Origin of the sequence: Oscillibacter sp. PC13 (genome assembly GCF_900115635.1) — a bacterium.
In the GTDB taxonomy this organism is placed as follows: Bacteria; Bacillota; Clostridia; order Oscillospirales; family Oscillospiraceae; genus Oscillibacter.
This window is the reverse complement of sequence record NZ_FOXE01000009.1, coordinates 1-112897: the sequence shown is the minus strand read 5'-3', so window position 1 is coordinate 112897 and position 112897 is coordinate 1. Positions and strand designations below refer to the sequence as shown.

The 112897-nt window shown below is 56.8% G+C and carries 113 protein-coding genes, 1 other RNA gene and 2 other annotated features; of the genes, 39 read left to right on the top strand and 75 right to left on the bottom strand.

The window, feature by feature from the left end; genetic code table 11:
- The first annotated feature begins 115 nt into the window (after positions 1-115).
- Positions 116-1210, top strand: coding sequence for an aspartate-semialdehyde dehydrogenase (gene asd / locus BMZ81_RS07305; protein WP_091130354.1), 1095 nt, complete (start codon positions 116-118; stop codon positions 1208-1210).
- 385 nt (positions 1211-1595) lie between these two features.
- Complete coding sequence (gene dapA, locus BMZ81_RS07300; protein WP_091130352.1) at positions 1596-2489, top strand: 4-hydroxy-tetrahydrodipicolinate synthase; 894 nt, start codon at positions 1596-1598, stop codon at positions 2487-2489.
- Positions 2490-2574: 85 nt separating this feature from the next.
- Here the strand turns inward: dapA and BMZ81_RS07295 are convergent, their stop codons facing one another.
- Both BMZ81_RS07295 and BMZ81_RS07290 read right to left on the bottom strand, forming a co-directional pair.
- Complete coding sequence (locus BMZ81_RS07295) at positions 2575-2997, bottom strand: EamA family transporter (protein ID WP_091130350.1); 423 nt, start codon at positions 2995-2997, stop codon at positions 2575-2577.
- Positions 2998-3264: 267 nt separating this feature from the next.
- Complete coding sequence (locus BMZ81_RS07290) at positions 3265-4587, bottom strand: CCA tRNA nucleotidyltransferase (protein ID WP_091130388.1); 1323 nt, start codon at positions 4585-4587, stop codon at positions 3265-3267.
- Positions 4588-4744: 157 nt separating this feature from the next.
- Here BMZ81_RS07290 and murC point away from each other — a divergent pair, with 157 nt between their 5' ends.
- Both murC and BMZ81_RS07280 read left to right on the top strand, forming a co-directional pair.
- Positions 4745-6127 carry a UDP-N-acetylmuramate--L-alanine ligase gene (murC, locus tag BMZ81_RS07285; protein ID WP_091130348.1) on the top strand — a complete coding sequence of 461 codons (1383 nt, stop codon included), beginning with the start codon at positions 4745-4747 and terminating at the stop codon, positions 6125-6127.
- Between the two features lie 3 nt (positions 6128-6130).
- Entirely contained in the window at positions 6131-6685 is a 555-nt protein-coding gene (locus tag BMZ81_RS07280) for a prolyl-tRNA synthetase associated domain-containing protein (RefSeq protein WP_091130346.1), read from the top strand.
- Between the two features lie 64 nt (positions 6686-6749).
- On the opposite strand, the gene BMZ81_RS07275 is transcribed toward BMZ81_RS07280, so the two are convergent.
- Positions 6750-9236 carry an ATP-dependent helicase gene (locus tag BMZ81_RS07275; protein WP_091130343.1) on the bottom strand — a complete coding sequence of 829 codons (2487 nt, stop codon included), beginning with the start codon at positions 9234-9236 and terminating at the stop codon, positions 6750-6752.
- 188 nt (positions 9237-9424) lie between these two features.
- Here BMZ81_RS07275 and BMZ81_RS07270 point away from each other — a divergent pair, with 188 nt between their 5' ends.
- The 3 genes from BMZ81_RS07270 (at position 9425) to BMZ81_RS07260 (ending at position 14511) form a co-directional block, all read left to right on the top strand.
- Positions 9425-9802, top strand: a complete 378-nt coding sequence (locus tag BMZ81_RS07270; protein ID WP_091130340.1) for a BlaI/MecI/CopY family transcriptional regulator — start codon at positions 9425-9427, stop codon at positions 9800-9802.
- Positions 9799-13947, top strand: a complete 4149-nt coding sequence (locus tag BMZ81_RS07265; RefSeq protein WP_091130338.1) for a M56 family metallopeptidase — start codon at positions 9799-9801, stop codon at positions 13945-13947. Before BMZ81_RS07270 ends, BMZ81_RS07265 begins: the two co-directional genes overlap by 4 nt.
- Before the next feature lie 153 nt (positions 13948-14100).
- Positions 14101-14511, top strand: coding sequence for a rhodanese-like domain-containing protein (locus tag BMZ81_RS07260; protein WP_091130335.1), 411 nt, complete (start codon positions 14101-14103; stop codon positions 14509-14511).
- 167 nt (positions 14512-14678) lie between these two features.
- On the opposite strand, the gene BMZ81_RS07255 is transcribed toward BMZ81_RS07260, so the two are convergent.
- The 3 genes from BMZ81_RS07255 to BMZ81_RS07245 form a co-directional block, all read right to left on the bottom strand.
- Entirely contained in the window at positions 14679-15794 is a 1116-nt protein-coding gene (locus tag BMZ81_RS07255) for a DHHW family protein (RefSeq protein WP_091130333.1), read from the bottom strand.
- A gap of 14 nt (positions 15795-15808) precedes the next feature.
- The gene (locus BMZ81_RS07250) at positions 15809-17236 is read right to left on the bottom strand and encodes an MBOAT family O-acyltransferase (protein ID WP_091130331.1); all 1428 of its coding nucleotides are present in this window, start codon (positions 17234-17236) and stop codon (positions 15809-15811) included.
- A gap of 75 nt (positions 17237-17311) precedes the next feature.
- Positions 17312-17809 (bottom strand): DUF4358 domain-containing protein, encoded by a 498-nt coding sequence (locus BMZ81_RS07245; RefSeq protein ID WP_091130328.1) that lies wholly within the window; start codon positions 17807-17809, stop codon positions 17312-17314.
- A 200-nt stretch (positions 17810-18009) separates the two neighbouring features.
- Here BMZ81_RS07245 and BMZ81_RS07240 point away from each other — a divergent pair, with 200 nt between their 5' ends.
- The 6 genes from BMZ81_RS07240 (at position 18010) to BMZ81_RS07220 (ending at position 23675) form a co-directional block, all read left to right on the top strand.
- A complete protein-coding gene (locus BMZ81_RS07240; protein ID WP_091130327.1) occupies positions 18010-19041 on the top strand; it encodes a threonine aldolase family protein in 1032 nt (343 codons plus the stop codon).
- A gap of 212 nt (positions 19042-19253) precedes the next feature.
- Positions 19254-19796: an RNA polymerase sigma factor gene (locus tag BMZ81_RS07235; protein ID WP_091130324.1), complete on the top strand. Its 543-nt coding sequence runs from the start codon at positions 19254-19256 to the stop codon at positions 19794-19796.
- Positions 19789-21177: a hypothetical protein gene (locus tag BMZ81_RS07230; protein ID WP_091130322.1), complete on the top strand. Its 1389-nt coding sequence runs from the start codon at positions 19789-19791 to the stop codon at positions 21175-21177. The genes BMZ81_RS07235 and BMZ81_RS07230 overlap by 8 nt, the downstream gene beginning before the upstream one ends.
- Positions 21178-21318: 141 nt before the next feature.
- Positions 21319-21444 (top strand): hypothetical protein, encoded by a 126-nt coding sequence (locus BMZ81_RS14370; RefSeq protein WP_278308878.1) that lies wholly within the window; start codon positions 21319-21321, stop codon positions 21442-21444.
- 2 nt (positions 21445-21446) lie between these two features.
- Positions 21447-22721, top strand: coding sequence for a putative DNA modification/repair radical SAM protein (locus BMZ81_RS07225; RefSeq protein ID WP_091130319.1), 1275 nt, complete (start codon positions 21447-21449; stop codon positions 22719-22721).
- Between the two features lie 105 nt (positions 22722-22826).
- Positions 22827-23675 carry a TIGR03915 family putative DNA repair protein gene (locus tag BMZ81_RS07220; protein ID WP_242942586.1) on the top strand — a complete coding sequence of 283 codons (849 nt, stop codon included), beginning with the start codon at positions 22827-22829 and terminating at the stop codon, positions 23673-23675.
- On the opposite strand, the gene BMZ81_RS07215 is transcribed toward BMZ81_RS07220, so the two are convergent.
- The 9 genes from BMZ81_RS07215 to BMZ81_RS07180 form a co-directional block, all read right to left on the bottom strand.
- Entirely contained in the window at positions 23563-24267 is a 705-nt protein-coding gene (locus tag BMZ81_RS07215; RefSeq protein WP_091130315.1) for a sigma-70 family RNA polymerase sigma factor, read from the bottom strand. The two genes, BMZ81_RS07220 and BMZ81_RS07215, sit on opposite strands and share 113 nt — an antisense overlap.
- Positions 24264-24713 (bottom strand): anti-sigma F factor, encoded by a 450-nt coding sequence (gene spoIIAB / locus BMZ81_RS07210; protein WP_091130313.1) that lies wholly within the window; start codon positions 24711-24713, stop codon positions 24264-24266. The genes BMZ81_RS07215 and spoIIAB overlap by 4 nt, the downstream gene beginning before the upstream one ends.
- A gap of 19 nt (positions 24714-24732) precedes the next feature.
- Entirely contained in the window at positions 24733-25038 is a 306-nt protein-coding gene (locus BMZ81_RS07205) for an STAS domain-containing protein (RefSeq protein WP_091130311.1), read from the bottom strand.
- A gap of 289 nt (positions 25039-25327) precedes the next feature.
- Entirely contained in the window at positions 25328-25783 is a 456-nt protein-coding gene (locus BMZ81_RS07200; protein ID WP_347498056.1) for a DUF3795 domain-containing protein, read from the bottom strand.
- Complete coding sequence (locus tag BMZ81_RS14390) at positions 25729-25887, bottom strand: hypothetical protein (RefSeq protein WP_347498057.1); 159 nt, start codon at positions 25885-25887, stop codon at positions 25729-25731. The genes BMZ81_RS07200 and BMZ81_RS14390 overlap by 55 nt, the downstream gene beginning before the upstream one ends.
- A gap of 117 nt (positions 25888-26004) precedes the next feature.
- On the bottom strand, positions 26005-28641 hold the full coding sequence (locus BMZ81_RS07195; RefSeq protein ID WP_091130309.1) for a valine--tRNA ligase: 2637 nt from the start codon (positions 28639-28641) through the stop codon (positions 26005-26007).
- Positions 28642-28677: 36 nt separating this feature from the next.
- Positions 28678-29202 (bottom strand): YcxB family protein, encoded by a 525-nt coding sequence (locus tag BMZ81_RS07190; protein WP_091130306.1) that lies wholly within the window; start codon positions 29200-29202, stop codon positions 28678-28680.
- Between the two features lie 36 nt (positions 29203-29238).
- Positions 29239-29479, bottom strand: a binding site (T-box leader).
- A gap of 50 nt (positions 29480-29529) precedes the next feature.
- Positions 29530-30198 (bottom strand): RNA polymerase sporulation sigma factor SigE, encoded by a 669-nt coding sequence (sigE, locus tag BMZ81_RS07185; protein WP_242942589.1) that lies wholly within the window; start codon positions 30196-30198, stop codon positions 29530-29532.
- Entirely contained in the window at positions 30083-31105 is a 1023-nt protein-coding gene (locus tag BMZ81_RS07180) for a sigma-E processing peptidase SpoIIGA (RefSeq protein ID WP_242942585.1), read from the bottom strand. The genes sigE and BMZ81_RS07180 overlap by 116 nt, the downstream gene beginning before the upstream one ends.
- A 219-nt stretch (positions 31106-31324) precedes the next feature.
- Here BMZ81_RS07180 and BMZ81_RS07175 point away from each other — a divergent pair, with 219 nt between their 5' ends.
- Positions 31325-31798, top strand: coding sequence for a helix-turn-helix domain-containing protein (locus BMZ81_RS07175; RefSeq protein WP_091130302.1), 474 nt, complete (start codon positions 31325-31327; stop codon positions 31796-31798).
- Between the two features lie 11 nt (positions 31799-31809).
- Positions 31810-32025 (top strand): hypothetical protein, encoded by a 216-nt coding sequence (locus BMZ81_RS07170; RefSeq protein WP_091130300.1) that lies wholly within the window; start codon positions 31810-31812, stop codon positions 32023-32025.
- A gap of 184 nt (positions 32026-32209) precedes the next feature.
- Here the strand turns inward: BMZ81_RS07170 and BMZ81_RS07165 are convergent, their stop codons facing one another.
- Positions 32210-32401 (bottom strand): DUF951 domain-containing protein, encoded by a 192-nt coding sequence (locus tag BMZ81_RS07165; protein ID WP_091130298.1) that lies wholly within the window; start codon positions 32399-32401, stop codon positions 32210-32212.
- Positions 32402-32501: 100 nt separating this feature from the next.
- Between BMZ81_RS07165 and BMZ81_RS07160 the strand changes: the two genes are divergently transcribed.
- The gene (locus BMZ81_RS07160; RefSeq protein WP_091130294.1) at positions 32502-33431 is read left to right on the top strand and encodes a S1 RNA-binding domain-containing protein; all 930 of its coding nucleotides are present in this window, start codon (positions 32502-32504) and stop codon (positions 33429-33431) included.
- On the opposite strand, the gene BMZ81_RS07155 is transcribed toward BMZ81_RS07160, so the two are convergent.
- Entirely contained in the window at positions 33409-34680 is a 1272-nt protein-coding gene (locus tag BMZ81_RS07155) for a replication-associated recombination protein A (RefSeq protein WP_091130292.1), read from the bottom strand. The genes BMZ81_RS07160 and BMZ81_RS07155 overlap by 23 nt on opposite strands.
- 372 nt (positions 34681-35052) lie before the next feature.
- Here BMZ81_RS07155 and nth point away from each other — a divergent pair, with 372 nt between their 5' ends.
- From nth to BMZ81_RS07135, 4 genes are all read left to right on the top strand, one after another.
- Positions 35053-35694 (top strand): endonuclease III, encoded by a 642-nt coding sequence (gene nth, locus BMZ81_RS07150; RefSeq protein ID WP_091130289.1) that lies wholly within the window; start codon positions 35053-35055, stop codon positions 35692-35694.
- 101 nt (positions 35695-35795) lie between these two features.
- Positions 35796-36050: a hypothetical protein gene (locus BMZ81_RS07145; RefSeq protein WP_091130288.1), complete on the top strand. Its 255-nt coding sequence runs from the start codon at positions 35796-35798 to the stop codon at positions 36048-36050.
- 29 nt (positions 36051-36079) lie between these two features.
- Positions 36080-36574 (top strand): hypothetical protein, encoded by a 495-nt coding sequence (locus BMZ81_RS07140; protein ID WP_091130285.1) that lies wholly within the window; start codon positions 36080-36082, stop codon positions 36572-36574.
- 3 nt (positions 36575-36577) lie between these two features.
- A complete protein-coding gene (locus tag BMZ81_RS07135) occupies positions 36578-36949 on the top strand; it encodes a hypothetical protein (RefSeq protein WP_091130283.1) in 372 nt (123 codons plus the stop codon).
- Positions 36950-37209: 260 nt separating this feature from the next.
- On the opposite strand, the gene BMZ81_RS07130 is transcribed toward BMZ81_RS07135, so the two are convergent.
- The 6 genes from BMZ81_RS07130 to BMZ81_RS07105 form a co-directional block, all read right to left on the bottom strand.
- Positions 37210-38568, bottom strand: coding sequence for a PFL family protein (locus tag BMZ81_RS07130; RefSeq protein ID WP_091130387.1), 1359 nt, complete (start codon positions 38566-38568; stop codon positions 37210-37212).
- A gap of 111 nt (positions 38569-38679) precedes the next feature.
- Positions 38680-38949 (bottom strand): ACT domain-containing protein, encoded by a 270-nt coding sequence (locus BMZ81_RS07125; protein ID WP_091130281.1) that lies wholly within the window; start codon positions 38947-38949, stop codon positions 38680-38682.
- Between the two features lie 220 nt (positions 38950-39169).
- Positions 39170-40381, bottom strand: coding sequence for an aspartate kinase (locus BMZ81_RS07120; protein WP_091130278.1), 1212 nt, complete (start codon positions 40379-40381; stop codon positions 39170-39172).
- A gap of 74 nt (positions 40382-40455) precedes the next feature.
- Complete coding sequence (locus BMZ81_RS07115; RefSeq protein WP_091130276.1) at positions 40456-41649, bottom strand: homoserine dehydrogenase; 1194 nt, start codon at positions 41647-41649, stop codon at positions 40456-40458.
- A 15-nt stretch (positions 41650-41664) separates the two neighbouring features.
- A complete protein-coding gene (locus BMZ81_RS07110) occupies positions 41665-42105 on the bottom strand; it encodes an ACT domain-containing protein (protein ID WP_091130274.1) in 441 nt (146 codons plus the stop codon).
- A 370-nt stretch (positions 42106-42475) separates the two neighbouring features.
- On the bottom strand, positions 42476-45106 hold the full coding sequence (locus BMZ81_RS07105; RefSeq protein ID WP_177187237.1) for a transglycosylase domain-containing protein: 2631 nt from the start codon (positions 45104-45106) through the stop codon (positions 42476-42478).
- A 298-nt stretch (positions 45107-45404) separates the two neighbouring features.
- Between BMZ81_RS07105 and BMZ81_RS07100 the strand changes: the two genes are divergently transcribed.
- The 5 genes from BMZ81_RS07100 (at position 45405) to BMZ81_RS07080 (ending at position 49215) form a co-directional block, all read left to right on the top strand.
- Positions 45405-45692, top strand: coding sequence for a DUF1292 domain-containing protein (locus BMZ81_RS07100; protein WP_091130270.1), 288 nt, complete (start codon positions 45405-45407; stop codon positions 45690-45692).
- Between the two features lie 65 nt (positions 45693-45757).
- A non-coding RNA gene (gene ssrS, locus BMZ81_RS07095) (6S RNA) lies at positions 45758-45956 on the top strand.
- A gap of 183 nt (positions 45957-46139) precedes the next feature.
- Positions 46140-47672 carry a peptidylprolyl isomerase gene (locus tag BMZ81_RS07090; RefSeq protein WP_091130268.1) on the top strand — a complete coding sequence of 511 codons (1533 nt, stop codon included), beginning with the start codon at positions 46140-46142 and terminating at the stop codon, positions 47670-47672.
- Between the two features lie 77 nt (positions 47673-47749).
- Positions 47750-48481: a tRNA threonylcarbamoyladenosine dehydratase gene (locus tag BMZ81_RS07085; RefSeq protein WP_091130265.1), complete on the top strand. Its 732-nt coding sequence runs from the start codon at positions 47750-47752 to the stop codon at positions 48479-48481.
- Positions 48481-49215 (top strand): DUF554 domain-containing protein, encoded by a 735-nt coding sequence (locus BMZ81_RS07080; protein ID WP_091130384.1) that lies wholly within the window; start codon positions 48481-48483, stop codon positions 49213-49215. The genes BMZ81_RS07085 and BMZ81_RS07080 overlap by 1 nt, the downstream gene beginning before the upstream one ends.
- A 241-nt stretch (positions 49216-49456) precedes the next feature.
- Here BMZ81_RS07080 and rplL read toward each other — a convergent pair whose 3' ends face one another.
- From rplL to rpmG, 7 genes are all read right to left on the bottom strand, one after another.
- A complete protein-coding gene (rplL, locus tag BMZ81_RS07075; RefSeq protein WP_091130263.1) occupies positions 49457-49828 on the bottom strand; it encodes a 50S ribosomal protein L7/L12 in 372 nt (123 codons plus the stop codon).
- 46 nt (positions 49829-49874) lie between these two features.
- A complete protein-coding gene (rplJ, locus tag BMZ81_RS07070; protein WP_091130260.1) occupies positions 49875-50435 on the bottom strand; it encodes a 50S ribosomal protein L10 in 561 nt (186 codons plus the stop codon).
- A gap of 32 nt (positions 50436-50467) precedes the next feature.
- Positions 50468-50597 (bottom strand) — a sequence feature (ribosomal protein L10 leader region).
- Between the two features lie 139 nt (positions 50598-50736).
- A complete protein-coding gene (rplA, locus tag BMZ81_RS07065; RefSeq protein ID WP_091130258.1) occupies positions 50737-51429 on the bottom strand; it encodes a 50S ribosomal protein L1 in 693 nt (230 codons plus the stop codon).
- A gap of 108 nt (positions 51430-51537) precedes the next feature.
- Positions 51538-51963, bottom strand: coding sequence for a 50S ribosomal protein L11 (rplK, locus tag BMZ81_RS07060; protein WP_091130256.1), 426 nt, complete (start codon positions 51961-51963; stop codon positions 51538-51540).
- Between the two features lie 125 nt (positions 51964-52088).
- On the bottom strand, positions 52089-52613 hold the full coding sequence (nusG, locus tag BMZ81_RS07055; protein ID WP_091130254.1) for a transcription termination/antitermination protein NusG: 525 nt from the start codon (positions 52611-52613) through the stop codon (positions 52089-52091).
- 14 nt (positions 52614-52627) lie between these two features.
- Positions 52628-52843 carry a preprotein translocase subunit SecE gene (secE, locus tag BMZ81_RS07050; protein WP_091130251.1) on the bottom strand — a complete coding sequence of 72 codons (216 nt, stop codon included), beginning with the start codon at positions 52841-52843 and terminating at the stop codon, positions 52628-52630.
- Positions 52844-52880: 37 nt separating this feature from the next.
- The gene (gene rpmG, locus BMZ81_RS07045) at positions 52881-53030 is read right to left on the bottom strand and encodes a 50S ribosomal protein L33 (RefSeq protein ID WP_022289376.1); all 150 of its coding nucleotides are present in this window, start codon (positions 53028-53030) and stop codon (positions 52881-52883) included.
- A 284-nt stretch (positions 53031-53314) separates the two neighbouring features.
- Between rpmG and ruvX the strand changes: the two genes are divergently transcribed.
- Positions 53315-53734 (top strand): Holliday junction resolvase RuvX, encoded by a 420-nt coding sequence (gene ruvX / locus BMZ81_RS07040; protein WP_091130380.1) that lies wholly within the window; start codon positions 53315-53317, stop codon positions 53732-53734.
- A gap of 134 nt (positions 53735-53868) precedes the next feature.
- Here ruvX and BMZ81_RS07035 read toward each other — a convergent pair whose 3' ends face one another.
- On the bottom strand, positions 53869-54432 hold the full coding sequence (locus BMZ81_RS07035) for a phosphoribosyltransferase family protein (RefSeq protein WP_091130249.1): 564 nt from the start codon (positions 54430-54432) through the stop codon (positions 53869-53871).
- A gap of 325 nt (positions 54433-54757) precedes the next feature.
- Here BMZ81_RS07035 and gdhA point away from each other — a divergent pair, with 325 nt between their 5' ends.
- Positions 54758-56107: an NADP-specific glutamate dehydrogenase gene (gene gdhA, locus BMZ81_RS07030; RefSeq protein ID WP_091130247.1), complete on the top strand. Its 1350-nt coding sequence runs from the start codon at positions 54758-54760 to the stop codon at positions 56105-56107.
- Positions 56108-56192: 85 nt separating this feature from the next.
- Here gdhA and BMZ81_RS07025 read toward each other — a convergent pair whose 3' ends face one another.
- Both BMZ81_RS07025 and BMZ81_RS07020 read right to left on the bottom strand, forming a co-directional pair.
- Positions 56193-57032 (bottom strand): hypothetical protein, encoded by an 840-nt coding sequence (locus BMZ81_RS07025; RefSeq protein ID WP_091130245.1) that lies wholly within the window; start codon positions 57030-57032, stop codon positions 56193-56195.
- A 122-nt stretch (positions 57033-57154) separates the two neighbouring features.
- A complete protein-coding gene (locus tag BMZ81_RS07020) occupies positions 57155-58240 on the bottom strand; it encodes a DUF3048 domain-containing protein (protein ID WP_091130243.1) in 1086 nt (361 codons plus the stop codon).
- A 282-nt stretch (positions 58241-58522) separates the two neighbouring features.
- Between BMZ81_RS07020 and BMZ81_RS07015 the strand changes: the two genes are divergently transcribed.
- A complete protein-coding gene (locus BMZ81_RS07015) occupies positions 58523-59074 on the top strand; it encodes a DUF4364 family protein (RefSeq protein WP_091130240.1) in 552 nt (183 codons plus the stop codon).
- 150 nt (positions 59075-59224) lie between these two features.
- Here BMZ81_RS07015 and BMZ81_RS07010 read toward each other — a convergent pair whose 3' ends face one another.
- The 9 genes from BMZ81_RS07010 to hprK form a co-directional block, all read right to left on the bottom strand.
- Positions 59225-62710, bottom strand: coding sequence for a DNA polymerase III subunit alpha (locus BMZ81_RS07010; protein WP_091130238.1), 3486 nt, complete (start codon positions 62708-62710; stop codon positions 59225-59227).
- A gap of 55 nt (positions 62711-62765) precedes the next feature.
- The gene (locus tag BMZ81_RS07005; protein ID WP_091130378.1) at positions 62766-63203 is read right to left on the bottom strand and encodes a DUF3788 domain-containing protein; all 438 of its coding nucleotides are present in this window, start codon (positions 63201-63203) and stop codon (positions 62766-62768) included.
- Between the two features lie 5 nt (positions 63204-63208).
- A complete protein-coding gene (locus BMZ81_RS07000; protein WP_177187236.1) occupies positions 63209-63670 on the bottom strand; it encodes a C-GCAxxG-C-C family protein in 462 nt (153 codons plus the stop codon).
- 28 nt (positions 63671-63698) lie between these two features.
- The gene (whiA, locus tag BMZ81_RS06995) at positions 63699-64727 is read right to left on the bottom strand and encodes a DNA-binding protein WhiA (RefSeq protein WP_242942584.1); all 1029 of its coding nucleotides are present in this window, start codon (positions 64725-64727) and stop codon (positions 63699-63701) included.
- 90 nt (positions 64728-64817) lie between these two features.
- Positions 64818-65894 carry a gluconeogenesis factor YvcK family protein gene (locus BMZ81_RS06985; RefSeq protein WP_091130233.1) on the bottom strand — a complete coding sequence of 359 codons (1077 nt, stop codon included), beginning with the start codon at positions 65892-65894 and terminating at the stop codon, positions 64818-64820.
- 16 nt (positions 65895-65910) lie between these two features.
- On the bottom strand, positions 65911-66774 hold the full coding sequence (gene rapZ, locus BMZ81_RS06980) for an RNase adapter RapZ (protein WP_091130231.1): 864 nt from the start codon (positions 66772-66774) through the stop codon (positions 65911-65913).
- A 15-nt stretch (positions 66775-66789) separates the two neighbouring features.
- Positions 66790-67713 (bottom strand): UDP-N-acetylmuramate dehydrogenase, encoded by a 924-nt coding sequence (murB, locus tag BMZ81_RS06975; RefSeq protein WP_091130228.1) that lies wholly within the window; start codon positions 67711-67713, stop codon positions 66790-66792.
- A gap of 20 nt (positions 67714-67733) precedes the next feature.
- Entirely contained in the window at positions 67734-68669 is a 936-nt protein-coding gene (locus BMZ81_RS06970; RefSeq protein WP_091130225.1) for an ROK family protein, read from the bottom strand.
- Positions 68670-68684: 15 nt separating this feature from the next.
- A complete protein-coding gene (gene hprK / locus BMZ81_RS06965; protein ID WP_347498055.1) occupies positions 68685-69611 on the bottom strand; it encodes an HPr(Ser) kinase/phosphatase in 927 nt (308 codons plus the stop codon).
- Positions 69612-69912: 301 nt separating this feature from the next.
- On the opposite strand from hprK, the gene rpmB reads away from it, so the two are divergent.
- Positions 69913-70101, top strand: coding sequence for a 50S ribosomal protein L28 (gene rpmB / locus BMZ81_RS06960; protein ID WP_091130221.1), 189 nt, complete (start codon positions 69913-69915; stop codon positions 70099-70101).
- Between the two features lie 141 nt (positions 70102-70242).
- On the opposite strand, the gene BMZ81_RS06955 is transcribed toward rpmB, so the two are convergent.
- The 5 genes from BMZ81_RS06955 to BMZ81_RS06935 all read right to left on the bottom strand — a co-directional run bounded on the left by BMZ81_RS06955 (position 70243) and on the right by BMZ81_RS06935 (position 74162).
- Positions 70243-71247, bottom strand: a complete 1005-nt coding sequence (locus BMZ81_RS06955) for an NAD(P)H-dependent glycerol-3-phosphate dehydrogenase (protein WP_091130218.1) — start codon at positions 71245-71247, stop codon at positions 70243-70245.
- 4 nt (positions 71248-71251) lie between these two features.
- Positions 71252-71941 carry a glycerol-3-phosphate acyltransferase gene (locus BMZ81_RS06950; RefSeq protein WP_091130216.1) on the bottom strand — a complete coding sequence of 230 codons (690 nt, stop codon included), beginning with the start codon at positions 71939-71941 and terminating at the stop codon, positions 71252-71254.
- Between the two features lie 3 nt (positions 71942-71944).
- Positions 71945-73270, bottom strand: coding sequence for a ribosome biogenesis GTPase Der (der, locus tag BMZ81_RS06945; protein WP_091130214.1), 1326 nt, complete (start codon positions 73268-73270; stop codon positions 71945-71947).
- 139 nt (positions 73271-73409) lie between these two features.
- Positions 73410-73604 carry a 50S ribosomal protein L32 gene (gene rpmF, locus BMZ81_RS06940; protein ID WP_091130211.1) on the bottom strand — a complete coding sequence of 65 codons (195 nt, stop codon included), beginning with the start codon at positions 73602-73604 and terminating at the stop codon, positions 73410-73412.
- 51 nt (positions 73605-73655) lie between these two features.
- Positions 73656-74162, bottom strand: a complete 507-nt coding sequence (locus BMZ81_RS06935) for a YceD family protein (protein ID WP_091130208.1) — start codon at positions 74160-74162, stop codon at positions 73656-73658.
- Positions 74163-74383: 221 nt separating this feature from the next.
- On the opposite strand from BMZ81_RS06935, the gene BMZ81_RS06930 reads away from it, so the two are divergent.
- From BMZ81_RS06930 to BMZ81_RS06905, 6 genes are all read left to right on the top strand, one after another.
- Positions 74384-75346 (top strand): RluA family pseudouridine synthase, encoded by a 963-nt coding sequence (locus tag BMZ81_RS06930; RefSeq protein ID WP_091130205.1) that lies wholly within the window; start codon positions 74384-74386, stop codon positions 75344-75346.
- A gap of 173 nt (positions 75347-75519) precedes the next feature.
- On the top strand, positions 75520-76704 hold the full coding sequence (locus BMZ81_RS06925; protein WP_091130375.1) for an ABC transporter ATP-binding protein: 1185 nt from the start codon (positions 75520-75522) through the stop codon (positions 76702-76704).
- The gene (locus BMZ81_RS06920; protein ID WP_091130203.1) at positions 76694-77548 is read left to right on the top strand and encodes an ABC transporter permease; all 855 of its coding nucleotides are present in this window, start codon (positions 76694-76696) and stop codon (positions 77546-77548) included. Before BMZ81_RS06925 ends, BMZ81_RS06920 begins: the two co-directional genes overlap by 11 nt.
- Entirely contained in the window at positions 77545-78408 is an 864-nt protein-coding gene (locus BMZ81_RS06915; RefSeq protein ID WP_091130200.1) for an ABC transporter permease, read from the top strand. The genes BMZ81_RS06920 and BMZ81_RS06915 overlap by 4 nt, the downstream gene beginning before the upstream one ends.
- Before the next feature lie 67 nt (positions 78409-78475).
- Positions 78476-79585 carry an ABC transporter substrate-binding protein gene (locus BMZ81_RS06910; RefSeq protein ID WP_242942583.1) on the top strand — a complete coding sequence of 370 codons (1110 nt, stop codon included), beginning with the start codon at positions 78476-78478 and terminating at the stop codon, positions 79583-79585.
- A gap of 98 nt (positions 79586-79683) precedes the next feature.
- Positions 79684-80079, top strand: a complete 396-nt coding sequence (locus BMZ81_RS06905) for a thioesterase family protein (protein ID WP_091130198.1) — start codon at positions 79684-79686, stop codon at positions 80077-80079.
- Between the two features lie 108 nt (positions 80080-80187).
- Here BMZ81_RS06905 and BMZ81_RS06900 read toward each other — a convergent pair whose 3' ends face one another.
- The 27 genes from BMZ81_RS06900 to BMZ81_RS06775 all read right to left on the bottom strand — a co-directional run bounded on the left by BMZ81_RS06900 (position 80188) and on the right by BMZ81_RS06775 (position 109085).
- On the bottom strand, positions 80188-84180 hold the full coding sequence (locus BMZ81_RS06900) for a PolC-type DNA polymerase III (RefSeq protein WP_091130196.1): 3993 nt from the start codon (positions 84178-84180) through the stop codon (positions 80188-80190).
- Positions 84155-84382, bottom strand: a complete 228-nt coding sequence (locus tag BMZ81_RS13890) for a hypothetical protein (RefSeq protein WP_143072750.1) — start codon at positions 84380-84382, stop codon at positions 84155-84157. Before BMZ81_RS13890 ends, BMZ81_RS06900 begins: the two co-directional genes overlap by 26 nt.
- A gap of 31 nt (positions 84383-84413) precedes the next feature.
- Positions 84414-85451 (bottom strand): flavodoxin-dependent (E)-4-hydroxy-3-methylbut-2-enyl-diphosphate synthase, encoded by a 1038-nt coding sequence (gene ispG / locus BMZ81_RS06895; RefSeq protein WP_091130194.1) that lies wholly within the window; start codon positions 85449-85451, stop codon positions 84414-84416.
- Positions 85452-85465: 14 nt separating this feature from the next.
- Positions 85466-86539: a M50 family metallopeptidase gene (locus BMZ81_RS06890; RefSeq protein ID WP_091130191.1), complete on the bottom strand. Its 1074-nt coding sequence runs from the start codon at positions 86537-86539 to the stop codon at positions 85466-85468.
- A gap of 10 nt (positions 86540-86549) precedes the next feature.
- A complete protein-coding gene (locus BMZ81_RS06885) occupies positions 86550-87701 on the bottom strand; it encodes a 1-deoxy-D-xylulose-5-phosphate reductoisomerase (RefSeq protein ID WP_091130190.1) in 1152 nt (383 codons plus the stop codon).
- Positions 87698-88567 carry a phosphatidate cytidylyltransferase gene (locus BMZ81_RS06880; protein WP_091130187.1) on the bottom strand — a complete coding sequence of 290 codons (870 nt, stop codon included), beginning with the start codon at positions 88565-88567 and terminating at the stop codon, positions 87698-87700. Before BMZ81_RS06880 ends, BMZ81_RS06885 begins: the two co-directional genes overlap by 4 nt.
- 20 nt (positions 88568-88587) lie before the next feature.
- A complete protein-coding gene (locus tag BMZ81_RS06875) occupies positions 88588-89340 on the bottom strand; it encodes an isoprenyl transferase (RefSeq protein ID WP_091130186.1) in 753 nt (250 codons plus the stop codon).
- A complete protein-coding gene (gene frr, locus BMZ81_RS06870; protein ID WP_207645616.1) occupies positions 89340-89897 on the bottom strand; it encodes a ribosome recycling factor in 558 nt (185 codons plus the stop codon). The genes BMZ81_RS06875 and frr overlap by 1 nt, the downstream gene beginning before the upstream one ends.
- Before the next feature lie 71 nt (positions 89898-89968).
- Positions 89969-90685 carry a UMP kinase gene (gene pyrH, locus BMZ81_RS06865; RefSeq protein WP_091130183.1) on the bottom strand — a complete coding sequence of 239 codons (717 nt, stop codon included), beginning with the start codon at positions 90683-90685 and terminating at the stop codon, positions 89969-89971.
- Between the two features lie 256 nt (positions 90686-90941).
- Complete coding sequence (yihA, locus tag BMZ81_RS06860; RefSeq protein ID WP_091130182.1) at positions 90942-91538, bottom strand: ribosome biogenesis GTP-binding protein YihA/YsxC; 597 nt, start codon at positions 91536-91538, stop codon at positions 90942-90944.
- 10 nt (positions 91539-91548) lie between these two features.
- Complete coding sequence (gene lon / locus BMZ81_RS06855) at positions 91549-93969, bottom strand: endopeptidase La (RefSeq protein WP_091130180.1); 2421 nt, start codon at positions 93967-93969, stop codon at positions 91549-91551.
- A 70-nt stretch (positions 93970-94039) separates the two neighbouring features.
- Positions 94040-95362 (bottom strand): ATP-dependent Clp protease ATP-binding subunit ClpX, encoded by a 1323-nt coding sequence (clpX, locus tag BMZ81_RS06850; protein WP_091130179.1) that lies wholly within the window; start codon positions 95360-95362, stop codon positions 94040-94042.
- Between the two features lie 33 nt (positions 95363-95395).
- Complete coding sequence (locus tag BMZ81_RS06845) at positions 95396-95980, bottom strand: ATP-dependent Clp protease proteolytic subunit (protein WP_091130178.1); 585 nt, start codon at positions 95978-95980, stop codon at positions 95396-95398.
- A 296-nt stretch (positions 95981-96276) separates the two neighbouring features.
- On the bottom strand, positions 96277-97719 hold the full coding sequence (gene tig / locus BMZ81_RS06840) for a trigger factor (RefSeq protein WP_091130176.1): 1443 nt from the start codon (positions 97717-97719) through the stop codon (positions 96277-96279).
- A 90-nt stretch (positions 97720-97809) separates the two neighbouring features.
- Positions 97810-98496 carry a metallophosphoesterase gene (locus BMZ81_RS06835; RefSeq protein WP_091130175.1) on the bottom strand — a complete coding sequence of 229 codons (687 nt, stop codon included), beginning with the start codon at positions 98494-98496 and terminating at the stop codon, positions 97810-97812.
- Positions 98497-98944: 448 nt separating this feature from the next.
- Entirely contained in the window at positions 98945-99265 is a 321-nt protein-coding gene (locus tag BMZ81_RS06830; protein ID WP_091130172.1) for a zinc-finger domain-containing protein, read from the bottom strand.
- Position 99266: 1 nt separating this feature from the next.
- Complete coding sequence (gene thrC, locus BMZ81_RS06825; protein WP_091130170.1) at positions 99267-100754, bottom strand: threonine synthase; 1488 nt, start codon at positions 100752-100754, stop codon at positions 99267-99269.
- A gap of 39 nt (positions 100755-100793) precedes the next feature.
- Positions 100794-101153, bottom strand: a complete 360-nt coding sequence (locus BMZ81_RS06820) for a YraN family protein (protein ID WP_091130167.1) — start codon at positions 101151-101153, stop codon at positions 100794-100796.
- Positions 101150-101773, bottom strand: coding sequence for a ribonuclease HII (locus tag BMZ81_RS06815; protein ID WP_242942587.1), 624 nt, complete (start codon positions 101771-101773; stop codon positions 101150-101152). Before BMZ81_RS06815 ends, BMZ81_RS06820 begins: the two co-directional genes overlap by 4 nt.
- 28 nt (positions 101774-101801) lie before the next feature.
- Positions 101802-102677 carry a ribosome biogenesis GTPase YlqF gene (gene ylqF / locus BMZ81_RS06810; RefSeq protein ID WP_091130164.1) on the bottom strand — a complete coding sequence of 292 codons (876 nt, stop codon included), beginning with the start codon at positions 102675-102677 and terminating at the stop codon, positions 101802-101804.
- Positions 102678-102686: 9 nt separating this feature from the next.
- Positions 102687-103289 carry a signal peptidase I gene (lepB, locus tag BMZ81_RS06805; protein WP_091130162.1) on the bottom strand — a complete coding sequence of 201 codons (603 nt, stop codon included), beginning with the start codon at positions 103287-103289 and terminating at the stop codon, positions 102687-102689.
- Between the two features lie 13 nt (positions 103290-103302).
- Entirely contained in the window at positions 103303-103884 is a 582-nt protein-coding gene (lepB, locus tag BMZ81_RS06800) for a signal peptidase I (protein WP_091130159.1), read from the bottom strand.
- A gap of 153 nt (positions 103885-104037) precedes the next feature.
- On the bottom strand, positions 104038-104379 hold the full coding sequence (rplS, locus tag BMZ81_RS06795) for a 50S ribosomal protein L19 (RefSeq protein ID WP_091130158.1): 342 nt from the start codon (positions 104377-104379) through the stop codon (positions 104038-104040).
- A gap of 145 nt (positions 104380-104524) precedes the next feature.
- Positions 104525-105133, bottom strand: a complete 609-nt coding sequence (locus tag BMZ81_RS06790) for a site-2 protease family protein (protein ID WP_091130155.1) — start codon at positions 105131-105133, stop codon at positions 104525-104527.
- Positions 105117-106136, bottom strand: a complete 1020-nt coding sequence (locus tag BMZ81_RS06785; protein ID WP_091130153.1) for a M23 family metallopeptidase — start codon at positions 106134-106136, stop codon at positions 105117-105119. Before BMZ81_RS06785 ends, BMZ81_RS06790 begins: the two co-directional genes overlap by 17 nt.
- Before the next feature lie 169 nt (positions 106137-106305).
- The gene (locus BMZ81_RS06780) at positions 106306-107445 is read right to left on the bottom strand and encodes a YibE/F family protein (protein ID WP_091130151.1); all 1140 of its coding nucleotides are present in this window, start codon (positions 107443-107445) and stop codon (positions 106306-106308) included.
- A gap of 68 nt (positions 107446-107513) precedes the next feature.
- Complete coding sequence (locus BMZ81_RS06775; RefSeq protein WP_091130149.1) at positions 107514-109085, bottom strand: alkaline phosphatase; 1572 nt, start codon at positions 109083-109085, stop codon at positions 107514-107516.
- 346 nt (positions 109086-109431) lie between these two features.
- Here BMZ81_RS06775 and BMZ81_RS14025 point away from each other — a divergent pair, with 346 nt between their 5' ends.
- From BMZ81_RS14025 to BMZ81_RS06765, 4 genes are all read left to right on the top strand, one after another.
- Positions 109432-109593 carry a hypothetical protein gene (locus BMZ81_RS14025; protein ID WP_177187234.1) on the top strand — a complete coding sequence of 54 codons (162 nt, stop codon included), beginning with the start codon at positions 109432-109434 and terminating at the stop codon, positions 109591-109593.
- 12 nt (positions 109594-109605) lie between these two features.
- A complete protein-coding gene (locus tag BMZ81_RS14020; RefSeq protein WP_177187233.1) occupies positions 109606-109782 on the top strand; it encodes a hypothetical protein in 177 nt (58 codons plus the stop codon).
- Between the two features lie 143 nt (positions 109783-109925).
- A complete protein-coding gene (locus tag BMZ81_RS06770) occupies positions 109926-110273 on the top strand; it encodes a PadR family transcriptional regulator (protein ID WP_091130147.1) in 348 nt (115 codons plus the stop codon).
- Positions 110260-111618 carry an FtsW/RodA/SpoVE family cell cycle protein gene (locus BMZ81_RS06765; protein WP_177187232.1) on the top strand — a complete coding sequence of 453 codons (1359 nt, stop codon included), beginning with the start codon at positions 110260-110262 and terminating at the stop codon, positions 111616-111618. The genes BMZ81_RS06770 and BMZ81_RS06765 overlap by 14 nt, the downstream gene beginning before the upstream one ends.
- Positions 111619-111800: 182 nt before the next feature.
- Here BMZ81_RS06765 and BMZ81_RS06760 read toward each other — a convergent pair.
- Positions 111801-112897, bottom strand: a 1097-nt coding sequence (locus BMZ81_RS06760) for a DUF4417 domain-containing protein (RefSeq protein WP_143072749.1), incomplete at its 5' end; no start/stop codon positions are given.

Here is a 112897-nt window from a genome sequence, read left to right as displayed (position 1 = left end):
TCCAATTTCCAATCTTGAAATATTATAGTACAAAGCGGCGCCACATTCAACCAAAATTCGACGGGAACCGGTTTTGCCCTTCCCGGCGTAACAATGCAGCAGGAGGAGACATAGTATGAAACAGTACAAAGTCGGCATCATCGGCGGCACCGGTATGGTGGGCCAGCGGTTTATCACATTGATGGAAAACCATCCCTGGTTCCAGCTCACCGCCATCGCCGCCAGCACCCGCAGTGCCGGGAAGCCCTATGCAGAAGCCGTGGAGGGCCGCTGGGCTCTGGACATCCCCATGCCCGAGGAGGCCAAAAACATCGTCGTGCTGGACGCGGAGGCCGACGCCGAGAAGCTGGCGAAGCTGGTGGATTTCTGCTTCTGCGCCGTGGATATGAAAAAAGAGGAAATCCGTGCGCTGGAGGAGAAGTACGCCAAGCTGGAGTGTCCCATCGTCTCCAACAACTCCGCCAACCGCTGGACGGACGACGTTCCCATGGTAGTGCCGGAGCTCAACGCCGAGCACATCGCCGTCATCGACGACCAGCGCAAGCGCCTGGGGACGAAGCGGGGTTTTATCGCCGTCAAGTCCAACTGCTCCCTCCAGAGCTACGTCCCGGCCCTGCATCCCCTGAAGAAGTATGGTCTGGAGCAGGTGCTGGTCTGTACTTATCAGGCCATCTCCGGCGCCGGCAAGACCTTCCAGCGCTGGCCCGAGATGGTGGATAACTGCATCCCCTACATCGGCGGCGAAGAGGAAAAGAGCGAGCAGGAGCCTTTGAAGCTGTGGGGCCATGTGGAAAACGGAAAAATTGTCAAGGCGGACGGCCCCTCCATTACCGCCCAGTGCATCCGGGTGGCCTGCCAGGACGGCCACATGGCCGCTGTGTTCATGAAGTTCAAGGATGGCTGCAAGCCCTCCATCGACCAGATTAAGGCCGACTGGGCCGCCTTCTCCGGCCCCGCCCAGGAGCTGAACCTCCCCTCCGCCCCCAAGCAGTTCCTCCACTATTTTGAGGAGGAGAACCGCCCCCAGACGAAGCTGGACCGAAACCTGGAGCACGGCATGGCAGTCTCCATCGGCCGTCTGCGGCCCGATACCCAGTACGATTATAAGTTTGTCTGCCTCTCCCACAACACCCTCCGGGGCGCGGCCGGCGGCGCGGTGCTGCTGGCGGAGCTGCTGTGCGCAAAGGGTTACATCGAGCCCCAGCAGTGACCTGACGGTCACCGCCGGGGACCCCCCACTCCACTCAAACGTCCGGGCAAAGCCCGTCCGTTTCAAGGGTTTCGCCGTCTGCGAAACCGCTTGTTCGCCGCATGAGCGGCGGCTTAGCAGTGACCTGACGGTCACCGCCGGGGACCCCGCATTCCACTCAAACGTCCGGGCAAAGCCCGTCCGTTTCAAGGGTTTCGCCGTCTGCGAAACCGCTTGTTCGCCGCATGAGCGGCGGCTCAGCAGTGACCTGACAGTCACCGCTGGGACCCATCTGCTATTTGTCTACGTACGAAAGAAACGGCTTGCCGCTGACTGCGGCAGGCCGTTTTGACGTCCATATCGTATCCATTCACATATTTTATTTGGAAAAGGAGACTGATATTCTGTGAAGGAACCTCTCTTTACGGGTTCTGGCGTAGCGATTGTCACGCCCTTTACAAAGGAAACCGTTGATATTGCTGCCCTGCGGCGGCTCATCGACTTTCAGCTGGAAAACCACACGGATGCCATCATTGTCTGCGGCACCACCGGCGAAGCCAGTACCATGAGCTACCGGGAACGGATGCGCACCGTGGAGTTCTGCGTGGAGTATGTAGACGGCCGGGTTCCGGTAATCGCCGGCAGCGGATCCAACTCCACGGAAAACGCCGTCGCTCTCTCCCGGGATGCAGAGCGGGCCGGGGCCGATGGATTGCTGGTGGTGACCCCTTACTACAATAAGGCCACCCAAAAGGGCCTGGTGCGGCACTATCAGGTGATTGCAGATGCTGTGCACGTTCCGGTGATTCTCTATGATGTCCCCTCCCGTACCGGCGTCGCCATGGCTCCGGAGACCTATGCCATCCTGGCGGAGCATCCCAACATCAACGGCGTGAAGGAGGCAAGCGGGAACTTCAGCAACATCCAGAAGACCCGTAGCCTCTGCGCAGATGACCTTTTCATCTGGTCCGGCAACGACGACGAGGCGGCCGCCATCTGCATGCTGGGCGGCAAGGGTGTCATTTCCGTGGTGGCCAACATCCTTCCCCGGGAAATGCATGATCTGATACAGTTGTGCCTCTCTAACGATTTTGCCGCCGCCGGACAGCTTCAGCTGGAGCTGAAGGACTTCTGCGACGCCATGTTCTGCGAGGTAAACCCCATCCCGGTAAAGACGGCTCTGAATCTGCTGGGCTTTGATGTGGGTCCCCTGCGCCTTCCCCTATGCGAACCGACGGAGGCCAGCCTTGCCCGGCTGCGGAAGGTGCTCTCGGATTACCATCTCCCTGTCCTGTCCTGACCGGTATGTCCACACAGCAGCCAAAAACCTCCGGAACCAATCGGTTCCGGAGGCTTTGCCTTGTAAAGCTCTCAGCTGCCGTCCCTTACCGGTTAATGAGATACAGTCCCGCCATGCACACCAGAACCCCGGCAATCTTCGTGCCGGTGATAGCCTCATGGTAAAAAACGTACCCAATCAGAATCAGGACGACCGCAAGAATCGAACTGTGGATCAGCTGGCCCGTGCTGATGTTCCAGCCGGCCTTGTACATATAAATGGATCCGGCCTCAAGTCCCACGATGGCCAGCCCCAGCACAACGCTGCTCCAGTTCAGGCAGCGGTATTCCGCAAGCAGGCTGCCTCCACGGTTCAGCAGCAGATACAGTCCGGTAGAGACCGCCGCCCCTACAAGATACGTCACCGTAAGGGAGGCCAGCGGATGTACGTCCGCCGGCGTGGATTTGGAGCAGACATGGTAAAAGACATTGGACACAACAATCAGCACAATGGGCCAATTATATTCCATTATGGCAAGCACCTCCATGTTCTCTGTTGGGCGGGCGGCAGACAAGCAAAACCGGCAGTAAGAATCGCCTTACTGCCGGTAGGTGCGCACCCGTTTTTGATAATGTTGTGCCGAACAGCTATCAAAACAGCCATCCGGATCACCCCGGCCCAAGGCCTGAAGCCTCATCGCCCGGACACAGAGCATCCAAATTACTTGTAAAATACTTTTCCAGTATAGCGGTTTTATGGAAAAATTGCAAGATTCCTTTCCGTGACCGCGCCGCTTTTATTTTGAAGTCTCCATCTTTTGGATATACTGGAGCAAGGCCTCCCTGTTATTCGGTGCGACCCCCTCCACCACTGCGTCCAGCAGCCGATTCAGGATCTGTCCCACGGCTGGACCCGCATAGCCAAGTTCCGTCAAATCCCGGCCATTCACCGCCAGCTGCCCCAGGGAAACGCAGGCTTTCTCCTCCAGCAGGCGGTTCATCATGTCCTCCGCCAGATTGATTTCCTTTTGCATGCCCCGGAATTCCACCGCCTGCGCCAGGTTATCCGCCCGCTTCACCGCCAGCAGCCGCCGGAGATCCTCCTCTCCCAGCGCCCGCAGCGCCCGGCGGAGGCCCCGGTCCGTCCGTGGAATGTTCCGGTCGTGCCACTCCACCAGGCGAAGCACCGTCTCCCGATCGGCATTGCCGCACTTCAGCCGGCGGAGCATGCCGTCCGCCAGATCCCGACTCACCGCCGGATGACCATAAAAATGGCCGTTTCCCTCTGCGTCCATGGTGAAACAGGAGGGCTTTCCAATGTCGTGGAGCAGCATGGTGCAGCGGAGCACCATCTCCGGCTCCACCGCTTCCAGGGCGCGAAGTGTGTGCTCCCAAACATCAAAGCAGTGATGACGGTTGCGCTGGTCAAAGCCAACCATGGGCAGCACCTCCGGCCAAAATACCCCCAGCACATCCGGATATTCCCGCAGTATGGCGGCCGCAGCTTTGCCGCACAGGAGCTTTTGCAGCTCCGCCCAGATGCGCTCTGAGGCAATCTCCTCCAGCAGCGCCCGGCTGCGATGGAGGCCATCCGCCGTGGCCGGATCGATGGAAAAGCCCAGCACTGCCGCAAACCGGAGACCCCGCAGTATCCGCAGTGCGTCCTCCTGAAAGCGCCGATCCGGATCTCCCACACACCGCAAGATTCCCCGCCGCAGATCCATCTGTCCCCCGAACGGATCCCGCAGCGTGCCGTCCAGCCCCAGGGCCATGGCGTTGACAGTGAAGTCCCGGCGTTTTAAATCCTCTTCCAGGGATCTGGTAAAAGAGACGGACTCCGGACGTCTGTGGTCGTGGTAAGCCCCGTCCACCCGGTAGGTGGTGACTTCTACCGGATTGCTGCCCGGCAGCCGGACGGTGACTGTACCGTGGCGCAGCCCTGTGGGGACGGCACGCCCGGGAAACAACGCCAGCGTCTCCTCCGGCAGGGCATCGGTGGTCACATCCCAATCCTCTGGTATCCGGCCCAGCAGGCTGTCCCGGATGCAGCCTCCCACACACCACGCCTCGTGTCCGCCCGCCGCCAGTGTTTTCAGTATCTCCAGGACGTATTTTGGCATTTCCACCACGGTTTTCACCGCCCTTTCCAGTTGCAATTTCACGCGCTATGTACTATAATAAGTTGCTTTCATGACAGAGTTCTGTCTGCTGTTCAGATTATACAACGCTTTTTCCGCCTTTGCAACGCGGTTCGGCATATGAAAGGAAGTCCTTTTTATGATGAATAATCCCATTCCCGTCCGGGAATACCTGGTGCCCGGTAAGCGCGCCCACCTGGCGGGTATTGGCGGCGTCTCCATGTGCCCCCTGGCAGAAGTGCTGCGGGGCATGGGCCTCACGATTCAAGGCTCTGATATGAATGACAGCGATACGGTGGAGCATTTGAAATCCCTGGGGATTTCCGTTGCCATCGGTCACAATGCTGAGAACCTCGGCGACTGTGACTTTGTAATTCGCTCCGCCGCCATCCATGACAGCAACCCTGAGATCGCCGGGGCCGTGGCCAGAGGCATCCCGGTCTACGAGCGTGCACAGGCTTGGGGCGCCATCATGCAGCGGTATCCCAACGCGCTGTGTGTCTCCGGCACCCACGGAAAAACCACCACCACCTCCATGTGCACCCACATCTTCATGGCGGCAGAGGCCGATCCTACGGTCATGATCGGCGGCACCCTTCCCCTGCTCCATGCGGGCTATCGGGTTGGCCGTGGGGATACGATCATTTTGGAGTCCTGCGAATACTGCAACAGCTTTTTGAGCTTCTTTCCCACTGTGGCAGTCATTTTAAATGTGGAGCCGGATCACCTGGACTTCTTCAAGGATTTGGATGACATTGAGCATTCCTTCCACGAATTTGCAGAGCTGGTGCCCGCCGCCGGACACGTCATTGTCAATGCCGATAACCAAGGGGCCATGGACTCCGTAGAGGGCCTGCCGCACCCAGTGTTCACCTTCGGCTTGGACAACCGCGCTGACTGCACGGCGGCAAACCTCCACGAGGAAGATGGCCGCCCGGTGTTCGATGTCATGATTCGTGGGGAGCGGTACGCCCATGTGATGCTCCATGTTTACGGGCACCACAATATTCTGAACGCCTTGGCCGCCGCCTCTGCGGCATATCTGCTGGATCTGCCGGGCAAAGCGGTGGAGGACGGCCTTGCCGCCTTCGCAGGTGCCGGACGCCGGTTTGAGCGCAAGGGCACCTTCCGCGGTGCGGAGGTCTACGATGATTATGCCCATCACCCTGATGAGCTGCATGCACTTTTGACCATGGCGAAGGAACTTGGATACAAACGGATCATCACCGCCTTCCAGCCTCACACCTATACCCGCACCGCCAAGCTGTTCGATCGGTTTGTGGAGGAGCTGAAGCTCCCGGACGTGGCCATTTTGGCGGAGATTTACGCTGCCCGGGAGCAAAACACCCTTGGCATCTCCTCCGCCGATCTGTGCCGGAACATTCCAGGTGCCGTGTACTGCTCTACCTTGGATAAGGTGACAGATCAGCTGGAGAAGCTGGCCCAGCCCGGCGATCTCATTTTAACCGTCGGAGCGGGGGATATTTACAGGGCTGGTGAGAAATTGCTGGAAAGGACCTGATCGATGCGTATTTCCTCTTGTATGCACAATACCCGGCCGGAGGGGGAGCTCCTCCCCCAGGAGGCCGCAGCCTTTGACGCGCTGGAGCATCTTGGCATTTCTTACGACCGGGTATCCAGTGATCCTGCGGATAATATGGAAAAATGTGCTGCGGTTAGTGCCGTACTGGGAGTTCCCATCTGCAAGAACCTCTTTCTCTGCAACCGGCAGAAAACCCAGTTCTACCTGCTGGCCATGGGTCCGGACAAGCCCTTCCACACCAAGGATCTCTCCCGTCAAATTGGTTCTGCCCGGCTGTCCTTTGCGCCGGAGGAGGCCTTGTTTGAGCTGCTGCACTGTACCCCCGGATCCGCCACAGTGCTGGGACTGATGAACGATACGGCGCATCAAGTCAGATTTTTGATAGATCGTGAGATCTATGAGGCTCCATACATCAGCTGCCATCCCTGTATCTGTACCAGCAGCTTAAAGCTGAAAACCTCTGACATCCTGCACATTTTTCTCCCCTACACCGGTCATGAGGTCACAGTGGCGGATCTTCCGACGGAAGCTGGATAAAACCTACCTGTACGCAGAAAAGCGCCCGGACTGCTGTCCGGGCGCTTTTTTATCCTGATGTGATTTACAGCTTTTTCATGTGGCTGCCGGCGGATTTCAGCATCAGCTTCTTGGTGCCAACGGTGTCAAAGGCCACCTCCGCCAGCGCGTCCCCGCCCATGGGCCGGACGGAGAGCACCATCCCCCGTCCAAAAGCGGTGTGCTCCACCATATCCCCCTGCTGCAGCTGCAATATGGGCGCCGCGGACGCCGTATTCCGCCGGGTGGAGGCCAGAGGCTTTGCGGCTGCCTTTGCCGGGGTCTTGTAGGCGTGGATGGAGGCACCGCCCCAACCGCCGCCGGTAGTATAGCTGTCAGTGTGGACAAAGCGACCCTCGCCGCCGCTTTCTCCATACCGTTCGCCGAAGGCGCCGTCCCGCTCCATACCGCCGAACTTCGGCTCCGGCTTGCTCTCCCAGCGCATGTTTTCCTCCGGAATCTCCTCCAAAAACCGGGAGGCCCGGTTGGCGCTGGTGCGGCCGTACAGCATCCGCTGTCTCGCGTTGGTGAGGGTCAGCTTCTCCTTGGCCCGGGTCATGGCCACGTAGCATAGCCGCCGCTCCTCCTCCAGCTCCTCCTCGTCGTACTGGGCGGAATTTCCCGGGAAAATCCCCTCCTCCATACCCACCACGTACACATTGGGGAACTCCAGTCCCTTGGCGGAGTGGATGGTCATCATGGTCACGCAGTTGTCGTCCGCCTCCACGCTGTCCAGGTCGGTGTACAGGGCGATTTCATTGAGGAAGCCGGAGAGGGTGGCGTCCTCCGGATCCTGCTCCAAAAAGCCCAGGATATTGGATTTCAGCTCCTGGACGTTTTCAATGCGGCCCCGGCTCTCCATGTCGTTCTTTTCCTCCAGAGCCTTCACATAGCCGGTCTGGGCGACTACCTCGTCGTAAAACTCCGGCAGAGCCAGGGTCCCCCCCGCCCGCCGCAATCCGTCGATCAAATCCGCAAATTTTAAAAGCTTGGCCGCCGGGCTCTTCAGCTCCGGGAACAAATCGGCGTTCCGGAGGATTTCATAGAGAGACGCCCCCTGCTGTTCCGCAAGAAGCGCCACCTTGTCCAGCGTGGTTGCGCCAATGCCCCGGGGCGGATTGTTGATGACCCGCCGCAGCCGCAGATCGTCCATGGGGTTGTTCAAAACGCACAGGTATGCCAGCATGTCCTTGACCTCCGCCCGGTCGAAGAACTTCATGCCCCCCACGATTTTATAGGGAATGCCGTTTCGCTTCATGGCGTATTCCAGTGCATTGGACTGGGCGTTCATCCGGTACAGCACTGCCGTATCCCGGAAATTCCGGCCGCGGTTCACCCCCATCAGGATGTCCCCCACCACGTAGTTGGCCTCATCGCTCTCGTTGAAGGTGGTCTTCACCGTCACGGCGTCGCCGCCGCCGTTGTCCGTCCAAAGGGTCTTCCCTTTCCGGCCGGTGTTGTGTTTGATGACGGCGTTGGCTGCATCCAGAATGTTCTGGGTGGAGCGGTAGTTCTGCTCCAGGCGGATGGTGCGGGCGTCCTTGTACTGCTGCTCGAAATTCAGGATGTTTTCAATATTCGCGCCCCGGAAGCGGTAGATGGACTGGTCGTCGTCGCCCACCACGCAGAGGTTCTTCCGCCCCCCTGCCAGCAGGCTCGTCAGCAGATACTGGAGATGGTTGGTGTCCTGATACTCGTCCACCAGCACGTAGCGGAACTTGTTCTGGTAGTATTCCAGCACCTCCCGCTCCTGCTGGAGCAGCGTCACGGTGTGATAGATGATGTCATCAAAATCCAGGGCGTTTGCCGTGCGGAGCTTTTTCACATAGGCGGCGTAAATCCTGGCGATGCGGGCCATCTTCCAGTCGTTTTCATGCTGGTGCTTTGCCGCGAATTCCTCCGGGCTTTCGTACTGGTCCTTGGAGTGGCTGATGACGGAGAGGACGCTGCGGGGCTGGAAGGTCTTCTCGTCCAGGTTCTGCTCCTTCAAAATGTCTTTAATCACCCGCTTGGAGTCGTCGGAATCGTAGATGGTAAAGTCCTTGTCAAAGCCGATGCGGTCGATGTCCCGCCGCAGAATCCGCACGCAGGCGGAGTGGAAGGTGGAGGCCCAGATGTCGTTGGCCGCCGGCCCCAGCCGGGCCGCGAGACGCTCCTTCAGCTCCCCCGCCGCCTTGTTGGTAAAGGTGATGGCGATGATCTCCCAGGGCCGGGGGACATCCACGGCGCACAGCCGCACCGCACGGCGGCGCTGCTCCTCGTCCGGCTGGTCCGGAAGGGACTCCAGAAACTGCAAATCCTCCTCCGTGGCCCACTCCGGCACCTGGTCACTGTCGCTGCCCCGGCCGTAGGTCAAAAGGTTGTACACCCGCTGAATCAGCACCGTGGTCTTGCCGCTGCCAGCCCCAGCCAGCAGGAGCAGCGGTCCCTCCGTGGTCATGGCAGCCTTGCGCTGCATGGGATTCAGCCGCTGAAGGTCCCGGGCGATAACGGCCTTTCTGGCCGCGATGTATCGTGTTTGAAAGTCAGTCATATGTTCACCAGTTTTCTATAATCTCGCCGTCTATTTTATGACAAAAACCGGGGCGGGTCAACGGTGGGTTTCTCCATTACCCGCCCCGTCATTTTTTGTAACCAATTTCAGGTTGACAAATGTCTACCTTTCTGATACGTTCAAAGCAGAAACTGGTAGACAATCGTATACCACTTGGAGGTGAGTCCATGCCAATCAATTTGTCCGACAGCGAGTGGAAGCTGATGAACCGCCTTTGGGACGGCGCGCCTTTGACCATCATGGAGCTGACGGCGGCTCTCCGGGAGGACACCGGCTGGAGCAAAAACACCGTCATCACCATGCTCTCCCGTCTGGAGGCCAAAAGCGCTGTCCGCCATGAGGAGGGCGGCCGGGCCAAACGGTATTTCCCGGCGGTCAACCGGGAGGATGCGGCCCTGACGGAGACGGAAAACTTTTTGGATAAGGTCTACGGCGGGTCTCTGGGCCTGATGATGAGCGCCATGGTGGAGAGCCGCGCCCTGAGCGAGGCGGACATTGCGGAGCTGTCCGCCATTTTGGAAAAGGCCGGAGGTGGCAGAGCATGAAAGAGATTTTGTTGACGTCCTCGGCACTGATTCTCGCCCTGCTGGCGCTGCGGCGGGTGTTCCGGAAAACCATCTCCCGCCGGGCGCAATACGCCCTGTGGGGACTGGTGCTGGTGCGGCTGCTGGTGCCCGTCAGCCTGCCGCCGGCAGGCTTCTCCCTGCTGACCGCCGCGGAGCCGGTGGGGCAGGCGGTCACCGCCCGGCTGGACCGGCAGGAGATTTATGTCCCCACGGGCCAGGAGCCTCTGGCGGCCCATCCGGAGGCTCCGGATTTAACCCCCAGTCTGGCCATGCCCCCCTCCTCCTCCCAAGTCTGGGTTGTGGAGGATGATGAGACGGCGGTGCAGTATCAGAAATTGACCACAGCCGACCTGCTGCGCTGGGTCTGGTACGCCGGAATGGCGGTCATGGCTGTGTGCTTCCTGATTTCCAACCTCCGTTTCCGGCGGATACTCTGTAAAGTAAGAAAACATTACAAGATTGATGACTGCAAGTATCCTGTCTATCTGGTGGAGCGGGGGCTCCCCTCTCCCTGTCTGTTTGGCCTGGTGCGGCCCGCCATCTACCTGACTCCCGCCGCCGCGGCCTCGCCGGAGATTCTGCGGCATGTGCTGGCCCACGAATCCACCCATGCAAAGCACCTGGACCCCCTTTGGAGCCTGCTGCGGTGCGTGTGCCTGGCGGTCTACTGGTTCAATCCGCTGGTGTGGGCAGCGGCCGCGGCATCCAAGGCCGACGGAGAGCTGGCCTGCGACGAGGGGGCCATCAAGCGGCTGGGCGAGGGAGAGCGCATTTCCTACGGCAAAACCCTTCTTTCCCTGATTCCCGTACGGAAAGGGCCTGTCAATCCCCTGCTCTCCGCCACCACCATGACAGCGGACAAGCGCCATCTGAAGGACCGCATCACCCGCATCGCGGAAAACCGCCAGACCCGGGCGGCGGCGCTGTTTCTGGTTCTGGCCATAGCGGCAGGTGTGTGCGCCGTCACCTTCACCGGCGGCAGCCCGGCGGAGGAACCACGTCCCCTGACCGGCGAAGAGCTGGCGTATTTCAACGAGGAGTACTTCAACGGCGAAGATTACAACATCCGCAATCAATTCCTCACCGTCCTGTATGAAAAGCCGGAGGATATCGATCTCTTTTCCCTCTTCTACAACGGCACCGGCCTTCCGGAGACCATGAGCGACGACGAATGGCGGCAGGTGGGCTATTTTGACGAAAACGGCGACCTCATCTGCGGCTGCGTGAAAAACAGCGCCGCCAACATCAATCAGATCCTGACCACCTACACAGGACTGACCCTGGAGCAGACCAACCGGGTGGATCTGGACGCCTTTGACTACCTGCCGGAATACGACGCCTATTACAGCAGCCATGGCGATACCAACGCCCGGGGCCAAATTCTCTTTACCGCCGGGGAGCGGGAGGGAAACATCATCCATCTTTATTATCAGGACTTTTATTTCGGCGGGTATGGATATTGCTGTGTAACGCTGCAGGAGCAGGCGGACGGAAGCTATTGGTTTGTCTCCCACGTGCTCTCGGAGCAGCCCGCCATTGCCACCGTGTACCCAGAGGGCGAACCAGCCCTAGCCATTCCCCTGACGGGCCTTGCCCCCTATTCACCGGAGCCGGCAGATGTCACCCGCCATGTAAGCGACTGCGCGGAGCGGTACGGCGGCTATATGGCCGATGATGACACCACATTCCGCATTTACCGCTCCACCGACGGCAGCCTCTACGCCGCCGTGGAGTATGAAACTGCGGCGGGAAACGGCGTGATGACCGTCTGGGATGTGGGGTGCTTCTTCACCTTCCCGGCGGACACGGATCCAGACCGCATCTCCTGCAGCTTTTTCAGCGGCCTCTTCGGCCGCTCCGGCGTAACCATCTCCTATCCGGGTAAAATCAGTGAGAACCACTACAACACCATCTACGACTACTATTATGTGGATGACAGCGGTGCCCCCGTCCTGCTGGCCCGGGCTTACGGCGAACCGAAAATCATCGATTTGGACGGCGACGGGAAAACCGAGCTGTGTGCATCCGCCGGCTCCACTGCCCAGCTGTTCTTCCAGCGCCAGGGACAGCTCTATGAGGCGGACGTGGCTGCGTTGGTGTCCGGTGCCTGGCCGGAGGCAGACTACCTTGAGTTCAGCGGGTGGGATTTAAGCCGCCGCAGCTGCTCCCTCTGGGCCTCTGTTCCCGTCCCGGGATATGAGAATGACCCGACGGTCTACCGGGTTTCCGCCTTCCGGACGCTGTACTTTGACGGAGACAGTCTCCTCCTCTACAAGGACACCACCACCTACACCGACCACATGGCAGACGGTATTGAGGCCCCAAATGCCGTGCTGGAGGCCGCCAGGACGCAGGTGCTGGAAGCGCTGGACTGGTGGCAGCACCACACCGGCGCACAGTCCTATGTGGACGGCGCGTGGCAGGATTCCGGCCCACAGGCGGAATGGGACGACTGGCGCATCACCCGTCTGGAGCTGACGGATACTGCCCCGGCCTACCCGCAGCTGGGGCTGCGGATTTACGGCCTTGGCTATGAGCTCCACTCCCCCACGCCGGAAAAGGTGCAGGCGGCCGGCGGTATGTATGTGGACGAGGACGGCTGGGTGGGCGGCTTCTATGTGGAGACACCCTATCTGGTCTTTCACACGCTGCGAAACAGCGGCTTTACCCTGCTGGAAAACCATATTCCCAGCGACGTGGGCGGCAGCAGCGAGAATCCCATGTTTGCCGCCGCTGTAGCGGAGGCCGCGCTGGAAAATGGTCTGCTACTTCCCTCCGAGGTCCGGGACGTGGACTTGTACTATCTGTTTTACGCAAACCAAACCACATTTTTGAATCTGCTGGGTGAATCCACCCCCTCAGAGCAGGAAACGGCCCTGAACACACTGGCCGCCTATGCCGCTTCCGGCAGCGCCGGAGAGGACGCCGACCTTTTTGCAAGCGGGCTGCAGAATCTGGAGTGGAACAGCTCCGCTCTGACGGAGGCGGGCCGGAGTGCCTATGCGCGGCTGCTGGCCGCGGTGGAGCGGCAGAATGCCGTCAGCGCCGACGAGGCGCTGGACCTCTTCACCGCCAATCCCGTCCGTTTCCTCCACCGCCTTTCCGCCCTGCCAACGGCGGAACAGGAGCCAATTGCCCGGGCACTGGCCGCCTACTATGCCGGCGGCACCTCCGCCCAGCGGGCCCGGTTTTCCGACGCCCTCCACTCGGTGACCCAGCCGGGTCTGGGTGCAGAGGCCACGGCGGTCTATGAGCTGATCCGCACCGCCTGTCCCCTGCCCGCCCCGGCAGCGAGAACGGATGCAGATGATGCTGCCATGCTGGAGGCCGTGCGCCAGTCTCTGGAGGGTCGGCGGGGCAAGCCCGGCATCACCTCCCTGGAGATTCTCCATGTGGCGGTGGATGAAGCAGAGACTTCCCGGGTGGTAAGCATGTACACCGCCAGCCTCTCAGCCAATGCGTATGGCTGGAGCGACGACTACACCGCAAAAATGGCGGCCGTTCAGGCGGTGTGGGAAGCGGAATATGACTTTGACGCCTTGGAATTCTACACGGATCAGGAAAACGGCACCAGCGCCTGTTACTTCTATCTCCTGCCCAATCAAACCACCGGCGTATGGGAGATCTTGGACTCCATGGGCTGCGCTGTGCCGGAGGAATTTGTCCGCAGAACCTTCACCAAGGCGGACGCGGAATTCTCCGGCCAGGCGCTGGAGGCCGCCGCAGACGACATGGGCTATGAGGAACGGCTTCAGTGGGTGCAGAGCGGCGGCGGGGAGCTGTTCCCGGGCACGGGCTATCAGCTTTCCGTCACGAACTGGCAGGAGGCCGGCGGCTGCCTGGCCTGGGACGGAATCCTTCAGGGCATGCCGCATACGGACCAGAACTACCTCTATCTCCGCTTTGCGGACGGCACCCTGGCCCAGCTGCCCCTGTGCCGGACCAACGGCGGAATGTCCACCGCCGCGCCGGACACCATGGCCTTCTCCAACGGGCAGCTGGTCTACACCATTGTCTTTTCCCAGGAGGAAATTGTGGACGGCAACTATCTGATTCATCTAGCAGGCACTTACCGTTATGCTGTGGACCTGGCGGCCAAAACCGTCTCTTTGACGATTTTATAAGGACTCCTTTCTTTTTCCCCCTGTTTCGGGTATACTGGAAACCAGTATCCGAACCAGGGGGATTTTTCTGCAGGGCAGCCGGTACCCCCTTTCGCCATCTGAAAATGTTCATTTTGATTTGTGCCGCGCAATGCGGCGGAACGGGAGATTTTTATGAAGCAGCTGATTTATCTGGCTCTGGCCATCATCCTCGGCGTTCTGGCCATTAAGCTCTATACCGGACACGTGTCCCCCTCTTCCGGGGAAGATGGCTGGAAAACCATTACCCCGGAGGCAGCCAAGGCCCGGATAGACAGCGGCGACGCGCTCACCATCCTGGATGTCCGCACCCAGGAGGAGTTTGACGAGAGACACGTCCCCGGCGCGCTGTGCCTGCCGGTGGAGAACATCACGGCGGACACCGCCGCAGCGGCGCTTCCGGACAAGGCGGCGGAAATCCTGGTCTACTGCCGATCCGGCCGCCGCAGCGCGGAGGCCGCAAAAACCCTTGCCGCTCTCGGTTACACGGCGGTGGCAGACTTTGGCGGCATCATTGACTGGCCCTATGAAACTGTCACGGAATAAAACTTCATGCGCCGTGACGTGCATCCCGACAGCAGGCAAAGCGATGGCGTTTGGAGTTTCCATCCATATGGCGCGATGGAACGCGCCATATGGATAGTTTGATCGTTTGCTGTACAAATGCAAAGAGGCCGCCCGGCGGGCGGCCTCTTTGCCGTTTGGAAATTTGCTTACTGACTCAGAAACACCACATTTTTGTCTGTGATGAAGTTCGGCACGCTGTACAGTACCACAATCTCATCCACGCCATGCTCCGCCGCGTATTGGGCAACAGAGGCCCGGTAATACCGCAGATCCAGCAGATGGACCTCCTCAAACCGCTGGGCCAGGAGCGGCGCCAGGGAATCCGCATAGGAGTCCCGCACCAGCAGCACCCTTCCTCCGCCGGGCAGGTTTTCGTTCCGGATGACGCACAGAGGCTGGTTTCCCCCCAGGAAAGCGGAATACTTGTCCTTCTCCGCAAGATACGTCCGGTCATACAAGGCCGATGGCTCCGGGCTGCCGCTGCGCCAGGAGGTAACGGAAAGCCCTGCTTCCTCCGCCCAGAACTCCATGGTATCCGGCGGCAGCCAGTGGATGCCTGAAGTGGAATACAGCGTCCCGCAGAAGGCGTCACTGACAGCCTCCGGCGCAAAATCCGCCTGGTTCAGCGACTCCCGCCCAAGGGCATCCAGCACTGCGTTGGCCCCATAAAAGGCCCCAAGGCTTGTCCAGTGATGGTCCGTGCGGTAGAAAATCTTCTCCCCTGCGTGGGCCTCCATGGTGGTCTTTAAGTCCACCATGGGCACTCCCACCCCCGCCGCCTGCTCCAGAAAAGCGGACTGGTCCCAACTCTCCGCCCCGGCGGGGAGTTTGTCCTTCCAGATTTCTGCCGCCGATGGGATGAAGCCCAGCGTGACGGGAATCTCTGTCTTCTCCGCCAGACGCCGGACGTAGGAGAGATTCTTCTCCACCAGCGTTTCATCCGGCGTTTCCACCTTGGAAATCAGGGTATCTCCGCACAGGTATACGCCGTGGAACTCCCGCTTGCCGAGGAGCTGCTCCACCCGGGCCTTCAAGCCCGTCCAGCCGTCCCGCAGCGGGAACTGGTCGGCAAAGTAGGCCTCTACATCCGCCGTATAGCTGCCGTCCGTCAGAGCGGCCCAGGAAAATTCCGGACGCTGCTGCAGGCTGCGGTTCTCCACGTCGGACTTCTCCCGGTCCGGCAGCAGCACGTGCCACGCCAGAAGGCCTCCCAGGAAGAGGCAGAACATCGCCGTCAAAAGGCGGCCGTATGTCTTTGTCATGTCCTCTTCCCTCCTTAAAACCGGAAATACAAAAACGGGTTGTAGCTGCCGTCCACCAGATAGGCCGTGCAGAGCACCAGTGTCAGCGCCATCAGAACCGGCGTCAAAATTCTCTGTGCCCGCTCCGAAAGTTTTGCCCAGCCGTCCCGGCCAATCGTTGTGGAGGCGAGAATCAGCGCCGCAAAGGTCAGGGCATAGCTCCTAAGGCGGAAGCCATCCGCCATGCTCCACAGCCGCGCGGCACCGAAGCAGCGGGCGAGATACGCTCCGCACACGCCCAAATCCTCCATGGCAAAGATGCCCCAGCCCACAAACACCACCAGAATCGTATAGACGTGCTTCACCCACCCGGGGGTCCGTTCCAGCAATCCCCGGAACACGTATTTCTCCAGAATCAGCCAGAGGGCAAAATACAGTCCCCACAGCACAAAGTTCCAGCTGGCCCCGTGCCAGAAGCCGGTACAGAACCAGACAATCAGAATATTCCGCAGCGTCCGCACGGTGCCGCCCCGGTTGCCCCCAAGGGGAATATACAGATACTCCCGGAACCAGGAGGTCAGGGACATGTGCCACCGCCGCCAGAACTCCGTCACCGAGGATGCAAGATAAGGATAGTCGAAGTTTTCCGGAAAGCGGAAGCCGAACATTTGTCCAAGTCCGATGGCCATATCGGAGTACCCGGAGAAGTCAAAGTAAATCTGGAAGCCGAAGGCGAAAAGGCCCGTCCAGCCTCCCACCACCGTCAGCGTGCCGGCGCTCTGGGCAGCCAGGCACTCCTCCCACAGGGCGCCGACGGCATTGGCCAGCAACACCTTCTTGGCAAGGCCCGCACAGAACCTGCGGGCCCCCAGTGCAAATCCCTCCGCCGTGTGGATTCGGTGGTTCAGCTCCGCCGCCACCGTCTTGTACTTCACAATGGGTCCGGCAATCAGCTGGGGAAACATGGTGACAAAGGCGCCGAAGTTCACAATGTTCCGCTGTACCGGCGCATCCCGGCGGTAGACGTCGATGGTATAGCTCATGGTCTGAAAGGTGAAAAAGGAAATACCAATGGGCAGCGGAATCCCCAGAAGCGGCATGGTGACGCCGCCGATGCTCACGCTCTGGGGGAGCTGAATCCCGGTGAGCAGGTACAGGTTTTCCGCAAAAAAGGTGCCGTACTTGAAAAAGCCCAGAAGCAGCAGGTTGAATACGACGCTCTGCCCCACAAACCACCGGGCCTTCCGGTCATCCGCCCGGTACTTTTCCACCAACAGGCCATGGGTGTAGTCGATGAGGATGGAGACGAACATGATAGTGATATACACCGGCTCCCCCCAGCCGTAAAACACCAGGCTGACCATGAGCAGCACGAAATTCCGCCACCGCAGCGGCGTCAGAACATACACCGCAAGGGTCAGCGGCAGAAACGCAAACAAAAATGTCAGGCTGCTGAAAACCAAGTGTGCTCCTCCCCCCGTCCGTTTAAAAGGTCAGCCGCAGCGGTGCCGCGGCTGACCCGTCTCTTTCTGCGCATGTTACGCAAACAGATCGTTATAGGCCTTTGCCATCTCCTCCTGGTGCTCCGCCGAGGCAAGCAGCGCCACATAGGTGCCCTGCTGAATCACCTGGGCCTTTTTCCAGGACTCGATGGACTCGGGATACCAGGCCCCGCCGGGGTTGGTCTCGTCACCCACCTGATAGTCGATGCGCTCCTGCAAAATGGCGGCGGCCTTGGCCGCATCCTCCTCCGTCTCGCACTGCAGCAAGACCACCTCGTTCACCACGGCACTCATCATAGGTGCCCTTGCGATCAGCTGTACGGTGGAAATGTCGCTGAGGCCGGGATAGTAGTTCTCCAGCAGCTCGCCCTCAATATCGGCCATGTAGCCATCGCCCCAGCCGTACTCCGTCTCAAGGCCGGAGTAGAATTCTGTCAAATCCACATCTTTGGTTTCCGTTGTTTTCTCACCGCCGCAGGCTGCCAGCAGACTCACCAGCAGCAGGGCCAGTGCCATTGCCAAACTTCTTCTCATGTCATTCTCCTTATTTTTACTTGTTGTGCAGGGATACAGACGCTTCCGCTTTTGAAAAGTTCCCGTCTTTCCCTAGTATTCACAATTTTTTCAAATTTATGGAACGGTTTTCGCTAAATTGCCGCACTTGCATTTATACCTGAACCGCGGTATGATTTCAACATCAAAATTGTTACAGTTTGGAAAGAGAGACCATTTTTATGTACAGTTTTCGCAATGACTACAGTGAAGGCGCCCATCCCAGGGTTCTCCAGGCCCTCATCGACACCAATTTGGAACAGACCTGCGGCTATGGCCTGGACCCACGCTGCCAGACAGCGGCGGATTTGATTCGCCGGCTCTGCCGTGCCCCCGATGCGGACATCCACTTTCTGGTGGGCGGCACCCAGGCAAATCTAGTGACGGTGGATGCCCTCCTCCAGTCCTATGAGGCGGTGATTGCCGCCTCCACCGGCCATGTCAGCGTCCACGAGACCGGCGCCATTGAGGCCACCGGCCACAAGGTCTGCACCGTGGACACCCCGGACGGCAAGCTGACCCCCGCACTGGTGGAATCCGTGCTGGCGGGGCACAACGGCTCGGAGCACATGGTGTCCCCCCGGCTGGTGTATGTCTCCGACACCACGGAGATCGGCACCATTTACACAAAGGCGGAACTGACGGCCCTGCGCTGCTGCTGCGACGCCCATGGGCTGTACCTCTTCCTGGACGGCGCCCGGCTGGGTTCCGCCCTGACGGCGGAGGGGAACGGCCTGTCCCTTCCGGACCTGGCGGCACTGACAGACGTTTTTTATCTCGGCGGTACGAAAAACGGCGCCCTGTTCGGCGAGGCACTGGTCATCAACGGCGCCGTCCCCCGCAGCCACTTCCGCTGGCATATGAAGCAGCGGGGCGCCATCCTGGCCAAGGGGCGGCTCCTGGGACTCCAATTCCAGGCATTGCTTACGGACGGCCTCTACTTCGAGTTGGCCCGCCACGCCAACCAGCTGGCCCTCCGGCTCCGGGACGGCATAGCCGCCCTGGGGTATCCCTTCCCGGTGGAATCCTCCACCAACCAGCAGTTCCCGGTGCTGCCAAACAGTGTGGTCGAACATCTGGAGGCCAAGGGCTATGCGTTTGAGATTGACCGCCCGGTGGACGATTCCCACACCTGCATCCGCCTGGTCACCAGCTGGGCCACACCGGAGGCGGCGGTGGAGGCATTTTTAAAAGACCTTGCATCCTGTCAATAAGCATCTGGAAAATATTCTTCATATAACCAACAGCACCATTGAGAGAACTTTTGCCGGCGGCGGCCGGACAGCCGTGTCACCAGCGCCGCGGCGGCGCTCTTCTCTTTCTGAAATTCCCGCGGCAAAGATGCCGTGGGAATTTTTTTGTGGGTTTTCCCGCCGGCAGTTGTATGATAGAGTAGAATCAGCTTTCAGGAAGGAGGAGCGTGCCCATGAGCGACGCGGAGCTGCTGGAACAGCTGCAATCCGCCCCCGCCGACGGGATGGAGGCGCTGCTGGCCAAATACGGTCCCCTGCTGCGTTATGTCATCGGCGGCATCCTCCGGGATCCCCAGGACGCGGAGGACTGTTTTTCAGAGGTCTCCCTCTCCCTGTGGCAGAAACTGGACGGCTATGACGCCGGCCGGGGTGCTTTGACGGCCTATCTCACCGCCGCAGCCCGGAACACCGCTTTGAATCACTGGAAGGCCCGCCAGCGGCGGGAGGCCCACCTGACGGAGCCTGCTGTCGAACCGGCCCACCAGAACACACCAGAGGCGGAGCTCCTCCGCCGGGAGCGGGCGGAACGGCTGAAAGCCGCTCTTGGCCGCCTTGGTGAGCGGGACCGTCAGCTGTTCTATCGGAAATACTACTACCTGCAGTCCATCTCCCAGATTGCCGCGGAGATGGGCCTGACCGAACGCGCCGCAGAGGGCCGGCTGTACCGGCTGCGCCAACAGCTGCGGCAGGAGCTGGGAGGTGACAAGGATGCCTGAATGGGACGCTTTTGACCTGGAACTTGCGGATTCCATGACCGATCTGACGCCGCCGGAGCAGACGCTCCGGGCCGTGACTCCCTGGCGGGACGCCGTGCGCCGCATCGTCCTGGGCCTGTGCCTCACCTGCTTTACACTGAGCTTCTGGTATCTGCAGTATGTGCTGCCCGCCGTTGGCGCCGTGGAGCTGTATCTGGGCTTCCGCACCCTGCGGAGAACCAACCGCTGGTTCCGCGCAGCTTGGATGATCTCAGCTTGTAAAGCGATTTTACTTTATTGTAATTTAATCCTGCTGGCCACGCCCTTTTCCGGAAAATGGTCCGCGGCGCTTCCTGTTCTGAGCAGCGTGCTGACCTTTTTCCTCTTTCTCTTCCTTCGCCAGGGGCTGCGGCAGGCCGCATCCTCCATTGCCCAAACGCCCAAACGGGACCCCGCTCTGTGGGCCTGCCTGTGGTATCTGGTGCTGATGGCTCTGGCCCTCTTCTGGCCCCAGCCGGGCTTTGGGGTGTTCGCCGTCATGGTCTACGCCTTCTGCCGCATCGTCAAGGCCCTGCTGGCGGCCGCGGCGGAACTGGAGGACTGGGGCTACACCGTCCGGGCTGCCCCGGTGCGCACCGGAGCCAGGCAGCTGCGGCGTCTGTTCTTTGCCTCCCTGCTGGCGCTGGTGCTGCTGGCCAGCCTTGTCTCCAACCATCTTGCCATTGACGGAGCGCCCATCGAACAGACCTCCGAATCTGCGGAGACTGCCGACATCCGGACCCGCCTGGCGGCGCTGGGTTTCCCGGCTGAACAGCTGGGGCAGCTGCCGGAGACGGAACTGGAATCCCTGGCCGAAGCCGACGCCTGCTGCTTTGAGGCCTACACCCCCTCGGAGCACCCGAATCAGGCGAACGTTCCCTTTGAAGTGACCTTTACTACCGTTTATGTGCGTCTGGCGGAGCGCACCATCCGCACCTACCACTTCTTCTCCCTGCCGGAGGAAACGCCCCGAACAGTCTGGCAGAATCAGATCACCGTCTACACCAACTCCGACGAGCAGCGGCCCCGGGACATCACCGGGCAGCTCCGGTGGACCTCCGACGGGACCGCCATGGCGGCGGACCTTCCCTTGGAGCTGGCGGAGGAGCTCACCTATTTCGGGAGCACCCAGTACTCCTGTCAGGCTGCCTTCAGCTTCCCCTTCCACACCGCAGACCGACAGGGCTGGGCCGCCTTTACCACGGACCTTCGTGAAGACTGGTTCGGCATGCACAGCAGCATCTACTATGAGCAGCAGCTCTACAAATCCTTCTATCCCTGGACTCTTCTGTCCAATGCCGCCAGCCGCCGTGCCTGGGCGGACTCCGTCTGCTCGCTGGAGCCCTTCCAAATCGACCCGTGATCTCCTTCCCCGTCCTTTTTCAAAAGGGCGGGGATTTTTCTACCGCAACATTCGAAATTTTGTTCGATTATTGCTTGACAAGAACGTTTGTTCGAGTTAAAATGTAAATAGAACAAAAGTTCGAATAAGGAGGAACTTCTCATGATGACAGGCTGGACATTCTTTTTTGTGCTGGTGGGCGTAGTGTTTCTGACCGCCCAGCTCTTCCGGGTCATCGACGCCATTGAGCGCCCCACCCGGCGCAGCGGCCGCCGCGCGGCCCGGTGACCATGGACGTCCTGGAGAAGCTGACCATTCTGACAGATGCCGCCAAATACGACGCGGCCTGCACCTCCAGCGGCGGAAGCCGCGGGCCGAAAAAGGGGTATCTGGGCAACACTTCATCTTCCGTGGCGGGCTGCTGCCACTCCTTCTCCGCTGACGGACGGTGCGTGACCCTCCTCAAAGTACTGCTGACCAACAACTGCGTGTACGACTGCAAGTACTGTGTCAACCGCCGCAGCAACGATACCCGCCGGGCTGCTTTTACGCCGGAGGAGCTGGCGGATCTCACCATTCAATTTTACCGCCGGAATTATATCGAGGGGCTGTTTCTCTCCTCTGGGGTGTTCCGCAGCCCGGACTATACCACCGAGCTGATGATCCGTGCCCTGCGCCTGCTGCGGGAAACTTACCGCTTCAACGGCTACATCCACGCCAAGGCCATTCCCGGCACATCGCCTGATCTGGTGGAACAGCTGGGTTTTCTGGCAGACCGGCTCAGCGTGAACATCGAGCTGCCGTCGGAGATGGGGCTGAAAACTCTGGCGCCGGACAAAACAAAGGGCGCCATTCTGGCGCCCATGAAACAGATTCAAACCCGAAACCAGCAGAGTAAGGAAGAACTGGTGAAATACCGCCACGCTCCCAAATTTGCCCCGACCGGACAGAGCACCCAACTCATTGTGGGCGCTACAGCGGACTCCGACTTTCACATTCTCCGGCTGACCCAGGGACTGTATGACCGGTACCGGCTCAAACGCGTGTTCTACTCCGCTTATGTGCCGGTGGTAGAGCACGCCTTATTGCCTTCCAAAGAGGTAAAGCCCCCCCTGCTGCGGGAACATCGCCTCTACCAGGCGGACTGGCTGCTGCGGTTTTATGGCTTTCGGGCGGAGGAGCTGCTGGACGAAGAACATCAGGATTTCAATCCCCAGGTGGATCCCAAGTGCAGTTGGGCGCTCAGTCACCTGGACTTTTTCCCCGTGGAGGTCAACACAGCGGATTATGAAACGCTGCTGCGGATTCCAGGTGTAGGAGTCACCTCCGCCCGGCGCATTCTCTCTGCCCGCCGGGCCGGCCGGCTGCAAATCGACCACCTGAGGCGGCTTGGGGTTGTGATGAAACGGGCCCAGTACTTTCTGACTGCCGACCACAAGATGACGGACGGCCTGCGCTTCACCCCTGACAGCCTTCTTCGGAGTCTGGTGGCGGCAGAGCGGCCTCTGCTGCCCCAGCCCGAACTGGAACAGCTGTCTTTGTTCGATTCCGCCGGAACTGCATAGCGCCCTTCCGCTGCTCTATTTTTTATATAAAAAACGGCGAATTCCTTTCTCAACCGTGCGGCTCCTGCGGCCGCGCCCGACATCTGATATGCCATGCAAACAGAAATGATTTATTACTACGACGGCAGCTTTGACGGTCTGCTCTGCTGTATTTTCGACAGCTATGCCAATCGGGAAGTCCTCACCGCAATTTACTGCGACGAGGACCTGCAGCCCACGCTGTTCGCCTGCCGCACCATCCCCACCGATTCCAGGCACGCCCGCCGGGTATTCCGGAAGGTGGCGATGCTCTCCCATGACGCTGCGGATCTTTTGCGCCGGGGCTTTCTCACCTGCCTGCCGGAAAAGGAGTTGTACCTGTACCGCCTGGTGGTGAAGCTGCTGCGGGATGGCCCCGGCTTCCTGCGGAACGCCTCTGACGAAACGCTGTACCCGGTTCTCCGTGCTGTCCACCACCTCAACGGAGAGGCGCATCTCTTGAAGGGATTTGTCCGCTTTTCCGAGTTGGGCGGCGTTTTGGGCGGCGAGATTGCGCCGAAAAACCGGGTTTTGCCCATTCTGCGCAGTCACTTCTGCGCCCGATACCAGGGGGAGACGTTCTTCCTCTACGACCGCACACACAAAGAGGCGCTGTTCTACGCCGCCGGTAAGGCGGTCATCCGCCCGCTGGAGGATTTCCAGATGGCGCCTCCGGACGAGACCGAGGCCCATTACCGGCTGCTGTGGAAGCGGTTTTACGACACCATTGCCATCAAGGAGCGGTACAATCCAAAATGCCGGCAGACGCAGATGCCCAAGCGCTACTGGGGCACCATGACGGAATTCCAAGGAGATGCGTATTTCACCGCTCAAAGCTCTCCCGCAGCCGTTTCAGACCGCGGCGCTCCAGTCGGGATACCTGCACCTGGGACACTCCCAGAATCCGTGCCGTCTGCTCCTGAGTCAGCCCCTTGAAGTATCGCAGCAAAATCGTCATCCGCTCCTTTTCCGGCAACTGGTCCACAGACTCCCGCAGCGCAATCCGCTCCACCATGCCCTCCTCCGGTGCCTCGGTGCCCAACATCCCCTCCAAGGTCAGCCCGTCTCCCGTCTCCTGCTGAAGGGACTCCGGCGTATCCGTGGCAAGCTCGATCTGGGCAATCTCTTCCGGCGTCCAGCCAGATTCTTCAGCCAACTCCGAAAGGGCCGGTTCCCGGCCCAGCTGTTGGCGCATACGTTCTCTCATGCTGTAAAGTGTTTGTGCTTGCTCCCGTATGCTGCGTCCAACTTTTACAGCTCCATCATCTCGCAGAAAGCGACGGATTTCCCCAGCAATTTTCGGTACGGCATAGGTAGAAAAGCAAGTGCCATAGCCAAAATCAAACCCTTGCACGGCCTTTAAAAAGCCAAGGCACCCCAGCTGGTATAGGTCATCCGGATCCACACCGCGGCCATAATACCGCCGTACCACGCTCCAGATCAGTCCGTTGTTTTCAATTACAGCCTGCTCACAGGCATTCCGGTCCCCCTCCTGGGCTGCCCGCAGCAGTTCTAACGTGGCATTCATCTGATGGATTTGACGCGGGGAGCCAGCTTCTTTTTCATGGCCACCGTGGTCCCCCGGCCTGGTACGGATCGAACGGAAAGCTTATCCATGAAGCTCTCCATAATGGTAAAGCCCATGCCACTGCGCTCCTCGCCGCCGGTGGTATACATGGGCTGTCTGGCTTTTTCAATATCCGGAATCCCACGGCCGTAATCCCGTACTGTAACTTCCAGAATATGTTCCGGTAATATGCGGGCCTTGACCTGCACCTTGCCAATGATGTCCGGATACGCATGGACAATGGCATTGGTCACTGCCTCGCTGACTGCGGTTTTGATGTCCTCCAGTTCATTGAGCGTGGGGTCCATCTGGGCCGCAAAGCAGGCCACAGCCGCTCTGGCAAACCCCTCATTGCTGCTGCGGCTTGGAAATTCCAGCACAAATTCGTTGGATGCTTTGGTTTTCATTATGTAGTACGCCTCCCTTTTACCGAATCGTCACCAGCCGGCTGATGCCGGCGGCGTCCAAAACTCTTTTTGCCTGCTGCGGCACATTGCATACCAGCAGGCTGCCATCCACGAGTTGCATCCGTTGCTGCGCTCGCAGGAGCAGTGCAATGCCGGAGCTGTCCATAAAAGTCACGCCCCCCAGATCCAGCACCAGCTTTTTGGGAAGCGCCGCGTCAATGGCCCGCTCTACTTCCCGGATGGCATCCCGAGCGCCATGATGATCCAGCTCTCCGCTGAACTCCAGTAGTAAATTCCGATCTGCACTTTTTGCTTGCATCTCCATCTGTTTCGCCTCTTTTGTAGAAAATTGGCCGGAAATCGGCCTCAAACTATAAAAAAATTTAATTTTTTATCGCAGCACAGCGGAAAATCGCCTGCAGTAATTTTTCACGCATCCGCCCATTCTGTGGGTGAGTGCTTGGAATCTTAAGCTGTAGGCGGTTTTTGATGACCTTGTGCAGCAAAGCTATGAAAAAATCACCGTAAGGCAATTTGCCTTACGGTGATGATAGCATGTCCTGTTTTTACTTTCTGTCGAAAGGAATCTAACTCGGATAAAATTCCAAATTCATTTAATTTTTCTTTTTTCCCTGCTTCCTCCGCAACTTCAGGCAAATGCCCTGCCTGTCGGCCTCCGCCTGAAGCAGCGCCGCTGCCCGGATGGCTTTTTCCCTTTCCGGAAGGTCTTGGCCGGCTTCCCGCTCCAGCTTCCCTGCCACACTCCTGACGGTCTCCAAAGGCAGCAGATTCACCGCCAGGCAGAAAAATCCCTTGTGCCGGCCATCATTCCAGCGTTCCAGCAGCCATTGGAGAATCTTCCGCTTTTCCAAAAGCTCCTGCTGGTAGCCGGTCGCTCCCATTGCCATTATGCGCTCCAGATCCCGCCGTCGGTTCCGGTGTGTGAGGAGGCTGTCAAACGCATCCTCCTGTTTATACTGTCCGCATGGATATTCCGCACACTGGACACAGTACTCTACGCCTCCGTGCTCCAGGCTGCATCTGGCCGTGGCGCAGGACTGGTTCCCCACCCCCCGCCGCAGCCGGGACAATATGCATCCAGCTGCATGGGGCAAAGCGCGCAGTTCAGCCCGCAAAGGGAAGCCAGCAAATCCTTTCGGACAAATCCCCGCATTTCAGTTCCCTCCTTTTCCAGGGCCAGTGCTGCCGCATCTGGCCGGCAGCTGTAACCGGCATGCCTTATCAGCAGCGCCCCCGAACATACGGGGGCGCTGCTCTGTTGTCTCTTCCCTTACGCCTGCATGGCCTTTGCGGATTCCTCCAGTTTAGCAATCAGCTCCCGGTACTTGGCAGCCTTTTCCCGCTCGGCGTTGACCACTGCCTCCGGGGCATTGGCCACGAATTTTTCGTTTTTCAGCTTGCCCTCGGTGATGCGCAGTCCATTCTCCGCCTTCTCCTTCTCCTTGGCGATGCGCTCCAGTTCCTCCTTGATGTCCACCAGCTCCGCCAGGGGCAGGAATGCCGTGGCGTTGTGGGTGACCACCGTCACCTGCCCGCTGACATCTGCCGGGGCAGCCTCGGCAAAGGTCACCTGGGTCGCATAGGCCAGGCGCTGGATGAAATGGAGGCCCTGGGCATAAATCTCCGGTGTCTGGGTCACCAGCAGCACCTCCGCCTTCTTGGAAGGAGGCACATTCATCTCCGCCCGGCGGGCACGGATGGCCTTGATGGTGTCCATCACAGCCTCCATGGCCGCCTCTTCCTCCGGGAAGTGCAGCGCGTCGCTGTACTCCGGCCACCGGGAAGTCATGATGAAGTCGCCGGTATGGGGCAGTGCCTGGAAAATCTCCTCCGTAATGAAAGGCATGAAGGGATGCAGCAGCTTCAAAAGCTCCGTCAGCACATAGCACAGCACGTTCTGCGCCGTCAGCTTTGCCGCCTCGTCCTCGCCGTTCAGGCGGGTCTTGGTCAGTTCGATATACCAGTCACAGTAGGTGTCCCAGATGAAGTCGTAGACCTTGGCAGAGGCCACGCCGATTTCGTAGCTGTCCAGGTTCTCGGTGACTTCCTTCACCAGAGTGTTCAGCTTGGAGAGCACCCACTTGTCCTCCTGCTCCAGCGCTTCCGCCGCGGGCAGGGCGCATTGGTCAATGGTGAGGTTCATCATCACAAAGCGGCTGGCATTCCAGATTTTATTGGCGAAGTTCCGCATGGCCTCGCACTTTTCCGTATAGAACCGGGTGTCGTTTCCGGGGCTGTTGCCGGTGATCAGGTTGAAGCGCAGGGCGTCCGCGCCGTACTGCTCCGCCATCTCCAGCGGGTCGATGCCGTTGCCCAGGGACTTGGACATCTTACGGCCCTTGTCGTCCCGTACCAGGCCGTGGATCAGCACGGTGTGGAAGGGGATCTTCTTCATCTGCTCGCAGCCGGAGAAGATCATCCGGGCCACCCAGAAGAAGATGATGTCGTAGCCGGTGACCATGACGGAGGTGGGATACCAATAGGAGAGATCCTCGGTCTTTTCCGGCCAACCCAGCGTGGAGAAGGGCCACAGGGCGGAGGAGAACCAGGTATCCAGCACGTCGGGGTCCCGGGTCAAATGGGTGCAGCCGCACGCTTCACACTTTGTCGGATCCTCCCGGGAGACGTTGATGTGGCCGCACTCGTCGCAGTACCAGGCGGGAATCTGGTGTCCCCACCACAACTGGCGGGAAATGCACCAGTCATGGACGTTCTCCATCCAGTTCGTATAGGTTTTGGAGAAGCGCTCGGGGACGAACTTCACTTCGCCGTCCTTTACCACCCGCAGCGCCTCTTTTGCCAGAGGCTCCATCTTCACAAACCACTGGGCAGAAATCAGCGGCTCCACGTCGTTGTGGCAGCGGTAGCACGTGCCCACGTTGTGATTGTAAGGTTCGGTCTTCACCAGATACCCCTGCTCCTCCAGATCCTTAACAATCTGCTTGCGGCACTCGTAACGATCCATCCCGTTGTAGGGGCCGCCGTTTTCATTGATTTTTCCGTCATCCCCGATGCAGCGGATGACCTCCAGATTATGGCGCAGACCCACCTCAAAGTCGTTGGGGTCGTGGGCAGGCGTCATCTTCACGGCACCGGTGCCGAAGCCCAGCTCCACGTAGTCGTCGGCCACAATGGGAATCTCCCGGTTCATGATGGGCAGGATGCATTTCTTGCCCACCAGGTGCTTGAACCGCTCATCCTCTGGATTCACTGCCACGCCGGTGTCGCCCATCATGGTCTCCGGACGGGTGGTGGCCACCACCAGATCGCCGGATCCGTCGGCCAGTGGATAGCGGATGTGCCACAGGTGGCCCGGCTTGTCCACATACTCCACCTCCGCGTCGGAGAGGGCGGTGACACAGTGGGGGCACCAGTTGATGATGCGGCTGCCTTTATAAATAAGGCCCTTGTCATACAAATCGCAAAAGGTCTCCCGGACGGCCTTGGAGCAGCCCTCATCCATAGTGAAGCGGGAGCGATCCCAGTCGCAAGAGACACCCATCTTCTTCTGCTGGGAAACGATGCGGTCACCATACTTTTCCTTCCACTGCCACACCCGCTCCAGGAACTTCTCCCGGCCCAGGTCGTAGCGGGTCTTGCCCTCCTTGACCCGAAGCTCCTCCTCCACCTTAATCTGGGTGGCAATGCCGGCGTGGTCACAGCCAGGCACCCACAGCGCCGCATAGCCCTCCATCCGTTTGAAGCGGGTCAGGATATCCTGCAGCGTACAGTCCAGAGCGTGACCCATGTGGAGCTGGCCCGTGACATTAGGCGGCGGCATGACAATAGAAAAGGGCTTTTTCTCGGGATCCGGATCGCCCTTGAAACATCCGGCATCCTCCCACATCTGATAGATGCGGCCCTCCACCTGCTGGGGCTCATACACCTTGGGCAATTCTTTTTTCATGTGTCTGATTCTCCTATCTGTTGAACAAAATCGTTCTCATTTGATATATTCCACCGGCTTACCGGCTTTCTCGCTGATAAAGGTACGAAATTCGTCAACCGTCCCGCCTGTGAGGGTGGCCTTGTCATAAATCTGCCCGTGCTGCCGCCCAAGCAGGAAAACAAAATATTCCCCCGTCTCGCATATACGCTGAACCGCCTCATAACGAAATTCAGTTGTTGCCGCCGCTGTGGATGAAGTATAGCCATCCTCTGTGAATACACACGCCGCCGTTTCCGTGCCAGGGAGCATCCTCCTTCGTGCGAAGAATGCGTTGATCCTGTCCTCTGCAAACAATGTTACCAACAGTATCAGAACCACACCGCAGGTCAGTGTATTCCGGAATGTCCACGGCTCTTGCAGCATCCTATCGACAGCGGTCAGCAGGAGACCGAATGCCGCCACACACCAGCCAAACAGATGGCTTCGCCGGCTTTGTTTTCTCCGAATCGTCCGCCGCAGTGCCCGGGCCATAGCAGTGAATCCCTTTTGATTGTAGTTCGTTTCAAAATGAAACTCCATTTTCCCTCCCCAGCAAAAAACGCCCTGAGCCTTTCGGCTCAGGGCGAACGACTGTCCGTGGTACCACCTGGATTCGTGTCAGAGACACGCGCTTGCGCGGCCGGCTGGCCGCTTCCCGGTAACGGGGGATTACCGCCGCGGCTTACTTCGGGCGTGACATCCCGTTCGGCCCCGGTGCTCCGGGACGACTTCCCCACCGGCTTCCCGGAAACTTTCACCAACCGTTTCCTCTCTTTGCATCCACCATGCGGGTACTGCTTCCCATCCTCGCAGTTCCAATATACTGATACTGGATTAGTATAGTATACCCGCTTCCGGTTGTCAAGCTCAGCTCAGACGTAAAATTTCCTTTTTCAGACGGGAAATGATGCGTTTTTCCAGTCTTGAAATATAGGATTGGGAAATACCGAGCCGATCCGCTACTTCCTTCTGTGTCTGCTCCTGTCCCCCGTTCAGGCCGAAGCGCAGGGTGATGATCTCCTTCTCCCGGGGAGAGAGAATGTTGATGGCTGCCTGCAGCAGCGAGCGGTCCACATCTTCTTCAATGGGCCGCATCACCGTGTCCCCGTCTGTACCCAGCACATCGGAGAGCAGCAGCTCATTGCCGTCCCAGTCGGTGTTCAGCGGTTCGTCGAAGGAGACCTCCCCTTTCCGGCTGGCATTTTTCCGCAGGTACATTAAAATCTCGTTTTCAATGCAACGGGAGGCGTAGGTGGCCAGCTTGATGTTCTTATCCGCGCGGTACGTACCCACCGCCTTGATAAGGCCAATGGTGCCGATGGAAATCAAATCTTCAATGTTGATGCCGGTGTTCTCAAACCGCCTGGCAATGTACACCACCAGCCGCAGATTATGTTCAATGATCTCTTTCCGGGCGTCCTCATCCTCCATGCGTGTCAGCAGCTCTGCTTCCCGCTCCCGGGTCAGCGGAGGAGGCAGCGTGTCGCTGCCTCCGATGTAGTGGATGCCCTCCCCCGGCAGCAACCCCAGGCGCACCAGCAGCTGCCGCCATTTTACCATGAATTCCCTCATACCTTCCTCCTGTCCTGATGTCTCCGCCCCAAAGCGCGCTGTATCCATCGCCAAGCTCTGTTGGAGAGAGGGCCACCAGCAGTCCCTGGTAGCGCTCTCCCGCCACCTCCGTCCAATCACTGCGGATTGCCAGCAGCAGTCCGCCCCGCACCCCCACCGCATGATAGGGCACCAACTGGGCGTGCAGCTCCGGCGCCGTCTGCAGCAGGTCCCCCAGCAAATCCGCCGGAGAGTCCGGGCCGCTGGACAGCAGCCGCCGGACCCTCGCCGGAAGGCATGTCTCCACGGCGTGCTTCGCGGCCACCAGAGCAGGCCGTCCGGTCACCGGGTCCCGCAAAGTGTTCCCGGTGTCCAGCAGCGCCGTCAGCTCCACCGTCCGGCCAAGCACAGAAATCCGTACATCCGTCAGTTCTCCCCGGAGACCATGCCGGGCGGCAGCCCGAAAAATAACATGAAACAGCGCATATGCCGCGGCGGCGGAAATCAGCAGGATTTTGGCGTTCACATCCGTATAAAAAATGCCGTTTACCACCGGAATTCCGCTGCCGGAAAAGAGGCCCAGGGCCAGCACACAGCCTGCCATGGCACAGGAGACCGCAAACAGCAGCAGCGTCAGCCGCAGAAGCTTTTCCTCTCCGCCAAAGGCCGTCAGCGCCAGCAGAACTCCCGCTGCCAGCTTCACCGGCGTATCCGCCAGAAACCCGCAGCCCGGCAGAAATACCGCCACCGCATAGGCCCCGCCCAGCAGAGCCGCCAGCAGATACCGTCTCCGATGCAGAGGGACCCCCGCAAGATGCGCAGTCGCCAGGAGAAGCAGATAGTCCATCAGTGCGTTCAGCACAAATACGCTGTCCACATAGACGACTGTCATGGCGTCCCCCCTTTTGACCGTTTTGAGACGCGTCCCGGCCCCGGAAAAAGCCCGGGGCGGTTTGTCTCGGCAGACTTTATTATAGGGCAGGCTCCCCGTAAAACCAGTCGCAAAAACGGGAGGAAATTTGGCCTTGCAACGGTTGGTTGCGGAAATGGAAGGTCTGCGGTATAGTAGAAGGCAGAAGATTCTGCTACGATTTCACCAGGAGGCAGGAATATGAAGCTGTCTGAAAAAATCTATCGGCTCCGAAAACAAAGCGGCCTCTCCCAGGAACAGGCGGCCGAGCGGCTGGGTGTCTCCCGGCAGGCGGTGTCCAAATGGGAATCTGGGGTATCCGTGCCGGATGCGGACAAGCTGGTGGCCATCAGCCGCCTTTTCTCCGTGACGACGGACTACCTGCTGCTGGAGAACACACCGGAGAACCCGCCCTTCCCCGAGACGTCCGCCCCGCCCCCATCTCCGGCTGGGGAAGCGTCCGGCAAATGGCGGATGGCTGCTGGAATCGCACTGTGCCTTCTGGGTGCCGCCGGGCTGGTCCTGTGGGGCGGGATTGTGGCATTTTCTCCCGCTGCCGTCCAACGTCTGGATGCGTCCTCCGCCGTCACCCTCAGCGGCTCCGGACTTTTGGCGCTGCTTTGCACCATGCTCTTGGCCGCAGGCGCCTTCCTGCTCCTCCGCAAACGAAACTAGGAGGTTTTTTAATGAACGCAAAGCTCTCCGCGCTCTTTCTCACGCTGGCTCTGGTGCTGTCCCACACACTTTGCGCGGTGGTGGCTGCCAACTATGTCAATCTCTGGTGGGGCGGGCAATACGCCGGGTACAGCTTTCCGCCCTACACCGCTTTTTTTCTGGCCATTCCATACGGTGCCGGCGTCCTCCTCTGTCTGGGGCTGGCCTGGTTCTTCCACCGCAGATAGGCAAGGGAAAAGAGGCCGCGGAATCCAAGAATTCCGCGGCCTCTTTCTGCTTTTAGTCCGTTCACCCGGCCTGTTTTGGCTGCTCCATGCCGCGCTCAGCCCACATAGGGCAGCACCATGGAGGCCAAAAAGGCCACAATCATAACCGCCACCAGCAGCAATGCGATGGCCCGCGTTGTTTTGTTCACGCCTGTTCCTCCTCTGTTAAAATCTTGCGAATGCTCTTTTCCGCCTTGCTGCGGGGCAGCATCAGCTCGTGTCCGCAGCCCAGGCATTTCAGCTTAATATCCATCCCCACCCGCAGAATTTCCCACCGGGTGCTGCCGCAGGGATGGGCTTTTTTCAGCTCCACCTTGTCATGCAGATGCAGGTCCATCAAACCCCTCCTGTCAAACCAATGTCAGTTCTTGCATATAGTACGGTATCAGTCTTAAATGAAAATGAACGCCGCATATGCGGCAGATAGGATGAGACATATGCCGGAAAACAACCTGTATCTGCCAGAGGGCCTGCGTCCCCCGACGGCCTGTTCCCTCTCCACCCTGCAGGACGCCCTGGAAAGCGGCGCCATTCTGGAAGGTACTGTCCAGAGATGTGACACGCAGCACACCCTCCACATTCCGTTGGGTGCAGTTCACGGACAAATCCCCCGCACAGAGGTGCTGGCTCCCTGGATCAGCGGATCTGGACGAGATATTGCCGTATTGTCAAGAGTTGGCAAGCAAACATGCTTTACTGTCACTTCCCTGCAGTCGGATGAAAAAGGTGCCCCTGTGGCGCTGCTTTCCAGGCGGGCTGCTCAGGAACAGGCCATGGACTTCTTTTTGGAGACGCTGCAGCCAGGCACCGTTCTCACTGCCCGGGTAACCCATCTGGAGTCTTTTGGTGCGTTTTTGGATATCGGCTGCGGCATTGTCGCCATGATGCCCATCGAGCACATCTCTGTCTCCCGGATCGCCCATCCGAAGGATCGCTTTCAGGTGGGCCAGAAAATTCTGGCGGCAGTGTGGTCCATTGACCGTGAAAAACGCCGCTTCACCATGACCCACCGGGAGCTTCTTGGCACCTGGATGGAAAACGCCAGCTGGTTCCACCCCGGTGAAACCGTCCGGGGTACCGTCCGCAGTGTGAAAGAATACGGCAGCTTTATCGAACTGACGCCGAACCTCTCCGGTCTGGCGGATGCGCGGGAGGGGCTGACCCCCGGCGACGGCGTCTCCGTCTATATCAAGAGCATCCGTCCGGAGCGCATGAAAATCAAGCTCCAGGTGATTGAACGGCTTCCGCCGGACCCTGTGCCGCCGCCTCTTCGTTATCAGGTGACGGACGGCCGGCTCACCCGCTGGGTCTACTCCCCGCCGGGATATGAAAAAGAACCGGTTGTCACGGATTTTTCGGCCCCTTAACTTTTTCCCAATAAGCTCTGGCGGCCTGTTCCGTCTTGTTGTCCCCGTATTCGTAGTAATGTGCCCCCCGCAGGGCATCCGGCAGATACTGCTGGGCCACCCAGTGGCCGGGGAAGTTATGTGGGTAGAGATATCCCTGTTCCCGCTCCATGCCCGCAGAGTCCGCGTGGACGTTCTGCAGCTGCCTTGGAATATCTCCCGTGCGGCCGGAGCGGATATCCGCCCTGGCCCGGCTGATACCCTCCTCCACACTGTTGGACTTTGGCGCCGTGGCCAGCAGGATGGCCGCTTGGGCCAGAGGCAGCTGCGCCTCCGGCAGTCCCAGCTGCATGGCGGTGTCCACGCAGGCCTTTACGATGGAGATGGCCTGTGGATACGCCATGCCGACATCCTCGCTGGCGGAGCACAGCAGCCGCCGGCAGGGCGTCACCAGATCCCCCGCCTCCAGAAAACGGGCCAGGTAGTGCAGCGCCGCGTCCGGATCGCTGCCCCGGAGGGACTTCATCAGGGCGGAAGCAATGTCGTACATGGCGTCTCCGCCCTTGTCGTAGCGCATGGCGCTTCTCTGCGCCGCCTGCTCCGCGTCATTCCGGGTCAGGCGCAGTTCCCCGCCCTGAGGCGCCGCCGCCTCACACAGCAGCTCCACCGCGTTGATGGCCTTGCGCACGTCTCCGCCGCAGGATGTGGCAATCTGAAGGGGAAGCCCCTCCTCCCAGGTCAGAGGCAGCTCGGACCGCTCCTGCTCAATCCGCAGCGCCCGCTCCACAGCGGGGCAGGCCTCCTCCGGCGGCACCTGCTTGAACTCAAACACCGTGCTGCGGGACAGCAGCGCGCCGTACACATAAAAGTAGGGATTCTCCGTGGTGGAGGCAATCAGTGTCAGAGATCCGTTCTCCATGAATTCCAGAAGGCTCTGCTGCTGTTTTTTATTAAAGTACTGAATCTCGTCCAGATACAGCAGGATGCCGCCGGGCGCCATCAGGGTTCCAACGTCTGCGATGATGTCCTTCACGTCCTGAAGCGACGCCGTGGTAGCGTTCAGCCGGTGCAGGGTCTTATGAGTCCTGGCTGCGATGATGTTGGCAATGGTGGTCTTTCCGGTGCCGGAGGGGCCATAAAACACCATGTTGGCGTCGCTTCCACCTTCAATCAGGCGGCGCAGCAACGCGCCCGGGGCCAGCAGGTGCCGCTGTCCCACCACCTCATCCAATGTCTTGGGGCGGATTTCATCCGCCAGAGGCCGCCGCATAAAGCCCCCTCCCTTCCCGGTTGTCTGCTTGTTCTTGCCAGATGGACATTTTTGCACTCTGACCCTGCAATCATGTCGCCAGATCGCAAAGCGGGTGCATGCGCGCAAATGTCTCTTTGCACTGTCTGGTATTTTATCACGGTTTCTTCTGAATTTCCACTGTCTTTTCAGCCTTGCCGCCCAGAGCCGTTTGGGGGGTATCCCCGTCTCCCATCGAAAATTATCCGGCGGGAGTGCTCTTCCACCCTGCCAGCCTTTCCGGAAGGAATCGGAGCTGGATGCCCGGTCCTTGGCAAAATGCCCTGAATTGTTGCATTCTCCACTGGCCAACGGTCGGATTTTATGGTATTCTGTCGCAAAGAGGTGACCGACATGAAATCCAAAGCCGCTTTAAAGCGTATTATCGAGACGCTGAAGGGCATCTATCCAGACGCGCTGTGCTCTTTGCAATACGAAAAGGACTACGAGCTGCTGTTTGCCGTGCGGCTGTCCGCCCAGTGCACCGACGAACGGGTAAATAAGGTGACGCCCGCTCTGTACGAACGCTTCCCCACCCTGCAGAGCTTTGCAGAGGCGGACCCCAAAGAGGTGGGCGAGTATATCCACTCCTGCGGTTTCTTCAACGGCAAGGCCCGGGATATTGTGGCCTGCTCTCAAATGCTGCTGGAAAAGCACGGCGGCAAAGTGCCGGACACGATGGATGAACTGACGGCCCTCCCCGGTGTTGGCCGCAAGACAGCGAATCTGATTCTGGGCGATGTATACGGTCAGCCCGCCTACGTCTGTGATACCCACTGCATCCGCATCACCGGACGTCTTGGCATTACGGACGGCGCAAAGGACCCCCTCCAGGTGGAGCGGCAGCTGCGGGAGGTCATCCCCCCAAAGGAGTCCAACAACTTCTGCCACCGGATGGTACTCTTCGGCCGGGACACCTGCACCGCCCGCTCTCCCAAGTGCGAGAGCTGCCCTCTGCGGCAGGACTGCGACATGGGCAAATCCTCCGCCAAATGAATCCTTTTCCGTGTGCCTGCACAATGTGCAGGCACGTTTTTCGTCTCTGCCTCATATACTGGGTTGGAACACCAAAACGTTCAAACCACAGGAGGCAATTTATGGACGAAATGATGATGCAGATGATGGAAAAGCTCCGGGGGAATCCCGCGATGCTCCAGTCCCTGCTCCAATCCCGGGACGGTCAGGCGCTGATGCGGATGCTGACCCAAAGCGGCGGGGCAGGCCTGCAACAGGCGGCCCAAGCCGCCGCCAGAGGCAATCCCGCAGCACTGGCCCAGATGGTGCAGCAGGTGATGCAGAGTCCCGATGGAGCAGAATTGGTAAACCGTATCAACCAGGCCGTACAGAAATAGCGGAAATTTGAGAAAGGCGGGTGGCGGCAATGGCCGAATTTGATGAGAAACTGAACAGCCTGCTGTCCAATCCGGACGCCATGGCTCAGATTATGCAGCTGGCCCAGTCCCTTGGCGGCAATTCCTCTCAAGAAGCTGTACCACCGCCTCCGCCCCAGGCCTCTGCGCCGTTCCCGTCTAATGGAACCACGCCGTCTGCCACACCGCCGCTCTTCGGCGGACAGCGCCCTCCCCAGGGGCAGCAGCCCTTTTCCGGGCAGGCCGCGCCGCCACCACCCTCGGCAGGCGGGGATCTGTTCTCCTCCCTGTCCTCTCTTGCCAGCGGACTGGATCCCAAGCTTTTGATGAAGCTGCTGCCGGTGATTCAGGAGCTTGGCAGCCAGCAGGACTCCAACGCCCGGCAACTCCTTTATGCCCTCCGCCCCTACCTGAATGCCGAGCGCCAGGAAAAGGTGGAACGGGCACTGCAGCTGGCCAGACTCTTTCATCTGGGGAAAAAATTCCTGGCCGGATGGGAGGGGTGATGGATGTATAACCGCTATATTCGCAATGACAACGGCTCTTATACCCGCGTTCCGGAGGAAGAGCCCCGGAGTACACCGTCTCCCCGGAACCCTCAGCAGTCTCATACCAGCCCTCCACCGCCGCTTCCGTCCGGAACAAAACAGGGGCCCGGCAGCGCGGAAAAACCACCTTTTGGCCCCCCTCCGCCGCCCGGCGGAACCACTGGCCGCTTTACCGACGGGCTGAGTGGTTTTTTGCGTCATTTTCTGGATCAGCTTCATCTGGATCATGTGGACACTGGAGATCTTCTTTTGCTGGGGCTGCTGTTCTTCCTGTTCCGTGAGGATGCGGATGAGGAACTGCTGGTGGCTCTGGGCCTGCTTTTAATTCTGTAACAGCAGTTCTTTCGCCGGAAATCTCCGATTCTCTGCCTGTGCCGCCCGTCGAATGCAAAAGCCAGCTCTCAAAGGAGCTGGCTTTTTTGATGGCCCCCACCGAATGGTCATTCGGTGGGGGCACCGATTCCATTTCACTTCCTTGGGTAGCGTGAATCTGCCCCACGGCAAGGATTTGTTCGTTGGGCAAACCGCTTGTGCCTGCTGCGCAGGGCCGCGGCGGCCACATCTCCGGGAAATAAGAGCTCTCCCAAATTTTCTCAGTTCTTCAGGCTGTGCAGCGGCGCCGGAATACGGCCGCCGCGTGCAATGAAGTCTGCGCTGGATTCAGGATGCACGGGCATCACCGGAGCGCTTCCCAGCAGGCCGCCCATCTCAATGGTATCCCCCACCGTTTTGCCGGGTGCCGGCAGCAGGCGGACAGCCGTGGTTTTGCAGTTGACCATGCCGATGGCCGCCTCGTCAGCGATGATGGCGGCGACGGTCTCTGCCGGGGTATCGCCGGGGACCGCAATCATATCCAACCCCACCGAGCACACACAGGTCATGGCCTCCAGCTTGTCCAGGCACAGCGTTCCCGCCTTCGCGGCGGCAATCATCCCCTCGTCCTCACTGACGGGGATAAACGCGCCGGAGAGGCCGCCCACGCTGGAGGACGCCATCACGCCGCCCTTTTTCACCGCGTCGTTCAAAAGAGCCAGCGCGGCCGTGGTGCCGTGGGTGCCGCAGGTCTCCAGGCCCATCTCCTCCAGAATCCGGGCTACGCTGTCGCCGACAGCGGGCGTAGGCGCCAAGGAGAGGTCCACAATGCCGAAGGGCGTATCCAGACGGCTGCTGGCCTCACGGGCCACCAGCTGGCCCATACGGGTCACCCGGAAGGCTGTTTTCTTTACCGTCTCGGCCACCACGTCAAAGGGCTGGCCCTTTACCGCCTGCAGCGCATGATACACCACGCCGGGGCCGGAGACGCCCACGTTGATAACCTTCTCCGCCTCGCCCACGCCGTGGAAGGCACCAGCCATAAAGGGGTTGTCCTCCACCGCATTGCAAAACACCACCAGCTTCGCGCAGCCAAGACCGTCGTCCGCCTCGGTGGCCTTGGCGGTATCCTTGATGATACGTCCCATGAGGGACACCGCATCCATGTTGATGCCCGCCTTGGTGGATCCCACGTTGACAGAGGAGCAGACCAGCTCCGTCCGGGCCAAGGCTTCCGGAATGGAGCGAATGAGCTTCTCATCTGCCTTTGTCATCCCCTTCTGTACCATGGCAGAATAGCCGCCGATGAAATTGACGCCGCAGGTTCTAGCGGCCCGATCCATGGCCAGGGCGAAGGGTACGTAGTCCTCCGTCTCGCTGGCCCCGGCCACCAAGGCCATGGGCGTGATGGAAATCCGCTTGTTGACGATGGGAATGCCGAATTCCCGCTCGATATCTTCCCCGGTTTTCACCAGGCGCTCGGCATAGCGGGTAATCTTATCGTAAATCTTCTCACAGGCCCGCACCGGATCCGGATCACAGCAACTCAAAAGCGAGATGCCCATGGTGATGGTGCGGATATCCAAATGCTGCTGGTCTATCATTTCAATGGTGGAGAGGATCTCCTTCTGATTGAGCATAAATGCCTCCAAATGTATAGCGTTTCCGGCGCACAGGCGCCGGACGCGGCAGAATGCCGCCTTGCTGCCTGCGACAGACGTCGCCGGCATGGAAAGAAGGACGCACCTTCCTTAAATTCTGTGCATCGCGTCGAAAATCTCCTCCCGCTGGATGCGGATGGACAGGCCCATCTCATTGCCAAGCTCCGCCAGTGCGGTATTCAGATCTCCAAAGGATGCCGTGGCGGCGCTGGCGTCCACGGCCATGACCATGGTAAAGGCCCCCTGCAGAATCGTCTGGGAAATATCCAAAATATTGACGTTGAATCCGGCCAGCTGATTACAAATGGCGGCAATGATGCCCACCCGATCCTGACCGACAACGGTGACGATGGCGTTCATAAACTTCCTCCTTTAAAACAGGGTTATTGTTTGATTCTATCACGAACTGCCCGGTAGTGCAAATGGAAAAAAGCGCGCCTCCCAATGGAAGCGCGCTCCTGAAACGCTCCTGTCCGGCGGGCGGCCCCCCGCCCTGCCGCAGCCGCGCCCGCACGCCGAATACAGGCTCTGCTGCAGAGACGGACCGTCTAGTCCCGGAGGGATATAGTCCGCCGGGGCGCTAAACCTCGTCAAAAAACTTTGCGTGGATCGCCTTAACCGCTCTGTTGACATCCTCTTCGTCCAGCAGGACGGAAACCCGGATCTCGGAGGTGTTGATCATTTGAATATTGATGCCGGCCTCATACAGAGCCTCAAACATCTTGGCTGCCACACCGCAGTTGCTCATTAATCCAGCGCCCACAATAGAGACTTTGCCAATCTTGTCGTCTGTCTCAATGTGATCAAACCGCAGCGCCTCTTTGTGCTCGTTGAGGATGTTCTCTGTCTCCTCCACGTCCTTCTTATGTACCGTGAAGGTGATGTCCTTGGTCTCCTCCCGGCCGATGGACTGCAGAATCACGTCCACATTGATGTTGTGCTTGCTCAGCAGGTCGAATACCTGGAACGCAACGCCGGGATTGTGCTGCAATCCGATCAGGGCAACGCGGGCGATGCTGGTATCCTTTGCAACACCGGCGATATTGGTTTTTTCCACTTTTGTGACCTCCTTAATTTTCGTGCCGGGCTTTCTCTCCAGACTGGACACGACTTCCAAATTCACTCTGAACTTCTTTGCAAGCTCCACACTGCGGTTGTGCAGCACCTGCGCACCTTGGGATGCAAGCTCCAGCATCTCGTCATAGGTAATTTCCTCCAGCTTGCGGGCATTGGGGACAATGCGGGGATCGGTGGTATACACACCGTCCACATCTGTATAGATCTGACACAGATCCGCCCGGAACGTCGCAGCCAGCGCCACGGCACTGGTATCGGAGCCGCCGCGGCCCAAGGTGGTGACGTCGCCATTGCGGTCAACCCCTTGGAAGCCGGTGACAATTACAATCCGATGCTGATCCAGCTCGGACTGGATCCGCTCACTGTCAATCTTCTTAATGCGGGCGTCTGAGTGGACGGAGGTGGACTGGATCCCCACCTGCCAGGCCGCCAGGGAAACGCAGGGCAGCCCCATAGCCTCCAGCGCCATGGCGCACAGGGCCACGGAAATTTGCTCGCCCGTGGACAGCAGCATATCCATTTCCCGCTTGGATGCGCGGGGGTTAATCTCCTCTGCCTTGGCAATCAGGTCGTCGGTGGTATCGCCCTGGGCGGACAGCACCACAATGACGTCGTTGCCTGCAAGATACGTCTCTGCAATGATGCCAGCTACATTCCGGACGCGCTTGGCATCCTTCACGCTGCTGCCGCCAAATTTCTGTACGATCAAACTCATAGTGTTTCCTTCTTTATATTCGAAATTGATTTGCGTTCCTGCTCTATCATACGCATCTGCAGTCTCTTTGGGAATCACTCCAGCACCCGCATGCAGGCCAGTACATTTAAAAACTTAGACTGCTGCCGGGCATCCTGTCCGCTGATGCGATCGGTCAGAAAGGCGGTCTCCCCATCCTCGCTGAGCACCTCTACCTGCCCGAAAGCCATGGCGGCATCCGTCAGGCTGCCTTCAATCCGGAAATAATACCGGGTATGAAGCTCCATCGGATCCTCAAAGCCGGAAGCGTCCGAGATCCAGCCGATCTCCTCCCGCCGGGGACTGGCCTGAAGCGCTTCCATCACATCCGCCACACAGGCGGAGGCGGTGGGAAGCTCCCCGGCTCCCTTGCCGTAAAACATCACCTCTCCCGTGGCGTTGCCCTTCACCACCACGGCATTGAATACGTCCTCCACGTTGGCAAGGGGGTGCTCCTCTGGAATCAGGTGCGGCGCCACATAGGCGGTGCGGCCGCCGCCGGGCAAGCGCACTGCCCGGCCCAGCAGCTTGACCCGGTAGCCGGCCCGCTGGGCAATCTTCACATCCCGAAGGGACAGCTTTGTAATCCCCTCCATGGGAACACAGGCAGGATCCACCTGGTGTCCAAAGGCCAGATCCGCCAGGATGCAGGTTTTCCGGCCTGCGTCAATTCCCTCCACATCGGCGGTTGGATCCGCCTCTGCATACCCCTTGGCCTGTGCCTCCCGCAGGGCATCCGTGAAAAAGGCGCCCGTGCGGACCATCCGGGTGAGAATATAGTTGGTGGTGCCGTTCAAAATGCCGTATACTTCATCAATGCGGTTGGCGGCCATGCACTGGGTCAGGGGATGCAGGATGGGAATACCGCCGCCCACGCTGGCCTCAAACAGGTAGCTGACCCCTTTTTTCTTTGCCAACTCCAGCAGCTCGCAGCCCTTCTCCGCCACCAACTGCTTGTTGGCGGTTACCACATGTTTGCCGGCAGACAGGGCCCGCTTGGTGTATTCGTAGGCCGCCTCCACACCGCCGATGGTCTCCACCACCACGCGGATATCCTCGTCCTCTTCTATCTTTTTGAAATCGTCCGTCATCAGCTGGCGGTAAGGGCCATCCTTAAAGTGCCGGACCAGGATGGCCTTCACCTGCAGGGGCTCCCCCAGCTTCCGCTCAATTTGCTTGGCGTTTTCCGCCACCACCTTGGCTACGCCGGTGCCCACGGTGCCAAGCCCCATGATTGCAATCTGTATCATCTTTTTCTCCTTCTATCAGCCCGCCAGAACCTCAAAGCGCACGACTCCGTCCACCGCAGACACATCCGCCAAGAGCTGCTCCAGCGTCTCCTCCATCTCACTGGTCTCAGCAGAAATGGTCACCGCCGCGCAGCCGTTGGTGGGAATGCTCTGGTTGATGGTCAGGATATTGGCGCCCGAAGTTGCAAACACCGACAGCACCCGGCTCAGCACGCCGGTATTATCCTTCAGCATGCCGTAGAAGGTGATGATGTGCTCTGACTTCATATCATTGAAGGGCTGTACAGAATCCTTATATTTATAAAATGCACTGCGGCTGATTCCAGCCAGCTTTGTGGCGGCGCCCACAGTGTCCACTTCGCCGGTCTGCATCATGCGCTTTGCCTCTGCCACTTTGATGAATATCTCGGGCAATGCCTCCGCGGCCACAATGTAGTATTTGACTTCTCTTGCCATTTAGTCCGCCTCCTACGGTCATTTGTCTTTGCATGTCGTTCATATTAACATATTTTTGCCGTAGTTGCAACCGAAAAGGCAAAAATTCTTTTGGGGAAAACATGGAATATTCCCGTGTTTTGTCCGTCTCCCGTGGGCAAAATGCCGGGTATGGCGGAAAATACCAATTCTGTCAGTCTATCATCTGTCCTCAGAAAGCCAGGCAGAACGTACCTGCGAGGCAGAACCGGGACGGCGGTATCCTCTGATGTCTCTTGAAGCTGGAGTTCATCCATTTACAAAAAAAGGGTGTGTACCGATTGGTACACACCCTTTTTCATCCATTCAGGAGGCCTCAGACGGAGTATCAGACCGCCATGTGTGGTCCTGCTTAATTGTTCCAGAGCGTATTCCACCACTCGCCGCTGGCATCACCGAAGCCGCCGCTGGGGTCGCTGGGGTCTGCTTCCGGGGGTGTTTCTGTGCCGCCGCTTCCACCGTTCTCCCCTGATCCCATGTTTTCGTCCCCGAAGCCGCCGCTTGGATCATAGTTGGGATCGTCTGGATCCAGGATTCCTCCGTTGGGGTTGTCTGGATCCTCCGGTGTGACCGTATTCTCCGTGTGTACGGCACAAGGCTCTTTGGCCTCCCACGTGCTCAGCAGATAGGCGTTGTCATCCGCAGCGATGCTGGGACCATAGTCCTCCCGGGTGTAGTCCAAAAAGCTCTTCTGCACAACGCTTTCCACCGGGCAGAATTCACTGGCCAGGCAGTTGCCCTCCGGGCAGTAATCCCGGAACACATGCATGGTGCAGGGCTCTGTAGGCGCCGTCCCGGCCAGAACCGTCACAGACCGCACCCGGCTTTCGCCCCGGACGTCTGCGGCGCAGGCATCCGTTGCCAGAAGGCCGCTGTCCGCGCAGACATTCACCGTCACAAAGTTTGCAGATGGCTTGTTGAAGCCTTTGTTCGGCAGATCCGCATGAACCTGCTGCATCACCTTTTTCCACATGGTGATGGCCGGGTTGCCGGAGTAGCTGATTCGCTCGTTCTGGTCATAGCCTGTCCAAACCGCGGCAGCATAATAGGGCGTGTAGCCCACGAAATACCGGTCATAGTTTTCGCTGGTGGTACCGGTTTTGCCGGCAATGGTCATGCCGCTGAACCGGGCGCTGCCGCCTGTGCCGCTGGCAATAACGCCCTTGAGCAGTTCATTCATAAAATAGGCTGTGGTGTCCTTCATGGCTACATGGCTCTCGCCCTCATTTTCCAGAATGACATTCCCTTCCACATCCGTAACCCGCACATAGGTCCGCGGCTCATTATAGATTCCGTCATTGGCAAACGTGGCATAGGCCGCCGTCATCTCCACCGTATTCAACCCGTTGGTCAGTCCGCCAAGGCCCAAGGCCGCCACATTCATATCGTCTGGCACGAGGTTCAAGTTCAGCTTCTCTGTGGCAAAGGCATAGGAATTTGCCTCTCCAAGCTTACTCAGCACCTGAACTGCCACGGTGTTGATGGATCTGGCCACGCCGGTGGCCAGCGTTGTCCACCCCGTATAGCCCTGGGGAGAGTTCTTTGGCCATGGGTTTCCGTTGAGCAGCCGGACAGGATAGTTGTCAAATGTAGAGGCGTTGGTGATCGTGCCGGCATCCAGGGCGGGGGCATATACCGTCAGAGGCTTGACAGAGGAGCCCACCTGCCGGCGGCCGGTGGCGTAGTTCCAGCCCAGGTTCTCCGTCTTCTCTCCCACCTTACCCACCATCGCCACAATATTGCCGGTGGAGGGTTCAATGATGGTAATACCGGACTGAAGCTTCTGTCCGGAGCGGGAGGTGACATCCAGGTTGCTCCGGTCCTCGTAAACGGATTCGGCAATTTCCTGGATATCCGGATCCATGGTCGTGTAAATGCGGTATCCGCTGTTATACAGCTTCAGCCTGGCCTCCTTGACAGAGATCTTCAGCTGCTCTGCCAAGTCATTGGAGACATCCAGAATCACCTGGTCCACAAACCAGGAGTTTACCTTGATGCCGCCATTGGCCTGGGCCACCAGATCCTCTGCGGAAGTCGTGCCGTCGGTAAAATACAGGATTTCATTCTTCGCGGTCTCATACTCTTCCTTGGTCAGATAATTCAGCCCTGTCTCCGGGTCATACATCTTATAGAGAATATTCTCCTGCCGCTGCTTATTCAGTTCACGGGGCGTCTTAATCTCTGTTGTCCCATCATCGTTTTTCACTGTAATTTCGATGTCGTACATCGGGCCGTACATGGAGGGGTTGTTGGTAATGGCGATCAGGCTGGCGCACTCCGCCACACTCAGCTCGGATACATCCTTGCCGAAATAGTATTCCGCCGCCGTCTGTACTCCATAGCATCCCTTGCCCAGATAAATGGTGTTGAGATACAACTCCAGGATTTCCTGCTTCGTGTAGTTCTTTTCAAACTCCAGAGCGCGGAAAATCTCCCGCACCTTCCGGTTCACATAGGGTTTGTCATCCCCGGTCATATTTTTCAGCACCTGCTGGGTGATGGTGGAACCGCCGAAGGTATCCCGCATGCCAATGAACATATTCACCGTGGCGCCGATGGTGCGCTTCCAGTCCACGCCGTTGTGCTGGAAGAACCGCTGGTCCTCAATGGCCACCACCGCCTGCCACAAGGCATCCGGCATCTGGTCATAGTCCACCCAGATACGGTTTTCCTCTCCGTGGACGGTCTGAAACTCCACCCATCCGTCATTTTCCGTCACGCTGTCATCGTGATAGTAAATGATGGAGCTCTGATTCATGGTGAAATCATCTGCATTGACCTTCAGTGTCGGCGCCAATGTGGTCTTGACATACGTCATGAAGATTCCCGCGATCATCACCGCGGTACAAATGCCGATCAGGATGAGTGTTCCAAGTACGAACGCCACCTTCCGGCCGGTCCCTTCTTTGGTGCGCTGATGTTGTCTGGGAACCCGGCTGTGCTGAGTTCTCTCATGTGCCGGCTCCCTTCTTCTGTGCTCCAATGCAAGGCACCTCCTTTTCCTTTCCAAATTTTCCACGCTCTCTGCCGTGTCGCGGTTTAAGCGGCTGCAAAGCTCGCAATACGCCATAATATTTTCTATTGTACCATCCCCTGTCAACATTGAAAATGTCGCTTTCACTCATAAAAAAGTTCCACTTTCACATGTTTTTTTCAATATGGGCAGGATAATTCTGTCCATAGGGCTCTGCTTTTGAGCTTTTGTCAAACTTGTCGCTCTTGCAATCCTGACGGAAATCCGCTACAATAGGAACAAGTCAAACAGGAAAGGATATCAGGCTATGAGTGAAGAATACGGCCCTACCTTTATCACCATTACCGATGAAGATGGAGAGGAAATTGTCCTGGAATTTGTGGATGCCCTGGAGTACAACGGGCAGCAGTATCAGGCGTTCTTCCCTGTTGAAACTGAGGACGGGGATGTGAAGGAAGAAGAGCAGGGATTGGTGATTTTGAAGGTCATCCACGAAGACGGTGAGGATCTTCTCTCCACTCTGGATACGGATGAGGAGTTGGACGCCGTGTACGATCTTTTTATGGAATCCCTGTTTGAAGACGAAGAGGAATAACTCCTCCACGCGAAAGTTCTATGTAGTTTCGATTGTATTCTGCATTTGGATCTGTTAAGTTGTAATGATCCCTGCGGGGTTCGTGATAGGTCTTTTTTAACCCACATTTCGTTATAAGGGATGCCGGATCAGGGTGTGGCTTGCAGGCCTCCCGGCTGCTGTTTGCGGCTGGAAGTTGGAAGCAGTAAAGCACTCTGGAGGCAACCCACCTGGCCTTGAAGGTGCAGGTTATAACGAGATCTACACGGCCACTGCGGGGATTCTTTATCAGGGCAGCTTGTCTGCTCTGTTTTTTTGCCATATATCGTATATGCCGTTTCCTTTTTATTATAATGTGTATTCTATATTTTCCACTTGCAGAATCGGCATATTTCCAGTATAATATGCAAGTGCGTTTATGGTTTGTCAAAATCTTGCACCTGAATACTTGAGAGGACTGAAACACAAATGAGTGCATCAAGAGAAAAGAAGAACCGCTTGGAGCAGCAATCCGGCATGGACGGCCCCAAGACTGCCCGTGAAAGCCAGCAGCGTAAAGAGGAAAAGCGCAGCAATATCCTGTATGGCACGATTGCCGTTGTGTTCGTGGTTGTGGCTGTTATCTGTGTGATTTGGAAATCCAATGTCATCCCCAAAACTGCTACAGCCGTCACCATCGGCGATGAGAAGTATACTGCCGCTGAGGTAAATTTCTATTTTCAAAATACCTACCAGAGCTTTGTCAACCAGAACTATTCCTATCTCAGTATGCTGGGCCTGGATGCCAGCAAGGATTTAAAGGATCAGCAATTCGGCGACCAGACTTGGTATGATTACTTCCTGGATCAAGCCCTGACCCAGATGGAGCAGGTTCAGGCCATGAATACCCTGGCGGAGGAATCTGGCTTTGCATGGACAGATGATCTGCAGGCTCAACTGGACAGCTCCATGGAATCCCTGAAGACCGCCGCAAGCAACTATGGCTATACCCAAAAGCAGTATTTAGGCATGCTCTTTGGCAGCACGATGACCCCCAAGATCTATCAGGAGCAGCTGAAGCGTTCCCTGCTGGCAAACGCCTATATGCAGGATTATGAGAGCTCTTTGGTATATTCTGAGGATCAGTTGACTGAAAGCTACAATGCAGACCCGAATGCCTATGACAAGGTTTCTTACGAGTCCATCCGCATCAGCGGCGCCGCTGATACGAAAGACGCTGATGGCAATGACATTGAAGTGACAGACGAGATGACGGCAGCGGCAATGGCCGCCGCCAAGGAGGCGGCCGACAGCATGTATGCTGCTTGGCAGAGCGGTGAGAGCATGTCTGATTTGGCGGACGGCAATGAGGATGCCTCCGCCACGGATACGGAGAAGGGCACCTATTCCGATACTGTCCTGACAAACTGGCTCTTTGACAGCAGCCGCAAGGCCGGCGACTCCGCTGTGCTGGAGGATGCAGACAACTCCTGCTACTATGTTGTCTCCTTCCGGAATCGCTATCGCGAGGATTATCTCACTGTGGATGTGCGTCATATCCTCATCCAGCCTGAGGCCACCACCCTGGCAAAGGACGACGAGGGGTATGATGCCGATGTAGCCGCCAAGAAGGACGCCGCCAAGCAGAAGGCGGAAGAGCTTTTGGAACAGTGGAAGTCCGGCGAGGCCACCGAGGACTCCTTCGCCCAGCTGGCCAATGAGAATTCCAGTGACGGCGGATCCAATACCAACGGCGGCCTGTATGAGCAGGTCTATCAAGGGCAGATGGTCACCGCCTTCAATGACTGGTGCTTTGATGCCGGCCGCAAAAGCGGTGACACCGGCATCGTGGAGACGGATTACGGCTATCACATCATGTACTTTGTGGGCACCAACCTCCCCTACTGGCAGGTACAGGTGCGTTCCACGCTGGCTTCCACCGATTTTAATGATTGGCTGGACGGCGTGGTTGCGGATTACGCTGCCGAACAGCAGGACTTTGGTATGAAGTTCGTGGGCTGATTGTTCCGCACGTGAAAGTGGACGGCTTTGAAGTCTCAAGGCCGTCCACTTTTTAAAATTTGGAAGGGAGCGTGCAAATGGAAACGCCTTTCTTACGCAATGAAATGCTCTGGGGAGCAGAGGCCCAATCCCGTTTGGCCCAAAGCCATGTTCTGCTTTTCGGCCTGGGCGGTGTCGGCAGCTATACCGCCGAATGCCTGGCCCGATCCGGCGTTGGGGAACTGACGCTGGTGGATCAGGATACGGTTGGCATTACAAATTTGAACCGCCAGCTGGAAGCGCTTCACTCCACCGTCGGACGCAGCAAGGCGGAGGCCATGGCTGCCCGCCTGCAGGATATCAATCCCGCACTGCAGGTGCACCCTCTCTGTGCCACCTATGATGCCGCCCACCGGGAGGACTTCTTCCCTGCCGGCTGCCGATACGACTATATTGTGGATGCCATTGATCTGGTCAGCTGCAAACTTGATTTGGCCGAGACGGCCTTGCGGCTGCAGATCCCCCTGGTGATGGCCCTTGGAACCGGCAACAAGCTGGATCCCACACTGCTGCAGCTGACCGACCTGTCCAAAACCTATGGCTGTCCGCTGGCGCGGGTCATGCGCAAGGAACTGCGGGCACGGGGGATTGAGCACCTGCGTGTGGTGTTCAGCCCGGAGGAGCCTGTCCATACAGCCCAGTTGGAGACTCCGCCCCCAGGCCGACGCAGTGTTCCCGCAAGTAATCCCTGGGTTCCCGCCACGGCAGGCCTTCTTCTGGGCAGTGCCGTGGTGCGGGATTTGATCAACAAAGAAAGAGCGAACGAATGATGTTAACTGGAAGTATTGTCAATGCCCTGGCTATTCTGGCCGGTTCCGCCGCAGGTCTGCTGCTGAAATGGGCGGCAGGCAAATTCTCCGGTGGCCTTGCCGGTGCCAATAATCTAGGTCTGCGTCTACAGGACATTATTATGAAGGGCGTTGCCCTCTGCGTCCTCTATATCGGTATCGCCGGCTGTCTTGCCGGAGAAAACACGCTGATCACCATTGTCTCCATGGTGCTGGGTGCCATTCTTGGCGAGCTGCTGGATCTGGATCGCCGGATGCACGCGCTTGGGGACTTGGTACAGAAGAAAACCGAGCGGCTGGTCCGCCAGGACGACGCCACAGCCTCCGTATCTGAGGGATTCGTCACCGCCAGCCTTCTCTTCTGCGTGGGCGCCATGGCCATTGTGGGGGCCTTACAGGACGGTTTGACCGGAGACCACACCACGCTCTTTGCCAAGTCCCTGCTGGACGGCATCAGCGCTATTGTGTTCTCCTCCTCCCTGGGCATTGGCGTGGCCTTCTCCGCTGTGGCTGTTTTCCTCTATCAGGGGACCATTGCTGTTCTGGCCTCCTTCATCTCCCCCTACCTGGGCAAGGCGGTAATTGCCGAGATGACTTGTGTGGGTTCCTTGCTGATTGCGGCTCTGGCGTTTAATATGCTTGGCTGCACAAAAATCAAAGTAATGAATCTGGTGCCTGCCTGCATTCTCCCCATCTTTTTGTGTATGGTCATGTGAAAGAAGCACCGGAACAGCTGCGTCTTTTCCGGTGCTTCTTTATGGGTTTTACGGTTTCCCTGTTCTCTTTCACGCCACAATCGAAAGTTCTCCCTCCTTTTGTACATTCGGATGTATACTGAAGGACAGTTACGGCAAGAACGCTCTGTAGCATCCACTGCGTCCTGCTGTCTTACCAGGCTTCAGCAGATAAAAAGTCCCTGTCCGATTGGACAGGGACTTTTTCAGCAAAATGCCTTAATTACTTCAGCTCGACCTTGCCGCCGGCCTCTTCGACCTGCTTCTTCAGAGCCTCGGCATCGTCCTTGGAAACGCCTTCCTTCAGGGTGCTGGGAGCGCCCTCGACAGTGGCCTTGGCCTCAGCCAGGCCCTGGCCGGTGATCTCGCGGACAGCCTTGATGACCTTGATCTTGGCAGCAGCGTCAAAGCCGGTCAGGACCACATCAAACTCAGTCTTCTCCTCAGCAGCGGGAGCAGCAGCGCCGGCAGCGGGAGCAGCCATAGCAGCGGCGGAAACACCAAACTCTTCCTCCAGGGCATGCACCAGCTCGGACAGCTCCAAAACGGTCAGGCCCTTGATCTCTTCGATCATAGCGGTAACTTTCTCAGACATTGTATTTGCCTCCTAATTGTAAATTTAAAGATGTGACGCCGTTTGATTACTCAGCGGCAGGAGCGGGAGCGGCCTCCTCAGCGGTGGCAGCCTCTTCAGCAGGGGCAGCGGCTTCTCCGCCCTTTTCTGCGATCTGCTTCAGGACAACAGCCAAGCCGGTGATGGGTGCCAGCATGGTGCCCAGAACCTGTGCCTGCAGGATGGGCAGCGCGGGAATGGAAGCCAGAGAGTTGATGGTGGCCAGATCAACGGGCTTGCCGTCCATAAAGCCACCCTTAATCTCGAACTTGCCGTCCAGCTTCTTGGCATAGTTGGCCATGACACGGGCGGGAGCCACAGCGTCATCGGACAGAGCCAGAGAAGTGGTGCCATTCAGCAGATCATCCAGATCATTCAGGCCAGTGTTGTTAAAAGCAAAGCGGAGCAGAGTGTTCTTCACAACTGCATAATCCACGTTGCTCTCACGGCACTCTTTGCGCAGCGCAGTGTCTTCTTCAACGGTGATACCCTTGTAGTCGACAATCACGCCCGCAGTGGCCTTTTGGATCTTCTCAGTCAGCTGGGCGACGATGGCCTGCTTTTCAGATAAGACCTTTGCGTTAGGCATTCTTGTGTTCACCTCCATAGGAATTGTAGGTGCGTTCAAAAAAGGAACCGTCCTTGTGCCGCAAAGACACAAGGACGGATAGCAATCTTACGATTTGCCGCCCTCGGCAGGACTTACGGGGTTGCCCCCACCTGCTGTCTTTGGAACGCATCTGATATTATATTTAAGTATTTGACAAAAGTCAATACCAAAATATACATTTTTCCGACCTGTTCCAAAAGGAAATAAGGCCGGTGGACTTGCCAATGGCAAATCAAACAGGCAGAGTCAAAAAGGAACGCGGTCTTCCCTCTTCAGTGCCTCAGACCAGCTTTGCTGTGTTCATCTTCACGCCGGGACCCATAGTAGAAGCGGCAACGCAGCTTCTTACATACTGGCCCTTGGCGGAGGCGGGCTTCGCCTTCAGAATGGCACCCATCAGGGCATTGTAGTTCTCGAGCAGCTTCTCAGCGCCGAAGGAGACCTTGCCGATGGGGCAGTGGATGATGTTGGTCTTGTCCAGACGGTACTCGATCTTACCAGCCTTGACTTCCTTCACGGCCTTGCCTACGTCGGGAGTCACAGTACCGGCCTTGGGAGAGGGCATCAAGCCCTTGGGGCCCAGAACCTTACCGAGACGGCCCACCACGCCCATCATATCGGGGCTGGCAACAACCACGTCGAACTCAAACCAGTTTTCCTTCTGAATCTTCTCCACCAGATCCATATCGCCGACATAGTCAGCGCCGGCCTCACGGGCAGCATCCGCCTTGTCGCCTTTGGCGAACACCAGGACGCGGACGGTTTTGCCGGTTCCGTGGGGCAGCACGATGGCGCCGCGCACCTGCTGGTCGGCGTGGCGGGAGTCAACACCCAACTTCACGTGGAGCTCAACCGTCTCGTCAAACTTGGCGCTGGCGGTCTTGCAGATAAGAGCCATGCCTTCCGCAGCGTCGTACAGGGCATTCTTGTCGATCTGCTTGGCACTTTCTTGATATTTCTTGCCTCTAAACAATGTTACTTCCTCCTCATAGTGGTTATTCGGAATAAATCCTCCCACTGTATGGAGCGGCTGTTTCAGCCGCTCGGCTGTTGTTAAATGTCAGTCGGTTGCGCGGCTGGATCACTCACCAATGGTGACGCCCATGCTGCGGCAGGTACCTTCGATCATGCTCATGGCAGACTCCAGATTGGCAGCATTCAGGTCAGGCATCTTGATTTCGGCGATCTTCTGGACAGAGGCCTTGGAAATGGTGGCCACCTTGGTCTTGTTGGGCACGCCGGAACCAGACTCAATGTTGCACTCCTTTTTAATCAGGACAGCCGCAGGGGGCGTCTTGGTGATGAAGGAGAAGGAACGGTCGGCGTACACCGTAATGACAACGGGGATAATCATGCCCATCTCATTCTTGGTGCGCTCGTTGAACTCCTTGGTAAATGCAGCAATGTTGACGCCGTGCTGGCCCAGAGCAGGACCGACGGGGGGTGCGGGGGTTGCCTTGCCTGCGGGAATCTGCAGCTTCACATAACCAGTAATTTTCTGTGCCACGGAGTAGCACCTCCTAAATTATAAATGTGGTGGCGGCGGTCAGCCGTCTTTGGCGGGGCGTTGGGCCCCTCCCACTTGCGCCGGAAACGCCCGACGCGGCGGCGCCCTTGGGCGCGGTTATCTCATTACTTTTGAACTTCGACCTGGTCGAGTTCCAGTTCCACCGGTGTCTCTCTTCCGAACATGGAGACCATCACGCTGACTCGGTTTTTCTCGGGCTCGATCTCCTCTACAATGCCGGTGAAGCTTGCCAGCGGGCCGTCCATAATTTTTACATGGTCGCCCACATTGTAATTAACGACGATTTCATGCTTCTCCATGCCCATCGCCAGAACCTCCTCCTCACTAAGAGGAATCGGTTTATTGGCAGAGCCCACGAAGCCTGTGACACCGCGGACATTCCGCACCAGGTGCCAGGTATCGTCAGTCATCACCATTTTGATCAGCACATAGCCGGGAAATACCTTTCGCTCCACTTCCTTGGAAGTGCCGGATTCAGTCACCTCTGTCACGGTTTCCATGGGGATTTCAATCCGCAGGACCTTATCCTCCATACCGCGTCCAGTGACAAATTTCTCGATGCTGGTCTTAACGGCATTCTCATAGCCGGAATAGGTATGCACCACATACCACTTCGCGCTGTCTGACATCGTCTCTTCTCCTCTTAGGCGCCGAAGACGCTGAGGATCAGCTGGACAGCGGAAACCGCCACAAAGTCAAAAATCCAGATGCAGGCACCGATGCACAAAGAGCACAGCAGCACCGTACCGGTATTCGCCATCACGGTCTTCCGGTTGGGCCATACGACCTTTTTCAGTTCGCTTTTCATCTCACGGAACCACGCGCCGCGGTTCTTTTTCTTCTTGACTTCTTCTGCCATTTTCGTTACACGCCCTTTCTCATCATTCGTTCACCAGTTACTTGGTTTCGCTGTGGAGCGTGTGCTTTCTGCAGAAGGGGCAATACTTGTTCAGTTCCAGCTTGTCCGGAGTGTTCTTCTTGTTCTTCATGGTATTGTAGTTTCTCTGCTTGCACTCGTTGCATCTCAGGGTCACTTTCACGCGCATCTAACGGCACCTCCTTATTATTGGTATCCGGTCCGGCTTCAGCCGGGGATACCGACTGCCTCCCTGCCGATTGGAAAAGATTTTTTGTCATGGCCGAAAAGCGAAAAAAGCGCATGACAACAAAACCCTTTTTCACAGGTAAGAAAGATTGTAGCACAAGTCAAACCGCAGGTCAACGGTTTTTTCAAGAAAATGCCAGGAATTTTCTGTTCTTGCGGTTCTTCGCCCGGAATGCTATGATAAGGGAACTGAAAAACGGAAATTCGCAGAGCGAGGGAGATTTTATGCGCATTATGGCCATCGACTACGGCGACGCCCACACCGGGATCGCCATCTCTGACCCCACTGGCTTCCTGGCCGGCTTCACCACCACCATTGATGCCTACCGCCCGGAAGCGGTGGCAGATCGTATTGCCGCCCTGGCTGGGGAGTACGGCGTGGAGGAGTTGGTGCTGGGACATCCCATCAATATGGACGGCACCCGCGGCCCCCGTTCCGAAAAGGCCCGGGCCATGGCGGATCTGCTGCGCCAGGCCACTTCCCTGCCCGTCGTCCTCTGGGATGAGAGGCGCACCACCATCGACGCCCACCAAATCCTCTTTAACAGTGGAAAAAATGCCAAAAAGCGAAAAAAGGTAGTGGATGCTGTGGCAGCCTCCCTGATTCTGGAGGGATATCTCACCTATAAAAAGAGCCACGGATGACGAGGCGCTCCGCCACATGGACAGGCTTTTGCACACGCCGCCTCTCTTCGGGATCCAGTTAAAAAAGCTTCAGAAGCAGCCCATGGCCGCCTCTGAAGCTTTTACTGCTTGGTATGTGGTTGGGTTGGCTGCCTTTAGTCTTTTACCGTTCCGTCCGCATTGAATACCGGCAGCCTTTCCAGGAAGCAGATATCCGCCCGATCCGCCGCGCCGCCCTCGGCCAGGACCGCCACCCGGCCTGTCACGGTACCGCCGGCCATTTCCACCAGGGACTCCATGGCGTGGAGGGATCCGCCCGTGGAGATCACATCATCCATCAGGAGAATCCGTTTGCCGCGGATCAGATCCGCATCATCCCGCCCCAGATACAGCTCCTGCTCTCCGGCGGTGGTGATGGATTTGTCCACAACATGCAAGGGTTCCGGCATATAGGCCTTGGGGCCCTTCCGGGCGATGAAGTATTTGGACGCGCCGGACTGCCGTGCCATCTCATGGATCAGCGGGATGCTCTTCGCCTCGGCTGTCAGCATATAATCGTAGCTGTCGGCAGGTACCAGCTTCAAAAGCTCCCGGGCGCATGCAACGGTCAATTCCGCGTCGCCAAAAACAATAAAAGCGCCGATGTACAGGTCGTCCGTAATCTTGCAGATGGGCAGCTCCCGGTACAGGCCCGCCACATTCATCGGATAGGTATGCATAAAAAACGCGCCTCTCTTTCAACTTCCCGCCAACGCGGGTTTCTGGAATCGTGATACCGCAAATATTATACAAGTTCCAGAAAATAAGTCAATAAGGCGGTGCCCCGGATTCCCGCAAAAACATCGGATTTTCAGCATTTTTTAGGATTCCGTGAAACTGCACAAAATTCTCCCGTTCTTTTTTCCGCCATCACAAAACGGATTGCCGGGTATGCCAAAAGAAACGCTTGTTTCTTTCCAGCAAAAATGCTAAACTAAAATTATGGAAGGGCACAAAACTTTATTCATGTCAAACAAATAACAAAGCACATAAGGAGGATGCAGCATGAATGCATATCTGCGCAGTGTGATAGAAAATGTGAAGGCCAAGCACGCTGACGAGCCGGAGTTTGTTCAAACGGTGGAAGAGGTGTTCACCTCTTTGGAACCGGTTGTGGAAAAGCACCCCGAATATGAGAAAGCGGACCTTTTGAGCCGCATGGTGGAACCGGAGCGGACCTTTACCTTCCGGGTGACCTGGATGGCTGACGACGGCACTTGGCACACCAACACCGGCTATCGCTGCCAGTTTAACGGTGCCATCGGCCCCTATAAAGGCGGCCTGCGGTTCCAGAAGGACGTCAATCTCAGCATTGTCAAGTTCCTGGCATTCGAGCAGACCTTTAAAAACTCCCTTACCGGCCTGCCCATCGGCAGCGGCAAGGGCGGCAGCGACTTCGATCCCACCGGGAAATCCGATGGAGAGATTATGCGTTTCTGCCAGTCCTTTATGACGGCACTGCACCGCTACATTGGCCCGGACATCGACGTTCCCGCCGGTGATATGGGCGTGGGCACCCGGGAGATCAGCTACCTCTTCGGCCAGTACCGCCGCCTGCGCGGCGCGTGGGAGAACGGCGTGCTCACCGGCAAGGACTTTGCCTCCGGCGGCTCCCTGGTGCGGCCGCAGGCCACGGGCTACGGTGCGGTCTACTATCTGGAAAATGTCCTGAAGCACGAAGGCGAGCAGATTGCGGGCAAGACCATCGCCTGTGCGGGCTTCGGCAATGTAACCTGGGGCATTTGCAAAAAGGCCACGGAACTGGGTGCCAAGGTGGTGACTCTCTCCGGTCCGGATGGATATGTGTACGATCCTGACGGTGTGGCAACCCCGGAGAAGATCGACTACCTGGTGGAAATGCGGGCCAGCGGCCGGAACCGGGTACAGGACTATGCAGATAAGTTTGGTGTGGTTTTCTACCCCGGCGAAAAGCCCTGGGGCGTGAAGGTGGACATCTGTATGCCCTCCGCCATGCAGAACGATGTGCATCTGGAGCAGGCCAAGCAAATTGCGGCCAACGGCGTGAAATATTACATTGAGGTAGCCAATATGCCCACCACCAATGACGCCCTGGCTTTCCTGATGGCGCAGCCCGGCGTGATTGTGGCGCCCAGCAAGGCGGTCAATGCCGGCGGTGTGGCCACCTCCGCTCTGGAGATGGTGCAGAACAGTGAGCGGCTGGTGTGGACTGAGGACGAGGTGGACCAGCGGCTGCACCAGATTATGAACAATATCTACCAGGCCAGCGTAGACGCTGCGGCGGAATACGGCCTGGGATACAACTTGGTGGCCGGCGCCAACATCGCTGGCTTCCAGCGGGTGGCGGACGCCATGATGGCGCAGGGTATCTTCTGATTGGAAGCTGTCTCTCCAACGCTTTCCAATTTGATACAAAAGCAGGCGGCGGGAAATCCCGCCGCCTGTCTTTTTGTCCGCCGCCTTACGGGCAGCAGCAGAAGCTCTTGGTCTCCTCGTAATTCTCCGGCATCCGCACCGTATTGGGCGGGAAAAACTCGCCGGTGGGGAATGCGATGTTGCGGAAGATGCAGCAGGGATCCTCCCCGCCGCCGCTGCCGCAGGAGCACTCCTTGTCGGGCATGCAGTAATCGTACACCGGCACCAGCAGCTGGGAGTCCCGCTCCAGACGCACAATGGAGAACTGGCCCAGGGTCACATAAATCCGGCGGTTGTCATCGCCGCTGGAGAGTTCGCCGTCAAAGCAGTTGTTGACAAAGGACGGCACCTCGCACAGATCACAGTCGCAGTCCCGTTTGCAGCAGCACTCCATCAGCCGGGCATCCAGCACAATTGGATCGACGGCTTCCACCACGGCGATCGGCGCATTGGCCCGCTTCATCATCTGGATGTCGGGCTCTCCGGTCCGCAGCTCAGAAGAGAAGATCTTGGCGTTCCCCTCGCTGCCGAACAAAATCACCCGCTTGTCAAATACGCACAGGCCCTCCACCGTAACAGGGGCCGGGCAGCTGAGATAGGCCTGCAGGGTCACATTGTAGAAAAAGCGCATATCTACGGTGTAGAAGCCTCGGTTGAAGCTGACAGGCTCCACGTCTACGTAGACATACAGCAGTCTGGCGGAGCCGCCCTTGACGGACAGCGCCCTGTTGATGACGTCCACATATTGCAGCTTCGGATAAAAGCGCAGGTCTTCGATGCAGTCTTTATCGCGGCAGGAATCATAAATCTTCCTGGTATGGATGCAAACCGCCTCTCGGATGCCGCGCGCGTCCTCCACGGGACCGGGCATAACTTTCTCGGGCATTGCAATACCTCCTAAATAAGTAGCTGAAATGAAAGAAGGATTCTTTCAATCCAGTGTATGCGCCGATTTCCAGAGGGTGCAAAAAGAGGACGCCCATCAGGCGTCCTCTTTCCCCTCTTCTCTTACGCAATGGTCAATGTACTGCTTTTGGGACTCATGATACACACGTAGCTCTTCCCCTGCCCCAGCACCAGCGGGTTCCCATCCTCCCGCGTATAAACCAGCGGGCTGTTCCGGTCGTCCTTGCTCCACCGGATGGGCACGGACTTCCCGCCGCAGAAATAGGTGCCGGCGCCGCTGCCGGTGAGCTTCACATTCAGCCGTCCCGCCGTGTCCCCGGAAATCACATAGATGCTGGTTTCCAGCACCAGCACGTTGGTCACACATACCTGCTCCCCCGTGCTTCCGTCGGTATAGGAACCGCCGTACTGGCCCACCAGGTATTTCCCGGAGGTGGAATCATAATCAAAGGTCCCCGTCTTATAATAGGAGTATTTCAGGGAGATGTGCTCCGCCGCTGTCCCGTCCGCAGGCGTTCCATCCTCCGCAAAGGCCTGTGGATACCGCCAGGCATCTTCGTGCTCCGTGGGGAAATGCCCCTCCGCCAGATAGGTGAGAATCTTCTCCCCGGAGGTCACCATGCTGTGCTCATAGCCCATGGTCTTTCGCCGGTCCGCATCCCGCCAGAAAATTCCGGCGTCGCTGCCGCCGTTGACGCCGTCCATATTGTCCACCCCCCAAGCGGGGATGTCCCGGTAGGCCTCCGGGCTGCCGCCGGCGTGGACATACAGGGCGTCGTGCCCAAGCGCCAGCTCCAGGTAATAAGGTCTTGCAGAGCGTACGCTGCCCAGGGTATCCACTCCCTCCAGCGTCTGGTAAACCCCCAGCATCCGGGTAATGCCCCCTTCGGCGGGAACCTCATAGATGATGTCCGCCTGGGAGATCCCCAGCTGGGGCTGGGCCGTCTCCAGGTTGTTGAACATGACCGCCACCGGGCGGCTGCTTTCAAATGCCGGCTCCATGGGCTCTCCCGTCAGCGGATTCGTTCCGGCGGGTACATAGGGCTCCGGCTCCGTCTGCTCGATGGGCTCTGGCTCCATGACCGGCGTCTCCTCCAGCGGTTCTTCCGGTGTCTCCTGTTCGCCGCAGCCTGCCAGGGCCAAGAGCATCAGCAGTGCCAAAAGCACCGCAAGAACCCGTTTCTTCATTGATGTCCGCCGCCTCTCATATTATGGTCAACCACTATGATACCAGCGGCAGAAAGAACCGTCAAGACAAAATCCGGCAAATCCCGACAGGCCGCCTCACATCTCCCAGCTCCTTTTTCTCCCAGTGCTGCTGAATCCGGCTGGCCATTCCCGCAGCGGGCATTCCGGGGCCGGCATCTGTTTGTCTGGTTATTTTGCAAAGAAACTTTCATTTCATACTGTACAAACCGGCGAAAACTACGCTATAATGAAAGCAGATACAACACGAAGGAGGTGTGGCACATGGCGGGAGGCCGTGGTTTTATTCACGACAAGCTGGAAATCAAGTTTTTGATTCTCTATATTGCCGCCCGGGTCATTGAGCCGATTCCCTTTGACACCGTGCTGGATTTAACGCTGTGTGACGATGCCATTGACTATTTTGATTTTTCCGAATGCCTGGCGGATTTGGTGCGGACCGAGCACCTGACGCTTTCGGAAGAGGGGTTGTACGCCATTACGGATAAGGGGCTGCGGAACAGCCAAATCTGCGAGTCCAGTCTCCCCTATTCCGTCCGGCTCCGGTGCGATAAGAATCTGGCCAACTGCAACCGGAAGCTCCGCCGGAAGAGCCAGGTGAAGGCCGATGTCACCAAGCGGGCTAACGGCACCTACACGGTGGCGCTCTCTTTGCTGGATGACATGGGCAGCGTCATGGAACTGCAGCTGGCCATTCCCCGGGAGGATATGGCCACCATGTTGGCAAGTCGGTTCCAGAAATCGCCGGAGCGGATTTACAGTGAGATCATCGGCGTGCTGATGTCCTCAGATCCGGAAGAGGAATCGAAAGCATAGTTATTTTACGCTCAGGCAGAGCGTCTGAACGAATAGATCGATCAAAAAGGCCAGGCGCTGCAGCGCCTGGCCTTTTTTCGTTGCGTACTTCCCTGCGGATAGAATCCTTTCCTGCGGAGGTTTTGAAACGAACGCTCCTCCGATCCGCCGTCATTTTACCACCACATTCTCCGGTCCGAGGATCTCCTGTGCCTCCGCCACCAGCGCCTGGTGAAGCAGGACACTGCTGCCATAGACCTTCCGAGTGTCGGCCATCACCATCTTCACCGGGGTGGTGCCGGGGAACATCTGAAACACCAGCTTCATGTGCCGCACAGACGGATGCTCCAGGCTGGGGAATTTCAAATACAGCACACCACCCGGCAGCTCCTTCTCTCCCCTTGTCGCCGCCGGTGCCGGACTCCCCTCCTCGTTGGACAGGGGGTACACGGAATCACACAGGATTTGGGGTGCCTTTTCATCCCGGACGGACAACCGCCCCTTCACCACCACCGCCTGGTTCTCCCTCAGATAGGCGCCGCAGGTGTCCAGCACCCGGGAAAAGCACAGAAGTTCCATGGCGGCGGTGTCGTCCTCCACCACCACATAGGCCATCAGAGAGTTGTTTTTGGTTGTCTTGGTTTTGCTGGAGGTCACCACACCTGCAATGGTGATGCGCTGGTCGTCGGCAAAGCGGGTCGGCCCGCCTTCCTGGGCAAAGTCGCCTAAAATCGCCCCGATGGAGGGCGCGCCCAACCGGCGAACCGCATCCCGGTAGGCGTCCATGGGGTGCCCGGAGAGATAGAGCCCCGTGGTCTCTTTCTCCATGGTCATCAGCTGCTGGGGAGTAAATTCCGGAATGTCCGGCAACGGAATATCCTTTACAGCACTGGATATTATTCCGTTTTCCACCGCCATAGAGAAAAAATCCAGCTGTCCCTCCAGGTTCTGCCGGAGGCTGCCTGCCGCGGAATCCATGATGGACTCATAGACCTGCAGCAGCTGGGAACGGCGGGCGCCGGTTGCGTCAAAGGCTCCCGCGCGAATCAAATTCTCCACCGCGCGCTTGTTGATGTCGCTTCCAGCCATCCGCTCGCAGAAGTCATGGAGCGTGGCAAAGGGCCTGCTCTCCCGCTCCCGCATCACCGCCTGGATAAAACCACGGCCGATGTTTTTGATGGCCACCAGGCCAAAGCGGATCCCGTTCTCCTCCACTGTAAACCGATCCTCAGAACGGTTGATGTCCGGCGGCAGCAGCGCGATGCCGCAGTCCTTGCACTCGCTGATATAGCCGGAGACCTTCTCGGAGTTGTCCAATACGGAGGTCAGCAGCGCCGCCATGTATTCTTTCGTAAAATGGCACTTGAAATACGCCGTCTGATAGGCCACCACCGCATAGGAAACAGCGTGGGCCTTATTGAAGGCGTAGTTGGCAAAATCATAGATCTCCTGGTAAATGGCCTCGGCCGTTGTCTCCGGAATGCCGTTTGCAATGCATCCTGTAATGTCTCTCTCCTTGTCACCGTGAATAAAGGCGTCCTTCTCTTTTTGGATTTGGGCGGCCTTCTTTTTGGAGATGGCCCGCCGCACCATGTCCGCCTGCCCCAGGGAGTAGCCGCCCAGCTGCTGGAAGATCTGGATCACCTGTTCCTGATAGACAATGCAGCCGTAAGTGATGGAGAGGATAGGCTGCAGTGCCGGGTGCTTGTACTTGATTTTTGAAGGATCCTGCTTACAGGCAATAAACCGTGGGATGGAGTCCATGGGGCCGGGGCGGTACAAGGCAATGATAGCGGTGATGTCCTCAATGTTCTGGGGCTTGAGCCCCACACACACGCCGGTCATGCCGGTGGACTCCATCTGGAACACACCGCTGGTCTGGCCGCGTGAAATCATCTCAAAGGTCTCCCTGTCATCCTCCGGGATCTCCTCCAGCCGGAAGTCCGGCTGCCGCTCCTGCACCATCTTTACCGCGTCGTCCAGCACCGTCAGATTCCGCAGCCCCAGGAAGTCCATTTTCAAAAGCCCCAGTTCCTCCAGTGTCGTCATGACGTACTGGCAGACTACGGCGTCATCGTTTTTCGCCAGGGGCACGTACTCGTATACCGGCTGCTTCGTAATCACCACGCCGGCAGCATGGGTGGAGGCGTGGCGCGGCATGCCCTCCAAGGCCCTGGCAGTGTCAATCAGCGCCTTCACCTGCTGATCGGTCTCATACAGCTCCCGGAGGGGTTTGCTCAGCCGCAGGGCGTCCTCCAGCGTAATATGCAGGGTATTTGGCACCTGCTTTGCAATCTGATCCACCTGGGCATAGGGAATGTTCATCACCCGTCCCACGTCCCGGATGACGCCCCGGGCCGCCATGGTGCCGAAGGTGACAATCTGGGCCACATGGTCGTCGCCGTATTTCCGGCGGACATAGTCCACCACCTCGCCCCGGCGGGTATCACCGAAGTCCATGTCAATATCCGGCATGCTGACCCGCTCCGGGTTCAAAAACCGCTCAAAGTACAGGCTGTACTGCATGGGGTCAATGTCCGTAATGTGCAGGCAGTAGCTGACCATGCTTCCCGCCGCGCTGCCGCGGCCCGGCCCCACGGGAATCCCAGCGCCCTTGGCGTAGCGGACGAAGTCCGAGACGATGAGGAAATAGTCGGTGAATCCCATCTTCTCAATCATGTTCTGCTCGTACTCCAGCTGGCTCCGGTACTGGTTGTCCTCCCCATACCGCTCCCGATAGCCGTCATCGCAGAGTTTTTTCAGATAGGAAAAGCTGTCATATCCAGGCGGCAGCTGGAATTCCGGCAGGTGGTACTTGCCGAAGGTAAAGTCCAGATTGCACATTTCGGCAATTTTCGCGGTATTCTCCACAGCGCCCTCAAACTCCCCGAACAACGCCGCCATCTCCGCCTCACTGCGGAGATAGAAGTTTCGCGGCTCATACCGCATCCGGTTCTCGTCATCCAGGGTCTTTCCGGTCTGGATGCAAAGCAGTACATCATGGGCCTCCGCGTCCTCCTTCCGGAGGTAGTGGGCGTCATTGGTGCAGACCATGGGAATTCCTGTCTCCCGATGGATGCGCAGAATCCCCTGGTTGACAACCGCCTGGTCCCGGATGCCGTGGTCCTGTATCTCCAGATAGAACCGGTCCGGGCCGAACAGCTCCGCCATCTCCAGGGCGTACTGCTTCGCGTTCTCATATTCCCCGTTCCGCAGCCGCCGTGGAATCTCCCCGGCCAGGCATGCGCTCAGGGCAATCAGGCCCCGACTGTGCTTTCGCAGCAGCGCCTGGTCGATACGGGGGCGGATGTAAAAGCCCTCCGTCCAGGCCATGGACACCAGATAGGAGAGGTTGCGGTACCCCTCCTCATTCTCGCACAGCAGCACCAAGTGACGGCTCTCCGCGTCGAACTCATGGATTTTGTCAAAGCGGGTACGGCCCTGCGGGGTCACATAGACCTCGCAACCAATGATGGGCTTGACCCCCTCCGCCCGGCAGGCGCGATAGAAGTCAATCACGCCGTACATCACCCCATGGTCGGTAATGGCGCAGGCCGTTTGGCCCATCTCCTTCACGCTCCTGGGCAAGTCCTTGATACGGCAGGCGCCGTCCAGCAGGCTGTACTCCGTATGGACATGTAAGTGAACGAAGGACATGGCGAACCGCCTCTCTTTCCTCTTTTGGTCTTACATCCCTGCCAGATGCGCCGTGTCAGGCTTTTTTCACTGGACGGACCCGCACCAGCAGTAGGGCCTTCACATCCTCCAACATTTCCGGCCGGGTGACATCCAGCATCAGCCACCGCCCCATTTTAGAGGCAGATGTACGCTGATACAACGCCCTTGTATCCGCAGTACAGGTCAGCAGGGCCGCCTGCGCTTCCTGCTCCTCCCGCTCCCCAATGGAAATCATCACTGTCACATAGCCGGAGCGGATATAAACTGTGCAAAGGGCGCGGCCCCCTTTTCTATATTTTACATTCCAACCCGGTTCCAGTCCGCACCGGCTGTATTGGATGGCTGGCTTCGCACCATAGGTATCCTGCAAAAAGGCCTGCAGCTCTTTCCAAAGTGGATTTTCCACGTAGGCATCTATCTCATCTATCCCCGGCTGCAGCGTTTGGGGAAACTGTACGCTCCACTCCGCCATTTCTGTCACACCCGGCTATTCTTTACGCTTTCCGCCAGCATCTCCTCCAAAATCTCCACTGCGGTAACAATCATGATATCGCAGTGGCCGGTGATACTCATCCGCTGGGCCGCAGGTGTGCGATTGCTGACGCCGGGCCGGGCCGCCAGTAGCTCGCCGCAGCGGGTCTTTCCGAAGATCCCCTCAAAGCGCTGCCGGAACTCCTTGCTTTTGGCATAAACCTGCTTTTTGGAAGCGGTGTCTCCTGCCTCCGTATGGGGATACAGCAGCCCCAGCACCATCACCGCGCCGCTGAGGGCACCGCACATTTCCGCGTGGCTGCCTCCCACGCCTCCGCCGATGCCGCCGGCCATTGCCGCAGCTGTCTCCACCGGAACCTTTGTCAAATCCGTAAACGCCGCCACAACAGACTGGGCGCAGTTAAATCCCTGCTTGTGATATTCATAGGCCTTTGTACAACGATCCATCTTCATTACTCCTCATGATGTAAATATTTTATAATGTTTTCGCCAGTTCCATAATTTTACGAAGCCTGTGGTTCAAACAGGATTTCGTCACCGGCGGGTCAAATTCTCCAGCCAACTCCGAGAGGGTCAGTTCCGGATTCTCCAGCCGCAGCGCCGCCGTCAGCTGCAGCTTGTCCGGCAGCTGTTCCAAAAGGCCGGCCCCCATCAGTTTCCGGATGGCCTCCAGCTGTTCCTGTGCCGCCTCCACCGCCTTATCCAAATTGGCGCTGTCGCAGTTGAGCCGACGGTTCACACTGTTGCGCAGATCCTTTTCCAACTTGGCGGACATAATATTCATGGCCGCCACCGGTGCGCCGATTAGAGTCAGGAAATCCTCAATCTGGTCGCTTTGCTTAAAATAGGTAACAAAGCTGCCGTTCCGGGCGATGCTTTTTGGTGGAAACCCGTTTTCCCGCAGCAGCACCTCCAACTCCCGGCTGACCTGCAAATGAGAGGTCGTCAGCTCCAGATGATACCGTTTCAGCGGATCTGTCATACTGCCGCCGGCAAAAAACACACCTCGCAGGAAAGCGGCCCGGCAGCACTCTTCCTCCAGCAAGCCGAAATTGATGTGCAGTACCGGATTCTGCCGGGGGCTGTAGCCAAACAAATTGATGATATGGGCCAGCTTTTGCGGCTCCGTAATTTGAAATACCAGCTTTCCGGACTGCGCCGCCACATCTCCGGCCAAACCATCCTTCCCTCCCATGCCCCGCTCCTGTCCGACAGCGGTGGAAGTCCGTTTTCTGTCTTCACCTTTTGCCTCCTGATGGGGGTCTCCCCCACTCAATCGGATCTGATCCAGTTCTGGACGCCGATCAAACTGCAGGTTAAAGGCCCGGTGAAAAAGCTTTGGCAGCCGCGCCGCAAAATTGGGGTTTTCCGTAATAATGCGGATTTCCGCCGAGTGAAAAGTATTGCAGTACAACAAGATGCCATATGCCTCCGCCCTAGCGCAGCAGATCCTTTGCACCGGCAGCTTGCACAATTCATTTTTCGTATCAAAGGAAAAGGACATGAAGCGTTCCTCTCTCTGTCAGTCTTTGTATCGCACCAGTCCGGCAACATCAGACAGCCATGCTGCAATCCACACGGCCGCCCCGCCTTTTTACCGCTTCTCTTTTTTCCAGTCCTCCACCAGATAGGTATCATCCCGGTAGTCGAAGCGATTGCCGGCAATACGGACGCTCCGCTCCGCGTGGAGCAGAATCAATTCCCTGGCCAGGTGCCCTGGGTGATGCCGTACAAACCCGTTTTCCACCGTAGCAATGGGCCGGTTGACAATCTCCACCCCAAGCTTTGTGCAGGCTTCTGTGTCGCATCGAATGCGCTCCGCCCCTTCCTCCGCATACCGCGCAGCCACGCCCTTTGGAATGGGAGAAGAATTGGTCAGGCACAGATCAAACAGGCCCGGCACCGAGTGGTGAAACAGCGCCGCAATGTGATCAGAAACAGTGTACCCCTCTGTCTCTCCCTCCTGGGTCATCACATTGCAGACGAAAATCTTCAGCCCGTCGGACTGCTGAATCGCCTCTACAATGCCGTCCACCAGCAGGTTTGGAATGATGCTGGTATACAGGCTCCCCGGTCCCAGAACAACCATGTCTGCATCCCGAATGGCCGCCATGGCCGCCGGCAGTGCTTTTGGATGCGCCGGAATCAGCCGCACTTGCTTAATGCGGCAGTCCTCCTGCTTTTTACAGTAAAAGATTTTAGACTCTCCGACCACACTGGCGCCATTTTCAAATTCCGCTTCCAGCTGCACATCCGCGGTGGTTACCGGCAGCACCCGGCCGGTGATGGCCAGAACCTCACTCATGCGGCTCACAGCGATGTCAAAGGACGTGGAGATCCCATTCAGCGCCGCCAGGAACAGATTGCCGAAGCTCTGACCAGCCAGAGCCCCGTCCGTAAACCGGTAGTGCAGCAGCTCCCGCATCACGGGTTCTGTGTTGGCCAGCGCTTCCATGCAGTTGCGGATGTCGCCGGGGGGCAGCATCCCTAAGTCCTGCCGCAGCATCCCGCTGCCGCCGCCGTCATCCGCCACCGTGACGATAGCGGAAAGATTCTCTGTATATTGCTTCAGGCCCCGCAGCATGGTAGACAGACCGTGGCCGCCGCCGATGACAGCAACCTTTGGGCCATGTGCCCTGGGGAGCCGATAGGATGGTCTTTGATATTCCATGGAGTTCCTTTCCCGTTCACACGCTGCGGCTCATGTCACGGTGGTTCTCTGTCACCTGGTAACCCTTCTGCCGGATCTGCTCTGTCAGCGCATGCGTTACCGCAACAGATCGGTGATGCCCCCCAGTGCAGCCTACAGCAATCACCAGGGATGTCTTTCCCTCCTCCGCATACAGGGGTAGGGAAAACGCCAGCAGATCCTCCAGTTTTTCTATGTAGTCCTTTGTCTGCTGAAAACTGAAGACATAATCATACACATCTTGATCCAAGCCGGTTTTCTCCCGCAGGGTCTCAATATAGTAAGGGTTCGGCATAAACCGCACGTCGAACACCAGGTCTGCCTCCATAGGCAGGCCATACTTAAACCCAAAGGAGGTGACATGGACCAGCATGCCGCCTTTTTCCCCTTTGCTGTCAAACAACCGCAGCAGCTCGCTCCGCAGCTGGGCAGTGGAGAGGCGGGAGGTGTCAATCACAAAATCTGCCCGTTCCTTCACCGGCTGCATCAGCTCCCGCTCCCGGTGCACAGCCTCCTCCAGAGAATCCACGCTCTCCCGCAGCGGATGCTTCCGCCGTGTTTCCTTATACCGCTTAATGACGGTTTCCGGCGATGCCTCCAGAAACAGCATCCTGCAAACGCCGTCCGACGACTTCAGCTTATCCAGCACGTCAAACAGTTCTGCAAACGAGTCTGCCGTCCGCACATCGTACACCAGGGCCACCCGGTCATACCGGCCGTTGCTTACGGCGCAGAACTCTGCAAATTTCAAAATCATGGCGGCGGGCATGTTATCCACAATATAAAAGCCCGCATCCTCCAAAAAGGACGCCGCCCTACTCTTTCCCGCGCCGGAAAGGCCCGAGATAATCAAAATCTCCATTTTAAAACGCCTTTCTTACTCCTCCAGAATCCGGACTTCCGGCTCGAGCCGGACTCCCTTTTCTGAAAATACCCGCGTCTGTACCTCCTCGATTAGCAATCTGACATCCCTGCAGGTCGCACCGCCCAAGTTGATCACAAATCCCGCATGCTTTTCGCTCACCTGCGCACCCCCGACTGTCAGTCCCTTTAACCCGCACTCGTCAATCAGCGTCCCGGCGTAATAGCCTGCCGGGCGTTTAAATGTGCTGCCTGCACTGGGGTATTCCAGCGGCTGGCTGGCCTTGCGTTTTGCCATCAGCTCCCGCATCCGCTCCCGGATAGCCGCCGGCTCTCCGGGCATCAGTGAAAACACCGCAGACAACACCACCGCATCTGGATAGTCCGACAGCAGGCTGTGGCGATAGCCGAACGCCATTTCCTCACCGGAAAGACACCGCACTCCCTCTTCTGGAAACAGAACTGATACGCTTTGGACAATCTGCCTCATCTCTCCGCCGTAGGCACCGGCGTTCATGCACACGCCGCCACCCACTGTTCCGGGAATACCGTGGGCAAATTCCAGTCCTGTAAGTCCCTGCCGACAGGCAAAATCCGCCAGACGTGCCAGGGAAACGCCTGCCTCCGCTAAAATGGTGTGCGGCGCTTCCCCGTTCTCCACTTGGTTCAGCCCGGCGGAGGTGTCGATCACCAAGCGGTTCAGTCCCGCATCCGGTACCAGCAGATTCGTGCCGTTGCCAATCACCAGAGGCCGTGCACCACATGTCTTTGCAAAATTCAACAGCAGTACGGCCTGTTCTCCGCTGGCAGGAAACGCCATTCGTCGTGCCGGGCCGCCGATATGAAACGAGGTATGCCGGCTCATGGGCTCCTCGCATGCCACTTTTAGATCTGGCAGGTATGCTGCGATTTGTTCATCCAGTTGTTCCACCCAGTCCATCCAGGGACCTCCTACCATCATCAAATTGCGCGGCCCAAAAATGCCGCGCCAATCAATCCCGCATCATTGCCCCGTTCCGCCCGCAGGATGCGGGTAAACCGCCCGCCGTGCCGAGCATAACACTCACGGCCCACCAGCTCACGCAGCGGCGTCAGCAAAAGATGATCCGGAGCTGCTGCTACACCGCCGCCAATGGCCAGCACCTCCGGCCGCAGGATATTCACCAGGCTGACAGCGCCGTCTGCCAGATATTCCACATACTCCCGGCACACTGCCAGCGCGGTCTCATCTCCTGCCTCCGCCGCGTCAAAGGCCGTTCGGCCCTCCACACCGCCGCTGGCCGCAGCAACGGCATGAAGCACACTTTCCGGGTGGGCCGCCATGGCGGACCGGGTCAGACGGATCAGTGCCGTGGCAGAGGCATAGCTCTCCCAGCAGCCCCTGCGGCCGCAATTGCAGGGCTCTCCGCCGTGGCAAATGACCAGGTGCCCTGCCTCGCTGGAAGAAAGCCCGCCGCGGAGCTTTCCATCCAATATCAGGCCCGCACCAATTCCAGTTCCAAGCGTTACCACCGCAAAGTCCCGGGTCCCTCTCCCTGCCCCGCAGAAATACTCTCCCACTGCGGCGCAGTCTGCGTCATTTCCCAGCAGCAGCGGCAAATCAAGATGCCGGCGGAATAGTGCTTCCAGCGGCACATTCTCCATGGGGATATTCGTAATAAACAGCACATTGCCGCCAGACACCGCGCCGGGCAATCCCATTCCCACATATGCAATCTCATCGTTTTTCGCTCCGCCCTCCTGTATAACCGTCTCAGAGAGCTCAGCCAGGGTTTGTGCAAACGCGTCCGCGCCCTGGAAATCCAATGGAATCCGCTTGACCGCCAGAATACGGCCTGTTTCATCCACCAATCCCGCCTTTAGGTTCGTGCCTCCAACATCAATGCCGACAAACATGTTTTTTGCCTCCGCTTAAGACTTCTTTCCGCTGCCGGCATCCGCTCGCAGATCGACTCGCCGGGCCAGCTCCTGAGCTGCGTTGTACCCATACCGGCGATGGCGGTTGTTCATGGCCGCCACCTCCACGATGCTGGCCAGGTTCCGTCCCGGGCGAACCGGGATGGTCACACAGGGCACCTTCACATCCAGGATTTCCGTATAATGGTTTTCAATCCCCAGGCGGTCGTAAAATTTTGTGTTGTCCCACTGCTCGAACTGTACCACCAAGTCGATTCCAGCCTCCTTCATGATGGCTCTCATGCCGAACAGCTGCCGCACGTCGATCACACCGATACCCCGCAGCTCAATATAGTGGCGAATCACCTCCGGCGCAGTGCCGAACAGCTGATTGGAAACCCGGCGGATCTCCACCGCATCGTCCGCCACCAAGCGGTGGCCCCGCATCACCAGCTCAATGGCAGCCTCGCTCTTGCCGATGCCGGAGTCACCGGTAATCATAACGCCCTCGCCATAGATGTCCAGCAGTACGCCGTGCCGGGTTACGCAGGGAGCCAGCACCCGGTTCAGGTACTCAATGGTATGGCTGGTGAAATCCACCGTGGTCTCCTGTGTCCGCAGAAGGGTTTTTTCATGCTTTACTGCGCTTTCCAGGCACTCTGGAAAACACTCCAGCCCCCTGGAAATCACCAAGGCCGGGATATCGTAAAGGAACAAATCGTCAAAACACTTCCGCCGCTGCTCCTCCGTCAGGCCTTTCAGATAGGTCACTTCCGCCTTGCCAATCACCTGCAGGCGACGCTGGTCAAAGTAGTCATAGAAATCATGAAACTGCAATCCGGGCCGATTGACGTCCGTAATGGTCAGCAGTGCCGACTCATAGTCGCTGCCCTGGTTCAGTACTTCCAGATCAAATAGAGCAACAAATTCCGTTATTTTCATTCCCTGTGCGCCCATGGTTTTTCTTCACCTTTCCGGCATCCGGCGTTTTCCGGATGCACTTCACACACCGGTAAACGCCCGGCAGTGCTGTCAAAAATTATTCCTCAAAAATCCGTTTCTGTAATGTTGCCCTTATTATATATGAATTTCCCCGTTTTCGCAACACCTGCCCACCTGATGCCTTTTCAAATTCCTGCAATTTTTTTGTAATTTCTTCTTGCATTTCTCCGTTATTTCTGTTATGATATCAGCTGTGCCTGTGAAAAGGCGCGTAGTACGCAACAGCAAGGAGGTGCAACGGATGGCTAAGTGCGAGTTTTGCGACAAGGGCGTAACCTTCGGCATTCAAGTGTCTCACTCTCACCGGCGTTCCAATCGTCCCTGGAAGCCCAATGTGAAGCGTGTGAAGGCGATCGTCAATGGTTCCCCCCGCCATGTGTATGTTTGTACCCGGTGTATGCGTTCCGGCAAGGTCACCAGAGCGATCTGATATGACGGATAAAATCCCGAACCTGTTGGTTCGGGATTTTTTTATGCAAAGCCGCTGTTTCTCTTTCTTGTTTTCCGTTCAAAAGCAGATCTTTTGACACAGAAATCCAAAGTGGAGGACATTTGTCCTCCACTTTCCTGCTTACATCCAGCTCCGCTCCAGCAGCTCGTCCTTTTTGGCACGGGTCATCAGCTCCGTCACTACATCCCGAACCTGCTTTCCGTGGTACAGCACCTCATAGGCACAGCGGCAGATGGGCATTTCAACCTGTTCCTGTTCCGCCAGCTGGTGAATGCTCTCGGCGGCGTAATAGCCCTCCACCACGGCACCAATCGCTGCCATGGCCTCCTGAGGCGTCTTTCCCTGGCCGATCAGAATGCCGGCCCGGTTGTTCCGGGAGTGCAGCGAGGTGCAGGTGACAATTAAATCCCCCATGCCGGCAAGGCCGCCAAAAGTGCGCCGGGTTCCGCCCAGCTGCTCACCCAGGCGGGTGATCTCCGCCATGGCCCGGGTCATCAGCAGTGCTTTTGTATTGTCCTGATAGCCCAGCCCTGTGCAGATTCCGCAGGAGAGCGCAATCACGTTCTTCAGCGCCGCAGCCAACTCCACACCCACGATGTCATAGCTGGTGTAAACGCGGAAGTAATTGGTCATAAAGGCATCCTGTACAAACCGGGCGGCCGCCCGATCCGGACAGGCAGAAACACACCCCGTCGGCTGCCGGACGCCTACCTCCTCTGCATGCGAGGGGCCAGAAAGTGCAACTACTTTACAGATATTTTTAGTCTCCTCCTGCAGAATCTGGCTCATACGGAGGTTGGTATCCCGCTCGATACCTTTGGAGACGGACACCAGAATCGTCTCCGGCGTTAGATAGTGGGCCAGCTTCCGTGCCGTTGCCCGAACAGCAAAAGAGGGGGCCGCACTGACCACCAGATCCGCTCCCCGCACACATTCCAGATCGCTGGTGATGTGCAGGCTCTCCGGCAGAATCACACCCTTCAGCAAAGGGTTTTCCCGGCCTTTGGCCATCTCCGCCGCTTTTTCCGGATTATGGGACCACAGGTAGGTCTCATGTCCATTGTCACACAGGACCTGGCTGAGGGCTGTGCCCCAGCCGCCGCTGCCCACTACCACTGCTTTCATCTTGTTATGACTTCCCTTCCGTTTTATGATGGAGGCTGAACTTGTTCTCCGTACCGCCCAGCAGCCGCTGGATATTCCCGCGGTGCTGCCACACCACAAGTCCCCCGATGAAAAATCCCAGTACCACAATTATTGGTTCCGGATAGCAAAGCCAGGTTGCAAACGGAAAACTCGCACCAGCCCAAAGTGAGCCGAGAGACACATACTTTGTCAGAATAGAGAGAATTAAAAATCCGCCCCAAACCACCAGGGCAATCCGCCAGTCAATCATAATGGCGATGGTGCCGCCGGAGAGAATTCCCTTTCCGCCCTTAAAGTGGAACATGCAGGGGAACATGTGGCCCAGCAGGCAAAACAGGGCCGCCCAGTACTTGCCGAAGAGCACAGCCCCCATTGTGCCAAACACCCAGGCACCCAGCAAAACGGCAAGAACCGCCTTCAATACATCGGCCAGGATAACCACAGCGGTCAGCGGGCCGCCGAAGGTACGGTGAAAGTTCGTCAGCCCGGCATTGCCGCTGCCGTGGTTCCGCACATCGTCCCGCAAAATATACTTGGAAACAATAACGGCCCCGTTGAAACAGCCCAGCAGATAAGACACCATCGCAGACACCAGAAGCATCAAAAACAGCTTCCATCCGGCTGGAACCATCATGATTTCCAGCGCGACTTCCCCGCTTAAAAGCATTGGCATCTCTTACTCCTCCTTGTCGCTCTTCTGCCGGATGGAGAGGATAATGGGTGTCCCCTCCAGGCCGAAGGTATTCCGAAGGCAATTCTCCAGATACCGCTGATAAGAAAAATGGAACAGACGGGCGTCGTTGCAGAACACCACAAAATGGGGCGGGCGAATCGCCACTTGGGTCATATAGTAGATTTTCAGCCGGCGTCCTCTGTCAGAGGGCGGCTGAACCCGGGTCTGTGCATCTGCCAGGACATTGTTCAGCATACCGGTGGTAATACGGGTAGAAGCCTGGTTGGAAACATAATCGATGAGCTCGAACAGCCGGTCCACCCGCTGGCCGGTTTTTGCAGAAATAAAGAGAATGGGCGCATAGGCCATGAAGCCAAGCTCCTGGCGAACTTTCTCCCGCATCTGGTCCATGGTCTTGCCGTCTTTCTCCACCAGATCCCACTTGTTCACCACAATAATGCTGGCCTTCCCTGCCTCATGAGCCAGTCCCGCCACCTTGGTATCCTGCTCCGTAACGCCCTCGGTGGCATCAATCATAATCAGGCATACGTCGCTGCGCTCAATGGCCATGGTGGCCCGGAGCACGCTGTACTTTTCGATGCTCTCCTCCACCTTGGACTTCCTGCGGAGACCTGCGGTGTCGATAAAGACGAACTTGCCTTTGTCATTTTCAAACCGGGAGTCAATGGCATCCCGTGTGGTGCCCGCCACATTGGAGACGATCATCCGCTGCTCTCCCAGAATCTTGTTCACCAAGGAAGATTTTCCAGCGTTTGGCTTACCGATGACTGCCACACGGATGGCGTCGTCTTCCTCTTCCTCCTCTTCCTCCGGCGGAAAATACTGGATGCAGGCATCCAGCAGATCCCCTGTGCCGTGGCCGTGGACGGCTGAAACGGCAATCGGATCTCCCAAGCCGAGGTTATAAAACTCATAGTAGTCCGGATCTGGCAATCCAGTGGAATCCATTTTGTTCACTGCCAGGACAATCGGCTTTCCGCAGCGCAGCAGCATATTGGCCACCTCATGATCTGATGCGGTAAGCCCTGTTTTGATATCCGTCAAAAAGATGATAACATTGGCATTGTCAATGGCAATCTGAGCCTGATCCCGCATGAACTCCAAAATTTGATTGTCTGTGCGGGGCTCGATACCTCCCGTATCAATCAGTGTAAAAGAGCGGCCGTTCCAGTCTGTCTCTCCATAAATCCGGTCCCGGGTAACGCCCGGCGTATCCTCCACAATCGAAAGCCGTCTGCCAATCAGCTTATTAAACAGCATGGACTTGCCCACATTGGGGCGGCCCACGATGGCAACGATGGGTTTCATCGGCTCTCACTTCCCTTCCTTGTTTCTTTGATGATCATAAAAATACATATTTATTATACCCGTCAATGGGCGGGATAGCAAGACAAAAAGCAAGGAGGGAAGATATCTCTTCCCTCCTAAAGCATGCACGTGCAAATTCTTATTTCGCAACGACGGACTTGACAACCTTGACCTCGCGGCCGTTGTAAGTACCGCACTCCTGGCACATTCTGTGAGGCAGGTGCAGCGCACCGCATTTCGGGCATGCGACGAGACCGGGAGCCTCCAGCTTCCAAACGGAGCTGCGGCGCTTGTCGCGTCTTGCTTTGGATACTTTTCCCTTAGGTACTGCCATTGTGACACCTCCTTGATCTTTCAAAGGCAATGGGGAGTTCCCCGGCCTTATTCATTCGTTCTCCTTGTTCTCCAAAAGCTTGGCCAGGACTGCGAGCCGCGGGTCCACTTCCTTTTTGCAGGAGCAGGGGCCGAGGTTCAGATCAGCACCACACCGTGGGCACAATCCCTTACAATCTTCCGAACACAATGTTTTGGTATCCATTCCAAGGACAAATGCCGTACGGGCCAGGTCGCCCACATCCGCCTTTCCATCCTCCAGCACCACGATCTCGTCATTCTCCTCATTCTGGAGCTCCTCTGCCAAAAGACAGCCGTATGAGATCTCCTTCTCCTGGGAAAACGCCTTGCCGCAGCGGTCACAGACCGCATCCAAGGTTGTCCTGGCCGTCAGCTCTAACTCCAGCACATCTGCGGTGTTGCGCACACTGCCCTCCACAGCGACGGGACGGCTCACCGGATATCGCCCTCCAAACTCCATACCTGAGAGATCCATCTCAAATTGAAAGCTCAGGCTTTTACCCGGCGTGTGCAAAATGGATTTTACGTCTAAAAGCATAATCTACCTCGCAATGACACGAGTAGTATTATAAGGGATTCAGAACTCGTTGTCAAACAATTTTTTCAAATTTCTGCTACTTTTTCGCAGATGCCGTTCTCTCTCCTCCGCTGGCAAAGTTTGGAACTGCCAGCAGAAATCTTTCCTCCGCTCCGCTTTACAACTGTCGGGGAAACGGGTATGATAGATGGTAGTTATCATACCATCTCTGGAGGGCCTCTATGCGGGAATTTACCATTGGAAAAAATGATGCCGGGCAGCGGTTGGACCGTTTTGTCGCCAAAAATCTGCCGCTGCTTCCGCCAGCTCTGCTGCAAAAGTACATCCGCCTCAAACGGATTAAAGTGAACGGACGCGGCTCCAAGCGGGATGTCCGGTTGGAAAGCGGCGATATTTTACAATTATATATCAACGATGAGTTTTTTGACAAGCCCTCAGAGGAAAATCTATTTCTGACGCTCTTTCAGCCAAAGCTGACCATTGTGTATGAGGATGAAAATCTTCTTCTGGTGGATAAGCGGCCCGGCATAGTGGTCCATGCCGACGAGACGGAGAAGGTCAACACCCTCATCAATCACATTCAGGCATATCTTTACCAAAAACGGGAATGGAATCCAAAATGGGAGCACGCCTTCGCCCCTGCCCTCTGTAACCGGATTGACCGGAACACCGGCGGGATTGTGATTGCCGCCAAAAATGCAGAGACACTGCGGATCATGAATGAAAAGATCAAGTCCCATGAGGTGGAAAAGTCCTACCTCTGCATTACGGTAGGTCATCCGCGCCCTGCTGAGGGGAAAATTGAGGGATTTCTTTTGAAGGATGAGGCAAAGAAGGAAGTCTCCTTCTACCACAGACCGATTCCAGGCGGGAAAACGGCTGTGACGCTATACAAGACCATGGAGTCCCGTGGCCCTCTCTCTTTGGTGGAGTGCCGCCTCCTCACAGGGCGAACCCACCAGATCCGCGTCTCCATGGCGGAAATCGGGTGCCCGCTTTTGGGCGACGGCAAGTATGGAAACGGTGCCGTTAACCGGCAGTACCACGAAACCCGCCAGGCCCTTTATTCCTACAAGCTCTCCTTCTCTTTTCCAACAGACGCCGGCGTTTTGAATTATCTCCGCGGCCGGGAATTCACTGTGGAAGAGGTCCCATTTCAGGAGAAGTATTTCCCACGCCTCTAAACGGCCCTTTTCCTTGCTGAATAAGGTATTTTACCCGCAATTCCCTTGACATTTTCAGGCAGTTCCGATATATTTTATAATTGCTGAATTTCGACGAGAAAGGTTCCCCCTCAACAGAGAAAAGAGGCTTTCATAATGATTTCAAAAACATGGATGAAATGGGGGAGGATGTATTGTCCAAAGAGTTGATTCGCCTGCAGGATCTCTGCATGGCGTACGACGACGAGCTTGTTCTCGATCACTTAAATTTATGTATTCATGATAAGGAATTCCTCACACTGCTTGGACCCAGTGGGTGCGGCAAGACCACCACACTGCGGATGATCGGCGGCTTCGCGACACCTACGTCCGGAGACGTCCTGTTTGACGGTGTGAGGATTAATGACGTTCCGCCCCATCAGCGGCAGATCAACACGGTGTTCCAAAAGTATGCCCTGTTTCCGCATCTGAACGTCTACGAAAACATTGCCTTCGGTCTGCGGATGCAGAGACGTCCGGATCCGAAGGATCCCACCGGCAAGCGCAAGGTAAAAATCCCCGAGGAGGAAATTCACGATCGGGTGATGGAGATGCTGGGCGTCATCAGTCTCAAGGGCTTTGAGCACCGCAAGCCGGATGCGCTCTCCGGCGGGCAGCAGCAGCGCGTTGCCATTGCAAGAGCGCTGATAAACAGGCCCAAGGTACTGCTCCTGGACGAACCTCTTGGCGCCCTGGATCTGAAGCTCCGCAAGGATATGCAGATCGAGCTGAAGCGTATCCAGCAGCAGGTGGGCATTACCTTCATCTATGTGACCCACGACCAGGAGGAGGCCCTGACCATGTCCGACACCATTGTGGTAATGGATAAGGGCACCGTTCAGCAAATCGGCACGCCTGAGGATATTTACAACGAGCCGAAGAACGCCTTTGTGGCGGATTTCATCGGTGAGTCCAATATTATTGACGGCGTGATGGTCCGGGATAACCTGGTGAAGATGTACGGCAAGGAATTCCCCTGCCTGGATGGCGGCTTTACAGAAAATGAGCCGGTGGATGTGGTCATCCGCCCCGAAGATATCGACATTGTCCCCGTGGAGCAGGGCCAGCTGGTGGGCACAGTCACCAACGTGACCTTCAAGGGCCTGCAGTACGATATCATTGTGGACTTCAAGGGCTTCAAATGGTTGATTCAAACCACGGATCACTCTCCTGGAGGCGCTAAAATCGGCATCAAAATTGATCCAGACGGCATCCATATTATGAAAAAAAGCGCATACTCCGGAATGTTCGGCGATTACTCCTCCTTCTCTGAAGAGTACGATGAATTGGACGATGCCAGCATCGAGCTGGACGAGGAGGAGAGCGGGGATGAAGAATAAGCTCTCTTTTTTCGCGTTTCCCTATGTGGTATGGATGGCCCTGTTTGTGGTAGCCCCCATTCTCATGGTGGTGGTCTATGCCTTCTCCTCTGCCGACGGAGGCTTCACATTTGAGAACTTTACCCGCATGGGCACCTATGCCGTGGTATTCGGTCGCTCCTTCAAGCTGGCCACTATCGCTACTGTCATCTGTGTAGCCATCGGTTATCCCGTGTCCTATATGATGGCCAAGGAGGGCCTCCGCTTTCAGCGGGTGGCCATGGTGCTTATCATGCTGCCCATGTGGATGAATTTCCTGCTGCGGACTTATTCCTGGATGACGCTTCTGGAGAACAATGGCCTTTTGAACCAGTTGTTTCAAAAAATAGGGATTATCGCGCTGTACAACAGTATCTTTGGGACGAATCTTCAATTTTTCCGGATGATCAATACTCAAGGTGCCGTGGTGCTGGGCATGGTTTACAACTATCTCCCCTTCATGATCCTGCCTATTTACTCCGTTATCGTCAAGCTGGATCACTCTCTTCTGGAGGCAGCCAGGGACCTTGGCGCCAACTCCTTCCATGTTTTTCAGCGGGTCATCCTGCCCCTCTCCCTCCCCGGTGTGCTCTCTGGCATCACCATGGTGTTCGTCCCCTCGGTTTCCACCTTTGCCATCAGCACCATGCTGGGCGGCGGAACGGAGCTTTTGCTGGGCGATTTGATTGAGCGGCAATTCCTGGGCGGAGCTTACAATCCCCAGTTGGGTGCAGCCATTTCCCTCGTCATGATGATCATTGTGGTCATCTGCATGGTCGTCATGAACCGCTTCGGTGAGGGTGAGGAACAGGCGGTGATGCTATGAAACGGCGTAATTCCATTGGAAGCAGGCTTTTTATGGCGTTGGTGTTTTTGTTTCTGTACGCCCCCATTTTTGTGCTGATCGTCTTCTCTTTCAACGCCGGCACCAGCTCCTCCGTCTGGAAAGGCTTTTCCCTGGAGTGGTATGGAAAACTGCTGAGCAACCGCCTCATCATTCAAAGCCTGTCCACCACGCTTCTGGTGTCCTTCCTGGCCACGGTTATCGCCACCATTGCCGGCACTTTTGCTGCCATCGGCTTTTTTGCTATGCGGCGGCGGGTCCGGGAGCCGCTGATGACGGTCAATAATATTCCGATGATGAACGCGGATATTGTGACTGGTGTCTCCATGTGCCTGTTCTTTGTGGCCTTTTTCAACGGTTGGGGAGCATTTGCCTCCTGGTTCAACACGCTGGGACTGTTCCAGCTCCCCACCCGGCTGACCATGGGCTTCGGCACATTGCTGATTGCGCATGTCACCTTCAACATCCCCTATGTCATTTTGTCCGTGGGCCCCAAGCTGCGGCAAATGGACAAAAATCTGGTGGACGCAGCCCAGGATCTGGGCTGCACCTGGATGCAGGCCTTCTGGAAAGTCATCATCCCCGAGATTAAGCCCGGCATCGTCTCAGGCGCGCTGACAGCCTTTACCATGAGTATTGACGATTTTATCATCAGCTACTTCACGGCCGGTTCCTCAGCCTCTACCCTGGCGATGACAATCTACGGCATGACCAAAAAGCGGGTCAGCCCGCAAATCAACGCCATTTCCACCCTGCTGTTTGTCACCGTGCTGACGCTGCTGGCCATCGTCAACATCCGGGAGGCCCGGCAGGAGAAAGCCGCCTTGCGCCGGCGGACGTAATCTTTTGATTTCCTGACTCCTGAGGAGTCTTGAAATACGATTAACAATATATTGGAGGAATGATCAATTGAAAAAAACAGTAGCCTGTGCCATTTTGATGGCCCTGTTCCTGACCGGATGCGGCGGAAACGCCACCTCTCAAAACGGTGAGAGCACCGGCGGCAGTGACGGCGGCGGCAAGCGCGTTGTGAACGTGTGCAGCTGGGGTGAATATATTGACGAGGACTTGATCTATCAATTCGAGGACGAGACCGGCATTGAAGTCAATTACCAGACCGCAGAGAGCAACGAGGCCCTGTATTCCCTGCTGAAAACAGGCGCTGGAGATTTCGACGTTATCGTCCCATCTGACTATATGATTGCGCGTTTAATCAAAGAAGGTATGCTGGCGGAGCTGAACTACGACAATATTCCCAACTATGCCCTGATTGACGACCAGTACAAGGGACTGAGCTTTGACCCGGAGAATAAGTATACGGTTCCTTACACCTGGGGCACCTTGGGCATCATTTACAACTCCACCATGGTGGAGGATCCCATCACCAGCTGGGACGCCATGTTTGACGAGCGGTATGCAGGAGATATCCTGATGATCAACAACTCCCGTGATGCTTTGGGCGCCGCCCTTTTGGATCTGGGTTACTCCCTGAATACCACCGACGAGGCCCAGATTCGGGAGGCCTATCAGCTGCTGGCGGATGCGAAGGAGAAAGGCGTGTACCAGGCCTTTGTTATGGACCAGGTATTCCAGAAGATGGAGGGCGGAAATGCTGCCATTGCCATGTACTACGCCGGCGACTACCTGACCATGCTGGAGAACAACCCGGATCTCAAATATGTGGTGCCGGATGAGGGATCCAATTGGTTTGTGGATGCCATGTGTGTACTGAAGGACGCACAGCACAAAGAGGAGGCTGAGGCTTGGATCAATTTCATTGCCTCCACAGATGCCAACCTGCGGAACATGGACTATATCTGGTACGCCTCCCCCAATACTGAGGCATTGGAGCAGTATCCCTCCTATTACGAGGAAACCTACGGCGAGCCGCTTGACAGCGAGCTGTACGAGATCATGGCCGCTCCCCAGAGTGTTCTGGATCGTTGCGAGGTCTATGAAAATCTGCCGGACGAGACGTTGACGCTGTACAATGACTTGTGGACAGAACTTGGAATTTGAATCCAGAAGGCCGGTGCCAAACAGCATCGGCCTTTTCTCTTGCCAAGTTCGGGAAAATCATGTAAACTGAGCGGGAACATACAAAGGAGGATTTCCCTATGATTTTGATTGGAACCAAGTGTCAGATAGAGCAGACCGTGACAGATGAATTGACCGCTGCCACCATCGGCTCCGGTGCCCTTCCGGTATTCGGCACCCCCTATCTGTGCGCCATGATGGAGAACGCCGCCATGACCTGTCTGCAGACTTTTTTAGAGGGAGAACAGGGCAGCGTAGGCACCCATCTGGACGTCAGTCATGACGCCCCAACACCCATAGGTATGACTGTCTGGGCGGAGGCAGAGATTACGGCCGTGTCTGAAAACGGGAAAATGGTTGACTTTGCCGTAAAAGCCTGGGACGAGAAAGGCCCCATCGGCGCAGGCACGCACACCAGAGCTGTCATCAAAAGCGAAAAGTTCCTGGCAAAATGCAACGCGAAGTTGGAAAAGTAAAGAAAAAGGACTGCGTTCAAGAGAACGCAGTCCTTTTTTACCCGAAAATGCACTTGTCCCATACAGGATAAAAAGCGTCCTATCCTGATCCCAGTGGTCGGACGCCTTTTAAAACAGCGTCATTTGGCTGGTTTCCGCCATCCCGGCAAAGGCTCCCAAGGCTTTCAGCTGCTCGATATGAGTTTTGGAGAGCTTATTGCAGCACATGGCAAACTCCTCAATGGAGACAAAGCTTTTCCCTTTCCGCTTCTCCACTGTGTCAATGGCCGCTGACTCGCCCAATCCGTGAACTGACACAAACGGAGGCAGAAGCCCTTTTTCCGTTACTTTGAACTTGGTGGCCTCAGACTCGTAAATATTGATGGTGTCAAAGTGGAACCCCCGAAGGTAGAACTCATAGCAAACCTCCAATGTAGTCAGCAGGTTCTGCTCCACTGCGGTGGCATCCTTGTTATTTTCAATCTCCCGAATCTTCCGTTTCACCGCATCCATACCGGCACAGCAGAACTCCGCGTCAAAGGCCTTTGCCCGGATAGAGAAAAAGGTCGCATAGAAAGCCAGCGGCTCATGAACCTTGAACCAGGCGATGCGAAAGGCCATCATCACGTAGGCCACTGCGTGGGCCTTCGGAAACAGGTAACCGATTTTTGCCAGAGACTCAATGTACCACTCCGGCACATCGTGCTCCCGCATAGCCTCTACCCAGCCTTCGTCAAAGCCGCCTTTCTTCACCTTGCCCTTTCGGACCTTCTCCATGATTTTAAAGCTCATCTTGGGATCCAGGCCCTTTGATATCAGGTACAGCATGATGTCGTCACGGCAGCCCACTGTTTCCAAAACGCTGGCTGTACCGCCCACGATCAGTTCCCGGGCATTGCCCAGCCACACATCCGTGCCGTGGGAAAATCCGGAGAGCCGCACCAGGGTGTTGAAGTCCTTTGGCTGGGTATCCACCAGCATCTGACGGGTGAACCGGGTGTTGAATTCCGGAATGGCTACGGCGCCAGTTGGGCCCAGCAACTCGTCATTTTCGTACCCAAGCACCTTGCTGGACGTGAAGATGGACATGGTGTCCGGGTCGTCCAGCGGGATGTCGTGGGGATCCACGCCGGTCAAGTCCTGCATCATGCGGACCATGGTGGGGTCATCATGTCCCAGCATGTCCAGCTTCAGAAGATTTGCCTCCATGGAGTGATATTCAAAATGTGTTGTAATGGTGTCAGAGTCATCGGCATCCGCGGGATGCTGGACGGGGCAGAAGTCCTCCATATCCATGTCGTCCGGGACAACTACCAGGCCGCCAGGGTGCTGGCCAGTGGTACGCCGTGCACCGACGCATCCCAAGGTCAGACGGTTCTCCTCCGCCCTGCCGGCCACCATGCCGTTCTCCTCCAGGTACTTCTTCACAAAGCCATAGGCGGTTTTCTCCGCCAGGGTACCGATGGTGCCCGCCCGGAACACCTGCGTCTCGCCGAACATCTCAATGGCGTGGCGGTGGGCCCGGGCCTGATACTCGCCGGAGAAGTTCAAATCGATATCCGGAACCTTGCCGCCGCCAAAGCCCAAAAAGGTCTCAAAGGGAATGTCAAATCCGTCCTTTTCGTACTTTGTTCCGCACTTCGGGCAGATCTTATCCGGCATATCAGCACCGCAGCCATAGGAACCGTCCATAATGAACTCCGTGTGCTTGCAGTTTGGGCAACGGTAGTGGGGCGGCAGGGAGTTCACCTCCGTAATGCCGGACATATAGGCCACCAGTGACGATCCAACCGACCCTCTGGAGCCCACCAGATAGCCATTTTCCAAAGAGCGCTGCACTAATTTCTGGGCGGACATGTACACCACGTCATACTTGCCCAGAATGCCTCCCAGCTCCACATTCAGCCGGTCTATAATCAGCTGGGGCGGGTTCTCCCCATACAGTCTGTGAACCTTCTCCCACACCAGGCGGTTCAGATCCTCTTCTGAGTTGGCCAGACGCGGGGGAAACAGATCCGGAGGGAGGAGTTCAAAGGTTTCCACCATGTCCGCAATCGCCCTGGTGTTGGTGACCACCACCTCATAGGCCTTCTCCTCCCCCAGATACCGGAATTCCTCCAGCATCTCGTCGGTGGTCTTGAAGTAGATGGGCAACGGTGCGTTGGCATCCGGAAACTTCTTGGAGGCCAGCAGAATGCGGCGGTATACCTCGTCCTCTGGCTCCCGGAAGTGGACGTCACCAGTGGCGCAGACGGGTTTTCCAAGCTCCTCGCCCAATCGGACGATGGTACGGTTGAATTCCCGCAGCTCCTCCTCACTCTGGATGTCCCCGTTGCGCAGCATAAAGGCATTGTTGCAGAGGGGCTGGATTTCCAGATAGTCATAGAAGGAGGCGATGCGCTTTAGCTCGTCCCAATCCTTGTGGTCCGCCACCGCCCGGAATAACTCGCCAGCCTCACAGGCGGATCCGACGATGATACCCTCCCGGTGCTCCTTCAGAAGGCTCTTGGGGATGGTGGGCACCCGCTTGAAATACTTCAGGTTGGAGGCAGAAATCATCTGATAGAGATTCTTCAGCCCCACCTTATTTTTGGCAATCAGAATAATGTGTTTTGGAAAGCGGTTGGTCTTACTGCCCAACGGACGCAGCTTCTCCATCTCCCCATTCACTGCCTGAAGGGTGTGGATGCCCTTGTCATGGAGCATCTTCCAGAACGGAATCAGCATATAGCCCACCGTGGCAGCGTCATCGCTGGCCCGGTGGTGGTTGAAAGCGGGCAGATCCAGTTCCTCTGCCACGATATCCAGCTTATACTTATGCAGATGCGGCAGCAGATTCTGAGCCAGAATCAAGGAGTCCACGTAGGTGGGGTTAAAAGCCAGCCCCACCTTTTTGCAGCCCGCCCGAATGAAGCCGATATCGAACTCTGCGTTGTGTGCTGCCAGAGGCCGGCCGTTTACAAATTTCAAAAACTCCGTCAGGGCCTCTTTGAGCTGAGGGGCGTCTTTGAGCATCTCATCGGTGATCCCAGTCAGGCCGATGATCTCTGGAGTCAGGCGGCGATTGGGATTCACAAAGGTCTGAAACCGCTCCGCGATTTCTCCGTTTTTCAGCACCACTGCGCCGATTTCCGTAATGGCCTCCCGGTCCACCTTCAATCCGGTAGTCTCGATGTCAAAGCACACAAACTCATCGTCCAGACCGCAGTCCTGCGTACCGTGAACCGCCACCCGATCGTCAATATTATTGACAAAATACCCCTCCACACCGTAGAGGATTTTAATCTTGTCCCCCGCAGCATGCCAGGCATCCGGGAAGGACTGGGCAACACCGTGATCCGTGATGGCAATGGCAGGGTGTCCCCAGCGGATGGCTTCCTGTACCACTTCCTTCGTGTCCGTCAGAGCGTCCATGTTGCTCATCTTTGTATGTAGGTGCAGTTCCACCCGCTTCTCTTTTGCAGTGTCCTGGCGCTCCTCATGGGTAATCACGTTGATATGATAGGGATTCAGCTGGATATCCTTGCCGTCCCAGGTGGGTTCCATTTTTCCCTGGACGCACAGCCACATGCCGGGCTTGATAGCTCCCTCCAGTGTCTGGGCCTCCTTGGTGGTCAGATTCTTTTGAACGGTAACGGAGTTGGTATAGTCCGTCATGTCAAAGCTCAGCCGCCACATACCAGGGCGCCGGGTCTCCCGGCATTCAAAAGCAAAGACCTTTCCTGCCACGGTGGCGCTACCCATCTTCAAATCTAAATCCTTCATGGGACCCGGCCGGGTCTTAATGGGCTTGCCCATCAGGATTTTGGAGACAGCCGCCTTCTTCTCCCCCGCCGCCGGGGCAGAAGCCACCGGAGCGGACAGGGAAACTGGTGCCGTTGGTGCCTTGCAGGTAAGCGTAATTTCCACCTGGCGGAATCCGTAGACAGCGGTGATCATCCGCTTCAGATCCTCCAGATCCTCCTCCGCCATCTGTGTTCGGACCGTCAGCTGCAGCGCCATGGTCATCTGCCCTTGGTCAATGCTGGCGCCGGTCAGGACAGCACCGGCCAGCTTTAGCCGCAGCTCTCCGGAGAGCTGCAGCTCTGTAAACATTTCAAAAAATGGGATATCTTTCGACATGGTTTCCTCTCTGCTCTTCAATGGGATATTGCACCGTTACAGCTTTGGCCATTTGGAAGGATCGTGGAGACGGTAAAGCATCACTGCCAAAATGGTTATCCTGCCAATGTACTTCGCCCTGCCGCATTTCCAAATACAGCTGTATCAAAAAAAGCGCCAAAACAACCGTCCAAAACAACAAATTTCTTTGCGGGCGATTCATTCCGCACTCCCCCCGGTCCCCCAAAGCGTTCTTACAGCCGTTCAATCTCCTCCAACAGTTTATCCACAAGCCGCTCCTGCGGAACCTTGTAAAGGATTTTTCCTTTTCGGAAAATCAATCCCTCACCCTTACCGCCGGCGATACCAATATCGGCTGCAGCAGCCTCTCCTGGGCCGTTGACCGCACATCCCATGACTGCTACGGTGATGTTCTTAGTACAGTTCGCCAGCCGCCGCTCCACTTCCTCCGCCATGGGGATTAAATCAATGCGGGTGCGGCCGCAGGTGGGGCAGGCAATCAGGTTCACATCCTCTTTTCGCAGCCCCGCCGCCTTCAAAATTTTCTTGGCGGCATAGATCTCCTCCACCGGGTCCGCCGTCAGCGTCACCCGGATGGTGTCTCCAATGCCCATGCACAGCAGACCTCCGATGCCTATGGCGGACTTCACCAGTCCCATAGAGGGCGTCCCCGCCTCTGTAACGCCCAGATGCAGCGGGTAGTCCGTCCGCTCCGAGAGAAGGCGGTAAGCTGCCATGGTCAGCGGCACGTCGGAGCATTTCACGGAGATCGCAATGTCGTCAAAGTCGAACCTGTTCAGCAGGGCCGCATGGCCCATGGCGCTCTCCACCAAAGCCTCGGCAGTGACGCCTCCATATTTCGCCCGCAGCTCCTTTTCCAGCGATCCGCCGTTGACGCCGATGCGGATGGGAATTCCCTTTTGGCGGCAGATGTCCGCCACGGCCTTCACCTTTTCCTCCCCGCCGATATTGCCTGGGTTGATGCGGATGGCGTCAATTCCCCGCTGGGCGCATTCCAGGGCAAATTTGTAGTTGAAGTGGATGTCGGCGATCAACGGGATTCCAATCTGCTCCTTGATGCGATCCACTGCCTCCGCCGCCGCCTGATCCGGAATGGCCACCCGGATGATCTCACATCCAGCGGCCTCCAGTGCCTTGATCTGTGCCACAGTAGCGGCCACATCATCCGTTTTCGTATTGCACATGGACTGGATGGACACCGGGGCGCCGCCGCCCACAGCCACCTTCCCTACCAGCAGTTGTTTTGTCATTCTTATGCCTCCCGTCACTGAAACAGCTTAAACACATCATGGAATGTCACAATCAGCATAAAGCCCATCAGAATGACGAATCCCGCCGTATTCACCACAGCCTCATACCGCTCCGGAATCCGTTTGCGGAACAGCTTCATAGAAACCGTGTCCAGCGTCAGAAACAGAATCTTACCTCCATCCAGCGCAGGAATGGGCAGCATATTCATCACAGCCAGATTCACTGCCAGCATGGCGGCAAAATAGGCAATGTTCTCCACCGCGGCCCCAACACTCTCGGAGGCTGTGCCAACTTCGGTAATCGTGGAAACAATGCCCACCGGCCCGCTCAGATCTTTCATGCCCGCCTCGCCGGAGAGCAGCATCTGCAGGCTGAGCCTCACCACTCGGATAAAATCCACTGTGTTCAGCCAGGTGTTCTTCAGTCTGCCGCCCAGAGTGGCAGGCTCCACATTGCCAAAATACAACCCCACGCCGGTATACTTGCTGACACCGTCGGTGGAAGTATACTCCTGTCTAGGCAGAGAGACATTCTCCAGCGACATTTTTTCCCCGTCCCTCAGTACCACCAGATCGAACACACCCGTTCGATTCAGCCCCAGCAGCAAGCTGATGTCACTGTATAGATATACCCGTTCCCCATCAATGGACCACAGCTCGTCTCCAGCCTGCAGGCCGTCCGTCCCACGCTGCTGCAGTTCCGGCGCAAAATTCACAATCTCTGCTGTGTAAAAGCCAGACGCACTGCTGTACAGGACAAGAATGATCAAAAAGCCAGCCAGCAGGTTCATGAAAGAGCCGGCCGCAAAAATCAGCAGCTGCTTCCAAAAGCTCTGACGCACCAGCGCCCGGTCATCTCCGGAATCCTCGTCCTCCCCCTCCATGGCACAATATCCGCCCACAGGCAAGGCCCGCAGGGCATACAGGGTCTCTCCCCGCTGCCGGCTCCAAATAGCCGGGCCCATGCCGATGGAAAATTCGTTGACACGCACGCCACAAAGCTTCGCCGTGATAAAATGGCCAAGTTCGTGGACTGCCACCAGCACGCCGAAAATCAAAACTGCCGCCAGGATATATACGAATGTCATGCAAAAACTCCTATAATTGCGATTTTTCCAGCACGCTCCGCCTGGCGGCGGCGTCCGCTGCCAGGATTTCCTCCAGCGTCGGATTCGGGCAGACGGGTACCGCCGCCCTGGCCTCAGCCACCAGCCGGGGAATATCGTGAAATCCGATGCGATCCGCCAGGAACAGACGCACGGCCTCCTCGTTGGCACCGTTCAAAACAGCGCAGGCGGTCCCGCCCTCCAGGGCCGCCTCCTCCGCCAGACGCAGACAGGGAAACGCTCCCCGGTCCGGCGCCGAAAAAGTCAGCGGCGGGCACGTCAGCAAGTCCAGCGGTTCGGCCGGGTTTTCTCCCCGGTTGGGGTACGTCATGGCATAGCGGATCGGCAGCCGCATATCCGGCGTGCCCAACTGTGCCAGCACCGCCCCATCCCGGAACTCCACCAGAGAGTGGATAATACTCTGCCGATGAACCACCACGCTCACCTGCTCCAATGGCAAACGGTAGAGACGCATGGCCTCAATAACCTCCAGCCCCTTGTTCATCAAGGTTGCACAGTCCACCGTGATTTTGGGTCCCATCTTCCAATTGGGATGCTTCAGCGCATCCGCCTTGGTCATTTTGCCCACTTCCCCGTAGGTCATGCCATAGAAAGGCCCGCCTGAGCAGGTGAGAATCAGCCGCTTGATCTCCCGCCGGTCCGCACATCCCTGCAGGCACTGAAAAATGGCGGAGTGCTCGGAGTCCACCGGCACAATCTCCGCGCCGGATGCCTCCGCCGCATCCATCACCAGCTGCCCGGCACATACCAGTGTCTCCTTATTGGCCAGAGCGATGCGCTTTTTCTCCCGAATGGCGGCCAGGGTCGGCCGCAGCCCCACCATTCCCACCACGGCGGTCACCACAGTGTCGGCCTCAGGAATTGTGGCAGCCTCTTTCAATGCGTCAAAGCCGCCGCAGACGCGGGTATCCATATCTGCCAGGCGCACGGCCAAATCCCGGGCTGCTGCCTCGTTGGTCATCACAGCCAAGCGGGGGTGGAATCTCCGCACCTGCTCTTCCATCCGGTCCACACTGGAATGGGCAGTCAGCGCCGCCACCTGCAGCCCAAGCTGTTCCGCCACGTCCAGGGTCTGGCGGCCAATAGATCCGGTGGAGCCAAGAATTGAAATTGTTTTGCTCATAACATGCCCTCGGCCACGTACAAATATATGACAGGTGCGATAAACATAGAAGAATCAAAGCGATCCAGCATTCCGCCGTGGGTCAAAAAGAGGTGGCTGTAATCCTTCACTCCCGCCTCCCGTTTGATGAGGGACATGGAGAGATCCCCCAGCTGCCCCAGCACGTTGGCGGCGATACCCGCTTCCACCAGATACCGGTAATTCGGCTCATAGCCAAGCCATTTGCTGCCGATAAAACCAAGCACCACAAGACCCAAAACGCCGCCGACCACGCCTGAAACCGCCCCCGACCATGTCTTGTGGGGGCTGACCCGGGGGGACATCTTCGGCCCCTTCAAGAGCATCCCGCCATACATGGCAAAGGCATCACCGAGAAAGGCCACCGCAAATGGAGCCAGCACATATAGTTTCCCATAGTCGGGCTGCATCCGCAGCAGGAAAATGCAGCTGTACATCATGGGGAACACAATACCGCCCATGACGGCGATGCAAAGATCTGTGAAGGGGATGGTCAGTTCCTTTTCATAGGCGCGTACCGCCGCAAGGAAGAGGATCATCACAAAGGCCAGCGGCAAAATCCAAAGCCGGTCAATAGGCGCCCCTTCTTGGCTTCCATAGGTGACGAGGCCAACTGCTGTGCTCCACTTTCGCTCGTCATAAACCACCCAGCTCTGCCCCACCGCCGCCAGCATGGTGAACACGCAGACCGCCTTCGGCACGTTCTTTCCTGCCACGTGAAGCAGTTCGTAAGCAGCGATTGCCGAAATTCCGCAGACCAGCAGCATGGTCGCCCAGCTGGGACAGGCCAGCAAAACCAACAGCATCAGCGGCAGTCCAACTACCACCACCAGCCATCTCTGTTTCATGCAACCGTCCTCCCAAGTCTTTATTTCTTTACGCCGCCGAACCGGCGGTCCCGTTTCTGATAGGCTGCAATGGCACGATCCAACTCCGCCTCGTCAAAGTCCGGCCATAGCGCATCGGTGAAATAAAACTCCGAATACGCGCACTGCCACAGCAGAAAATTGCTGAGACGCAGTTCTCCGCTTGGGCGGATGATGAGATCCGGATCCGGGATTCCCCGGGTATCCAGATAGGAGGAAAACAATGCATCGTCCAGCTCCTCCGGCGTTCGCTCCCCTGCGGCGCAGTCGGCAGCAAACTGCCGTACCGCCCGCAAAATCTCATCCCGGCCGCCGTAGTTCAGACATACGTTTGCCTGGAAGTCATCTATGGAAAGATGCTCCGTAATCTCATCCGTCTCCCTGGCCAGCGCCCGCAGCTCCGGAGAAATCGGGCTCATGTCCCCAAGGAAGTGAAGGCGGATATGATCCCGCTCCATGGTGTCAACCGCCTCCAGCAGGTACTTCTTCAAAAGTGCCATAATGGCCCCGACCTCATCCGCGGAGCGCTTCCAGTTCTCCGTAGAAAAGGCATACACCGTCAGGTACTGTATGCCGATATTTTTGCAATAGGTTGCGATACGGCGGAAGGTCTCGGCCCCCGCCTTGTGGCCGGCGGTCCGGGGCAGGCCCCGCCTTGTGGCCCAACGGCCGTTGCCGTCCATAATAATAGCGATGTGGCGAGGCAGACGAACCGCCTGCCCCGCCGTATCGTTGGTTTTGATCATATCCGTCATCAGACCGCCATCAATTCCTTTTCTTTTTTGGCCAGCAGCTCGTCCAGCTTCTTGCAGCTGTCATCGGTCAGCTTCTGCAAGTCCTTCTCGGCCTGCTTCAGGTCATCTTCTGTAATCTCAGAAGCCTTTTCTTTTTTCTTGAATACCTCCATGGCATCCCGGCGGATATTCCGTACCGCCACCTTGCCATTTTCCGCATACTTATGGATCTGCTTTACCAGCTCCTTACGGCGTTCCTCCGTCAGCTGCGGGAATGACAAGCGAATACACTTGCCATCATTTTGAGGGTTGATACCAAGATCAGAGTTTTGAATTGCCTTCTCAATGGACTTCAGCGCTGTTCCGTCCCACGGCTGAATTACCAGTGCCCGTGGATCCGGAGAGGAGATGGCCGCAATCTGCTGAATGGGCGTGGGACTGCCGTAATAGTCCACCATAATGCGATCCAATACGGAGGCGTTGGCCCTGCCTGCACGGACGGAACCAAAGTCCGCAGCCACAGAGTCAATGCTTTTTCTCATCTTCTCCTCATAAATTTTGTAGTCATCCTTCAACATCGTGGTGTTCCTTCCTTTCATCATGCTGTTCTCGGGATATGGAAACGCGCCGTTCCGGCGCTTAACGCCCGTTATTCCTGTACGATGGTACCCACCTTCTCGCCGCATAGTGCCCGGATGATATTTTGGGGATCCTTCAGAGCAAACAGCAGAACGGGGATATGATTATCCATAGAGAGAGACGTGGCCGTGGAATCCATCACCATCAGATGCTGCGCCAGCACATCATCATAGGTGATGGTGTCATACTTCACCGCATTGGGATCCTTCACCGGATCCGCATTGTAGACACCATCCACATTCTTGGCCAGCAAAATGACATCGGCATTGATCTCCGCCGCCCGCAGGACAGCCGCCGTATCCGTGGAGAAAAACGGATTTCCGGTTCCGCAGCCAAAAATCACCACACGGCCCTTTTCCAGGTGCCGGATGGCTCTGGAGCGGATATAGGGCTCTGCAATGGAACGCATTTCAATGGCGGTCTGCACACGGACGGGGATTCCCTTCTGCTCGCACACATCGGCCACAGCCAGACAGTTCAGAACCGTCGCCAGCATCCCCATATGGTCGGCCCGGGTCCGTTCCATTTTTCCGCCGCCGTCCTTGACACCGCGCCAGAAGTTTCCGCCGCCTACCACAAGGCCCACCTGGACCCCCATATCCAAGCATTCATGAATCACATCACACACTTGGCCGATGACTTCGAAATCCAGGCCGGTGTGCTTGTCGCCGGCCAGTGCCTCTCCGCTGATTTTCAGCAGCACGCGCTTATAAACAGGTTTTTCCATCACAACGCCTCCGTTATTCGGAATCAAATTTATACGGATATATTCTATCGTATTTTTCTGCATTTGCATAGGGGGTAGCGAAGATTTTCCGCAAAAAAGCTGGACAGAGCTCTTTTCAGAAAGGCAGTGGGCTTCGTCTGTTTTCTCTCGGTATTCACTGAATTTTCAAGAGCCCCCCCTTCCGCAGCTGGAATCAAACCCAGAAATATCACTTCTGCATAAGCTGAAAGGGAACAGCGGCAGCCGTTCCCTTTTCTCAGCCTTCACAAGCAGCACTCAGCAGCCGCAAAAGCTCCTCCTTGCCGCTTCCCTTTTCCGCGGAAAACGGCACAAGCATGTCTTCCCCTCCCAGATCCAACGTCTCCCGAATCAGAGTAAGAGCAGGATCCACCTGGCTCTTCTTCAATTTGTCCAGCTTGTTGGCGACTACAATTTCCGGGCACCCGGTCTCCCGGAACCAAGTATGCATCGTGACGTCGTCTGCCGTTGGCTTATGGCGGATGTCCACAATTAGGACGCCGACCGTGATAAGATCTCCCTCATCTTGAAAGTAGCTCTCCATCAGCCGACCCCACCGGTCTTTCTCCGCCTTGGAAACCTTTGCATAGCCGTAGCCTGGCAAATCCACCAGATAGGCCCGCCTGTCCACCAAAAAGTAGTTTACCTGTGTGGTCTTTCCGGGAGAGGCCCCCACATAAGCCAAATTCTTCCGTCCTGCAAGACGGTTGATGACAGAGGATTTTCCCACGTTGGATCGGCCGGCAAAGGCAAACTGCGGCAGGCCGTCCCGCAGGAAGTGCTCTCTAGCGGCGGCAGAGCGGACAAATTCTGTTTTTGCAAAATTTAAGGACATGCATTCTCCTTCACTGCCGCAGGACGGCATCACTTCCGCTATCCCGGTTCACCGGCGCAAAGGCCGCCACCGGCATAGAGGAATCTTCGCGGACAGGCATAGCCTCAGGGCAGAGGGCTGCCGCAAACACCTGATCCACCGTCTCCACCGTGACAAAATGCAGTGCCGCCCGCACCGTTTGATCAATCTCCTCCAAATCCCGCTCGTTGGCTTTTGGGATCAGAACGGTGCCAATGCCATTGCGCTTGGCCGCCATCGTCTTCTCCTTCAGTCCGCCTATAGGCAGCACACGGCCCCGCAACGTTACCTCGCCGGTCATTGCAATGCCGGCTCTGATTTTTCGTTCTGTCAATGCCGAGAGCATTGCCGTGGTAACGGCAATGCCAGCGGAAGGCCCATCCTTCGGCACGGCGCCCTCCGGGAAATGGACATGGATGTCCTTCGTCTTATAGAAGTCCTCCTCAATGCCCAAAACCGCCGCCCGGCTCCGCAGGCAGGAGAGTGCCGCCTGGGCAGATTCCTTCATGACCTCCCCCAGATTGCCGGTGAGCTCCAGCTTGCCGGATCCCTCCATCACGTTGACTTCCACTTCCAGAATCTCGCCGCCGGCTTCTGTCCAAGCCAGCCCGTTCACCACACCGATTTCTTCCTTCTCTGTGTGTAAAGACGCGGGCATCGGTTGGCAATCCAACAGTTTCGGCAGGTCTTTTTCTGTAATGGTAATTCGCTTTACGCTCTCTTTCAAAAGACGCATATCTGCCTTTCGGCAGATGGCGGCCAGCCGCCGCTCCAGCTGACGGACACCGGACTCCCGCGTGTAATCCCGGATGACAGCGCGCAGCGCCTCATCGCCGATGCGAAGGCTGCCCTTCTTCAAGCCGTGCTCTTCCATCTGCTTTGGCAGCAGATGGCGCTTGGCAATCTGCAGCTTTTCCTCGTCGGTATAGCTGGAGAGCTGGATGACCTCCATCCGGTCCAGCAGCGGTCGTGGAATCGTTTCTGTGGTGTTGGCCGTGGTGATGAACATCACCTTACTCAGATCCACGGGGATCTCCAAAAAATGATCCCGGAACGCGTAGTTCTGTTCGCTGTCCAGTACCTCCAAAAGGGCAGATGCCGGATCGCCCCGGTAGTCATTTCCCAGCTTGTCAATTTCGTCCAGCAGCAGAAGCGGATTCATAGACCCGCTGCGGCTGATGGCCTCAATGATGCGGCCAGGCATGGAGCCTATGTAAGTCTTTCGGTGCCCCCGGATATCTGCCTCATCCCGGACACCGCCCAGCGAGAGACGAGCCAGCTTCCGATTCAGTGCTTTGGCAACAGAGATAGCAATGGAGGTCTTTCCAACGCCGGGTGGGCCCACCAAGCAGATAATCTGTCCTTTTCCCTCCGGGTTCATCTGCCGGACGGCAATGGTTTCCAGAATGCGTTCCTTTACCTTCTCCAGGCCGTAGTGGTCGTGCTCCAGCACCCGCCGTGCAGCGTCCACGCTGACCCGCTCCTTTGTTGTCTCCTTCCAGGGCATCTCCAGGCAGACGTCCAAATAATTGCGGATAACGGCGCCCTCAGCGCTTCCAAAGGGCTGCTTGGCCAGCTTGTTGACCTCCTTCAGCAAATGCTTCTCCGGATCCTCGCCTAATTCAAGCTCCACAATGCGCTGGCGGTAGGTCTGCAGTTCATCGTCACCCTCTTCGCCCTCTCCCAGCTCACCTTGGATCACCCGCATCTGTGTGCGGAGAATCTGTTCTTTCTGGGTGCGGGTCAGTTGCTCCCGCACCTTCCCCTCCATCTCATGTTCATAGCCCAGGACATTATTCTCCCGGACCAGGAAGCCGTTCATCTTCCGCAGGCGCAGAAAAGGCGACAGTTCTTCCAAAATCTCCTGCTTGTCATTGTGCCGCAGAACCACATTTTGGGCGATAAAGTCCGCCAAATAGCCTGGATCGCGGCTGTCCATCACTGCGGAGAGCACCTCTTCCGGCACACCGCCCGCCAGCTCTGCATATTCGCCGAACAGTTGATAGGTTTGCCGCAGCAGCGCCTCTGTTCTGGGGCTGCGTGAGAGGGCATCCGACGTTTCATTTTCCGGAATGGACTCCACATTTCCCTGCAAAAAGGGTTCCGTCTGCCACAGGCGGCGCAGACGTGCACGGGTGCGGCCCTCCACCACACAGCGGACAGAGGTGGGAGACAGCCGGAGAATCTGGCTGATATGGGATACAGTACCGATTGTATACAGATCCTTCTCCTCCGGAGATGCAACACCGATCTCCCGCTGCGTCACAAGGAAGATCTCCTGATTACCCTCCATCGCCCGCTCCAGGGCCGCGATGGAGCTCCGCCGCTCCACATCGAAAGTCAGATTCATATGGGGAAATACCGTCAGTCCCCGAAGGGCCAGTACGGGAATATTCCAGGTTGTCAGTTCCATTTGGTTGTTCCTTTCTCATGGGGTAAAAAGCGGAAAGGAGGCGCCAGCGGCGTCCCCTCTCCGTTTCTCTTTAAGACGCCGACGCGGGGGAAGCAGTCCCGGAAACAGGCGTTCCCTCTCCCTTGCCGGTCTTCAATTTCACAGAATAGCTGATTTTTTTTGGATCGCGGGTCAGCACCGGCTCCCCCGTTCCCTCTACGCAGTCGCGGGTAATCACCGCTTTTACAATGGTGGGATCCGAGGGGATGTCGTACATGATCTGCGTCAGCATTCCCTCCATCACCGCCCGCAGACCACGGGCACCGATGCTGCGCTCAATGGCCTTATCAGCAATGGCCTCCAGCGCCTCCTGATCAAACACCAGCTCCACGTCGTCGTACTCCATCAACTTCTTATACTGTTTTACCAAAGCATTTTTCGGCTCTGTCAGAATACGAACCAGATCTGCCCGGTTCAAAGCGTTCAGCGGTGCAATGACCGGCAGGCGGCCAACCAGTTCGGGGATCAAACCGAACTTCAAAATGTCATGAGGCTGTACCTCGCGGAGGATCTTGCTGATGTCCTTATCCTTTTTCCCCTGGACATTTGCACCAAAGCCAATGCTCTTTTGATCCAGCCGCCGCTCAATGATCTTCTCAAGGCCGTCAAAGGCTCCGCCGCAGATAAAGAGGATATTTTTCGTGTTCACCTGGATGAACTCCTGGTGCGGATGCTTCCGCCCGCCCTGGGGCGGTACGTTGGCCACCGTACCCTCTACAATTTTCAGCAAAGCCTGCTGCACGCCCTCACCCGAGACATCCCGGGTGATAGACGTATTCTCGCTCTTTCGGGCAATCTTATCAATCTCATCCACATAGATGATGCCGTGCTCCGCCCGCTCCACATCGAAATCCGCAGCCTGCAGAAGACGCAGGAGGATGTTCTCCACATCGTCGCCCACATAACCGGCCTCCGTAAGCGTGGTGGCATCGGCAATGGCAAAGGGCACCTTCAGAATACGGGCCAATGTCTGTGCAAAGAGCGTCTTGCCGGATCCAGTGGGACCCAGCATCAAAATGTTGCTCTTTTGAAGCTCCACATCTTCGTCCCCGCCGAAGAAAATGCGCTTATAGTGATTGTAAACCGCCACAGACAAGGCCACTTTCGCTTCGTCCTGGCCAATCACATATTGATCCAGCACATCCTTAATCTCCCGGGGAGTTGGAAGCTGATCGGGAATGTCCTCCAGTTCACTGCCTGCCGTATCTTCAAAGCCGTCGCTCAAAATGCTCATGCACAGCTGGACACATTCATCGCAGATGCGCACCCCCGGGCCTTGGATCATTCGATGCACCTGATTTTCGTGCTTGCCGCAAAAGGAACACCGGAGTGCCTTCTTACCGTCTTCGTTCATGGTATTACCTCAGTTTCTGTATTTGCTGCGGCTTTATCTCTTGCTGTAAATAATCTTATCGATCAGGCCAAATGCCTTGGCCTCGTCCGCGCTCATAAAATTATCCCGCTCGCAGGCCGCCGTTACCTCTTCCAGAGGACGGCCGGTGTTATCAGACAGGATCCGGTTCATCCGCTTTTTAATGATTTCCAGCCGCTTCAGGTGGATGGCCATGTCCGTAATCTGTCCCTGGGTACCAGCAGAGGGCTGGTGAATCATAATCTCTGCATTGGGCAGGGCAAAACGTTTGCCCTTGGCGCCGGAAGAGAGCAGGAATGCCCCCATACTGGCGGCCATACCGATACAGATGGTGGATACGTCGCACTTAACATACTGCATCGTGTCATAGATAGCCATGCCATCTGTGACGGATCCGCCGGGGCTGTTGATATAGAACTGGATGTCCTTATCAGGATCCTGTGCCTCCAGATACAGCATCTGTGCCACAACCAGACTGGCCGTAGTGGCGTTGACCTCTTCTCCCAGGAAAATGATTCGATCATTCAGCAGACGGGAAAAAATATCATAAGACCGTTCTCCCCGGTTGGTCTGCTCTACTACGTAAGGGACTAAACTCATTTGATAAAACCTCCTTGAATGGCTGCTTTCATCAGCAGACTGACAGATTTGTCCTCCCAAACCCGATGCGCTCTCGCCCGTGGGTTCTTCCGTCAGCATCCCGCAGTCAAATACGGTAAAGTCCGGGTTATGGGGCAAGTATGGCAAAAGCGCCTCTCCCCCGACGGGGCATCGGCGCCAATGCCGCGCATGCGCCCATCGTACCATAGACGCCATGCGGGAATCTGTCAAATCAATGTGAAAAAGCTGTCTCTGCCGGGTGAAAATCACCCCTTTGCAAATTAGTATGCCCGGAATTATTTGGATTCAACGGACTCCTCGTCAGCTTTTTTTGTCTTTTTGGCGGCAGGCTTCTTGGCAGGTTTTTCCTCACCGCTCTCAGCGGTAGCTGCCTTTTTAGCGGACTTCTTGGCGGGCTTTTTCTCACCAGCCTCTTCGTCCTTCTTAGCCGCTTTCTTTTCGGGCTTCGTTGCGGTGGCGCTGTCCACCACAATGGCCACCGCCTTGCGGGTGATCAGCTGATCCTTCACCTGGGCGGGCTGCAGATATTTCTTTACCATGTCCAGTTCCATGCCGTACTGGTCAGCCATGCTCTGGAATTCCTTTTCCACATCCTCGTCGGAAACTTCCACGTTCTCCGCCTTGATGATGGCAGCCACAGCCAGATCCAGACGAACCTGCCGCTGGGCGGGTTCCTTGGCGTCCTCCAGAAGCTTGGACTCGTCCATACCGGTCATCTTCATGTACTGGTCAAAGGGAATCCCGTTCTGGGCAATCTGCATTTTAAAGTTATCCACAAACTGGTGCGCCTGGTTCTCCACCATGGCATCGGGAACTTCGGCGGTGATGCCCGCAGCCACCTGCTCCATCAGGGCATCCTCAAACGCCTGGTCGGCAGCCTTCTGGCGCTCCTCCGTAATTTTCTTCTTCAGATCCGCCTTCAGATCCTTCAGCGTATCAAACTCGCTGACGTCCTTGGCAAACTCGTCGTCCATGGTGGGGACTTCCTTCTCCTTCACCTCGTGGACTTTCACCTTGAACACCACAGCCTTGCCGGCCAGATCCTTGTGATAATCCTCGGGGAAGGTGATGTCGATGTCCTTTTCATCTCCGGCCTTCATGCCGACGACCTGTTCCTCAAACCCGGGAACAAAGCTGTGGGAGCCCAGTTCCAGGCTGTGGTTCTCACCCTTGCCGCCCTCAAAGGGCTTCCCGTCCAGGAATCCCTCAAAGTCGATAACAGCGGTATCGCCTTCCTTGGCCTCGCGCTCCACGCTTACAAGACGGGTGTTGCGATCACTCAGAACCTTCAGACGCTCATCCACGTCCGCTGCGCTGACCTTCACTTCATCCTTGGGCGCAGACAGTCCCTTGTACTGTCCCAGCGTCACCTCGGGATAGACCGGGGCCACTGCCTTAAACGTAAAGCCGTCCTTTGTGCACTCACCGACCATCTCCACCTGAGGATAGCCCACAACCTGCAGCTTTTCTTCCTGAACCGCTGCCTCATAGGCATCAGGGAATGCAATATTTATAGCCTCTTCAAAAAACACCTCTGCGCCGTACATCCCCTCAATGATCTTGCGGGGGGCCTTGCCGGGGCGGAAACCCGGCACGTTGATCTTCTTGCGCATCTTCTGATATGCTTTTTCGATGGCAGCCTCAAACTCCGGAGCACCGACTTCGATGGTCAGCGCCACCTGGCTTTTTTCCATTTTTTCGCAGCTTTTCACACTCATTTTGTTTACTCCTCCGTTCATCACCCGCTAAACGCCGGTGCGAATTGATATTTTATCAGAAAACTCTTGAAATTACCAGTCTTTTTTCCATCATTCGCAGATTTTTTTTGGGATAAATCCCAAATAATCCGCAGAAATCAGAGAAAACTCTGTTTTTCCCCGCATTCCCTCCAGCCGCCGCCGGATTGCCGGGCCGTGGAGATGTCCGTAACAGCATTGAACCACTGCATATTTTTCCAGAACCGCCAGAATTTCAGGGCACTCATATCCCTGGTACAGGGGCGGGTAGTGAAGAAAGCAGAGGATTGGACACCCCTCCGCCGCCTTCAGTGAGGTTTCCAGCCTTCCCACCTCCCGGTTGAGCACCTTCGCATTGTGGGGCTTTTGATCCTCTTCCAGAAACCATCCTCTTGTCCCACAGAGGGCATAATCCCCATAAAAGGCGCAGTTGTTGTGAAGAAAATCCAGCGTGGTGAATCCCCTCTCCTCAAAAAACGCCTTCATTTTGGACACCGTGGACCACCAGTAGTCGTGATTGCCTTTGATCAACAGCTTCCGGCATGGAAACCGGTCCAAAAAGCGGAAGTCCGCTTCCGCTTCAGAAAGGTCAATTCCCCAAGAGGTATCTCCCGCCAGAATCAGCGTATCTGCCGCAGTGAGCCTTCCCAGGGAGTCCTCAATGCGGCTGGTATACTTCTCCCAGGCCGGCCCAAAAACCTCCATAGACTTGTTCGCCGTCAGGGAGAGGTGCAGGTCCCCAATTGCATACAGGGCCATAGACCCCCTCCTTTCGTCGTCATAATGTTTACCGGACTGTAGTTTCATCTTGCGGCAAAGCCTTTGTCTGCTCCGCTTTCCTTCTCTTCCTGCTGCTCGTCAAACAAGTTTCCCTGCAGCAAGCAGCACAGGTCCTGTTTCCTACGGTTCATAGGCCGCCAAAAGCAGACATGCGTTAAAAAGGGACCCCCACGCCCAAACGCCAGGGGCCGCAAGAAACTCCCACCGGAATTTCCCCATCAGCAAAGGCAGAAGGGTACCGAAAAGAACGGGGGGGCAACAGTACATACCAAGCCACGGTAAGCAACCGGGTAAACCACCCGCATCGCCGCGTCTTTCCCATCACTTTCCAAAACTTGACAGGTTCACCGTGAACTGCCGTGCCCCGGATTAACTTCTGCTCCTCCGCGCTGGTGTTTTCATTTGCTCCACGATTTCCATTTTTGTTTCAGTGTTTCTTCTTACTGCTTGGTTTCTTCCCAGTTTTCCCGTCGTCAAACAGATAGGGCGTTCCGCAGTAAGGGCAGACCGCTGTGGTTCCCTTCTTCACCATCAGGGGGGCGCAGCTCTTGCCGCAGCCCTGGCAGGTCAGGCACCGCAGGCGCACAAACCACGCCACAACCAGCATCGCCGCCGCCAGACAAAACAGCACCATCCGCGGGGTTCCCTTTGTCAGAAGCCCCACCGGAATCAGCAGAATGCCCCAGATTGCCAAAAGGGTGACGAGCCTGAACCATTTCCGCGAGTAGCGAAAATTTTCCTTCTCCATCTTATTTTAAAAACTCCAGTACCACGTTATCCATTCCCGCCTTCTCCGTCCACAGGTCAAACCGGCGCGTCTTTCCCGTCAGCGCCGCCAGACGCCGGGGCGCCGTCACGCCGGAAACCCGCTGCAGCTGGTCAATCAGGGCAACGCCGTCGCTCTCGGGCGTCTCTCCGATGGCGGTGAGCACATGGTTGCAGAACTTATAGGGAGACGCGGTGGACACAAATACCGTCACTGTCTCGTCGCCGGTAGCCTGTCGGTACTGCTCCATGACATTGGCCGCCACGGCCGTGTGCGTGTCAATCAAATAGCCCTTGTTTCTGTAATATTCCGCAATGGTGGCAGCGGTGCCGGACTCGTCGCAGAAGCCGCCCCAGTACTGCTCCTTCAGCGCGGCCTTGATGGCATCGGAGACCTCATACTTTCCATCCTTGGCCAAACGCGCCATATAATCCCGGACCTCGGCGTCATTCTCGCCGGAGAGGTCGAACAGAAGCCGCTCCAGATTGCTGGACACCAAAATGTCCATGGAAGGACTCATGGTGGTGTGGAAGGGCCGGTTACGGTCATACACGCCGGTCCGCAGGAAGTCCGTCAGCACATCGTTGCGGTTGGATGCGCAAATCAGTTTTCCAACCGGCAGTCCCATGTGCTTTGCGTAATAGGCCGCCAGAATGTCGCCGAAGTTGCCGGTGGGCACGCAGAAGTTCACCTTGTCGCCCAGCTTGATTGCCCCATCCCGCAGCAGATCGCAGTACGCGGAGATGTAGTAGACCACCTGAGGCAGAATACGGCCCCAGTTGATGGAATTGGCGGAGGACAGGAAGTACCCCCGGTCCGCCAGTGTGGATCGCATCTTCTCGTCGGAGAAAATCCGCTTGACGCCAGCCTGCGCATCGTCAAAGTTGCCCACAACGGCGCACACGCCCACGTTGGCGCCCTCCTGGGTCACCATCTGGGCCTCTTGAATCTGAGAGACGCCGTCCTTGGGGTAGAACACCATAATCTTCGTCTGGGGCACGTCGGCAAAGCCCTCCATGGCGGCCTTGCCAGTGTCGCCGGAAGTGGCCACCAGGATGCAGACGGTCTTCTCCTCCCCCGTCTTCCGCAGCGCGGCGGACAGCAGCTGGGGCAGCATCTGCAGCGCCATGTCCTTAAAGGCGCTGGTGGGGCCGTGCCACAGCTCCAGGCAGTGCGTATTCTCATCCACTTTGCGGACGGGAGCCACCGCCTCCGTGTCGTACTTGTCCGGACCGTAGGCGTTCTCTGCAAACTGCAGCAGCTCCTCCGCCGTGTAGTCCGTCAGATACAGGCCCATCACTCTGGCGGCCCGCTCCTGATACCGGGCGTTCGTCAGGCTCTGCAGAAAGGCTCCGTCAATCTGCGGAATCTCGCAGGGCGTCAGCAGACCGCCGTCCCGGCTCAGGCCCATCTTGATGGACTCGGCCGCCGTCTGGCGAAGCGCCCGGTTCCGTGTGCTGTAATAGTTCATGCTCTGTTCCTCGCTTTCCAGGAATAAAATTACACAAGATTATTCAAAAGCGTTCTCGAGATACTCGAGTCTTACAACGCTGTGCTTTTCGTCCGTATAGACCTCCGCCACGTCAAAACGGCAGGGGCTATCCAGCTGGTGGGTGCTGAGATAGCAGGCCGCCGCGGCCCGCAGACGCTCCTGCTTTCTCACGCCGACAAATTCCCGGGGCAGACCGTACTCCGTGCCGCTGCGGAGCTTTACCTCCACAAAGCAGAGTGTTCCCGCCGGGTCCTGCGCCACCAGGTCCAGTTCCCCAAACCGACAGCGCCACTGGCTGGCCAGCAGCGTATAGCCGCGCCTGCGCAGGTAGTTCGCCGTCTCCGCCTCGCCGCGGTTGCCAAGGTCCCTGGCGCTCATGTCCGGCGCTCCTCCCACTTTTTCAAAAAGGTTTTTCGGTGCTGGGGGCAGGGGCCATAGCGGTCCAGCATCTCATAGTGGAGCTTCGTGCCATAGCCCTTGTGCCTGGCAAACTGATACTGCGGGTACTGGTCGTTCAGTTCTCCGGACACATACCGGTCCCGGCTGACCTTTGCCAAAATGGACGCCGCGGCGATGGAGGCACTTTTGCCGTCTCCCCCCACGATGGTCACATGAGGCGTTTGAATGGCGTAGCGGCTGCCGTGGTCCCGGTTTCCGTCAATCAGGGCCAAATCCGGCGCTGCGGACAGGCCGTCAATGGCCAGCTGCATGGCGCGCATTCTGGCGTTAAGAATATCCATCTCGTCAATCTCCTCCGCCTCCACCCGCGCCACGCTGTACGCAACCGCCTGCGCCGTAATTTCCGCAAACAGCGCCTCCCGCTTCTTCTCCGTCAGCTTTTTGGAATCATTGAGTCCCGGGATGTCCAGCTCCCGCGGCAAAATCACTGCGGCGGCGTACACCGGCCCCGCCAGGGGACCCGCTCCCGCCTCGTCCACACCGCAGACGATGGAAGCACCGTTATTCCACTGCTCCCGCTCACAGGTCCAAAGGTCCATATGCAGCGCTTTGTTCTCCATACAGCCCTCACGTCTCCTTCGGCATCTCCAGGGTAAAGCGCCCCAGCCTGCCGCCCCGGAACTCGTCCAGCAAAATCTTCGCCATCCGCTCCGTGTCCACATCGCCGCCGGAGATGAGGAAGCCCCGCTTCCGGCCCGCAGCCGTCAGCAGCGCAAAGCCCCAGGCGATGTCATTCTCCCCGTCCTCCCGCTCCGGCAGCGTCTCCAGCTTATAGGCGCTTTTCAAATTCTCCGGGTAGTTCTCTCCCAGATAGGCCATCAGGTGGCAGGCCAGCTCCTCAATGTCCAGAATCTCATCCTTCACCGCGCCGGTAAACGCCAGGTTCAGTCCCACGCTCTGGTCCTCGAACTTGGGCCACAGAATGCCCGGTGTGTCCAGCAGCTCCAGCTGCCTGTCAATGGGTACCCACTGCTTGGAGCGGGTGACGCCGGGGCGGTCCTCCGCCCTGGCGGTTCTCCGTCCTGCGATTTTATTGATGAAGGTGGACTTGCCCACATTAGGCACCCCCAAAATCATTACCCGCATCACCCGGTTCTGTCCCTTTTCCGCATAGGCCCGCAGCTTGTCCGCCAGCAGGCTCCGCACAGCGGCGGCAAACTTCGTCGTCCCCGCGCCGCCCTTGGCGTCGGACTCCAGCACCGCATAGCCCTTGGCTCGGAAATAAGCGGCCCACTGCCGGGTCCCCTCCGGGTCCGCCTGATCCACCCGGTTTAAAACCACCAGGCGGGGTTTTCCCGCCGTCAGCTCGTCCACATCCGGGTTCCGGCTGGAGATGGGGATGCGGGCATCCAAAATCTCGCACACCGCATCCATATTCTTAATCTGTTCCGCAATCATGCGCCGGGTCTTGGTCATATGACCCGGATACCACTGAATATTCATACGTTCTCGTTATCCAATCCATCCGATGCGGGAGAACTCCCGCTCCTGCGTTGTCTCGTCCTTCCCGGGGAAGGCCAGCACCACCGCCTTGCCGATGACATATCGGGTGTCCACCGTGCCCAGACGGGAATCCCGGCTGTCGCTGGAATGGTTGCGGTTATCGCCCATGACAAAAATACAGCCCTCCGGCACCGTCAGGGGAAACTCCGTTCCCTCATCCAAAAAGGTCAGTTCATTGATATAGGGCTCATCCAGCAGCTTTCCGTCCACCCGGACGGAGCCGTTTTCAAAGTCGATTTCCACCAGCTGTCCCGCTGTGGCAATCACCCGCTTGACAATGGGCTCCTCCAGGAAGGCATCCTTCCGCAGCACCACAACGTCGCCGTACTGATAGTCGTCGTACAGCATGGAATTCAGCACCAGCAGCCGGTCCCCATCCTGCAGCGTGGGCACCATGGAGTGCCCGTCCACGCCGATCAATCGAATGACAAATGTGAACAGCAGCACCACTGCCAGCACAGAGCAGACCAGTGCCTGAACCCACTCATACAAGTCCCGGCCGGTGTCCTCCTTTGACTGCTCCGACTTTGTATCCTGCTCATTTTCCCGCATGTTTCCGATCACCTCAGGTTAAAGTTCCGATCCGGTTCCATTCACGCCGTTCGGTATTTGCCGTATTCCCCGGCACTGCCAGCCAGACAGCACGGCCAATAACGCATCGGATATCCACCGCACCCAGCTCTGGATCCCGGCTGTCCCGGCTGTCATTGCGGTTATCGCCCATGACAAAAATGCAGCCCTCCGGCACCACCAGGGGAAACTCCGTTCCCTCATCCAGATGGGTATTCTCCCGGATATATGCCTCCTCCAGCACGGTCCCGTCCACCGTCACCGCGCCATTTTCAAAATCAATGCCCACCGTCTGTCCCTCTGTGGCGATCACACGCTTGACAATGGGGTCGCCGTTTTCAAAGGACGCCTTCCGGACAATCACAATTTCCCCGCTCTCTGGCTCCCCGGAGAGCAGCCGGTTCACCACCACCAGCAGGTCGCCGTCCTGCAGTGTCTCCCGCATGGATGGCCCGTCCACCCGCATCACACGGACTGCAAAGGTAAATACCAAAACCACTGTCAGCACAGATGAGACCACCGCCTGCATCCATTCGTACAGGTCCCGGCTTTGCTGCAGCCGCTTCCCACCTGTCATGTCATCAGCCTCCTGCAGCCAATATTCTTGCATGATATTGAAATAGTATAGCAAACAACTTCCGGAATCACAAGGGATTGTGCCGGAAATTCACGGATTTTTTCCCGCAATGCAAGAAAAAAGAGAGGCTCACGCCTCTCTTTTGCCTCTCGCTTAGAGCTTCTCCTTGACCTTGGCACCCTTGCCCACGCGGCCGCGCAGATAATACAGCTTTGCCCGGCGGACAGCACCGTTGCGCACAACCTCGATGGTATCAATGGAGGGAGAGTGAACCGGGAAAACCTTCTCCACACCGACGCCATAGGAGATACGGCGAACCGTAATGGTCTCCTCAATACCGCCGTGCTTCTTGCCGATGACAGTGCCTTCGAAGATCTGGATACGCTCGCGGGAGCCTTCCTTCACCTTCACATGCACACGCACCATGTCGCCTACCTGCACCTGGGGCACTGCGTTCTGCAGGGTTTCCTTGTTCAGTTCCTTGATCAAATCCATGGATAAATCCTCCTAAATTATAGGTGTTCATGCCGTTGTTCCATGGCACATCTGCGCAGCTTCGGCGCGTGCACGACAGAGGACCACCCTTTGTAGCTATGATAGAGTATCATAAACTCCACGGATTTGCAAGTATTATTTTCATTTATGCGCCTAAAAAATCACTGTTTCCAACTATTTCTCCAGCAGCCGTCCCAAGCAGTCCGATAACCGCCGGCAGCAGCCAGAGGCTTCCGCCGCTGCAGTGCATCAAAAAAACGATCCCCGCGGCCAGCGCCAGCGCAGTACAGCCTCCAACGCACCGTGCGGCCCACTCTCCCGCCGCCGGACCGGCAGCCCAGCTTACCAGCAATTCCAGCGTCCGTCCGCCATCCAGCGGCCGGATCGGCAGCAAATTGAAGCTGCACAGTACCAGATTGGCTCCCACCGGAATGGACCATCGTTCTCCGCCGGCCACTACCATTGCCAGCGCACACAGCAGGTTGGCGGCTGGTCCTGCCAGCACTGTCACCAATTCCCTTCTGTAGGAGAGAGGGCCGCCTGCAGTCTCCATCACCGCGCCAAACACACTGATCCTCACTCTGGAAATCCCCGCGCCGCAGGCGCGCAGCGCCAGATAATGTCCAAGCTCGTGAGTACCGGCTGCGGCCAGCACCACCGCAAGAAGGTCAACTCCATTTGCCAGTACGAACCAGGCTGTCAGCAGCCAGAACCCACCTGAAATCTGAAGCGTTCCTCTATCCCAGAGCCACATAGTATATAGGGTTCAGATAATCACTCTCCCTGTGCAGCTCAAAGTGAAGATGCGGTCCTGTGGCCATGCCGGTCTCCCCCACCTCAGCAATCTTCTGCCCTTCTGTCACTGATGTACCGGAGGATGCGGTCACCTTGCTGCAGTGCGCGTATAAGGTCGAATAGCCGCCTTCATGTGCCACAATCAGATATTTGCCATAGCTGCTGCTCTCCCCTACCGCTGTCACAGTCCCGTCGGCAAAGCAGCCAACGGCTGTACCGGTATCCGCCGCAATGTCAATGCCATAGTGAAACCGTTCTTCTCCTTCTACAGGGTGTTCCCGGTATCCGAAATTGGAACTCAGCGTTCCCATTACAGGTGTACAGTAATCAAATCCCAGAATCGCCTGCTCCATACTGACATGTTCCGGGAGGTTTTGATCGGAATAGAGAACATAGGCCAAGGTGGACGTCTCCGGCTGGCCAGCCGCTTCCGTGGGTGCTGTTTGCTGCAGCTGGTCCGTTTTTGCAGCATTGCCGGAGGATGATTCTTCCCCTATCCAGGTTCCGCCTGCGCCGGTCCGGAATGACCGCAGAGAATCCAGCGCCTGTGGAATTTGCAGTTGACCTTCCACTGTAGCTGCCGTCTCCAAAGGTTCCCCCTCTTGGGGCTTGAATACCGCCTGATAGACGTCTTCCAGGGTTCCGCCGATGTTCTCCTCTCCGGATACGGCGCGCCCCACGGCAGAAAACACCGCCTGGACATCCATGTTCTGCTGCATCAGGCCGGACAGATGTTCATTCAGCTGGGCCATTCTTCCCGGCAGCAGCAGCTTGACTGCAACCAACAGCACGAAAATACTGCCGCAGGCCACCAGCTGCAGTAAAATTCGTTGCTCTCTCTGGCTCAGCGGTTCATTTTTTTGCCGAGCTGTTGTCCGGCTCCCTGCCGTTTTTTTGGGTTTTGTACGCTTGTGCCCGGAAGAAATGGTATAGATTCTCCGTCCTGCCTGCCGTGAAATCATGGGATCCCCCTCCCTTTTGCATCTCTTCTGCACCTTATGAGGTGCTTTTGAAGAATATACCTGAATCCTATCACGTAAAAACTGCCCGCCGATAATATCGGCGGGCAGTCTGACGAGCGTCCTTCGGACTTTTCCTTCCGGGTTTGACGGGGCTTTGCGCAGTCCAACTTTATGACGCAGGCCGCCGGGTCAGCAGCAGGCCGCTGGTGATAGCGGTCAGCGGCGCTACCGTCACCAGACCAAACGATCCTACCACAGTGTGGACAATTTCAGCGGCCACGTATTTATAATTCAGGATGAAGGAAACAGGCGTGCCCTGGGCCATAAAAACCATCAGCAAAGCGATATAGCTGCCGGAATAGGCCAGCAGAAGGGTCGTCGTCGTGGATCCGCAGGCGGCCCGGCCCACAGCAAACCCTGACGCAATAGCCTCCCTGGGCCCAATGTCCGGCCGCTTCTGGATCACCTCATATACGGAGGAGCAGATGTCCACCGACAAATCCATCACTGCGCCGGAAGAGCCCAGGAAGATGGATGCCATGAAGATACGGGTTAAATCCAGCGTCTGGTAGCCAGCATACAGCAGGCTCTCACTGGACTCCATCACAGCTCCATGAATCCGGAACAGGTCTGTGAATACCACACCCAGCACCGCCGTGACAGCAATGCCCAACGCTGCGCCGGCGGTAGCTGCCAGGCAGCGCCGGTCAAAGCCGTAAATCAGGCTGAGGATCATTCCGGTGAGCACCAGTACCAGGGCCAGGGCCACCCACACCGGATTCCACCCCCGCAACAGGCAGGGCACCAGCACCTTCCACATTAACAGGATCGTGTCTACAAAGGACAAAATCGCCCGGATGCCGGTGCTTCCTGCAAAAAGAACCAGCAGCAGCAAGAACAGGCCCGCAAGCACCGCCTCCTTGTCCAGGCGGTAGTGGTCTGTCATGGAAACGGTGATAACCTTCCCATCGCTGTGGCTGACCACCACGAAGGCGATATCTCCGGGAGTGAAGATCTTGTCTTGGGCCAGTGACCCGTTGAGGCGGTTCACCGCATCAACCGTCTCTCCCTTGAAGTGTCCCCCCAACAGCTTCACCCGACACCGCTGCTCACCGGTGCGGATGAGGCCGGTATCCACGATGTCGCTCTCGTCCGTCTCCAGTACCTCCGCACGTACCCGGTCTGCAGCCTGGTAGTTTACCGCCCCCTCGTAGCCGGTGGGCAGCAGCAGCAGCGCTGCCAGCAGCACCAGCGCCGCCAGCACCGGCCCCTGCGTCCGGCGGGAAATTGTCATAGGTTTCAGCTTCATAATCCCTCCAGCGAACATGCGGAAGGGAGCGGCCTTGGCCGCCCCCATCGCAAAGACGCAGTTTTCTCTTATTTCACCCGCAGCATATCGGCCAGCTTTGTATAAATGGCGGTGTTGTCATAGTAGCCGCCAAAGCTCTCGGCCCCCATGCCGTCGGCGAAGACGGCAACCGGCAGGCCAGTGTGGGAGTAGCTGGTGAAGTCAATGCCGGACTTGTTGTTCAGAATGTGGGTGACCGTCACGGAGAAGGGGTTATAGGTGCCATACAGGACATACTGCTCCTGATTGTACTTGCTGGAATCAAAATCGCTCATAGCCAGCTCATAGGCGGTATTCAGGCGTTGAATCTCGTATTGGGTGAGCACCAGCTTATCCGTGGCGGCGCCGCTCATCTTCAGGCCGAACAGCTTCTCCACATCCTTCATGGCCGTCTCAAAGGGGGTGTTGTTCTTCTTGTAGCTTGCGACATACTGCTCATCGAACTGGGCGTAGGAGATGGTTTGGCTGGTGAGGTTGGTCAGGTAGGTGTCGTAGTCGGTTCCGGCATAGCCGATGGTCAGGCCGCCGGTCTCATGGTCGCCGGTCACCAGGATCAGCGTGTCCTTGGGGTGCTGCTTGGCGAAGTCCACAGCCACCTGAACGGCATCAGCCAGAGCCAGCGTGTCGCTGACGGTGGAGCCGGCATCATTGGCGTGGCAGGCCCAGTCGATCTTGCCGCCTTCGCACATCATGAAAAAGCCCTTCTTGTTGTTCAGAACCTCGATGCCCTTTTCCACATAGTCCGCCAAGGCCCACTCGCCCTCGGCACGGTCCAGCTCGTAATCCATCGCATCCGAGTCCGCCAGGTGCTCATCGATAAGGATGACCTTTTCATCGGCCGCGGTGACCTTTTCGGCATCCGCCTGGGTGTAGGTAACCTTGTAGCCGGCGTTCTCCGCCAAATCATACAGGCTGGTCTGGTTCTTGTCATTACCGGTCGGCTTTTTCAGCGCACCGCCGGCAAAGTATTCGAAGCCGGACTCCACCAGTTCCTGGCCAATCTCATAGTAGTTGTTGCGGCTGGCCTGATGGGCATAGAACGCGGCGGGCGTAGCATGGTTCAGGTTGACGGAGGAAATAACACCAACCTTCCAGCCCTTCTGTTTATGCAGCTTTTCCGCAATGGTCTGATACTCCTTCGTGCCGGTCTCGTCCACATTGATCATACCGGAATAGGTCTTGTATCCAGTGGCGATGGAGGTGGCGGTGGAAGCGGAGTCGGGGGCAAAGCTGCAGGAATCATAAGTGACAGCAGAGCCGGCCACTTCAAAGTTCATGAAGTTCAGAGCCTCGGGGCCGTTATCCAGTTTGGCGCCCTTGCGGTCGGCATAAGAAACGCTGGGCAGGGCCTGCATATAGTCTTTATCAGCCACGGCGCCCAAATAGTCGGAAGCGGCCTGGAACTGGGGATAGCTCATTCCATCTCCAATAAACAGAAATACGTATTTGGGGGTTCTGCCGGCGTCATAGGTCGCGGTGGCGGAGATTACAGGGGAAGTCTCCGCAGGCTGTGTCTCCTGCTTTGCCAGCTGAGCTGCTTGTGCGGACAGTCCAAGAACTGTGACGCCAGCCAGCAGACATGCGAGCATTCTCTTCTTCATTTTCTTACTCCTCGTTTCTCTTCATTGTTCAGCACCATTCGTGCAAGCCCAGTATATCGGTTTTCCGGAAGGCAGGACACCATGTCAAAGAAAAGAATATGTTAAATTCAGGCACAATAACAATCGGAACTTCCCTGCCTGTAACACGGCAGCATGTGCAATGGTAGAGGTGGAGCCGAGATCCATGCGTGAAATCCACTGGTACATGAATCATGTTGTAACTGCAGTATTGTATTCAAGGAGAGGTTCGTATAACGGTGTTCATACCAGGCCCAAAGGCACGTACCTTTAAAAAAACAGTATAGATTACAGTATGATAAGTGCTACCATTTCCGTGTGTAGAGCGATGGATTTCCTGGCATGCGGCAAGGCAGACAGGATTCTTTCCAGTATTGTCCTGGACAGCACCAGTGCCGCCGAGCAGATACCCAAGGACGCAAGGGGCCGCTTCATCACGGGAGATGGAATGGTATTTCAAGGCTGTCTGTCCGATGTGGAACGGCCTTAACGGAGTGATACCATGCCGCACAAAAAGAAACCCACGGACTACGGCACCGGGATACTCTACCACGAGGTGGAGGCTCTGGCCCGTGTCCTGCTCCCGGAGATATTAGCGTTTTTCGAGAGCGAGGAGGGGCAGAGGGAATACGCCGAGTGGAAAGCCCAGAAGCAAGCAAAAACAACAGAACAAGGGTAAACACAAGGCGGGAACATCTGAATCGATGCTCCCACCTTTATCCTAACAATTATTCAATGGACAATCTTTGCACTTGACATATATAGGATATCTATATATATTCATTTATATAGGCAGCCTACATAAGAAAGGGGGAGGCATTTATGGAACTGGATAAAAGTTTAATCAGCGGCAGCATGGCACTACTTGTAATGAAATTGCTGGAAGGTAGTGATATGTACGGCTATCAGATGATTGAGGAGTTGAAGAAACGGTCAGATAATACATTCCATTTGAAAGCTGGCTCACTGTACCCATTGCTCCATAGCTTAGAAGAAAAGGGGTATGTTTCAGCCTATGAGCAAAATGCCACAGCCGGAAAACCGAGGCGATACTATCATTTAACACGCCAAGGGCGTGGAGCACTGCAAGAGAGAGAAAAATCATGGAGTATATATGCCCATGCAGTCAATCGAGTGTTGGGGGGAGGCGTATGCTATGTCGGAGCATAATACCATACAGAGTTATTTAGAAACGGTTGCATCACAAATTAGGTGGAAACGAGCACGACCAATAGTGACATTGGAACTGGAACGACATTTAGAAGATCAACGGGATACCTTTGCAGCAGAAGGTCACGAGAACGCCGAACAAATGGCGTTGGCAGAGATGGGGGATCCGGTGGTATTGGGTGTGAAATTGGACAGCGTTCACCGCCCCGCACCGCAGTATGGGCTGCTTGCACTCACAATTCTTTTTGCATTATTCGGTGCTATTCTCCGAATATGGCTAACCGCAGATTGGGAGCAATACTACATGGACATTGACCCATTAAAAACCTTGCTTGCATTTGCTTTGGGATGTACGGCTCTTTTATTGGGCTATTTTCTGGATTATTCTCGGTTGGGGCTTCATGGCAGGAAAGTGTATATCGGTGCTTTAATCATTGGTGTCATGGCGCTGTTTTTTTCGCCGCATATCGCTGGGGTTCCCTATTATACCCGCTATATAGCATTATGCTATCCTGTGGTATATGCTTTTTGGCTATATACCTGTCGCAGAAAAGGCTGGATGGGCCTAATGCTTTCAATTATTGGCGGAATTCCATTAGCATTGATTTGTGTGCTTACACCTAATGCGTTTGGATTTTTGATGCTGTTGGTGACAGGATTTATTTTGTTGATTATGGCAGCGTGGAACAACTGGTTTGAACTTGGCAGACGGAAATCTCTGCTTTCGGTGATACTCTGTGCTGCTGTGATAGTTGGTACTGGCCTCTGCTATTTCCTTTCTTCCGACTACAGTATTCGGCGATTTAGTATTGCGCTTCATCCAGAGCAAGATCCTCTTGGTGCGGGATATCAGGCGTATGCCATTAGAAAGGCACTTGAAATATCCATGTGGTTTGGTGAAGGAACTTGGAGTCCAGAGATTTTCGCTTACCCATTTGAAAAGACAGTGCCCGGATGCGATAGCGATGCTTTATTGACAACGCTTGTTTATAAATTAGGGTGGCTACCGTTTCTAATTGTTGTTATGGTATTTGTGGCTCTGGTAGGGCTGCTTGTGTACCGCTGCTTAAAGCATAAAAGTCAGTTGGGTAAGGTAGTTGCTTTAGCTGTTGTGATAACGCTGTTCGCACAGGCGCTTTGTAGTGTTGCGTATAATTTGGGGTTCACTTTATTTAGCGCAGCATTTCCTATGGTCATTGGCAATCTGAATACTGTCATAAATATGTGGCTTGTTGGACTGGTATTGTCGGTATTTCGAGAAGAAAGTATCGCACGAGACCATGCGTGTGATGAAAAATCGTTGTTACCACGCTACCGCATAAAAATACTCGTCCAAAAGTGTTGATGATACGGTAAAGGCCCCGCCAACAGGCGAGGCCTTTACTTATAGATTATAGAATATCCTCAATAGAAATGATAAATCCGAATACATTCCAAACTTGGATAATTTATTCGGATTATCATTAAAGGATCTGTGAAAATCCAGTCATATCAATGGTTTGTAAGCAGTCGGCAAAAGGCTTCATCTTAAATTGTACGCTCCCACACCTTTACTTGCGTGATTACATCGCGCAGACGATCACCACCAACCATATACTCCAGAATTTCGTCGGCGGTATCACACCATTTCTCAGTACGAGCGTTTATTTCCGCAGAGCCAGCCTGACAAATCACCATTTTAGGCGCTGCATCTGCCGCAGGAGAAATACAGCCAAAGCAGCAATACAGCACGCCATTCCACTCGAACTGGACTTCGCCGCCGCGCCGCATACACTGCTTGAAATCACTGATCGTTTTAAACCGATTATCTTCAAGGCTGTTTGTGCCGACCCATGTTGCCATGTTCGTGTTCCTCCCGTACAAAAAGCTCTTGGTAGTCTGTTCTTTGCCGAATTGAAAGCCTGACTGATCCCATATGATGCTATGTTGGTGTGGAACTTCATGATACTTGGGGAAGCCATGGTTTGTATGGTGAATTTCCAAATATGCTTTTCCGTCAGGACCAATCAGCGTTTCAATAAGCTCTCCTTTTGCTGTATAGGTATATTTTGTTTCGCCCGGTTCTCCCCAGAATCGCTCATCCTCTGGTTTTGACGGTTTGATTTCTCCGCCGTAGGCGCTTCCTCCGCCTTTTCCAATCAGGTACGGCTCTATTGTATCACGATTATTACTGGATGTGCCGCCAATTTTAAAGGCATCCAAATCTTCACGACGGAAACTTCGTTCATAGTTCATATACCTCCAGGAACTGCGCTCGTAATCCACGTAGATGATATTGCCCTGCATTTCGGGAAACGGTGTATTGTAGCAGATAATTTTTTCCGGCTCAATACGACGCAGCATCTCGTTGTATCCAGCCATGAACCACTCTTTTTGATCCTGGCGGTTGTCGTGTTCGGACGCCATGTAGGTGGAGACAGCCACCACACTGCCTCTTTCGAGCCCCTCAAAGCAGAAATCAAACGTGGATTCATCTCCCCAGTTGACAGTCGGAATGACCCGGAGCCCTTTGGATGCCCAGTAAGCGCCGCACCAACGATTACGAAATACATTGTAAAGCTGCATGACAGGCGCCATTTCCAGGTACATACTGAAATCCGGCGACAGCACCGCACGGTATCGGG

Bases quoted from the DNA above. Each gene is read 5' to 3' on its own strand.
- BMZ81_RS06920 (WP_091130203.1), top strand. From the start codon at position 76,694: ATGAAGAATAAGCTCTCTTTTTTCGCGTTTCCCTATGTGGTATGGATG.
- hprK (WP_347498055.1), bottom strand. From the start codon at position 69,611: ATGAAAATAACGGAATTTGTTGCTCTATTTGATCTGGAAGTACTGAAC.
- rplS (WP_091130158.1), bottom strand. From the start codon at position 104,379: ATGGATTTGATCAAGGAACTGAACAAGGAAACCCTGCAGAACGCAGTG.
- BMZ81_RS07280 (WP_091130346.1), top strand. From the start codon at position 6,131: ATGCGTATTTCCTCTTGTATGCACAATACCCGGCCGGAGGGGGAGCTC.
- BMZ81_RS06955 (WP_091130218.1), bottom strand. From the start codon at position 71,247: ATGAAAGCAGTGGTAGTGGGCAGCGGCGGCTGGGGCACAGCCCTCAGC.
- BMZ81_RS07235 (WP_091130324.1), top strand. From the start codon at position 19,254: ATGAGCGACGCGGAGCTGCTGGAACAGCTGCAATCCGCCCCCGCCGAC.
- clpX (WP_091130179.1), bottom strand. From the start codon at position 95,362: ATGAACGAAGACGGTAAGAAGGCACTCCGGTGTTCCTTTTGCGGCAAG.
- rpmB (WP_091130221.1), top strand. From the start codon at position 69,913: ATGGCTAAGTGCGAGTTTTGCGACAAGGGCGTAACCTTCGGCATTCAA.
- BMZ81_RS07110 (WP_091130274.1), bottom strand. From the start codon at position 42,105: ATGGCAAGAGAAGTCAAATACTACATTGTGGCCGCGGAGGCATTGCCC.
- BMZ81_RS07020 (WP_091130243.1), bottom strand. From the start codon at position 58,240: ATGAAGAAACGGGTTCTTGCGGTGCTTTTGGCACTGCTGATGCTCTTG.
- frr (WP_207645616.1), bottom strand. From the start codon at position 89,897: ATGTTGAAGGATGACTACAAAATTTATGAGGAGAAGATGAGAAAAAGC.
- BMZ81_RS06835 (WP_091130175.1), bottom strand. From the start codon at position 98,496: ATGGCCCTGTATGCAATTGGGGACCTGCACCTCTCCCTGACGGCGAAC.
- BMZ81_RS07290 (WP_091130388.1), bottom strand. From the start codon at position 4,587: ATGCCAAAATACGTCCTGGAGATACTGAAAACACTGGCGGCGGGCGGA.
- BMZ81_RS06820 (WP_091130167.1), bottom strand. From the start codon at position 101,153: ATGAGCGCCAGGGACCTTGGCAACCGCGGCGAGGCGGAGACGGCGAAC.
- rapZ (WP_091130231.1), bottom strand. From the start codon at position 66,774: ATGGAGATTTTGATTATCTCGGGCCTTTCCGGCGCGGGAAAGAGTAGG.
- whiA (WP_242942584.1), bottom strand. From the start codon at position 64,727: ATGTCCTTTTCCTTTGATACGAAAAATGAATTGTGCAAGCTGCCGGTG.
- BMZ81_RS07220 (WP_242942586.1), top strand. From the start codon at position 22,827: ATGATTTATTACTACGACGGCAGCTTTGACGGTCTGCTCTGCTGTATT.
- spoIIAB (WP_091130313.1), bottom strand. From the start codon at position 24,713: ATGAAAACCAAAGCATCCAACGAATTTGTGCTGGAATTTCCAAGCCGC.
- BMZ81_RS07275 (WP_091130343.1), bottom strand. From the start codon at position 9,236: ATGACTGACTTTCAAACACGATACATCGCGGCCAGAAAGGCCGTTATC.
- murC (WP_091130348.1), top strand. From the start codon at position 4,745: ATGATGAATAATCCCATTCCCGTCCGGGAATACCTGGTGCCCGGTAAG.
- BMZ81_RS06905 (WP_091130198.1), top strand. From the start codon at position 79,684: ATGATTTTGATTGGAACCAAGTGTCAGATAGAGCAGACCGTGACAGAT.
- BMZ81_RS07270 (WP_091130340.1), top strand. From the start codon at position 9,425: ATGCCAATCAATTTGTCCGACAGCGAGTGGAAGCTGATGAACCGCCTT.
- BMZ81_RS07145 (WP_091130288.1), top strand. From the start codon at position 35,796: ATGGACGAAATGATGATGCAGATGATGGAAAAGCTCCGGGGGAATCCC.
- BMZ81_RS07245 (WP_091130328.1), bottom strand. From the start codon at position 17,809: ATGAGAAGAAGTTTGGCAATGGCACTGGCCCTGCTGCTGGTGAGTCTG.
- BMZ81_RS06780 (WP_091130151.1), bottom strand. From the start codon at position 107,445: ATGAAGCTGAAACCTATGACAATTTCCCGCCGGACGCAGGGGCCGGTG.
- BMZ81_RS06890 (WP_091130191.1), bottom strand. From the start codon at position 86,539: ATGACATTCGTATATATCCTGGCGGCAGTTTTGATTTTCGGCGTGCTG.
- rpmF (WP_091130211.1), bottom strand. From the start codon at position 73,604: ATGGCAGTACCTAAGGGAAAAGTATCCAAAGCAAGACGCGACAAGCGC.
- rpmG (WP_022289376.1), bottom strand. From the start codon at position 53,030: ATGCGCGTGAAAGTGACCCTGAGATGCAACGAGTGCAAGCAGAGAAAC.
- BMZ81_RS14020 (WP_177187233.1), top strand. From the start codon at position 109,606: ATGCCGCACAAAAAGAAACCCACGGACTACGGCACCGGGATACTCTAC.
- BMZ81_RS06900 (WP_091130196.1), bottom strand. From the start codon at position 84,180: ATGTCGAAAGATATCCCATTTTTTGAAATGTTTACAGAGCTGCAGCTC.
- ylqF (WP_091130164.1), bottom strand. From the start codon at position 102,677: ATGAATATTCAGTGGTATCCGGGTCATATGACCAAGACCCGGCGCATG.
- BMZ81_RS07025 (WP_091130245.1), bottom strand. From the start codon at position 57,032: ATGCCCGAGAAAGTTATGCCCGGTCCCGTGGAGGACGCGCGCGGCATC.
- BMZ81_RS07230 (WP_091130322.1), top strand. From the start codon at position 19,789: ATGCCTGAATGGGACGCTTTTGACCTGGAACTTGCGGATTCCATGACC.
- BMZ81_RS06985 (WP_091130233.1), bottom strand. From the start codon at position 65,894: ATGGAATATCAAAGACCATCCTATCGGCTCCCCAGGGCACATGGCCCA.
- BMZ81_RS06885 (WP_091130190.1), bottom strand. From the start codon at position 87,701: ATGAGCAAAACAATTTCAATTCTTGGCTCCACCGGATCTATTGGCCGC.
- BMZ81_RS07015 (WP_091130240.1), top strand. From the start codon at position 58,523: ATGGCGGGAGGCCGTGGTTTTATTCACGACAAGCTGGAAATCAAGTTT.
- BMZ81_RS06880 (WP_091130187.1), bottom strand. From the start codon at position 88,567: ATGAAACAGAGATGGCTGGTGGTGGTAGTTGGACTGCCGCTGATGCTG.
- BMZ81_RS07215 (WP_091130315.1), bottom strand. From the start codon at position 24,267: ATGAATGCCACGTTAGAACTGCTGCGGGCAGCCCAGGAGGGGGACCGG.
- thrC (WP_091130170.1), bottom strand. From the start codon at position 100,754: ATGAACTATTACAGCACACGGAACCGGGCGCTTCGCCAGACGGCGGCC.
- BMZ81_RS06775 (WP_091130149.1), bottom strand. From the start codon at position 109,085: ATGAAGAAGAGAATGCTCGCATGTCTGCTGGCTGGCGTCACAGTTCTT.
- rplL (WP_091130263.1), bottom strand. From the start codon at position 49,828: ATGTCTGAGAAAGTTACCGCTATGATCGAAGAGATCAAGGGCCTGACC.
- BMZ81_RS07010 (WP_091130238.1), bottom strand. From the start codon at position 62,710: ATGTCCTTCGTTCACTTACATGTCCATACGGAGTACAGCCTGCTGGAC.
- BMZ81_RS06935 (WP_091130208.1), bottom strand. From the start codon at position 74,162: ATGCTTTTAGACGTAAAATCCATTTTGCACACGCCGGGTAAAAGCCTG.
- gdhA (WP_091130247.1), top strand. From the start codon at position 54,758: ATGAATGCATATCTGCGCAGTGTGATAGAAAATGTGAAGGCCAAGCAC.
- nth (WP_091130289.1), top strand. From the start codon at position 35,053: ATGAAATCCAAAGCCGCTTTAAAGCGTATTATCGAGACGCTGAAGGGC.
- BMZ81_RS06790 (WP_091130155.1), bottom strand. From the start codon at position 105,133: ATGTGGCTCTGGGATAGAGGAACGCTTCAGATTTCAGGTGGGTTCTGG.
- BMZ81_RS07155 (WP_091130292.1), bottom strand. From the start codon at position 34,680: ATGCGGCGGCCTCTGGCGGATGAAATCCGCCCCAAGACATTGGATGAG.
- tig (WP_091130176.1), bottom strand. From the start codon at position 97,719: ATGAGTGTGAAAAGCTGCGAAAAAATGGAAAAAAGCCAGGTGGCGCTG.
- BMZ81_RS06815 (WP_242942587.1), bottom strand. From the start codon at position 101,773: ATGGACCTTTGGACCTGTGAGCGGGAGCAGTGGAATAACGGTGCTTCC.
- secE (WP_091130251.1), bottom strand. From the start codon at position 52,843: ATGGCAGAAGAAGTCAAGAAGAAAAAGAACCGCGGCGCGTGGTTCCGT.
- BMZ81_RS07135 (WP_091130283.1), top strand. From the start codon at position 36,578: ATGTATAACCGCTATATTCGCAATGACAACGGCTCTTATACCCGCGTT.
- der (WP_091130214.1), bottom strand. From the start codon at position 73,270: ATGAAACCCATCGTTGCCATCGTGGGCCGCCCCAATGTGGGCAAGTCC.
- BMZ81_RS07000 (WP_177187236.1), bottom strand. From the start codon at position 63,670: ATGGATCGTTGTACAAAGGCCTATGAATATCACAAGCAGGGATTTAAC.
- BMZ81_RS06830 (WP_091130172.1), bottom strand. From the start codon at position 99,265: ATGGAGAAGGAAAATTTTCGCTACTCGCGGAAATGGTTCAGGCTCGTC.
- BMZ81_RS14025 (WP_177187234.1), top strand. From the start codon at position 109,432: ATGGATTTCCTGGCATGCGGCAAGGCAGACAGGATTCTTTCCAGTATT.
- lon (WP_091130180.1), bottom strand. From the start codon at position 93,969: ATGGAACTGACAACCTGGAATATTCCCGTACTGGCCCTTCGGGGACTG.
- BMZ81_RS07175 (WP_091130302.1), top strand. From the start codon at position 31,325: ATGAAGCTGTCTGAAAAAATCTATCGGCTCCGAAAACAAAGCGGCCTC.
- BMZ81_RS06930 (WP_091130205.1), top strand. From the start codon at position 74,384: ATGCGGGAATTTACCATTGGAAAAAATGATGCCGGGCAGCGGTTGGAC.
- BMZ81_RS06770 (WP_091130147.1), top strand. From the start codon at position 109,926: ATGGAACTGGATAAAAGTTTAATCAGCGGCAGCATGGCACTACTTGTA.
- BMZ81_RS06915 (WP_091130200.1), top strand. From the start codon at position 77,545: ATGAAACGGCGTAATTCCATTGGAAGCAGGCTTTTTATGGCGTTGGTG.
- BMZ81_RS07295 (WP_091130350.1), bottom strand. From the start codon at position 2,997: ATGGAATATAATTGGCCCATTGTGCTGATTGTTGTGTCCAATGTCTTT.
- BMZ81_RS07090 (WP_091130268.1), top strand. From the start codon at position 46,140: ATGAGTGCATCAAGAGAAAAGAAGAACCGCTTGGAGCAGCAATCCGGC.
- rplJ (WP_091130260.1), bottom strand. From the start codon at position 50,435: ATGCCTAACGCAAAGGTCTTATCTGAAAAGCAGGCCATCGTCGCCCAG.
- BMZ81_RS06785 (WP_091130153.1), bottom strand. From the start codon at position 106,136: ATGATTTCACGGCAGGCAGGACGGAGAATCTATACCATTTCTTCCGGG.
- BMZ81_RS07180 (WP_242942585.1), bottom strand. From the start codon at position 31,105: ATGACAGTCGTCTATGTGGACAGCGTATTTGTGCTGAACGCACTGATG.
- BMZ81_RS07115 (WP_091130276.1), bottom strand. From the start codon at position 41,649: ATGATACAGATTGCAATCATGGGGCTTGGCACCGTGGGCACCGGCGTA.
- BMZ81_RS07225 (WP_091130319.1), top strand. From the start codon at position 21,447: ATGGACGTCCTGGAGAAGCTGACCATTCTGACAGATGCCGCCAAATAC.
- BMZ81_RS07165 (WP_091130298.1), bottom strand. From the start codon at position 32,401: ATGGACCTGCATCTGCATGACAAGGTGGAGCTGAAAAAAGCCCATCCC.
- BMZ81_RS07170 (WP_091130300.1), top strand. From the start codon at position 31,810: ATGAACGCAAAGCTCTCCGCGCTCTTTCTCACGCTGGCTCTGGTGCTG.
- BMZ81_RS14390 (WP_347498057.1), bottom strand. From the start codon at position 25,887: ATGCGGGGATTTGTCCGAAAGGATTTGCTGGCTTCCCTTTGCGGGCTG.
- asd (WP_091130354.1), top strand. From the start codon at position 116: ATGAAACAGTACAAAGTCGGCATCATCGGCGGCACCGGTATGGTGGGC.
- BMZ81_RS07140 (WP_091130285.1), top strand. From the start codon at position 36,080: ATGGCCGAATTTGATGAGAAACTGAACAGCCTGCTGTCCAATCCGGAC.
- lepB (WP_091130162.1), bottom strand. From the start codon at position 103,289: ATGCGGGAAAATGAGCAGGATACAAAGTCGGAGCAGTCAAAGGAGGAC.
- BMZ81_RS07190 (WP_091130306.1), bottom strand. From the start codon at position 29,202: ATGGAGTTTCATTTTGAAACGAACTACAATCAAAAGGGATTCACTGCT.
- yihA (WP_091130182.1), bottom strand. From the start codon at position 91,538: ATGTCCTTAAATTTTGCAAAAACAGAATTTGTCCGCTCTGCCGCCGCT.
- BMZ81_RS07035 (WP_091130249.1), bottom strand. From the start codon at position 54,432: ATGCATACCTATCCGATGAATGTGGCGGGCCTGTACCGGGAGCTGCCC.
- BMZ81_RS06875 (WP_091130186.1), bottom strand. From the start codon at position 89,340: ATGACGGATATGATCAAAACCAACGATACGGCGGGGCAGGCGGTTCGT.
- BMZ81_RS13890 (WP_143072750.1), bottom strand. From the start codon at position 84,382: ATGAATCGCCCGCAAAGAAATTTGTTGTTTTGGACGGTTGTTTTGGCG.
- BMZ81_RS07005 (WP_091130378.1), bottom strand. From the start codon at position 63,203: ATGGCGGAGTGGAGCGTACAGTTTCCCCAAACGCTGCAGCCGGGGATA.
- BMZ81_RS07195 (WP_091130309.1), bottom strand. From the start codon at position 28,641: ATGAAAAAAGAATTGCCCAAGGTGTATGAGCCCCAGCAGGTGGAGGGC.
- BMZ81_RS07265 (WP_091130338.1), top strand. From the start codon at position 9,799: ATGAAAGAGATTTTGTTGACGTCCTCGGCACTGATTCTCGCCCTGCTG.
- ruvX (WP_091130380.1), top strand. From the start codon at position 53,315: ATGCGCATTATGGCCATCGACTACGGCGACGCCCACACCGGGATCGCC.
- BMZ81_RS07160 (WP_091130294.1), top strand. From the start codon at position 32,502: ATGCCGGAAAACAACCTGTATCTGCCAGAGGGCCTGCGTCCCCCGACG.
- lepB (WP_091130159.1), bottom strand. From the start codon at position 103,884: ATGACAGGTGGGAAGCGGCTGCAGCAAAGCCGGGACCTGTACGAATGG.
- murB (WP_091130228.1), bottom strand. From the start codon at position 67,713: ATGGACTGGGTGGAACAACTGGATGAACAAATCGCAGCATACCTGCCA.
- BMZ81_RS07255 (WP_091130333.1), bottom strand. From the start codon at position 15,794: ATGACAAAGACATACGGCCGCCTTTTGACGGCGATGTTCTGCCTCTTC.
- nusG (WP_091130254.1), bottom strand. From the start codon at position 52,613: ATGTCAGACAGCGCGAAGTGGTATGTGGTGCATACCTATTCCGGCTAT.
- BMZ81_RS07125 (WP_091130281.1), bottom strand. From the start codon at position 38,949: ATGAACGCCATCGTCACCGTTGTCGGTCAGGATCGGGTGGGCATCATT.
- ispG (WP_091130194.1), bottom strand. From the start codon at position 85,451: ATGACAAAACAACTGCTGGTAGGGAAGGTGGCTGTGGGCGGCGGCGCC.
- BMZ81_RS07080 (WP_091130384.1), top strand. From the start codon at position 48,481: ATGTTAACTGGAAGTATTGTCAATGCCCTGGCTATTCTGGCCGGTTCC.
- BMZ81_RS06970 (WP_091130225.1), bottom strand. From the start codon at position 68,669: ATGTTTGTCGGCATTGATGTTGGAGGCACGAACCTAAAGGCGGGATTG.
- BMZ81_RS07085 (WP_091130265.1), top strand. From the start codon at position 47,750: ATGGAAACGCCTTTCTTACGCAATGAAATGCTCTGGGGAGCAGAGGCC.
- BMZ81_RS07240 (WP_091130327.1), top strand. From the start codon at position 18,010: ATGTACAGTTTTCGCAATGACTACAGTGAAGGCGCCCATCCCAGGGTT.
- BMZ81_RS06845 (WP_091130178.1), bottom strand. From the start codon at position 95,980: ATGAGTTTAGTCCCTTACGTAGTAGAGCAGACCAACCGGGGAGAACGG.
- pyrH (WP_091130183.1), bottom strand. From the start codon at position 90,685: ATGGAAAAACCTGTTTATAAGCGCGTGCTGCTGAAAATCAGCGGAGAG.
- BMZ81_RS06765 (WP_177187232.1), top strand. From the start codon at position 110,260: ATGTCGGAGCATAATACCATACAGAGTTATTTAGAAACGGTTGCATCA.
- BMZ81_RS07130 (WP_091130387.1), bottom strand. From the start codon at position 38,568: ATGCTCAATCAGAAGGAGATCCTCTCCACCATTGAAATGATAGACCAG.
- BMZ81_RS07100 (WP_091130270.1), top strand. From the start codon at position 45,405: ATGAGTGAAGAATACGGCCCTACCTTTATCACCATTACCGATGAAGAT.
- BMZ81_RS07205 (WP_091130311.1), bottom strand. From the start codon at position 25,038: ATGGAGATGCAAGCAAAAAGTGCAGATCGGAATTTACTACTGGAGTTC.
- BMZ81_RS14370 (WP_278308878.1), top strand. From the start codon at position 21,319: ATGATGACAGGCTGGACATTCTTTTTTGTGCTGGTGGGCGTAGTGTTT.
- BMZ81_RS07120 (WP_091130278.1), bottom strand. From the start codon at position 40,381: ATGAGTTTGATCGTACAGAAATTTGGCGGCAGCAGCGTGAAGGATGCC.
- BMZ81_RS06950 (WP_091130216.1), bottom strand. From the start codon at position 71,941: ATGCCAATGCTTTTAAGCGGGGAAGTCGCGCTGGAAATCATGATGGTT.
- BMZ81_RS07260 (WP_091130335.1), top strand. From the start codon at position 14,101: ATGAAGCAGCTGATTTATCTGGCTCTGGCCATCATCCTCGGCGTTCTG.